The sequence below is a fragment of the Streptomyces sp. NPDC051286 genome (genome assembly GCF_044455345.1).
In the GTDB taxonomy this organism is placed as follows: Bacteria; Actinomycetota; Actinomycetes; order Streptomycetales; family Streptomycetaceae; genus Streptomyces.
In genome coordinates this window covers 1-99,431 of record NZ_JBITER010000028.1, presented here as the reverse complement: position 1 = coordinate 99,431, position 99,431 = coordinate 1, and the positions used below count along the sequence as shown (strand labels likewise).

General features: G+C 69.3%; 77 protein-coding genes. 56 read left to right on the top strand and 21 right to left on the bottom strand.

Features of this window, described 5'->3' with window-relative positions; all coding sequences use genetic code 11:
• Positions 1–419: 419 nt before the first annotated feature.
• From ACIBB8_RS25785 to ACIBB8_RS25775, 3 genes are all read left to right on the top strand, one after another.
• Positions 420–1,379 carry a FecCD family ABC transporter permease gene (locus tag ACIBB8_RS25785; protein WP_398955910.1) on the top strand — a complete coding sequence of 320 codons (960 nt, stop codon included), beginning with the start codon at positions 420–422 and terminating at the stop codon, positions 1,377–1,379.
• A 5-nt stretch (positions 1,380–1,384) separates the two neighbouring features.
• Positions 1,385–2,446, top strand: coding sequence for a FecCD family ABC transporter permease (locus ACIBB8_RS25780; RefSeq protein WP_398955908.1), 1,062 nt, complete (start codon positions 1,385–1,387; stop codon positions 2,444–2,446).
• A 77-nt stretch (positions 2,447–2,523) separates the two neighbouring features.
• The gene (locus tag ACIBB8_RS25775) at positions 2,524–3,342 is read left to right on the top strand and encodes an ABC transporter ATP-binding protein (protein ID WP_398955906.1); all 819 of its coding nucleotides are present in this window, start codon (positions 2,524–2,526) and stop codon (positions 3,340–3,342) included.
• Positions 3,343–3,480: 138 nt separating this feature from the next.
• Here the strand turns inward: ACIBB8_RS25775 and ACIBB8_RS25770 are convergent, their stop codons facing one another.
• Complete coding sequence (locus ACIBB8_RS25770; protein WP_366692728.1) at positions 3,481–3,828, bottom strand: SCP2 sterol-binding domain-containing protein; 348 nt, start codon at positions 3,826–3,828, stop codon at positions 3,481–3,483.
• A 54-nt stretch (positions 3,829–3,882) separates the two neighbouring features.
• Here ACIBB8_RS25770 and ACIBB8_RS25765 point away from each other — a divergent pair, with 54 nt between their 5' ends.
• The 5 genes from ACIBB8_RS25765 to ACIBB8_RS25745 all read left to right on the top strand — a co-directional run bounded on the left by ACIBB8_RS25765 (position 3,883) and on the right by ACIBB8_RS25745 (position 9,122).
• Positions 3,883–4,170, top strand: a complete 288-nt coding sequence (locus tag ACIBB8_RS25765; protein ID WP_366692737.1) for a hypothetical protein — start codon at positions 3,883–3,885, stop codon at positions 4,168–4,170.
• 7 nt (positions 4,171–4,177) lie between these two features.
• Positions 4,178–4,993: a TlyA family RNA methyltransferase gene (locus ACIBB8_RS25760; RefSeq protein ID WP_358858176.1), complete on the top strand. Its 816-nt coding sequence runs from the start codon at positions 4,178–4,180 to the stop codon at positions 4,991–4,993.
• On the top strand, positions 4,990–5,895 hold the full coding sequence (locus ACIBB8_RS25755) for an NAD kinase (RefSeq protein WP_327247138.1): 906 nt from the start codon (positions 4,990–4,992) through the stop codon (positions 5,893–5,895). Before ACIBB8_RS25760 ends, ACIBB8_RS25755 begins: the two co-directional genes overlap by 4 nt.
• Before the next feature lie 95 nt (positions 5,896–5,990).
• Positions 5,991–7,736: a DNA repair protein RecN gene (gene recN / locus ACIBB8_RS25750; protein WP_398955892.1), complete on the top strand. Its 1,746-nt coding sequence runs from the start codon at positions 5,991–5,993 to the stop codon at positions 7,734–7,736.
• A gap of 285 nt (positions 7,737–8,021) precedes the next feature.
• Positions 8,022–9,122 (top strand): glycosyltransferase family 4 protein, encoded by a 1,101-nt coding sequence (locus ACIBB8_RS25745; RefSeq protein ID WP_398955890.1) that lies wholly within the window; start codon positions 8,022–8,024, stop codon positions 9,120–9,122.
• A gap of 43 nt (positions 9,123–9,165) precedes the next feature.
• On the opposite strand, the gene ACIBB8_RS25740 is transcribed toward ACIBB8_RS25745, so the two are convergent.
• From ACIBB8_RS25740 to ACIBB8_RS25730, 3 genes are all read right to left on the bottom strand, one after another.
• Complete coding sequence (locus ACIBB8_RS25740; RefSeq protein WP_398955888.1) at positions 9,166–10,809, bottom strand: PucR family transcriptional regulator; 1,644 nt, start codon at positions 10,807–10,809, stop codon at positions 9,166–9,168.
• A gap of 95 nt (positions 10,810–10,904) precedes the next feature.
• Entirely contained in the window at positions 10,905–12,323 is a 1,419-nt protein-coding gene (locus ACIBB8_RS25735) for an FAD-binding oxidoreductase (protein WP_398955886.1), read from the bottom strand.
• Positions 12,324–12,427: 104 nt separating this feature from the next.
• A complete protein-coding gene (locus ACIBB8_RS25730; RefSeq protein ID WP_398955903.1) occupies positions 12,428–14,230 on the bottom strand; it encodes a glycoside hydrolase family 15 protein in 1,803 nt (600 codons plus the stop codon).
• Positions 14,231–14,636: 406 nt separating this feature from the next.
• Between ACIBB8_RS25730 and ACIBB8_RS25725 the strand changes: the two genes are divergently transcribed.
• From ACIBB8_RS25725 to ACIBB8_RS25665, 13 genes are all read left to right on the top strand, one after another.
• Complete coding sequence (locus ACIBB8_RS25725) at positions 14,637–16,322, top strand: CTP synthase (RefSeq protein ID WP_398955884.1); 1,686 nt, start codon at positions 14,637–14,639, stop codon at positions 16,320–16,322.
• Positions 16,323–16,411: 89 nt separating this feature from the next.
• The gene (locus ACIBB8_RS25720) at positions 16,412–17,038 is read left to right on the top strand and encodes an NUDIX domain-containing protein (RefSeq protein WP_398955882.1); all 627 of its coding nucleotides are present in this window, start codon (positions 16,412–16,414) and stop codon (positions 17,036–17,038) included.
• Positions 17,039–17,368: 330 nt separating this feature from the next.
• Positions 17,369–19,432 carry a tetratricopeptide repeat protein gene (locus tag ACIBB8_RS25715; RefSeq protein WP_398955880.1) on the top strand — a complete coding sequence of 688 codons (2,064 nt, stop codon included), beginning with the start codon at positions 17,369–17,371 and terminating at the stop codon, positions 19,430–19,432.
• Between the two features lie 143 nt (positions 19,433–19,575).
• Positions 19,576–20,691 carry an alanine dehydrogenase gene (ald, locus tag ACIBB8_RS25710; RefSeq protein ID WP_366692735.1) on the top strand — a complete coding sequence of 372 codons (1,116 nt, stop codon included), beginning with the start codon at positions 19,576–19,578 and terminating at the stop codon, positions 20,689–20,691.
• Positions 20,692–21,059: 368 nt separating this feature from the next.
• Positions 21,060–22,178 (top strand): ParA family protein, encoded by a 1,119-nt coding sequence (locus ACIBB8_RS25705; RefSeq protein ID WP_358858168.1) that lies wholly within the window; start codon positions 21,060–21,062, stop codon positions 22,176–22,178.
• Complete coding sequence (locus tag ACIBB8_RS25700) at positions 22,175–22,780, top strand: hypothetical protein (protein WP_398955901.1); 606 nt, start codon at positions 22,175–22,177, stop codon at positions 22,778–22,780. Before ACIBB8_RS25705 ends, ACIBB8_RS25700 begins: the two co-directional genes overlap by 4 nt.
• 143 nt (positions 22,781–22,923) lie before the next feature.
• On the top strand, positions 22,924–24,075 hold the full coding sequence (locus ACIBB8_RS25695; protein ID WP_398955878.1) for a segregation and condensation protein A: 1,152 nt from the start codon (positions 22,924–22,926) through the stop codon (positions 24,073–24,075).
• Positions 24,072–24,728 carry an SMC-Scp complex subunit ScpB gene (gene scpB / locus ACIBB8_RS25690; protein WP_398955876.1) on the top strand — a complete coding sequence of 219 codons (657 nt, stop codon included), beginning with the start codon at positions 24,072–24,074 and terminating at the stop codon, positions 24,726–24,728. Before ACIBB8_RS25695 ends, scpB begins: the two co-directional genes overlap by 4 nt.
• A complete protein-coding gene (locus ACIBB8_RS25685) occupies positions 24,722–25,840 on the top strand; it encodes a pseudouridine synthase (RefSeq protein WP_398955899.1) in 1,119 nt (372 codons plus the stop codon). The genes scpB and ACIBB8_RS25685 overlap by 7 nt, the downstream gene beginning before the upstream one ends.
• A 139-nt stretch (positions 25,841–25,979) precedes the next feature.
• Entirely contained in the window at positions 25,980–26,633 is a 654-nt protein-coding gene (pnuC, locus tag ACIBB8_RS25680; protein ID WP_398955874.1) for a nicotinamide riboside transporter PnuC, read from the top strand.
• Positions 26,630–27,709 carry an AAA family ATPase gene (locus ACIBB8_RS25675; RefSeq protein ID WP_398955872.1) on the top strand — a complete coding sequence of 360 codons (1,080 nt, stop codon included), beginning with the start codon at positions 26,630–26,632 and terminating at the stop codon, positions 27,707–27,709. The genes pnuC and ACIBB8_RS25675 overlap by 4 nt, the downstream gene beginning before the upstream one ends.
• Positions 27,706–28,437 carry an NUDIX domain-containing protein gene (locus ACIBB8_RS25670; protein ID WP_266987277.1) on the top strand — a complete coding sequence of 244 codons (732 nt, stop codon included), beginning with the start codon at positions 27,706–27,708 and terminating at the stop codon, positions 28,435–28,437. Before ACIBB8_RS25675 ends, ACIBB8_RS25670 begins: the two co-directional genes overlap by 4 nt.
• Positions 28,434–29,456, top strand: coding sequence for an ADP-ribosylglycohydrolase family protein (locus ACIBB8_RS25665; protein ID WP_398955870.1), 1,023 nt, complete (start codon positions 28,434–28,436; stop codon positions 29,454–29,456). The genes ACIBB8_RS25670 and ACIBB8_RS25665 overlap by 4 nt, the downstream gene beginning before the upstream one ends.
• Positions 29,457–29,721: 265 nt before the next feature.
• On the opposite strand, the gene ACIBB8_RS25660 is transcribed toward ACIBB8_RS25665, so the two are convergent.
• The gene (locus tag ACIBB8_RS25660; protein ID WP_398955867.1) at positions 29,722–30,426 is read right to left on the bottom strand and encodes a DNA polymerase beta superfamily protein; all 705 of its coding nucleotides are present in this window, start codon (positions 30,424–30,426) and stop codon (positions 29,722–29,724) included.
• Positions 30,427–30,538: 112 nt separating this feature from the next.
• Here ACIBB8_RS25660 and ACIBB8_RS25655 point away from each other — a divergent pair, with 112 nt between their 5' ends.
• On the top strand, positions 30,539–30,715 hold the full coding sequence (locus tag ACIBB8_RS25655) for a hypothetical protein (RefSeq protein ID WP_398955865.1): 177 nt from the start codon (positions 30,539–30,541) through the stop codon (positions 30,713–30,715).
• A gap of 47 nt (positions 30,716–30,762) precedes the next feature.
• On the opposite strand, the gene ACIBB8_RS25650 is transcribed toward ACIBB8_RS25655, so the two are convergent.
• Complete coding sequence (locus tag ACIBB8_RS25650; protein ID WP_398955863.1) at positions 30,763–31,269, bottom strand: Rieske 2Fe-2S domain-containing protein; 507 nt, start codon at positions 31,267–31,269, stop codon at positions 30,763–30,765.
• Between the two features lie 579 nt (positions 31,270–31,848).
• Between ACIBB8_RS25650 and aroH the strand changes: the two genes are divergently transcribed.
• The 5 genes from aroH (at position 31,849) to der (ending at position 36,358) form a co-directional block, all read left to right on the top strand.
• Positions 31,849–32,211, top strand: coding sequence for a chorismate mutase (gene aroH / locus ACIBB8_RS25645; protein WP_358858155.1), 363 nt, complete (start codon positions 31,849–31,851; stop codon positions 32,209–32,211).
• Positions 32,208–33,293 (top strand): prephenate dehydrogenase, encoded by a 1,086-nt coding sequence (locus ACIBB8_RS25640; protein WP_398955861.1) that lies wholly within the window; start codon positions 32,208–32,210, stop codon positions 33,291–33,293. Before aroH ends, ACIBB8_RS25640 begins: the two co-directional genes overlap by 4 nt.
• Positions 33,294–33,451: 158 nt before the next feature.
• Positions 33,452–34,168 carry a (d)CMP kinase gene (gene cmk / locus ACIBB8_RS25635; protein ID WP_398955859.1) on the top strand — a complete coding sequence of 239 codons (717 nt, stop codon included), beginning with the start codon at positions 33,452–33,454 and terminating at the stop codon, positions 34,166–34,168.
• Entirely contained in the window at positions 34,165–34,821 is a 657-nt protein-coding gene (locus ACIBB8_RS25630; protein WP_398955857.1) for a lysophospholipid acyltransferase family protein, read from the top strand. Before cmk ends, ACIBB8_RS25630 begins: the two co-directional genes overlap by 4 nt.
• A 67-nt stretch (positions 34,822–34,888) precedes the next feature.
• The gene (der, locus tag ACIBB8_RS25625; protein WP_398955855.1) at positions 34,889–36,358 is read left to right on the top strand and encodes a ribosome biogenesis GTPase Der; all 1,470 of its coding nucleotides are present in this window, start codon (positions 34,889–34,891) and stop codon (positions 36,356–36,358) included.
• Between the two features lie 109 nt (positions 36,359–36,467).
• Here the strand turns inward: der and ACIBB8_RS25620 are convergent, their stop codons facing one another.
• Entirely contained in the window at positions 36,468–36,794 is a 327-nt protein-coding gene (locus tag ACIBB8_RS25620) for a hypothetical protein (protein WP_398955853.1), read from the bottom strand.
• A gap of 137 nt (positions 36,795–36,931) precedes the next feature.
• Positions 36,932–37,723 (bottom strand): hypothetical protein, encoded by a 792-nt coding sequence (locus tag ACIBB8_RS25615; protein WP_398955851.1) that lies wholly within the window; start codon positions 37,721–37,723, stop codon positions 36,932–36,934.
• A 354-nt stretch (positions 37,724–38,077) separates the two neighbouring features.
• Between ACIBB8_RS25615 and ACIBB8_RS25610 the strand changes: the two genes are divergently transcribed.
• The 4 genes from ACIBB8_RS25610 to ACIBB8_RS25595 all read left to right on the top strand — a co-directional run bounded on the left by ACIBB8_RS25610 (position 38,078) and on the right by ACIBB8_RS25595 (position 41,896).
• Complete coding sequence (locus tag ACIBB8_RS25610; protein WP_398955849.1) at positions 38,078–39,349, top strand: glycosyltransferase; 1,272 nt, start codon at positions 38,078–38,080, stop codon at positions 39,347–39,349.
• Complete coding sequence (locus ACIBB8_RS25605; RefSeq protein WP_398955847.1) at positions 39,346–40,233, top strand: transferase; 888 nt, start codon at positions 39,346–39,348, stop codon at positions 40,231–40,233. The genes ACIBB8_RS25610 and ACIBB8_RS25605 overlap by 4 nt, the downstream gene beginning before the upstream one ends.
• 49 nt (positions 40,234–40,282) lie before the next feature.
• Entirely contained in the window at positions 40,283–41,242 is a 960-nt protein-coding gene (locus tag ACIBB8_RS25600) for a helix-turn-helix transcriptional regulator (RefSeq protein WP_398955845.1), read from the top strand.
• Between the two features lie 438 nt (positions 41,243–41,680).
• On the top strand, positions 41,681–41,896 hold the full coding sequence (locus ACIBB8_RS25595) for an I78 family peptidase inhibitor (RefSeq protein ID WP_398955843.1): 216 nt from the start codon (positions 41,681–41,683) through the stop codon (positions 41,894–41,896).
• 93 nt (positions 41,897–41,989) lie between these two features.
• Here ACIBB8_RS25595 and ACIBB8_RS25590 read toward each other — a convergent pair whose 3' ends face one another.
• Entirely contained in the window at positions 41,990–43,021 is a 1,032-nt protein-coding gene (locus ACIBB8_RS25590) for a phosphatase PAP2 family protein (RefSeq protein WP_398955841.1), read from the bottom strand.
• 465 nt (positions 43,022–43,486) lie between these two features.
• Between ACIBB8_RS25590 and ACIBB8_RS25585 the strand changes: the two genes are divergently transcribed.
• The gene (locus tag ACIBB8_RS25585; RefSeq protein WP_398955839.1) at positions 43,487–45,211 is read left to right on the top strand and encodes an MFS transporter; all 1,725 of its coding nucleotides are present in this window, start codon (positions 43,487–43,489) and stop codon (positions 45,209–45,211) included.
• Between the two features lie 73 nt (positions 45,212–45,284).
• Positions 45,285–46,508: an acyl-CoA dehydrogenase family protein gene (locus ACIBB8_RS25580; protein ID WP_398955837.1), complete on the top strand. Its 1,224-nt coding sequence runs from the start codon at positions 45,285–45,287 to the stop codon at positions 46,506–46,508.
• Between the two features lie 39 nt (positions 46,509–46,547).
• Here ACIBB8_RS25580 and ACIBB8_RS25575 read toward each other — a convergent pair whose 3' ends face one another.
• Positions 46,548–46,988, bottom strand: a complete 441-nt coding sequence (locus ACIBB8_RS25575; protein WP_384360683.1) for a cell division protein SepF — start codon at positions 46,986–46,988, stop codon at positions 46,548–46,550.
• Between the two features lie 307 nt (positions 46,989–47,295).
• Between ACIBB8_RS25575 and ACIBB8_RS25570 the strand changes: the two genes are divergently transcribed.
• From ACIBB8_RS25570 to ACIBB8_RS25560, 3 genes are all read left to right on the top strand, one after another.
• On the top strand, positions 47,296–48,522 hold the full coding sequence (locus tag ACIBB8_RS25570) for a DUF5685 family protein (RefSeq protein ID WP_398955835.1): 1,227 nt from the start codon (positions 47,296–47,298) through the stop codon (positions 48,520–48,522).
• A 441-nt stretch (positions 48,523–48,963) separates the two neighbouring features.
• The gene (locus tag ACIBB8_RS25565; RefSeq protein WP_398955833.1) at positions 48,964–49,863 is read left to right on the top strand and encodes a S1 family peptidase; all 900 of its coding nucleotides are present in this window, start codon (positions 48,964–48,966) and stop codon (positions 49,861–49,863) included.
• A 190-nt stretch (positions 49,864–50,053) separates the two neighbouring features.
• Positions 50,054–50,533 (top strand): hypothetical protein, encoded by a 480-nt coding sequence (locus ACIBB8_RS25560; protein WP_398955831.1) that lies wholly within the window; start codon positions 50,054–50,056, stop codon positions 50,531–50,533.
• 26 nt (positions 50,534–50,559) lie between these two features.
• Here the strand turns inward: ACIBB8_RS25560 and ACIBB8_RS25555 are convergent, their stop codons facing one another.
• Positions 50,560–51,489: a DUF4231 domain-containing protein gene (locus ACIBB8_RS25555; RefSeq protein WP_398955897.1), complete on the bottom strand. Its 930-nt coding sequence runs from the start codon at positions 51,487–51,489 to the stop codon at positions 50,560–50,562.
• A 321-nt stretch (positions 51,490–51,810) separates the two neighbouring features.
• Between ACIBB8_RS25555 and ACIBB8_RS25550 the strand changes: the two genes are divergently transcribed.
• The 5 genes from ACIBB8_RS25550 (at position 51,811) to fxsT (ending at position 60,865) form a co-directional block, all read left to right on the top strand.
• Positions 51,811–52,521, top strand: coding sequence for a hypothetical protein (locus ACIBB8_RS25550; protein ID WP_398955829.1), 711 nt, complete (start codon positions 51,811–51,813; stop codon positions 52,519–52,521).
• Between the two features lie 474 nt (positions 52,522–52,995).
• The gene (fxsA, locus tag ACIBB8_RS25545; protein ID WP_398955827.1) at positions 52,996–53,160 is read left to right on the top strand and encodes an FxSxx-COOH cyclophane-containing RiPP peptide; all 165 of its coding nucleotides are present in this window, start codon (positions 52,996–52,998) and stop codon (positions 53,158–53,160) included.
• Positions 53,161–53,190: 30 nt separating this feature from the next.
• Positions 53,191–55,455: a radical SAM/SPASM protein FxsBH, inactivated beta-hydroxylase extension form gene (gene fxsBH, locus ACIBB8_RS25540; RefSeq protein WP_398955825.1), complete on the top strand. Its 2,265-nt coding sequence runs from the start codon at positions 53,191–53,193 to the stop codon at positions 55,453–55,455.
• A 131-nt stretch (positions 55,456–55,586) separates the two neighbouring features.
• Entirely contained in the window at positions 55,587–56,933 is a 1,347-nt protein-coding gene (fsxC, locus tag ACIBB8_RS25535) for an FxsC protein (RefSeq protein WP_398955823.1), read from the top strand.
• A complete protein-coding gene (gene fxsT / locus ACIBB8_RS25530) occupies positions 56,930–60,865 on the top strand; it encodes an FxSxx-COOH system tetratricopeptide repeat protein (RefSeq protein WP_398955821.1) in 3,936 nt (1,311 codons plus the stop codon). Before fsxC ends, fxsT begins: the two co-directional genes overlap by 4 nt.
• Positions 60,866–60,901: 36 nt before the next feature.
• Here fxsT and ACIBB8_RS25525 read toward each other — a convergent pair whose 3' ends face one another.
• Positions 60,902–61,795, bottom strand: a complete 894-nt coding sequence (locus tag ACIBB8_RS25525; RefSeq protein ID WP_398955819.1) for an alpha/beta fold hydrolase — start codon at positions 61,793–61,795, stop codon at positions 60,902–60,904.
• 787 nt (positions 61,796–62,582) lie between these two features.
• On the bottom strand, positions 62,583–63,461 hold the full coding sequence (locus tag ACIBB8_RS25520; protein WP_398955817.1) for a septum formation family protein: 879 nt from the start codon (positions 63,459–63,461) through the stop codon (positions 62,583–62,585).
• A 121-nt stretch (positions 63,462–63,582) separates the two neighbouring features.
• On the opposite strand from ACIBB8_RS25520, the gene ACIBB8_RS25515 reads away from it, so the two are divergent.
• The 8 genes from ACIBB8_RS25515 (at position 63,583) to ACIBB8_RS25480 (ending at position 74,810) form a co-directional block, all read left to right on the top strand.
• Positions 63,583–63,990, top strand: coding sequence for a hypothetical protein (locus tag ACIBB8_RS25515; RefSeq protein WP_398955815.1), 408 nt, complete (start codon positions 63,583–63,585; stop codon positions 63,988–63,990).
• A gap of 172 nt (positions 63,991–64,162) precedes the next feature.
• The gene (locus ACIBB8_RS25510; RefSeq protein ID WP_398955813.1) at positions 64,163–66,346 is read left to right on the top strand and encodes a PHP domain-containing protein; all 2,184 of its coding nucleotides are present in this window, start codon (positions 64,163–64,165) and stop codon (positions 66,344–66,346) included.
• Positions 66,234–67,766: an integrase gene (locus ACIBB8_RS25505; protein ID WP_398955895.1), complete on the top strand. Its 1,533-nt coding sequence runs from the start codon at positions 66,234–66,236 to the stop codon at positions 67,764–67,766. The genes ACIBB8_RS25510 and ACIBB8_RS25505 overlap by 113 nt, the downstream gene beginning before the upstream one ends.
• Complete coding sequence (locus ACIBB8_RS25500) at positions 67,763–69,733, top strand: hypothetical protein (protein ID WP_398955812.1); 1,971 nt, start codon at positions 67,763–67,765, stop codon at positions 69,731–69,733. The genes ACIBB8_RS25505 and ACIBB8_RS25500 overlap by 4 nt, the downstream gene beginning before the upstream one ends.
• Positions 69,730–71,916 carry a hypothetical protein gene (locus ACIBB8_RS25495; protein WP_398955810.1) on the top strand — a complete coding sequence of 729 codons (2,187 nt, stop codon included), beginning with the start codon at positions 69,730–69,732 and terminating at the stop codon, positions 71,914–71,916. The genes ACIBB8_RS25500 and ACIBB8_RS25495 overlap by 4 nt, the downstream gene beginning before the upstream one ends.
• The gene (locus ACIBB8_RS25490) at positions 71,906–72,367 is read left to right on the top strand and encodes a hypothetical protein (RefSeq protein ID WP_398955808.1); all 462 of its coding nucleotides are present in this window, start codon (positions 71,906–71,908) and stop codon (positions 72,365–72,367) included. The genes ACIBB8_RS25495 and ACIBB8_RS25490 overlap by 11 nt, the downstream gene beginning before the upstream one ends.
• A 126-nt stretch (positions 72,368–72,493) precedes the next feature.
• A complete protein-coding gene (locus tag ACIBB8_RS25485) occupies positions 72,494–73,594 on the top strand; it encodes an ImmA/IrrE family metallo-endopeptidase (protein WP_398955805.1) in 1,101 nt (366 codons plus the stop codon).
• 10 nt (positions 73,595–73,604) lie between these two features.
• Positions 73,605–74,810, top strand: a complete 1,206-nt coding sequence (locus ACIBB8_RS25480) for a hypothetical protein (RefSeq protein ID WP_398955803.1) — start codon at positions 73,605–73,607, stop codon at positions 74,808–74,810.
• On the opposite strand, the gene ACIBB8_RS25475 is transcribed toward ACIBB8_RS25480, so the two are convergent.
• The 4 genes from ACIBB8_RS25475 to ACIBB8_RS25460 form a co-directional block, all read right to left on the bottom strand.
• A complete protein-coding gene (locus ACIBB8_RS25475) occupies positions 74,795–75,409 on the bottom strand; it encodes a hypothetical protein (protein WP_398955801.1) in 615 nt (204 codons plus the stop codon). The two genes, ACIBB8_RS25480 and ACIBB8_RS25475, sit on opposite strands and share 16 nt — an antisense overlap.
• Before the next feature lie 51 nt (positions 75,410–75,460).
• Entirely contained in the window at positions 75,461–75,778 is a 318-nt protein-coding gene (locus ACIBB8_RS25470) for a hypothetical protein (protein WP_398955799.1), read from the bottom strand.
• 94 nt (positions 75,779–75,872) lie between these two features.
• Positions 75,873–76,847 carry a DNA polymerase thumb domain-containing protein gene (locus tag ACIBB8_RS25465; RefSeq protein WP_398955797.1) on the bottom strand — a complete coding sequence of 325 codons (975 nt, stop codon included), beginning with the start codon at positions 76,845–76,847 and terminating at the stop codon, positions 75,873–75,875.
• A 6-nt stretch (positions 76,848–76,853) separates the two neighbouring features.
• On the bottom strand, positions 76,854–80,324 hold the full coding sequence (locus tag ACIBB8_RS25460) for a DNA polymerase III subunit alpha (RefSeq protein WP_398955795.1): 3,471 nt from the start codon (positions 80,322–80,324) through the stop codon (positions 76,854–76,856).
• Positions 80,325–80,807: 483 nt separating this feature from the next.
• Between ACIBB8_RS25460 and ACIBB8_RS25455 the strand changes: the two genes are divergently transcribed.
• From ACIBB8_RS25455 to ACIBB8_RS25435, 5 genes are read left to right on the top strand one after another with little or no spacing between them, the layout of a single operon-like run.
• A complete protein-coding gene (locus ACIBB8_RS25455) occupies positions 80,808–83,858 on the top strand; it encodes a DEAD/DEAH box helicase family protein (protein WP_398955793.1) in 3,051 nt (1,016 codons plus the stop codon).
• Positions 83,859–83,866: 8 nt separating this feature from the next.
• Positions 83,867–85,207, top strand: coding sequence for a hypothetical protein (locus ACIBB8_RS25450; protein WP_398955791.1), 1,341 nt, complete (start codon positions 83,867–83,869; stop codon positions 85,205–85,207).
• Positions 85,204–86,703, top strand: a complete 1,500-nt coding sequence (locus ACIBB8_RS25445; protein ID WP_398955789.1) for a class I SAM-dependent DNA methyltransferase — start codon at positions 85,204–85,206, stop codon at positions 86,701–86,703. Before ACIBB8_RS25450 ends, ACIBB8_RS25445 begins: the two co-directional genes overlap by 4 nt.
• A 34-nt stretch (positions 86,704–86,737) precedes the next feature.
• Complete coding sequence (locus ACIBB8_RS25440; RefSeq protein WP_398955787.1) at positions 86,738–88,378, top strand: AAA family ATPase; 1,641 nt, start codon at positions 86,738–86,740, stop codon at positions 88,376–88,378.
• A 20-nt stretch (positions 88,379–88,398) separates the two neighbouring features.
• Positions 88,399–89,502, top strand: coding sequence for an HNH endonuclease (locus ACIBB8_RS25435; protein WP_398955785.1), 1,104 nt, complete (start codon positions 88,399–88,401; stop codon positions 89,500–89,502).
• Positions 89,503–89,754: 252 nt separating this feature from the next.
• Here ACIBB8_RS25435 and ACIBB8_RS25430 read toward each other — a convergent pair whose 3' ends face one another.
• Positions 89,755–93,783 carry a helix-turn-helix domain-containing protein gene (locus ACIBB8_RS25430; protein WP_398955783.1) on the bottom strand — a complete coding sequence of 1,343 codons (4,029 nt, stop codon included), beginning with the start codon at positions 93,781–93,783 and terminating at the stop codon, positions 89,755–89,757.
• Positions 93,784–93,968: 185 nt separating this feature from the next.
• Between ACIBB8_RS25430 and ACIBB8_RS25425 the strand changes: the two genes are divergently transcribed.
• A complete protein-coding gene (locus ACIBB8_RS25425; RefSeq protein ID WP_398955781.1) occupies positions 93,969–94,346 on the top strand; it encodes a hypothetical protein in 378 nt (125 codons plus the stop codon).
• 59 nt (positions 94,347–94,405) lie between these two features.
• The gene (locus tag ACIBB8_RS25420; protein WP_398955779.1) at positions 94,406–97,153 is read left to right on the top strand and encodes an ATP-dependent RecD-like DNA helicase; all 2,748 of its coding nucleotides are present in this window, start codon (positions 94,406–94,408) and stop codon (positions 97,151–97,153) included.
• A 352-nt stretch (positions 97,154–97,505) separates the two neighbouring features.
• Here the strand turns inward: ACIBB8_RS25420 and ACIBB8_RS25415 are convergent, their stop codons facing one another.
• The 3 genes from ACIBB8_RS25415 to ACIBB8_RS25405 form a co-directional block, all read right to left on the bottom strand.
• Entirely contained in the window at positions 97,506–97,751 is a 246-nt protein-coding gene (locus ACIBB8_RS25415) for a hypothetical protein (RefSeq protein ID WP_385427153.1), read from the bottom strand.
• Between the two features lie 337 nt (positions 97,752–98,088).
• Positions 98,089–98,658: a hypothetical protein gene (locus ACIBB8_RS25410; RefSeq protein ID WP_398955777.1), complete on the bottom strand. Its 570-nt coding sequence runs from the start codon at positions 98,656–98,658 to the stop codon at positions 98,089–98,091.
• Positions 98,659–98,684: 26 nt separating this feature from the next.
• The coding region (locus tag ACIBB8_RS25405) for a transposase (RefSeq protein WP_398955775.1) at positions 98,685–99,431 on the bottom strand (747 nt) is incomplete at its 5' end.

The window sequence follows — 99,431 nt, the reverse complement described above, 5'->3', positions numbered from 1 at the left end:
GGGCGGGCCTGGCGGCGTCTGGTGCGTGCGATCGCAAGGCGGAGGGTCACCCCGATACTGGGCGTATCGGGGCGAGCCCGACAACGCAGCGAGCGCGCGTGCCAGGCGTCGCCAGGCAGGCGGGACTTTCGAAACACGCCCTAGTCCGGCGGCAGCCTGAGGGTGCTGCGGGCGGGGCCTGGGCAACTGGGCGGGGGAGTCCGGGAGTTCGTCCAGGCGGCGGATCCTTTCGTGATGAATCGGGTGTATGCGGCGTTCCGTCGGGTGCGGGGAGCCGGACGGTTCGACAACTCAATAGGTTAGGCTAACCTAACCTCGTGTTGGTTGAGAGTCCGCCAGAGCCGAGCGCAGGTCCCAGGGCCGCGCCGGTGACATCCGCGCCCCCCGGGCGCCATGCGATCCGCGCCGTGGGGCTGTTGATCGCCGTGGTCGCGCTGGTGCTGGTATGCCTCGCGAGTATCGCGATCGGTGCCAAGGCGCTGCCCCTCGCCGATGTCTGGCATGGTCTGTTCCATGCCTCGGGGACCCAGGGCGATGTCCTCGTACGGGAAGTGCGCATCCCGCGGACCGTGCTCGGGCTGCTCGTCGGCACCGCGCTCGGCCTCGCCGGTGCGGTGATGCAGGCCCTGACCCGTAACCCACTGGCAGAACCCGGACTGCTCGGGGTCAACGCAGGAGCCTCGGCAGCTGTTGTGTCCGCGATCAGCTTCTTCGGTGTCACCTCGCTGACCGGGTATGTGTGGTTCGCGTTCCTCGGCGCCGCGGTCGTGTCGGTCGCGGTCTATCTGCTCGGTGGCAGCCGGTCCGCAACGCCTGTACGCCTCGCCCTCGCCGGGACCGCGGCAGGCGCCGCGCTGTTCGGCTATGTCAACGCCGTACAGCTGCTGGACGCGGCGGCGCTCGACCGCCTGCGGTTCTGGACGGTCGGGTCGCTGGCTTCGGCGAACATGGAGACCGTCGGCAAGGTGTGGCCGTTCATTGCGGTCGGTGTCGTCCTCGCACTGCTCATCGCCCGGCCGCTGAACGCCCTGGAGATGGGCGACGACACCGCCAGGGCGCTCGGCGCCCATCTGACCCGCACCCGCGTCCTCGCGATGCTCACCGTCACTCTGCTGTGCGGGGCCGCGACCGCCGCCTGCGGGCCGATCGTCTTCATCGGGCTGATGATCCCGCACCTGGTGCGCGCGATCACCGGCCCCGACATGCGGTGGATCCTGCCGTACGCGGCTGTGCTCGCGCCGGTGCTGCTGCTCGGCGCGGACGTGGTGGGGCGGGTGATCGCCCGACCGTCCGAGCTCCAGGTCGGCATCGTCACCGCGCTGCTCGGCGGTCCCGTCTTCATCCATCTCGTACGCCGCAAGAGGATGGCCCAGCTGTGAAGGCCATGAAGACCCGCACGAAGGGCGGAGCCGGCGCGGTCCGGGCCGTACGGACCGGCGGCGGGCTCTCCTTCCGGGTGGACGTCCGGGCGTTCGTGGTGATCGTGCTCCTGGCCGCAGTGGCAGCCGCGGCCGGCATCGTGCTCATCGGCAGCGGGGACTACGCGATGACGCCCGGCGAGGTCGTCAGCACGCTGTTCGGGCACGGCACCTTCCAGGAGCAGTTCATCGTCACGGACCTGCGCCTGCCGCGGGTCCTCGTCGGGCTCCTGGTCGGCGCGGCACTCGGGGTCGGCGGCGCCGTGTTCCAGACCATCTCCCGCAACCCGCTCGGCAGCCCCGACGTGCTCGGCTTCGGCCAGGGCGCCACGGTCGGTGCGCTGACGGTGATCGTCCTCTTTCAGGGCGGGGCCACCGCGGTCGCGGGCGGCGCCGTGGTCGGCGGGCTGCTCACCGGCGCCGCGGTGTACCTGCTGGCGTGGAAACGAGGGGTCCACGGCTACCGGCTGGTGCTCGTCGGCATCGGCACGGCCGCGATGCTCACCGCCGCCTCGCAGTATCTGATCACCAAGGCCGACCTGGTCGACGCGACCCGTGCCGTCGTTTGGATGACCGGCTCGCTCGACGGGCGCGACTGGGCGCAGGTCTGGCCGCTGCTCGCGGTGTGCGGCCTGCTCATTCCGCTGGTGCTCGGGCACGGGCGGGCGCTGCGCATGATGGAGATGGGTGACGACGCCGCGTACGCCCTGGGTGTACGGGTGGAACGCACCCGGCTCGTCCTGATGGGCTGTGCCGTGCTGCTCGTCGCCGTCGCCACCGCCGCGGCCGGGCCCATTGCATTCGTCTCGCTGAGTGCCCCGCAGCTGGCACGCCGGCTCACCCGATCGCCCGGGCCCAATCTGGCGCCCGCCGCCTTCATGGGGGCCGCTCTGCTGCTCGTCGCCGACTGGATCGCGATGGACGCCTTCGGCGACCGGCAGCTGCCGGTGGGTGTCGTCACCGGCGTGCTGGGTGGCTGCTACCTGTTGTGGCTGCTCGTCTCCGAGCGCAGGGCGGGGCGGATATGAGAACCCGTCGCACGGTGAATCCGCCCCGAAGGACCAGCCCATCGATGACCCGTCCCACCGACTCCCGGAGTACGACCATGCAGCGCCTCACCGCGGACTCGGTGACCCTCGGCTACGACCAGCGGGTCATCGCGGAGAACCTCTCGGTCGAGATCCCCGACAACTCGTTCACCGTGATCGTCGGCCCCAATGCCTGTGGGAAGTCCACGTTGCTGCGGGCACTGTCCCGGATGCTCAAGCCGAGCCTGGGGCAGGTGCTGCTGGACGGGCAGACGATCCATGCGATGCCCGCGAAGAAGGTCGCGAAGACCCTGGGGCTGCTGCCGCAGTCCTCGATCGCGCCCGACGGCATCACCGTCGCGGACCTGGTCGCACGCGGCCGGTATCCGCATCAGGGGCTGCTGCGGCAGTGGTCGCCGGACGACGAACGCATTGTCGAGGAATCGATGGTGTCGACCGGTGTCCACGAGCTGGCCGATCGCTATGTCGACGAACTGTCCGGCGGTCAGCGGCAGCGTGTCTGGATCGCGATGGCGCTTGCGCAGGAGACGCCGTTGCTGCTGCTCGACGAGCCGACGACGTACCTCGACATCCAGCACCAGATCGATGTCCTCGATCTGTGCGCGGAGCTGCATGAGACGCGCGGGCGGACGCTGGTCGCCGTGCTCCACGACCTGAACCACGCCGCGCGTTACGCCACGCATCTGATTGCCATGCGCGAGGGCGAGGTCATTGCCGAGGGGGCGCCGGGAGACGTGGTCACGGCGGAGCTGGTGGAGCGGGTGTTCGGGCTGCGGTGTCAGGTGATTGCTGATCCGGAGACGGGGACGCCGTTGGTGGTGCCGGCCGCGCGGCCCGCGCGGGGCGCGCGGGTTGTGGATTCGGTGCGGGCCTGAGCGTGGTTGCGCTGCCTGTCGGCGTGCCTTTCCTCGATCGCCGGACGGGCTTGATTCCGGCGGGCGTGATCGGTCAGCGCGGCAGGCCCAATGGTGTGGGTGTGGTCGGTCGCCCAAGGGCCTGGTGGGGTGGGGGTGCTACAGCAGTGTTCTGAGGCGCATGAGGTCTCGGATGCTTGCTTCCAGCCGGACCCGGCCCGAGGCCCAGGCCTTTGCGAAGCTCAGGTTCCCCTTCACCATGGCCACCAGGTCGTCGCCGTTCATCGCGAGCCGGATCTCGGCCTTCTCGCTCGGTGGGCCCTCGATCGTGTCGAGTACCTGGATCCGGCCATCCTTGAGACGGCCGGTGAAGGTGATCCCGAGGTCCTTGATGTGACAGCTCAGCGAGCGGTCCAGGGCAGCCGCGCTGCGCACGTTGCCCTCGGCCGTCTCGAGGTTGTCGGAAAGTGTGTCGAGTGCGCTGCGGCACTCCGCCATGGTCGCCATCGTGACCGACGGTACCCCAGGCCTTCGCGGTAGCGTTTCCGCATGAGCGACTTGATGCCGGAGCCCGGGGCGGCGCCCGGGGAATCGGCGGAGACGGCCGGCCCCGTACCCGAGCCCGCAGCCGCCGCGCCCCTCGGCGTCACGCGCACCCCCACCGGACACGCCGAGGTGGACGCGGGGCTGGAGCGGCTGGCCGATGCGGACCACCTCCCGGCGGAGGGACACATCGAGGTGTACGAGGATGTACACCATGGGCTGCGCGATGCGCTGACCGCGCTGGATGCCCGGCCCGCACCCGCACCGGTACCCGCACCGATGCCCCCGTACAACAACAGGAGCTGAACCGAACGTGGCAGGAGTGGCACGTCGCCGCCTCGACGCCGAGCTGGTACGCCGAAAGCTCGCCCGCTCACGCGAGCATGCGAGCCAGCTGATCGCCGCAGGGCGGGTGACCGTCGGCGGCAACACCGCGACCAAACCCGCCACCCAGGTCGAGACCAGCGCCGCAGTCGTCGTCATCAAGGACGACAGCGACCCCGAGTACGTCTCGCGCGGCGGGCACAAGCTCGCGGGCGCCCTCGCCGCCTTCGTACCCCTCGGGCTGAAGGTCGAGGGGCGGCGGGCACTGGACGCAGGGGCTTCGACCGGTGGGTTCACCGACGTACTGCTGCGGGCCGGAGCCGGTCATGTCGTTGCCGTCGACGTGGGCTACGGGCAGCTCGCCTGGTCGCTGCAGTCCGATGAACGCGTCACCGTCAAGGACCGTACCAACGTCCGTGAATTGACGCTGGAGGCGATCGACGGAGAGGCGGTGGACCTGGTGGTCGGCGATCTGTCGTTCATCCCGCTCGGGCTCGTCCTGCCTGCCCTGGCGCGCTGTGCCGCCCCCGACGCGGACCTGGTCCTGATGGTCAAGCCGCAGTTCGAGGTCGGTAAGGAGCGGCTGGGCAGCGGTGGCGTGGTGCGCAGCCCCGAGCTGCGGGCCGAAGCGGTACGGGAGGTGGCGCGCCGGGCCTGGGCGCTGGGGCTCGGAGTGCGCGGAGTGACCGCGAGCCCGCTGCCCGGGCCTTCCGGCAATGTCGAGTATTTTCTCTGGCTGCGGGCCGGAGCGCCCGAGCTGGATCCCGCGGATGTCGACCGTGCAGTGGCGGAGGGGCCTCGTTGACGACGAATGCGGCACGAACTGTCTTTCTTTTGGCACATACCGGCCGGCCGGCCGCGATCCGCAGCGCCGAACTCGTGGTGCAGGGGCTGCTGCGCAGCGGACTCGGGGTACGGGTCCTTGCCGCGGAGGCCGCAGACCTGCCGTTGCCGACGGCCGTGGAGACGGTCGACGACGCCACGCCCGCGGCCGTGGACGGCTGTGAGTTGCTGATCGTCCTCGGCGGGGACGGGACGCTGCTGCGCGGCGCTGAGATTTCCCGGGCCTCGGGGGTGCCGATGCTCGGTGTCAACCTCGGCCGGGTCGGCTTCCTCGCCGAGGCCGAGCGGGACGACCTGGACAAGGTGGTCGACCGGGTCGTCACCCGGGCGTACCGGGTCGAGGAGCGCATGACGATCGACGTCCTCGTGCACAGCAACGGCGACATCGTCCACACCGACTGGGCGATGAACGAAGCGGCCGTGCAGAAGGTGTCGCCCGAGCGGATGCTCGAAGTCGTCCTGGAGATCGACGGGCGCCCGGTCACCGGCTTCGGCTGCGACGGGATCGTCTGTGCGACGCCGACCGGCTCCACCGCGTACGCCTTCTCGGCGGGCGGGCCCGTGGTGTGGCCGGAGGTCGAGGCGCTGCTGATGGTCCCGATCAGTGCCCACGCCCTGTTCGCCAAGCCGCTGGTGACGTCGCCGACCTCGGTGCTCGCCGTCGAGGTCCAGCCGCATACCCCGCACGGGGTGCTGTGGTGCGACGGCCGCAGGACCGTGGAGCTGCCGGCCGGAGCACGGGTCGAGGTGCGGCGCGGGGCCGTGCCCGTACGGCTGGCGCGGCTGCACCAGGCCTCGTTCACGGACCGGCTGGTGGCGAAGTTCGCGCTGCCCGTCTCGGGGTGGCGGGGCGCGCCCCACTGATCGCGTCGGTGCCGTAGATCACGCCCTCCGGCGCACGGGAGAGTGAATCCGCGGCCGGGGTCCGTCGCACACCGGGGTCCGGACCTCGTAAGGTCGTGTCCGTGTTGGAGGAGATGCGGATACGGTCGCTCGGAGTCATCGACGACGCGGTGGTGGAGCTGTCACCCGGGTTCACCGCGGTGACGGGCGAGACCGGCGCGGGCAAGACCATGGTCGTCACCAGCCTGGGGCTGCTGCTCGGCGGGCGCGCCGACCCCGCCCTGGTGCGGATCGGCGCCAAGGCCGCCGTCGTCGAGGGACGGATCACCGTGTCCGCCGGTGACGCGGCCGCGGTACGGGCCGAGGAGGCCGGGGCCGAAATCGACGAGGGTGCGCTGCTGATCAGCCGTACCGTTTCCGCGGAAGGGCGCTCGCGCGCCCATCTCGGCGGACGGTCCGTGCCGGTGGGCGTACTCACCGAACTCGCCGACGAACTCGTCGCCGTGCACGGTCAGACCGACCAGCAGGGGCTGCTCAAACCCGCGCGGCAGCGGCAGGCCCTGGACCGGTACGCGGGCGACGGCGTCGCCGTGCCGCACGCCAAGTACGCGGCCGCGTACCGGCGGCTGCGCGCCGTCGTCACGGAGCTCGACGAGCTGACCACGCGCGCCCGCGAACGTGCCCAGGAAGCGGATCTGCTGCGCTTCGGACTGGGCGAGATCGCCGGCGTCGAACCGCTGCCCGGCGAGGACACCGATCTCGCCGCCGAGGCCGAACGGCTCGGTCACGCCGAAGCGCTCGCCTCCGCGGCCGCCCTCTCGCACGCCGCGCTCGCGGGCAACCCGGAGGACCAGGAGGCCGTCGACGCGACGACCGTCGTCGCCGCGGCCGGGCGGTCGCTCGACGCCGTCCGCGCCCACGACCCGGCGCTCGCCGCGCTCGCCGACCGGATCGGCGAGATCTCCATCCTGCTCGCCGATGTGGCGGGCGAACTGGCCGGGTACGCCGACCAGCTGGACGCCGACCCGCTGCGGCTCGCCGCGGTGGAGGAGCGGCGCGCCGCGCTCACCGCACTCACCCGCAAGTACGGCGAGGACATCGCCGCCGTGCTCGCCTGGGCCGAGGAAGGGGCGCGCCGGCTCACCGAACTCGAGGGCGACGACGACCGGATCGGCGAGCTGACGGCCGAACGGGACGCGCTGCGGGCCGAACTCTCCGGGCTCGGACAAGCGCTGACCGATGCGCGGACGGCGGCGGCGGCACTCTTCGCCGAAGCGGTGACCGAGGAACTGGCCTCCCTCGCCATGCCGCACGCCCGGGTCTCCTTCGACATCCGGCAGACCGACGCGGCGGACGAGGCGTCCGGCATCGACATCGGCGGGCGGAGCGTGCTCTACGGTCCGTCCGGCGCCGACGAGGTGGAACTGCTGCTGGCCCCGCACCCCGGCGCCCAGCCCCGGTCGATCGCCAAGGGCGCGTCGGGCGGTGAGCTGTCCCGGGTGATGCTCGCCGTCGAGGTGGTGTTCGCGGGCTCCGACCCCGTACCCACGTACCTCTTCGACGAGGTCGACGCGGGCGTCGGCGGCAAGGCGGCCGTCGAGGTCGGACGGCGGCTGGCGAAGCTCGCCAAGTCCGCGCAGGTGGTCGTCGTCACGCACCTGCCGCAGGTGGCGGCGTTCGCCGACCGGCAGCTGCTGGTCGAGAAGACGGTCGACGGGGCGGTGACCCGGAGCGGTGTCACGGTCCTGGAGGGCGAGGACCGGGTACGGGAACTGTCCCGGATGCTTGCGGGGCAGGAGGACTCGGAGACGGCGCGGGCGCATGCGGAGGAGCTGCTGGCCGCGGCGCGGGCGGACGGGTAGGCGGCGGGGTTCCTGGTCGCGGCGGTGTACGGGGACCGGATCAGCGGGCTTGCCCGGCGCTGCCGGATCGGTGACGTGCTGTCGGGGCGCTGACGCGTCGCCGGGAACCGGGTCACCGGCGTGGCACTATCGCACCGTTGTCCTCACCCGTCCGGGTGGTAACGCACGCCCGGTTGTCGCTGCGCACACCGGAACCACGGCTCCGAGGTGCCGGAACGTGCGTACGGACTGGCATCCTTGGCGGTGCACATACCGCCGACTCGGTAGCTCCGGGAGCCATTCAACGTGTCACAGCTGCGTACGGTCCAAGTCCTGGGCGGCGGCAGTGCGGGCAGCAGCGCTCACGTCAGTTCGCTGGCCGGGGGGCTGGTGGCGAGAGGCGTGCACGTCACCGTCTGCGCCCCGGCCGAGCTGGACCGCGCCTACGACTTCTCCGGTACGGGGGCCCGCTTCGTCCCCGTACCGCGGTGCAGCGACCCCGCCGCCGTCGCTGCCCTGCGGGGCGCCTGCGCGGGGGCGGACGTGGTCCATGCGCACGGGCTGCACGCCGCCGTACGCACCGGTCTTGCGCTCGGCGGGCGGCGCACCCCCCTGGTTCTGACCTGGCACACCCGGGCGTACGCCGAAGGTGCCCGCAGCCGGCTGCTCCACCTCCTGGAGCGAAGGGCCGCCCGGACGGCGGCCGTTGTGCTCGGTGCGTCGTCGGATCTGGTCGACCGGGCGCGGCGGCGAGGCGCGCGTGACGCGAGACTCGCGCCGGTCGTCATTCCCCTGTCGCGCATTCCCGCCGCTGTCCGCGACGATGGCAAGGTGCGGGCCGAACTCGGAGTGGTGGGGCGGTCGTTACTTGTCTCCATCGGCAGTCTGGTGCCGCATCACGGGTACGACACGCTGCTCGATGCGGCACGGATATGGCGTCAACTCGACCCCGTACCCCTGCTGGTCATCGCGGGGGAGGGGCGGGAGCGTGGTGCGCTCCAGCGGCGGATCCAGGACGAGGAACTGCCCATCAGGCTGATCGGGAGCCGTGACGACGTCGCCGAGCTTCTTGCCGTCGCCGATCTGGCCCTGCTGCCCAGCCGGTGGGAGGCGCGGTCGCCGGTGGCGCAGGAGGCGCTGCGGATGGGGGTGCCGTTGGTTGCCACGGCGGTGGGCGGAATGCCCGAACTGGTCGGGGAAGCGGCGGAACTTGTGCCGTACGGCAACGCGGAAGCCATGGCGCGGGTCGTTGTGCGGCTGCTGGGGGACCCGGCGGCTCGGGAGCGGATGGTCGGCGCGGGGCTTGCGCAGGCGGCGAGTTGGCCCACGGAGGACGAGACGATCGCGCAAGTCCTCAGTATCTACGACGAGTTGACTCAGCAGCTGGCGACCGGGCGGGGATGGTGAGGTGACGGCGGGGATGCCGGAGCGTCCCACGGCCGTCTTGCTCTCAGTCCCCTGATGCGCCCGGTTTGGCGTGGCGGCGGGCTCTCAGGGCCAAGCTAAGAGCCAGGACCGTCTGGGGGTCGTCCAGGTCGGTGCCAAGCAGCTCGCCGATGCGGGCCAGACGGTTGTAGAGGGTCTGGCGGTTCAGGTGCAGTTCGCGGGCCGTCTCCGCCTTGCGGCCCGCGTGGGCGAGATACGACTCCAGGGTGGGCAGCAGCGGCGGGCGCGAGGTGCGGTCGTGATCGCGCAGCGGGCCGATCGCCCGTTCCACGAACGCCGCCAGGTCCGGATGGTCCCGCAGCCGCCACAGCAGCAGGTCGATGTCCAGGCGCCGGGCGTCGTACCAGGGCCGGTTGCTGAGCCCCCGCGCGGCCGTCGCCGTCTCCGCCGCGTGCCGCAGTCCCGCCCCGGCCGCTGCCCAGCCGCCGGCGACCCCGACCACCACGACCGGCGGCTGCGTGCCCGCCCGTTCCAGCCCGGCCCGCTCGACGCCGGCCCGCAGCGCCGCCGCGACCCGGTCGGCCACCGCCGTACGCTCCGACTCGGACCGCAGGCCGAGCAGCAGCGGAACCCTGCCCTCCACGGGGCGGACGCCGAGCAGCACCGGCATGCCCACCGATGACAGCTCCTCCAGGACCGCGCGCGCCATCAGCGCCCAATTGCCCGACAGGGACAGCTCGGGGGCCAGTCGCATCACCACGGGCAGCAGCGGCGCCGCGCCCGGCTTGAAGCCCAGTACGCGGGCCTGCGCGGGTGCGTCCTCCGGAGCGATCCGGCCCTCCGCGAGGTCCGTCAGGAAGTCGCCGCGGCCGCGCGCGGCGAGTTCCTCCTCCTGGCGGGCCTGCATCAGCACCACGGCGAGGATGCCCGCCGCCCGCTCCGCCGCCATCCGGTGCACCGTCACCAGCGGCCCGGACACCGCGAGGAGCACCAGCCTGGCCCGTACCGAACCGGACCCGGGGCCGCCGCCCGGCACATCCACCAGCACCGCACCCGTGGGCGGTGCCTCGCGGGCCGCCCGGCCGCCGCGCATCCCGTCCCACACCTGGAGCGGATCGGCGGAGACCGGACCGGACTCGGTGCCCGCCGCGTACAGCAGCTGGCCGTCCGCCGTCTCCAGGAAAACCGGGTTGGCGGTGAAGTCCGCCAGGATGCCGAGCACCTGCGGGATCCCGCCGCCGCCGAGCAGCGCCTCCGTGCACCGCCGGTGCACGTCCTCGGCCTGCCGCAGCAGCGCGTAATGGCCGTTGACGATCTCGGTGTGGATCTCCTCGGTCACCGTCACGAACGGCACCTCGCGGTGCAGCTGCACGAGCGGCAGACCGGCTGCCCGCGCGGCGTCCACGATCGAGGCGGGCAGTCTGCTGAAGCGCGGCCCGAGCTCCACCACCAGGGCGGCGATCCCTCGGTCGGCGAGCCTGCGCACGAAGGTGCGCTGCTCGGCGGGGCGGGTGCCCAGCCCCAGACCGGTGGTGAGCAGCAGCTCACCGCCCTTGAGGAGGGACGCGATGTTCGGGACCTCGCCCGCGTGCACCCAGCGCACCGTGCGGTTCAGCCGGTCCGCGCCGGCCACCACCTCGGGGAGTCCGCTGCGCAGCCCCGGCAGCTCCAGGGCGCGCTGCACGGTGATTCCGCCTTGGTTCTCCACTGGTTCTGGCCTCGTGCTTCTGTTCGGGTCGGGCGGGCTGTCGTCCTGGTCAGGAAGGTACCGGCCGGGTGCTGCGGAGCCGTCGTCGGGGGAGTTCACCGGGCGGCGGCAGGTTCGACATTGTGGTTGAGGTGGAACATGTTGTCGGGGTCGTACGCGGCCTTGACCGCGGCGAGCCGGGCATGGTTCTCGGCGCCGAGTCCGGCGACGACCCGGCCCGAGCCCTCGCGCCCGATGAAGTTGAGGTAGACGGCGCCGGTGGACCAGGGGCGCACATCGGCGCGCACCTGACGTACCCACTGGCGGCCGCGCTCGTCGTCGGACGGGCTCTCCCAGACGCCGAACGGGTGTACGGCCCAGCGGGCGGTGCGCCACGGCAGCGGGTACTCGGCCGGGCCGCGGGCCACCGCGCCGCCCATCGGGAAGAGGGCGTGCTGCGAAGCGGAGGGGACGGGCATGTCGGCGGCACGGGAGCAGAACAGGTCCACCCCTTCGTCCGGGAGGGTGTCCAGGTACTCGGCGGACCAGTAGTTCCGCATCCCGGGCGGGGCGTCGAGCATGCACTGCAGGTCCGCGTACGGGATGTCGGTGATCACCTCGGACTCGTGGTCGAGGGCGAGCAGCGGCCCGGCCAGTTCCCGGGCCCGGGCCGACGGCCCGGTACAGGTGAGCAGGACGCCGCAGACGAGTGTGCCGACCAGATGCTCCGGTACGAAGTCCTCGGGCGGCCCGGTGATGTAGAGAAGGGCTCCGCCGGCCTCGTCCGGCGCGGAGGCCATCAGGTCCCGGTACGTACGCAGCACTTCGGGACCGGCCTCGGGGCGGTACAGCAGCAGCGCGAAGGACATCTCCGGCAGTTCGTGCAGGTCGACGGTGAGTGAGGTGGCGACGCCGAAGTTGCCGCCGCCGCCATGCAGTGCCCAGAACAGTTCAGGATTCTCGTCGAGGCTCGCGTGGACGGTGCTGCCGTCCGCGGTCACCAGCTCGGCGGCCAGCAGGTTGTCGCAGGCCAGACCGAATCTCCGCTCCAGCCAGCCGGAGCCGCCGCCTAGTGTGAAGCCGCCCACACCGGTGGTGGAGGCCCGGCCACCGGTGGTCGCCAGACCGTACGGCTGGGTGGCCCGGTCCAGATCGCTCATGGTCGCGCCGCCGCCGATGCGTGCCGCCTGGTCGTTCGGGGCGACCGTCACGCTGTTCATGCGGCGGAGGTCGACCACCAGTCCGCCGTCGGTGAGCGACATGCCCGCGACGCTGTGGCCGCCGCCACGGACCCCGATCTCCAGGCCGTGCTCACGGGCAAACCGGACCGACAGCGACACGTCCGCCTCCGACGCGCACTGGGCGACCACTGCGGGCCGCCGGTCGATCATGCCGTTGAAGATCATGCGCGCCTCGTCGTATCCGGCGTCCCCGGGTGCGAAGGCCTCGCCGGTGAGATCGCGGCGGAGACTGTCCAAGGCGAGGTCCGTCGTACCGGTGGCGTCGCTGGTGCCGGCGGTGCTGCGGGGCGTCATGATGCCCCCTTCCGAGGGCGTGACAGGTCAGTTCCATCGTAGGGCGGTTCCCGGACCGCACCGGCCCGGGAAGACCGCACTGCCATGCATCCGGCGGCCGGCGGTCAGCCGACGTAGGCCCCGCTCGCCGTCAGCCGCAGCGCCGTGTCGATCAGCGGCACATGGCTGAACGCCTGCGGGAAGTTCCCCACCTGCCGCTGCAGCCGCGGATCCCACTCCTCCGCGAGCAGTCCCAGGTCATTGCGGAGCGAGAGCAGCCGCTCGAAGAGCTGGCGTGCCTCGTCGACCCGTCCGATCATCGCCAGGTCGTCGGCCAGCCAGAACGAGCACGCCAGGAACGCGCCCTCGTCGCCCTCGAGACCGTCGACGCCCGCGTTCTCGCCCTTGGTGGGGTAGCGCAGCACGAAGCCGTCCTCCGTGGACAGCTCGCGCTGGATCGCCTCGATCGTGCCGATGACCCGCTTGTCGTCCGGGGGCAGGAAGCCCATCTGCGGGATCAGCAGCAGCGACGCGTCGAGCTCCCTCGACCCGTAGGACTGGGTGAAGGTGTTGCGTTCCTTGTCGTAGCCGTTTTCGCAGACAGCGCGGTGGATGGTGTCGCGCAGTTCCCGCCACCGCTCCAGAGGTCCCTCGATGTCCCCGGACTCGATCAGCTTGATGGTGCGGTCGACGGCGACCCAGGCCATGACCTTGGAGTGGACGAAGTGACGGCGCGGCCCGCGCACCTCCCAGATGCCCTCGTCCGGTTCGTCCCAGTGGTTCTCCAGGTACGAGATCAGCTTGAGCTGGAGGCCCGTCGCGTAGTCGTTGCGGGTCAGGCCCGTCATGTGGGCGAGGTGCAGCGCCTCGGTGACCTCGCCGTACACATCGAGCTGCAGCTGGCCCGCCGCGCCGTTGCCGACCCGGACCGGGCGTGAATTCTCGTAACCGGGCAGCCAGTCCAGCTCGGCCTCGCCCAGCTCGCGCTCGCCCGCGATGCCGTACATGATCTGCAGGTTCTCCGGGTCACCCGCGACCGCCCGCAACAGCCACTCGCGCCAGGCGCGGGCCTCCTCGCGGTAGCCGGTGCGCAGCAGCGAGGAGAGGGTGATCGCCGCGTCGCGCAGCCAGGTGTAGCGGTAGTCCCAGTTCCGCGAGCCGCCGATGTCCTCCGGCAGGGAGGTGGTCGGGGCGGCGACGATGCCGCCGGTCGGCGCGTACGTCAGTGCCTTCAGGGTGATCAGGGAGCGGACCACCGCCTCACGGTAGGGGCCGTGGTACGTGCACTGCTCGACCCACTCGCGCCAGAAGTCCTCCGTCGCCTCCAGCGACCCCTCGGGGTCCGGCAGTCCGGGCGGCTCGTGGTGCGAGGGCTGCCAGCTGACGGTGAAGGCGATCCGGTCTCCCGGCGCGACGGTGAAGTCGGAGTACGTCGTCAGGTTCTCGCCGTACGTGTCGGCGGGCGTGTCCAGCCAGACGGAGTCCGGGCCGGCGACCGCGACCGTACGGCCGTCGACCTTGTGCACCCACGGGATGACCCGCCCGTAGCTGAACCGCATGCGCAGCTCGGAGCGCATCGGCACCCGGCCGCTGATCCCTTCCACGATCCGGATCAGTTGCGGCGCGCCGTCACGCGGGGGCATGAAGTCGGTCACGCGGACCGTGCCGCGCGGCGTATCCCACTCCGACTCCAGGATGAGGGAGTCCCCGCGGTAGCGCCGCCGGGTTGCTGCCGGTGGCTCCGTCCCGGTCGCGTGCGCGGGGCCCAGGCGCCAGAAGCCGTGCTCCTCGGTACCCAGCAGTCCCGCGAAGATGGCATGCGAGTCGAAGCGGGGCAGACACAGCCAGTCGGCCGTGCCGTCCCGGCAGACCAGGGCAGCGGTCTGCATGTCTCCGATGAGTGCGTAATCCTCGATGCGCCCGGCCACGTGCATCTCCAGTCGAACGGCCATGTCGCCCCGTGGGGCGCTTACTGCGGGTCAAGAGGTCGTTGCAAGGGGTTGTTGTGGTGAGCCGAGGGCTCCAATGCCTCGCCCGGGGCGAGTGTCCGAGCAGGATACGACGCACGTGCATGATCCGCGCGACGGTCCCGGCAACACGTCTGCGCCGAACGGGTGGGGCGTGAAGGTGGTGCGGTGATTCTGTGCAACGAGTGTGCCGGGTGTGGCCGGAAGCGGGCTCCCTCAGTCGCTGATACCCTGGTAGCCCGTGGACCGGTGGTCGTCAGCAACAGCGGACGAGGCCCCCGAACCGCAGCGACGGCGCCTCCGAATGTCCGGATGGGAACGCCGGTACGCACCTCAAGATCCGCGACCACGGGAGCCCCCTTTGGCTATGCAGCCCACATCCACGACGACCAAGCACATCTTCGTCACCGGGGGTGTCGCCTCATCTCTCGGCAAGGGTCTGACTGCCTCCAGCCTGGGTGCCCTGCTCAAGGCGCGGGGCCTTCGGGTCACCATGCAGAAGCTCGACCCCTATCTGAACGTCGACCCGGGCACGATGAACCCGTTCCAGCACGGCGAGGTGTTCGTCACCAACGACGGCGCCGAGACCGACCTGGACATCGGCCACTACGAGCGCTTCCTCGACGTCGACCTCGACGGCTCCGCCAACGTCACGACCGGCCAGGTGTACTCGCAGGTCATCGCCAAGGAGCGGCGCGGCGAGTACCTCGGTGACACCGTGCAGGTCATTCCGCACATCACCAACGAGATCAAGCACCGTATCCGCCGCATGGCCACCGACGACGTCGACGTCGTCATCACCGAGGTCGGCGGCACGGTCGGCGACATCGAGTCGCTGCCGTTCCTGGAGACCGTCCGCCAGGTCCGTCACGAGGTCGGCCGGGACAACGTCTTCGTCGTGCACATCTCGCTGCTGCCGTACATCGGCCCGTCCGGCGAGCTCAAGACCAAGCCCACCCAGCACTCCGTCGCGGCGCTGCGCAACATCGGTATCCAGCCGGACGCCATCGTGCTGCGCGCCGACCGTGACGTGCCGACCTCCATCAAGCGCAAGATCTCGCTGATGTGTGACGTCGACGAGGCCGCGGTGGTCGCCGCCATCGACGCCAAGTCGATCTACGACATTCCGAAGGTGCTGCACACCGAGGGTCTGGACGCGTACGTGGTGCGCAAGCTCGACCTGCCGTTCCGCGATGTGGACTGGACCACCTGGGACGACCTGCTGGACCGCGTCCACAACCCCGACCACGAGGTCACCGTCGCGCTCGTCGGCAAGTACATCGACCTGCCCGACGCGTACCTCTCCGTCACCGAGGCCATCCGGGCCGGGGGCTTCGCGAACAAGGCCCGGGTCAAGGTCAAGTGGGTCGCCTCCGACGACTGCAAGACCCCGGCCGGTGCCGCCAGGCAGCTCTCCGACGTCGACGCCATCTGCGTTCCCGGCGGCTTCGGCGACCGCGGTGTCAACGGCAAGATCGGTGCCATTCAGTACGCCCGTGAGAACAAGGTGCCGCTGCTCGGCCTCTGCCTCGGCCTGCAGTGCATCGTGATCGAGGCGGCGCGCAACCTCGCCGAGATCCCCGACGCCAACTCCACCGAGTTCGACGCCGCCACCTCCCACCCCGTCATCTCGACGATGGAGGAGCAGCTCGCCTACGTCGAGGGCGCGGGTGACCTGGGCGGCACCATGCGGCTCGGCCTGTACCCGGCGAAGCTCGCCGAGGGCTCGGTGGTCCGTGAGGCGTACGGCGACCAGCCGTACGTGGAGGAGCGTCACCGCCACCGCTACGAGGTCAACAACACCTACCGCGCCGAGCTGGAGAAGAAGGCCGGTCTGGTCTTCTCCGGCACCTCGCCGGACAACAAGCTCGTCGAGTATGTCGAGTACCCGCGCGAGATCCACCCCTACCTGGTCGCCACCCAGGCGCACCCGGAGCTCCGTTCCCGCCCGACCCGCCCGCACCCGCTCTTCGCGGGCCTGGTGAAGGCGGCCGTCGAGCGCAAGGCGGGCACCCGGGCAGACAGCAAGCAGGGCGCCACGTCGGGCAAGTAGTCCGGCGGCAGGCAGGCGTTACCGTTGACCGGGGTACGGATCGATCGAGGGTCCGTACCCCGGTTTCTGTTTTTTGTGGGAGGACGTAGATGGTTATCCAGGACACGCCAGAAGAGTGGCAGGTCACTGCGACCGGGACCCCCTTCACGGGCAACAAGACCAGCGTCCGCACCGATGACGTGGTGATGCCCGACGGATCGGTCGTCCGCCGCGACTACCAGGTCCACCCCGGATCGGTCGCCGTGCTCGCACTCGACGACGCGGGCCGGGTCCTCGTACTGCGGCAGTACCGGCACCCCGTGCGCCACAAGCTCTGGGAGATCCCCGCCGGACTGCTCGACGTCCCCGGTGAGAATCCGCTGCACGCGGCGCAGCGCGAGCTCTACGAGGAGGCGTACGCCAAGGCCGAGGACTGGCGGGTGCTGACCGACGTCTACACCACGCCCGGCGGCTGCGACGAAGCCGTACGGATCTTCCTCGCCCGGAATCTCTCCGAGGCGGACGGTGAGCGCTTCGCGGTCTCCGAGGAGGAGGCCGACATGGAGCTGGCACGGGTGGAGCTGCCGGAGCTCGTACGGGGGGTGCTCGCCGGGGAGCTGCACAACAACTGCCTCGTGGTGGGTGTCCTCTCGCTCGCGGCGGTGCTCGCCGGTGACGGGATCGATTCGTTGCGGCCGGCCGAGGCGCCGTGGCCGGCCCGGCCGTTCGAGGTCTGACGGTCCATCAGGACACAGGTAAGAGTGCCCGGCAGTAGGCAGCGCGGGTGAAGGAGCGGGGCTGGGGTGCGTGCATCGCAAGGCGGAGGATTGAGCCAACGCGGAGCGTTGGTGATTGACGACAACGCCGCGAGGTGCGTGCGCCGGCCCCACGACGCCGCGAAGCCTACTGCCGGGCACTTTAAGTCTTCCGATCGGACGAACTGCTGATCCGATCGGGGGGTGCTCCCGCCGCGCTCCACTCTGAGGGCGCATACGCCTGAACTACGCTCGGAATGCCCTGCCCGGAGTCCCGGCGGGCAACGCGTGCAGCGAAGTGGAGCATGGCCCGTGACGGATCAGGCGGTGGGCGCCAGCGGCCCGGCGACGGCAGCGGGTACCGAGGAGCCGTCCGGCGCCGCACCATCCCGATTCTTCGGCCGCGAACGCGAGTTGAAGGCGCTGCGGGACGATATCGAACGTGCCGGGCTGGACACCCTGGCCGGCCGCAAGACCGCCCGTGCCCGGGTCCTGCTGATCGCCGGACGTCCCGGCTCCGGACGTACCGCACTCGCCGAGGAACTCGCCCGCGGGCTCATGGACTCCGGCGACTACCCCGACGGGCTGCTCCGGGTCCGGCTCACCGAACCCGGCGGCGCGCCCGTCCCGACCGAACGCACCGCACGCGAGCTCCTCGACCAACTGGGCGTCACCGGCCCGCCCGGCGCGGACGGTGACGAACTGTCCGAGATGGTCCGCGAGGCCCTCGCCGCGCGGAGCGCCCTGCTGCTGCTCGACGACGCGGCCGACGCCGAGCAGGTCGACCCGCTGCTGCCGGACAACCCGGACTGCCTCGTCGTCGCCACCGCGCAGGGCCCGCTGACCGGCATTCCCGGCGTCCGGCCCTGCACCCTCGGCGGTCTCGACGCGGGCTCCGCCGTCCAGTTGCTGGCCCGCACCATCGGCCAGGTCAGGATCACCGTCGACCCGAGGACCGCTGAGACCCTCGCCGAGGTGTGCGGCGGGCAGCCGGCCGCCCTGGTCATGATCGGCGGCTGGCTCGCCGCCCATCCGATGGCATCGGTCGCCGACGTCACCAAGCAGCTGCACGAGCTGCCGGACGACGACGAGCAGTCCACCGTTGCCCGCCCGCTGGCCCGTGCCTTCCGGATGGTCCACGAATCCCTGCCGCCGACCGCCGCTCGGATACTGCGCCTGCTCGCGCTCGCCCCGGCCGGACTCGCCGACGTCCACACCGCCTCCGCGCTGGCCGGCTGCTCGGTCTCGGCCGCCCAGTCGACCCTCGACGACTTCGTCCTGCTGGGCCTGCTGCGGACCAATGGCGCGGAGCTGTCGCAGTACGAGGTGCCCGGCTGCCTCGTCCCGTTGCTGCGCGCCCTGCTGGCGGACCGGGACCGGCCGGCCGAGATCCAGCTGGCCCGGGCCCGGATGCTGGAGCGGACCGTACGGCAGCTGCAGTCCTGCCGGGCGGTCACCGAGCCGGAGGGCTCTCCGGCCGGCAAGAAGCTCGCCGGGCTGCCGCGCTCGCTGCGCTTCCCGCATCCCGAAGCGGCCGCCGCCTGGCTGCGGATCCGCCGGCCCGCTCTGCTCGCCTCCGCCCGGATCGCCGTCGAGGACGGTGAACTCGACACCCTGGCACGGCGGTTGGTGGCCGCGCTGGTGCGGGCGCTGGCCGTGCACCAGGGTACCGAGGCCGCCGCACCCGATCTGTACGGGCTGCACGGACTGGTCCTGGCCGTCGCCGAGCGGCGCGAGCTGCCCCGTGAGCAGGCTGCCGCGCTGCTCAATCTCGCCGATCTGGATGCCAGGACCGGGCGTACGAAGGAGGCGCTGAACCGATACCGGGCCGCGCTGGACGCCGGGCGGGCGGCGAAGGACCCGTACGCGACCGGCAGGGCGATGGAATCCGTAGGCGGCGCCTACGCCGAGCTGGGGGACTTCCACCGGGCCTCCGACTGGTTCGGCCGGGCGCTCGCGCAGCGGCTCACTCAGGGCGAGCGTGCCGACGAGGCGCGGTTGTACGGGCGGCTCGGCGCTGTCCACACCTATGCCGGGCGGTACGGTGAGGCGCTGCGGAACTGGCGGGCCGCGGCCGCCGGGTACCGCAGGCTCGGCGACCTGCCGGCCCAGGCGCGGGCGCTCAGTGAGGCCGCGCGGGTGCAGGAGTACGCGGGGCGGCCGCAGGAGTCGCTGCAGACCTGCCAGGAGGCCGTGGAGTGGGCGCGGCAGGCGAAGGACGTACGCCTGCAGGCGGCGCTGGAGCTCCGGCTGGCCGACACCCTCGAACGGCTCGGAGACCCCGCTGCGGCCCGGCTGCACCGCGGTATGGCGGGCAGGCTACTGGGCGAGAATGGCTCTACCTACGAAATCCGCAGTGTGTCGGCAGAAAATTAATGCTTTGTAAGGCTAGACAGCAGGAAGCCCTTCATTAGACTGGTCTTACCGCGAACCTCCGTGGTGTCTCCATTTACACTAAGTGTGTCCGGGTATGTACCGCTGTGCCCGAGTAACCCTCTGAGTCAAGGACCGTGATCGACGTGAAGGTCGGCATCCCCCGCGAAGTCAAGAACAACGAGTTCCGCGTGGCCATCACGCCCGCCGGTGTGCATGAGCTCGTCCGCAACGGCCACCAGGTCGTCGTCGAGCAGAACGCCGGCGTCGGGTCCTCGATCACGGACGAGGAGTACGCCGCCGCCGGTGCGCAGATCCTGCCCACCGCCGACGAGGTCTGGGCCACGGCCGACCTGCTGCTGAAGGTCAAGGAGCCGGTTGCCGAGGAGTACCACCGCCTCCGCAAGGACCAGACGCTCTTCACCTACCTGCACCTCGCCGCCTCCCGCGAGTGCACGGACGCGCTGCTGGAGTCCGGTACCACCGCCATCGCGTACGAGACCGTCGAGACCGCGAACCGTGCACTCCCGCTGCTCGCGCCGATGTCCGAGGTCGCGGGCCGCCTGGCCCCCCAGGTCGGCGCCTACCACCTGATGCGCTCGGTCGGCGGCCGTGGCGTGCTGCCGGGCGGTGTCCCGGGCACTGCCCCCGGTGAGGCGGTCGTCATCGGCGGCGGTGTCTCCGGCTGGAACGCCACGCAGATCGCCGTCGGGCTCGGCTTCCACGTCACGCTGCTCGACAAGGACATCAACAAGCTGCGCGAGGCCGACAAGGTCTTCGGCACCAAGGTCAAGACCGTCGTCTCCAACGCCTTCGAGCTGGAGAAGGCCGTCGTCGAGGCCGACCTCGTCATCGGTGCCGTGCTGATCCCCGGCGCGAAGGCCCCGAAGCTGGTCACCAACGAGCTCGTCGCCAAGATGAAGCCCGGAAGTGTACTTGTCGACATTGCAATCGATCAGGGTGGTTGCTTCGAGGACTCGCACCCGACGACGCACGCCGACCCGACCTTCACGGTCCACAACTCGGTCTTCTACTGCGTCGCCAACATGCCCGGCGCGGTGCCGAACACCTCCACGTACGCGCTCACCAACGCGACACTGCCGTACATCCTGGAGCTCGCGAACCGCGGCTGGGTCGAGGCGCTGCGCCGCGACGCCGCGCTCGCGAAGGGCCTCAACACCCATGAGGGCCAGGTTGTTTACCGCGAGGTGGCGGAGGCGCACGGCCTGGAGCACGTCGAGCTGAGCACCCTTCTCGGCTGACGAGTCAACGCATCCCGTCAACCCCGCACGTCCGGCCGGACCTTGCCGAGCAAGGTCCGGCCGGACGTGTGTCGGCCCCCGCGAGGCCTTCGCGCAACTTGCGCTGAATGTAACCCTTTGCCCGTTTCATGCAGTTGTGAAATGTGCGCCGGAATGACTGCGCACCCTTGACAGGGGGGTGTCCGATTGCCGACACATCGGGCCGGGTCCGGCGGATTGTGTTGCTGCGAACCGGTGACACGCCATAGAGTCGCCAATCGTCGGCATGGTGTCACGCTGACCTATCGATAAGTTTCCTGGTCACGTCCAAGGAGGTAAGACGACTTGTGAATGAGTCGACATTTACTCCCGGGGGTGTTCAACCAGGGATGCCTGCACGGGGCCAGAGCCCGAACGGGCTGGAGGCTGTCGGCTCCGTCGCTGTCCGCACCTTCGCCACCCACCAGCACATGACGACAGCCCCCCAGATGATGGACGGCCTAAACGTGAACGCCATGGCCGGCAACGAGAGTGGCCGAGAGACCGCCCACTTCGCCGACTTCGACGAGGTGCCCCAGGGGCACTTCTACGACCCCGACGCCGAGTACGAGCCCGATCCGGAGTACGCGGCCACCCTCGCGCCCGACGCTGCCCGCCAGCGCCGCGAGCGGATCGGCCCGACCGGCCGGCCCCTGCCCTACTTCCCGATCCCGGGTCCGCTGACCGACCACGGTCCCGCGAAGATCATCGCGATGTGCAACCAGAAGGGCGGTGTCGGCAAGACCACGTCGACCATCAACCTGGGTGCCGCACTCGCGGAGTACGGACGCCGTGTCCTGCTCGTCGACTTCGACCCGCAGGGCGCCCTGTCCGTCGGTCTCGGCGTCAACCCGATGGAGCTTGACCTCACGGTCTACAACCTGCTCATGGAGCGGGGCATGTCGGCCGACGAGGTCCTCCTGAAGACCGCCGTGCCCAACATGGACCTGCTCCCGAGCAACATCGACCTGTCGGCTGCCGAAGTGCAGCTGGTCAGCGAGGTGGCCCGGGAGTCCACGCTGCAGCGCGCCCTGAAGCCGCTGATGGCCGACTACGACTACATCGTGATCGACTGTCAGCCCTCGCTGGGCCTGCTCACGGTGAACGCCCTGACGGCCGCTCACAAGGTGATAGTGCCGCTCGAGTGCGAGTTCTTCGCTCTGCGCGGCGTGGCACTGCTCACCGAGACCATCGAGAAGGTCCAGGAGCGGCTCAACCCGGAGCTGGAGCTCGACGGCATCCTTGCGACCATGTACGACTCCCGTACGGTGCACAGCCGCGAGGTGCTCGCGCGGGTCGTCGAGGCCTTCGACGAGCACGTTTACCACACGGTGATCGGGCGCACGGTGCGTTTCCCGGAGACCACGGTCGCTGGTGAGCCCATCACTACGTACGCCTCCAACTCGGTCGGTGCCGCCGCCTATCGCCAGCTCGCCAGGGAGGTGCTCGCCCGGTGTCACGCCGAGTGAGTCTGCCCGGGGCCGACGAACTGTTCCGTACCACCGGGGGGATGGGGTTGCAGTCCTCGTCCCCCGCGGACCGGCGGCGCAAGGCGAACGGCGAGGCGCGGGTACCGGCTCCGGCCGGTGAGAACGAGACCGCGGCGGACAGCTCCGGAGCGACCGGGGGAGCGGCCGAGGCCGACGCCGTACACCCTCAGGAGGAGCACGCGCCGGCGGAGGCCGACGCGGGGGATTCCCACAGCCGCGGCAACGACAGTGACCGGGTGGCCGTGGCCGCGCAGGCGGCCCGCCGCCCCTCGGCCTCCTCCCCTTCCGCGGCCGCGCAGCAGGAGGCCGTTCCGGTCGTCCAGCAGCAGCGCAGGCGCGGAGGCGGGCGCGGAGCGAACCGGCGGCCCAGCGGCCGGGAACGCCACGACGAGAAGATCACCGTCTATGTCTCCGCCGAGGAACTGATGGACCTCGAGCACGCGCGGCTCGTGCTGCGCGGCGAGCACGGGCTCGCCGTCGACCGCGGGCGGATCGTCCGTGAGGCGGTCGCGGTGGTCCTCGCGGACCTGGAGGCGCGGGGCGACGCGAGCATCCTCGTACGGCGGCTGCGCGGCCGCTGACCGGCGGGGCGCCGGTAGCCTGCCCGGAGAGCCGCGCTGCTCAGCGGGCGGACCGTACCGCAGCGGCCGCCGCCGACCGGCGGTCCGGCCCGTCCTGAACGGGCTGCTGCCCGCCCCCGTATCCCGCCGCACCCTGGACCTCCATGCCGACGAACGACGAGCCCGCCCGCACGCCCCGGCGCCCCCTGGGGCGTGGTCCGGGGGGCCGGCCTGCGCCGGGTGCGGAGGAGCCGTCGGTGACCGGATGGCCGGGGGAGCCAGGCGCCCCGGCCATGCCGCCCGCCGCGCTCCTCCCCGTCACCGGGACCACGGAGTCCTCTGCGGTCACATATGGCGACGTGACGTCGGCGCACGGCGAGCGGGCGGCCGCGGCGGACGGGCACGGCACCGCGTCCGCGGACGCCGACGGCCCCGCTGCCGCCAGAGAGCCTGCGGCGCTCGCAGAGCCCGCGGAGCTGGAGCTGCGGGATCCCGCTGGGCCCGCGGAACCCGCGGGCGACGCGCGGTTCACCGTTCGGCTCGCCAACTTCGAGGGACCGTTCGATCTTCTTCTGCAGCTCATCTCCAAGCACAAGCTCGATGTGACCGAAGTCGCTCTCTCCAAGGTCACGGATGAGTTCATGGCCCACATCCGGGCCATGGGGCCGGACTGGGATCTCGACCAGACCACCGAGTTCCTTGTCGTCGCCGCGACCCTGCTCGATCTCAAGGCGGCCCGGCTGCTGCCCGCCGCCGAGGTCGAGGACGAGGCGGATCTGGCGCTGCTCGAAGCGCGTGACCTGCTCTTCGCGCGGCTCCTGCAGTACCGCGCGTACAAACGCATCGCGGAAATCTTCAGCGCCCGGCTCGAGTCGGAGGGACGGCGTTTTCCACGGACCGTCGGGCTGGAGGCGCACCATGCCGACCTGCTGCCCGAGGTGGTCATCAGCATCGGCGCCGAGGGGTTCGCCAGGCTCGCCGTGAAGGCGATGCAGCCCAAGCCCAAGCCGCAGGTGTACGTCGATCACATCCACGCCCCGCTGGTCAGCGTGCGGGAGCAGGCCGAGATCGTGGTGGCGAGGCTGCGAGAGGCGGGGGAGATCAGTTTCCGGCAGCTCACCGAGGACGCCGCGGACACCCTCACCGTCGTCGCCCGGTTCCTCGCGCTGCTGGAGCTGTACCGGGAGAAGGCCGTCACCCTCGACCAGGAGGAGGCGCTCGGCGAGCTCATGGTGCGCTGGTCCGGGGGAACGGATGCCTCACCGAGGGTGACGGACGAGTTCGACCAGGATGTCCAGGAGGACGCAGAGGCATGACTGAGCGCAGCGAGCAGGACAGCATCGGTGCCACCGTCGCGGATCTTGAACTCAAGCCTGCCCTGGAGGCGGTCCTGATGGTCGTCGACGAGCCCGCCACCGAGGAACACCTGGCCAAGGTGCTGGAGCGGCCCCGGCGGGCCGTTGCCGATGCGCTGCGGGAGCTGGCCGACGAGTACACCGTGCAGCGCCGCGGTTTCGATCTCCGGCTGGTCGCGGGCGGCTGGCGCTTCTACACGCGCCCGGAATACGCGGAGGCCGTCGAGGGCTTCGTGCTGGACGGCCAGCAGTCCCGGCTCACCCAGGCCGCTCTGGAGACCCTGGCAGTGGTCGCGTACCGCCAGCCGGTCAGCCGCTCACGCGTCTCCGCTGTGCGCGGTGTGAACTGTGACGGCGTGATGCGGACCCTCCTGCAGAGGGGCCTGGTAGAGGAAGCGGGCGCGGAACCCGAAACAGGTGCGATCCTGTACAGGACGACGAACTACTTTCTGGAGCGGATGGGCCTGCGCGGCCTGGATGAGCTCCCGGAGCTCGCGCCCTTCCTCCCCGAGGCGGACGCGATCGAGGCTGAGACGCTAGAGGGTGTGCCGTCGTTCGATCCGGACGCACCGGACACCCCGGATACTCACGCAGACGACAAGACGGAATTTTGATGCGAAGCAGTGGCAGGAACAGCGGCAGCGGCAAGAGCGGCGGCAACCGGAACCCCCGGGGTGGCGGCGCCGGGCGTGACGACAGGCAGGACCAGCGTCCCCGCCGGCCCCGGCCCGAGGAGCGCCGCTACGACGTGGGCGGCACGACCGGTGCCGGCGAGAAGAGCGGCGACGGCCCCCGCAAGGGCCGCGGCGCCGCGGCGCGCGGTGGCGCCAAGGGCGGGCCGAAGACCGCGCAGGGCGGCGGCAGGAGCGGCGGCCCGCGACGTGGACCGCAGGGCGCCCCGTCCCGTCCGCGCGAGCTCGACGCCAAGATCGAGCAGCGCAACCGGGACAGGTACGCGAACAAGCCCGACATCAGGACGCCCAAGACGTTCCCGGGCGCCGAGCAGGAGGGTGAGCGCCTGCAGAAGGTCCTCGCCCGCGCCGGCATGGGCTCGCGCCGCGCGTGCGAGGAGCTGATCGAGCAGTCCCGTGTCGAGGTCAACGGGCAGATCGTCGTCGAGCAGGGCATGCGCGTCGATGTGCACAAGGACGAGATCAAGGTCGACGGTCTGACCGTCGCCGCCCAGTCGTATCTCTTCTTCGCGCTGAACAAGCCCGCCGGTGTCGTCTCCTCGATGGAGGACCCGGACGGCCGCCAGTGCCTCGGCGACTACGTCACCAACCGTGAGACGCGTCTCTTCCACGTCGGCCGGCTGGACACCGAGACCGAGGGCATCATCCTGCTCACCAACCACGGCGAGCTGGCCCACCGTCTCACCCACCCCAAGTACGGCGTGAAGAAGACCTACCTGGCCGCCATCCAGGGACCGCTCCCGCGCGAGCTGGGCAAGCGCCTCAAGGACGGCATCCAGCTGGAGGACGGGTACGCCCGCGCCGACCACTTCCGGGTCGTCGAGAACACCGGCAAGAACTACCTGGTCGAGGTGACCCTCCACGAGGGCCGCAAGCACATCGTCCGCCGCATGCTGGCCGAGGCGGGCTTCCCGGTCGAGCGGCTCGTACGGACGTCCTTCGGGCCGATCCCGCTGGGCGACCAGAAGTCCGGCTGGCTCCGCCGCCTCACCAACACCGAGGTCGGCATGCTGATGCGGGAGGTCGGTCTCTAGGACCCCTTCGCCCGCGGCTCCGTCCGCTCTCCGGCCCGCGGCCGGTTCCTGGCTTCGTTTTTCGAACAGGAATCGGTCGCGGGCCTTTTGCTGCCGTCATTGCGCCTTTATAGTCAGAGTGACTATTAAGGAGGCGGGTGTGAGTCTCGCGGACATCCTCGATCCCCTGCAGCAACCCTTGGTGACGGTCCTGGACACCCCGGTCAGCTGGACCGAGGTCCTCGGCTTCGGCAGCGGAGCGCTGTGCGTCTGGCTCGTGGCCCGTCAGCACCTCGCCAACTGGCCGATCGGCATCGCCAACAACCTCTTCTTCATCCTGCTGTTCACCCAGTCCGGTCTGTACGCCGACGCCGGCCTGCAGATCGTCTTCATCACCCTTGCCGTGTACGGCTGGTGGACCTGGACCCACGGGGGTGGACCGGGTTCGTCCGCCCTGCCGGTGGGCAGCACCACGCGCACCGAATGGGCCTGGCTGTGCGCGGCGGGGGTGGCGGGGACCCTCGCCCTGACGGTCCTGCTCGACCGTGCCACCGACTCGACCGTGCCGTTCTGGGATGCGCTGACGACCGCGCTGTCGCTGGCGGCGACGTACGGGCAGTGCCGGAAGCTGGTCGAGTCGTGGTGGCTGTGGATCGCCGCCGACGTGGTGTACATCCCGCTCTACGCGTACAAGGAGCTCTATCTGACCTCCCTGCTCTACGTCGGGTTCCTGACGCTGTGCCTGGTCGGGCTGCGCAACTGGAAGCTTGATCTCACCGTCCGGCAGCGGGAGTTGGCGGAGGTGGCCCGATGAAGCGGTTCGCGCACGGGCTCGTGCTCGGCAAGTTCTATCCGCCGCACGCCGGCCATCACCACCTCGTCCGCACCGCCCAGGACCGCTGCGAGCGGCTGACCGTCCTGGTCTGCGCCGCCTCCGTCGAGTCCGTCCCGCTCGCCGATCGCGTCGCCTGGATGCGGGAGGTGCATCCGGACGTACGGGTCGTCGGCGCCGTCGACAACACCCGGATGGATCTCCATGATCCGGCCATCTGGGACGCCCACATGGCTGTCTTCACCGAGGCCGTCCCGGAACCGGTCGACGCCGTCTTCACCTCGGAGTCGTACGGGGACGAACTGGCCCGCCGCTTCGGTGCCGAATCCGTCTGCGTCGACCCCGGCCGCACGGTCTTTCCGGTCTCCGGCACCGCCGTCCGGAAGGACCCGGTGGGCTGCTGGGACTTCCTCGAACCGCCCGTGCGGGCCGCGCTCACCCGCCGGATCGTCGTCCTCGGCGCCGAGTCCACCGGAACCACCACGATGGCCCGCGCCCTCGCCGACCACTATCGGCGGCGCGGCGGCGTCTGGGCACAGACCCGGTACGTCGCCGAGTACGGGCGGGAGTTCAGCGAACAGAAGCTGGCCGCACTGCGCTCCCGGTGGCCCCAGGCGCAGTGGGAGGACGTCGCCTTCACCACCGACGACTTCCCGCTGATCGCCGAGGCGCAGAACGCCAAGGAGGAGGCCGCCGCCCGGACCGGGTCCCCCGTGCTCATCTGCGACACCGACTCCTTCGCCACCACGGTCTGGCACGAGCGGTACGTCGGCGGCCGCAACCCGCTCGTCGAGGAGACCGCCGACCGGGTCGGCCATCACCTGTGGCTGCTCACCGACCACGACGGCGTCGCCTTCGAGGACGACGGGCTGCGCGACGGCGAGGAGCTGCGGCCCTGGATGACCGACCGGTTCCGGGCCGAACTCACCCGCACCGGCAGGACGTTCGTCGAGCTGACCGGGACGCATGAGAAGCGCCTGGAGACCGCGCTCACCGCTGTCGACGCCCTGCTCGCCGCAGGATGGAACTTCGCCGCACCCCTCCCGGAGCGACGATGAGCACCGCCCCGGAGGGCTACGACCCGCACGCCTTCGAGCCGTTCGCCGTCACCGTCGACCTCGCGGTCTTCACGGTCCGCGGCGGACGGCTGCACGTCCTGCTCGTCGAACGCGGCGAGGACCCGTACAAGGGGCACTGGGCGCTGCCCGGCGGCTTCGTCCTGCCCCGTGAGTCCGCCGAGTCCGCCGCCCGCCGGGAGCTGGCGGAGGAGACCGGGCTGACCGAGTCCACCGTCTCCGCCCTCCACCTGGAACAGCTGCGCACCTACAGCGATCCGGACCGCGACCCCAGGATGCGGGTCGTCTCCGTCGCGTACGCCGCGCTCGTCCCCGATCTGCCGGAGCCGCGCGGCGGCGGGGACGCGGCCAACGCCCGCTGGTGGGACGCCGGAGCACTCGGCGCGCTCGCCTTCGACCACGACCGCATCCTCGCCGACGCACACGACAGGATCGGCGCCAAACTCGAGTACACGTGTCTTGCCACCGCCTTCTGCCCGGCCGAGTTCACCCTCGGCGAGCTCCAACAGGTGTACGAGACCGTCTGGGGCGTCGAGCTCGACCGACCCAACTTCCGGCGCAAGGTCCTCACCACGCCCGGCTTCGTCCAGGCCGTGGAGGGATCACCGCGCCGCACCGGCGGACGGGGGAAACCGGCCGCCCTGTACCGGGCGGGTGCCGCCACCGCCCTGCACCCTCCACTGCTGCGACCGGAAGGAAGAAGCACATGATCGTGACCAGGACCATCACCAAGGGCGCTGCCACCGGCGCGCTGACCGGGCTCGCGCTCGGTGACGCGCTGGGCTTCCCGACCGAATTCAACAACGTGCCCTCGATCCTCGCCAAGTGCGGGCCGTGGCGGCAGATGCGGCTGCCGCGTCCCGCGATCGTCTCCGACGACACCCAGATGACGCTGGCCCTCGCGCGGGGCATCCGCACCGCCATGGACCGGGGACTCCTCACCGCGCTGCGGCTGACCCGGCCGGTACGCGAAGAATTCGTCGAGTGGTACCACTCACCGGACAACAACCGCGCCCCCGGCCGCACCTGCATGACCGCCTGCCGGCTGCTCGACAGCGACCGGCTCTGGCAGGAGGCCAGCCAGACAGGCTCCAAGGGCTGCGGCGCCAATATGCGGGTGGCGCCCGTCGGACTCGTACCCGGGCTGAGCGAGGAACAGCGTTCCGGCGCGGCGCAGTTGCAGGCCGCCCTCACGCACGGACATCCCACGGCGCTCGCCGCCTCCGACCTGATGGCGCGCGCGGTGTACCTGTTGGCGCAGGGCGCGGAGCCGGCGGGGCTGATCGGGCAGCTGCGCTCGTACGCGTACGAGAACAGCAGCCGTTACCTCTCGCGCTGGCTCGGCGACCTGTGGCGGTACGCGGGCGACGACTCCGGCGAGAGCTACATCCGGCGCGGCTGGGACGAGTGCCTGACCGCACTGGCCAGGGTGCAGGACGCCCTGCGCGACCCGTCACCGGAGGACGACCCGTGCGAGACGACCGGTGACGGCTGGATCGCTGAGGACGCCCTCGCCACGGCCCTGCACTGCTTCCTGCTGTTCCCCGATGAACCGGTCACCGCCCTGCGCCGGGCCGCCTGCACGCGCGGCGACTCCGACTCGATCGGCTGCCTGACCGGGGCGCTGGCCGGGGCACATCTGGGGGCCGCGGCCTGGCCCAAGGAGTGGTCGGAGCGGATCGAGTACCGCAGCGATCTGCTGTCGCTGGGGGCGCTCTGGGACTCTTGATCCATGCGTACGAAAACGGTGCACCTGCACGCGGCCGGGCTGCCGGTCACGGACTTCGGCCCGGTGCTGGTCGCACGGGGGTGACCCCGCCGGGACGGTCCGTGGCGACCCGGTGCCCATCCGGGGAGTCTCCCCGGGCGGCGAACGTCCGGAGCGACGCGGGGGAGCCCGGATTCTTCTTCATCGCCCTGCGGGGACTCCTCTGCGCGACCCCGGACCGGCCGTCACGGGGCAGCAGACCGGTGGTGGTTGCGGGCCGGCCCGTTCAGCCGGCGCCGGGTGACAGCGCCGACGCTCGGCGAGTGCGGATCAGGAAGTCCTCCACCCGGGCCCGGTCCGGCTCCGGTGGGAGCGGGGAGCCCGCTGCCGCCTCGTCGTTCTCCTCGGCCAGGCGGGTCATCCGGCGTTCGACCTCCGGCCAGGGAACCTCGCCGCGCTTCACCGCGAGCAGTTCCTCCCTGGCCGCGCCGACGTCGACCGTCAGCTCTCCTGTACGCAGCAGATCCCGGCCACTCGCCAGCAGCCGCAGCAGATGCATGGCGTGCTTCCAGCGTGGTGCACCGTAACTGCGCACATCCGCCTGCAGCTTCCTGCGCTGGCCCAACGCGTAGCGGACGAAGGTCCGGTGGGCGAGACGGGACAGGAACGCGTCGCGCAGGGAGAGGAGTTCGCGGCCGACGGGGGTGACCCGTTCCACCAGAGGGGAGTGCAGGCACTCCAGGGCATTGGGGTTGGCGATCAGCGCCAGTTCGCAGAAGCGCTCCAGTTCCCAGGAGAACTGCTCCTCCGCCGGGCCCTCGACGTGTTTCGGCGGTTTCTCGAACTGCCAGAAGAGGGGGGTCGGCGCCAGAAAGACACCGCGCCGGTCGGTGTCACTGCCGTCCGTGGCGAGGCCGAACGCGCGTGAGCCCATCACGCAGGAGTAGATCGTGTGGTCGCGTACGAGGGCCTCGGCGTCCTGGGTGGTCATGCGGGTGAGCGTACGTGAGGGTAAAAGCGTTGCGGGCAGGGAGGCGTGGTGCCGGCATCGACCGCATGATGATGATCCGAAAGGCCCGGCGCGCACCCCTCCGGTGAGCGCGATGACCCCACCTTCGTACCGCAGGGACTTCGATCACCTGCCGTATCCGGCCCGTATGCGGGCTACTGCTGAATCCGTCCGCTCCCTGGACGCCGTTACTGAGGCGCTCCGGGCCGCGGGGCTGACGCACTCCGCCTCCGAGGCCGCGCTGCTCGCGGACGCCCGCGGACTGCCCTGACGCGACCGTCTCGGCGGGGGCGTCGGCCCCCGCCGGGACGGCCGGTGTCATACGAGCCGGATGGTGTCACCGGTGACGGTGATCCGTTCGGTGGGCAGTGGTCCCGGCGCGGGACCGGCCACGACCGCCGCGTCCGTGATGCGGTACTTGCTGCCGTGGCAGGGACAGTTGATGGTGCCGTCACTGACCGAGTCGACGGTGCACCCCGCGTGGACGCAGATGGCGGAGAAGCCCTTGAACTCGCCCTTCTTGGGCTGGGTCACCACGACCTTCTGCTCCGTGAAGATCGTGCCGCCGCCGACGGGGATGTCCGAGGTCTTGGCGAGAACCGTGCCGCTCGTGCTGGAGCCTTCCGACGCCGTGGCGCTTGCCGTGCCGCTCGCGGGGGAACCTTTCGGCGCCGTGGCGCTTGCCTTGGTGCTCGGGGTGACGCCCGGTGAGGTCTCCGGTGCGGATGCCGTGCTGCGTCCGTCCCCGGACGAGCCGCAAGCGGTCACCAGCCCGGCGGCGCCCGCCGCGGCTGCCGTGAGGACCGTCCTTCGTCGTGCGTCCATGGCTTGCTCCTTGTGTGGTGGCCACGACCGGGCGAGCTGTCTGCTCCCGGCATGGGCATCGTGACCCCGCGGACGCCGAGGGCCTAGCAACCTGGCGGCAGACTCGCCCGAGTGGCAGAAGCACCGGTTCTGGCCGGCATTGTCGATATTCCATCCCCCTTCCGAGGGGGAGAACCATGGCAGGAGACGACCTCGGCAGCCTGCTGGGCGGCGAGAGCCGGAGCGGGGGTGCCGACGGTACGCGAACTCCACCGCCGTCGCCCGCCCGGAACCGGCGAGGACCCGATCGCGAGCGTCGCCGGACTGTTCACCGGCGCCCTCGCCGACTGCGTGCACGGCCGGATCGATGCCTGCCCGGCGCAGCCGGCCGGCCGGGTCCGGCGGACGCTGCTCGCCGTGCACGCCACCGCCGCGTCCCATGACCGCTGTGTCTCACGGACAGAGCACCTCGGTCGTCGGCCGCCTCGCCCCTCTAGGCTGAAAACGCGCAGGTTGGCGCCGAGCAGGCGCGACAACCATGCAGCGGCACGAAGAACAACGGCACGAAGAACAACGGCACGAAGAAGTGAGGAGCCAGACGTGGCGGTACGAGCGGTCCGCGGAGCTGTCCAGCTGGACCGGGACGAGGCCGGACACATGGACGAGCGGGTCAGCGGCCTGCTCACCGCCATCCTGGAGCGCAACAGCCTCGTTGCGGACGACTTGATCAGCATCTGGTTCACGGCCACCCCCGATCTGCACAGCGACTTCCCGGCCGCCGCCGCACGCGGTATCGGCATCGTCGACGTACCGCTGATCTGCGCCCAGGAGCTGGACATCGAAGGGGCGATGCCCCGCGTGGTGCGCATACTCGCCCATGTCGAGACGTACCTCGCCAAATCCGAGATCACGCACGTCTACCTCGGGGCCACCGCCTCCCTCCGCAAGGACATCGCCCAGTGAGAACCGCCGTCGTCATCGGAACCGGCCTGGTCGGCACCTCCGCAGCCCTCGCCCTCGCCGGGCGCGGCGTCCACGTCCACCTCCTCGACCACGACCCGGCGTCCGCCCGCACCGCGGCCGCGCTCGGCGCCGGTACGGACGAGGCGCCCGAGGGCCGCGTCGACCTGGCGGTCATCGCCGTACCGCCCGCCCATGTGGCCTCGGTGCTCGCCACCGCGATGCGGGACGACATCGCCCGCGGCTACCTCGACGTCGCCAGCGTCAAGGGCGGCCCCCGCCGTGAGCTGGAAGCCCGCGGCGTCGACCTCACGCCGTACATCGGTACGCACCCGATGGCCGGCAAGGAGCGTTCGGGCCCCCTCGCCGCCACCGCCGACCTCTTCGAGGGGCGCCCCTGGGTCCTCACCCCGACCCGCGACACCGACACCGAGGTCCTCAACCTCGCCCTGGAGCTGGTCGCGCTCTGCCGCGCGGTTCCGGTCGTCATGGACGCGGACGCCCACGACCGGGCCGTCGCTCTCGTCTCCCACACCCCGCAGCTGATCTCGTCGATGGTCGCCGCCCGCCTGGAGGAGGCCGACGAGACGGCCGTACGCCTCTGCGGCCAGGGCATCAGGGATGTCACCCGGATCGCCGCCTCCGACCCCCGGATGTGGGTGGAGATCCTCTCCGCCAACCCCGGCCCGGTCGCCGATGTGCTCGCCGGGGTCGCCGCTGATCTCGACGAGACGGTACGGGCGCTGCGCAGCCTCCAGACCGGTGACGAAGACAAGCGCCGCGAGGGCACCGACTCCATCGAGGACGTGTTGCGGCGCGGCAACGCGGGCCGGGTCAGGGTGCCCGGGAAGCACGGGGCGGCCCCGGCGTCGTACGAGATCGTGGCCGTGCTCATCAGCGACCGGCCGGGCGAACTGGCCGGGATCTTCGCGGACGCGGGCCGGGCCGGGATCAACGTCGAGGACGTCCGCATCGAGCACGCCACCGGGCAGCAGGCGGGTCTGGTGCAGCTGATGGTCGAGCCGAGCGCGGCCCCCGCACTGGCCGCGGCGCTGCGCGAGCGGGGCTGGTCGCTCCGCCAGTAGGTGGTGTCCTGCGCATCACGGCCGGACGCCCCCGGGCCCGCGGTGGCCAGGTCCGGGGGCACTTGTCCACAGGGTGCAAAGGCCCGCCCAGACACTCGGTAACCTTGAGCGGGGCGGGTTCGCGCGTCCCCGTCCCGCCCACCCCGAGTACCAGGAAGGTGTCCACCACCGTGGAAACCGTAAGCGCCGCCGCCCGGACGGCCCCGGCCGCAGTGATCGTTGCCATAGACGGCCCGTCCGGCACGGGTAAGTCGAGCACGTCGAAGGCTGTCGCCGCCCAGCTCGGCCTGAGCTACCTGGACACCGGTGCCCAGTACCGGGCGATCACCTGGTGGATGCTGAACAACGGCATCGACGTGCACAACGTCGCGGAGGTCGCGACCGCCGCGGACAAGCCGGTCATCGTCTCGGGCACGGACCCGGCCGCCCCGACGATCACGGTCGACGGCGAGGACGCCGCGGGCCCGATCCGTACGCAGGAGGTCACCTCCAGGGTCAGCGCAGTCAGCGCGGTCCCCGAGGTGCGGGCCCGGATCACCGAGCTGCAGCGGTCCATCGCCGCGGATGCCGAGGTCGGCATCGTCGTCGAGGGCCGTGACATCGGCACGACCGTGCTGCCCGACGCCGACCTCAAGATCTTCCTGACCGCCTCCCCGGAGGCCCGCGCGGCCCGTCGCAGCGGAGAGCTCAAGGGCTCCGATCTCGCCACCACCAAGGAGGCGCTGATCAAGCGGGACACCGCGGACTCCAGTCGGAAGACCTCGCCGCTCGCCAAGGCGGGCGACGCGGTCGAGGTGGACACCACCGAGCTGACCCTGCAGCAGGTCATCGAGTGCGTCGTCACCCTCGTCGAGGAGAAGCGGGCCGCGAAGTGACCCCTGCCACGGGCACGCCCACGCTGCGTGGAGCGGCGGTCGGGCGCGGGATCGGCATCGGGCTGATGTACGGGCTGTGGAAGCCCCGCGTCCTCGGTGCGTGGCGGGTACCCGCCTCCGGACCCGTCATACTCGCGGTGAACCACTCCCACAACATCGACGGGCCGATGCTGATGGGCACCGCGCCCCGGCCCGTGCACTTCCTGATCAAGAAAGAGGCGTTCGTCGGCCCCCTCGACCCGTTCCTGCGCGGAATCGGTCAGCTGAAAGTGGACCGTACGAGCGCCGACCGCACCGCCGTCACCCACGCCCTCGGCGTGCTGCAGAACGGTGGGGTGCTGGGGATCTTTCCCGAGGGCACCAGGGGTCAAGGAGACTTCGCCTCGCTGCGGGCCGGACTCGCGTACTTCGCGGTTCGCAGCGGGGCGCCGATCGTCCCCGTGGCCGTCCTGGGAAGCACTGAGCGCCGCGGGCGGTTGATATCGGCACTGCCGCCGTTGCGCAGCCGGGTCGATGTCGTCTTCGGCGACGCCTTCGAAGCCCAAGAAGGCGCGTCCCGGCGCACCCGGAAGGCGCTGGACGAGGCGACGGTACGGATCCAGGAGCGGCTGACCTCGCACCTGGACAGGGCCAGGCGCTTCACCGGGCGCTAAGTAAGACTTGAGTAGTGGGCCGCGTGATCGTGGTCCATCGATGATGATGCAAAGAGGAACGGACTTCATGAACGACCAGATTCTCTCCGGCGGCTCGGACCACGAGCACGGAGCGCTTGGCGACGCCGAGTACGCGGAGTTCATGGAGCTCGCCGCGCAGGAGGGCTTCGACGTCGAGGACGTCGAGGGCGCGATCGACGAGGCCGGTCACGGACCGCTGCCCGTCCTCGCCGTCGTCGGCCGCCCCAATGTCGGCAAGTCGACCCTGGTGAACCGGATCATCGGCCGCCGCGAGGCGGTCGTCGAGGACAAGCCCGGAGTCACCCGGGACCGAGTCACCTACGAGGCCGAATGGGCCGGCCGCCGCTTCAAGGTCGTCGACACCGGCGGCTGGGAGCAGGACGTGCTGGGCATCGACGCCTCCGTCGCCGCCCAGGCCGAGTACGCGATCGAGGCGTCCGACGCGGTCGTCTTCGTCGTCGACTCGACGGTCGGCGCGACCGACACCGACGAGGCCGTCGTCAAGCTGCTGCGCCGGGCCAAGAAGCCTGTCGTCCTGTGCGCCAACAAGGTCGACGGCCAGAGCGGTGAGGCCGACGCCACCGCGCTCTGGTCGCTCGGTCTCGGTGAGCCGCACCCGGTCTCCTCGCTGCACGGCCGCGGCACCGGCGATCTGCTCGACGCCGTCCTCGAAGCACTGCCCGAGGCTCCGGCCCAGCGCTTCGGCACCGCCCTCGGCGGACCGCGCCGCATCGCCCTCATCGGCCGTCCGAACGTCGGCAAGTCCTCGCTGCTGAACAAGGTGGCGAACGAGGACCGGGTCGTCGTCAACGAAATGGCCGGCACCACTCGTGACCCGGTCGACGAGCTGATCGAGCTCGGCGGCATCACCTGGAAGTTCATCGACACGGCCGGCATCCGCCGCCGCGTCCACCTCCAGGAGGGCGCGGACTACTACGCCTCGCTGCGTACCGCGGCTGCCGTCGAGAAGGCCGAGGTCGCCGTCGTCCTGATCGACGCCAGCGAGTCCATCAGCGTGCAGGACCAGCGCATCATCACCATGGCCGTGGAGGCCGGGCGCGCGATGGTGATCGCCTACAACAAGTGGGACACCCTCGACGAGGAGCGCCGCTACTACCTGGAGCGGGAGATCGAGACGGAGCTCGCGCAGGTCGCGTGGGCGCCTCGGGTCAATGTCTCGGCTGTCACCGGCCGTCACATGGAGAAGCTGGTCCCGGCGATCGAGACTGCACTCGAAGGGTGGGAAACGCGCGTTCCCACCGGCCGGCTGAACGCCTTCCTCGGTGAGATCGTCGCCTCCCACCCGCACCCGGTCCGTGGCGGAAAGCAGCCCCGCATCCTCTTCGGCACCCAGGCCGGCACCAAGCCGCCGCGCTTCGTGCTCTTCGCCTCCGGGTTCCTGGAGCACGGTTACCGCCGCTTCGTCGAGCGCCGACTGCGCGAGGAGTTCGGCTTCGACGGCACCCCGATCCACATCTCGGTGCGGGTCCGCGAGAAGCGTGGCCGTAAGAAGTGACACCCGGTCGGCCCGCTGAGTGACCGGCCGGCCGACTGTCTGTCCGTCCCGGGCATGGCGAAGCCCCGCACCGTTCCTGTTGTGAGCGGTGCGGGGCTTCGTCATACGGTCAGGCTCCCCCGGAGCCAGGTGGCAGCGCCGCCGGGGTGGCGCGCCCGGCGTGCCGGCCGACCCGCTGCCAGGAGCCGGGGTTTCCGGTGCGCGGCCCTTGACCGGAGGGGCCGGAGGTGCCGCCGGAGTGGCTCGCATGGCCGGAGTGGACACTCAGCGGGGTGCGGGTGCCGAACAGTCCCGTACCGAAGGCCATGAAGGCCAGCTCCTCCTCGCCGCTCCGATCACCTGGCAGCGCCCGGAACGACCGCCGGTACTCGGAGTACAACGCGTCGTAGATCGGGGTGGGGGACTGGCCGCCCGATGGCTCCCGCGACGGGCGCATGGCAGGGATCGGGCTCGGGCGCTGGTGGGAGGGGTCGTATGAGTGCACGTACGTGCCAACGACCCCACCGGCCGTCGGATGCGGGCCCGGCGAAGAAATAGCTGCTCGTTGCGGGTCTGAGGAGCGTACGGACATGATCAGGTCCCGGCCAGCGGCATCGCCGCCGCGACCAGGAGGCCGCCGGCTGCGGCCTTCTCCAGTGCGTCGCGCAACAGGTCCTCGCGGGGCTGCTGGCCGATCGATCCGGCCGGGGCGGCGAAGACGAGAACGGTCTGCGATTTGTTGGCCGCGGTCCGCCAGCCCTCAGTGACCTGCAGTGGGGCGTGCGCCTGCCACCAGGCGACGGAGGCCCCGCCGCCTGTGCCCGGCTGCAGCACGGCATGCAGCTGGCCCATGGCGAGCAGGATCGACCAGCCGTGCAGCAGGGCGGGCAGCTGCCCCATCCGGTGGACCGGCTGGAAGCCCTGCTCCAGCAGGAGCTGCAGGAAATCGTCGCCTCCGCCGCCGTCCGTACCGGGGCGGGCGATCGCGCCGGTGGGTTCGACGACCAGCGCCGGGTGGAGCTCGTCGTCGATCAGGACGAGACCGCTGGTGACGCCGAGGACGGCCTGGCCGGGCACGAGCCCCTTCGGCCCCTCCGGACCCTCCGGCTCGCTGCCGGTGATGCTGCGCACGGCACCCTGCAGCTGCTCCTCGGAGACCTGGACGACCTGGGAGGGGATGCAGGTCGCGTGCGCGAAGGCGAGAACGGCGGTCTCTTCGCCGATGAACAGCACCGTGCTGGTGCGCTCCTGCTCGGAATCGCCAGGGGTGCGACAGGAAGTGCAGTCGTAGCTGCCTGGGGCGTTGTCGCCGACGAGCAACCGATCGGCTTCGGCATCGCCGATCTCGGCGCGTACGTCCTCGCTGACGTCGAGCATGCGCGGCACGGGTGGCTCCTCGAACTCGGTACGTGCGCCGGGCGGTTCCCGGCTCATGAAGAGACAACGGGCAATCCGTGGCCGGGGTCACGCGCGAAAGGGAACGGAATCGAACCGTCCGGCGCAGCGGGTGAATCGAAGCCCCGAAGGGGTTACTTTCGGTCAATCGTTGCCGATTGGGGGCACATTGGTCTACCTGGCCCGACTGGTAGTCGGTTCGGCGGGTGGTCTACAAATCGTGAAATCGGTGAACAGAGAAGTGGCTGGAACTCGTCGATACCTTGAGTAAACGGGCGAGCGTTCCTTACCGTCATGACAGTGGAGCCCGCAGCAGATCGGCCGAACCGGGAGAAACGGCGAGTCATGCACATTTCGTTTCTGCTCCACAACGCCTACGGGGTCGGGGGCACCATCCGCACGACGTTCAACCTCGCGGCTGCGCTGGCCGAGCACCATGACATCGAGATCGTGTCGGTCTTCCGCCACCGCGACGCCCCCGCGCTGGGTGCCCCTGCGGGCGTACGGATGAGTCACCTTGTCGACCTGCGGAAGAAGAGCCCGACGTACGACGGCGACGCGATCGAGCACGCCAGGCCCGCCGCCGTCTTCGCCCGCGGCGACAGTCGGTACCGGCAGTACAGCCGGCTCACCGACGCACGGGTGGGGGGCCATCTGCGCTCCCTGGAGGCGGATGTCGTCGTCGGCACCCGCCCCGGGCTCAATGTCCAGATCAGCCGGCAGGCCCGACACGGTCCGGTCCGGATCGGGCAGGAGCACCTCACTCTCGACAGTCACAGCTACCGGCTGCGCCTTGAGATCGGCCACCGCTACGCGCTGCTCGACGCGATCACGACGGTCACCGAGGCCGACGCACACGCCTACCGGACCGGGCTGCGGCTGCCCGGCGTACGTATCGAGTCCATCCCCAACGGGGTGCCCGAGCCCGCTGTCGCACCCGCCGACTGCGACAGCAAGTGGGTGATCGCGGCAGGGAGGCTGCACAAGGTCAAGCGGTACGACGTGCTGGTCCGCGCGTTCGCTGACGTGGTGGCCGTTCGCCCCGACTGGCGTCTTCGTATCTATGGCGGTGGCGACGAACGGCAGGCACTGCACACGCTCATCGGTCGACTGGGCCTGCACAACCACGTGTTCCTGATGGGCTCGGTCAACCCGCTGGAGGCCGAGTGGCCCAAGGGGGCGATCGCCGCGGTCACCTCGGACCGGGAGTCCTTCGGCATGACGATCGTCGAGGCGATGCGCTGCGGCCTTCCGGTCGTCGCCACGGACTGCCCGCACGGCCCACGCGAGATCATCGACGACGGCACCGACGGACGGCTGGTGCCGGTCGGGGACGCGGCCGCGGTGGCGGAAGCCGTGCTCGGCCTGATCGACGACGACGGAACACGGCACCGGATGGGACGGGCCGCCCGCGCCGCATCGCGACGGTTCGACCCTGGGCTGATCGCCGAACGCCACGAAGGGCTCTACACCGAACTCGTCAGGCGCGGCGGACGCCACCACTCGCACAGCGCCCTGCGCACGGGCGTGCACCGGGCCCGCGGCGCGGTGCTGGACGTCATGTACGCGCTAGGCCACAAGGCCGGCGATGCGCTCCGCAAGAGGAGGGCCGCGTGACTGCGCAGGTGCTGCGGCCGACACCGCCCGCCGAGTCCACTGCCGGCTGCGTCGCCGACTGCATCGCCGACGCCGACGGCCGGATCACCTTCGATTTCCTCCGGGACCCCCGAGAGGGCGGGGCATCGGGGGCCGTCCTGCTCCTGCGCCTGCGCGGTAGGAAGGGGAGGAGCGACCGGGCGGTCGAGGACGTTCGGCTGCCCCTGAGCCCGGACGGTGACGGGCGGCTGCGCGCCGTGCTGCCGGGCAGGGCGGAGCTTGCCGAGGGCCGCTGGGATGCCTGGGTGCAGCAGCCGGGCACGGACGGCGGGACGGCTGTCGAACCCGGCATCAGGGATTTGCGGGCTCTGGTCGACCGCACGTCCGACCCCGCCGGCACGGTCGGCGGGGTCGTGGTCCGCATCCCGTACCCGACCGCCGACGGGCGGCTCGCCGTGCGCTGCTGGGTTCGCGTGGCGCACGCGGAGGCCGGGCCGATCACCTTCGGCCCGGCCGCGATGACCGTCGACGGGACGCTGTACGGGGCGGAACTCGGCGACAACGCATGCGTGGAGGCGCGGCCGGCCGGCCGGCCCGAGCGGAGCTGCCGGACGCCCGTGACCGGCAGGGACGGACGTTTCTCCTTCAGACTTCCGTACGACCTGCCGACCGCCGGACCGGTGACCGCGCCGCAGCTGTGGGAACTGTGGCTCTTCCCCGGCGGGCCGCGCGGGAGCGGTACCGGCGGGATCCGGATCTCGCGCATCCTCGACGACATCTGGGACCGCAAGAAGATCTTCGTCTACCCGCCCCGGGCCGCCAAGGGGGACATTCTTGTCGTCCCGTGCTATTCGGCCGACAACGACCTCTGTCTACGGCTGGAACCGGCCCGGCGGCACGACTGACACGGGTTGAGGACAGCAAGCTGTCCTCAACTGCTGGCAGACTCGCCCCATGTTGGAGACCTCGGCACGACTGCTGCGCCTGCTCTCACTCCTGCAGGCCCACCGGGAGTGGTCCGGAGCCGATCTCGCCGATCGGCTCGGCGTCACCCCACGGACCGTCCGGCGGGACGTCGACAAACTGCGCGAGCTCGGCTATCCGGTCAACGCCAGCCCCGGCACCGGCGGCGGCTATCAGCTCGGCGCGGGGGCCGAGCTGCCGCCGTTGCTCCTCGACGACGAGGAAGCGGTCGCGGTGGCGGTCGGGCTGCGTACCGCGGCCGGTCACGGCGTCGAGGGCATCGGGGAGACCTCCGTGCGCGCACTCGCCAAACTCGAGCAGGTCCTGCCGAACCGGCTCCGCCGCCGGGTCGGCGCCCTGAGCGCCTTCACCGTGCCCATGATGCGCGGACCCGGCGCCTCCACCGTCGACCCCGGCGTCCTCACCGAGCTGGCCGGGGCCTGCCGGGACAGCGAGCGGCTGCGCTTCGCGTACCGGTCCCACGGCGGTTCCCTGTCGCGCCGGACCGTCGAACCGCACCGGCTGGTGTGCACCGAGCGCCGCTGGTACCTCGTCGCCTGGGACCTGGAGCGCGGGGACTGGCGTACCTTCCGGGCGGACCGGATCACCCCCACGCCGCCGCACGGTCCCCGCTTCGTTCCGCGCCGCCCGCCCGCCGAGGATTTGGCCGCCTATGTCTCGAAGGGCGTCTCCACCACTGCCTACGCGACGCATGCGGTGATCCGGCTCAAGGTGCCGGTCGAGCTGGCCGCCGAGCGCTTCTCGCCGTCCTCCGGAGTACTGGAGGCGATCGACGCGGACAGTTGCCTGCTGCGCACCGGCGCGGAGAGCCTCGACAGCCTGGTGATCCACGTGATGCTCATGGGCTTCGACTTCGAGGTCGTCGAACCGCAGGAGCTCACCGATGTGATCAGGGCGGCCCGGGACCGGCTCTCCCGGGCACTCGGTTGAAGGGGTCCGCGGACTTTCGACCGACCGCTCGCCCGGCGTGTCCGGCCGGTCAGGGCGGGCTTGTGTCCGGTATAGGGGCGGATGCGGGCGCCGGTCCCGGTCGGAGGGTGTGGATATCCCGACCGGAAGATAAGGCTGCCATAAGGAAGCGTGAATTCCCGATGGCTGGCCCGTTTTCGAATGCTTTGCGGGAAGGAAATTCCGACCATCGGGTTGGTCGTATTTCCCCTGATTTTCCGACCCGTTCGATGATCGTTTACAAGCGTGCATGATTACTGTGCGTCGGCCTGAGAACCGCACGTTCGAGTGAACCAGTGCGAGGGAAACGGCCGTCGTGATCCTGTGACACAAGCGTGACCGGTGGGGTACGTGAGGATGCAGTGCCGGGTGCCCGCGCCCGGCTTCCGTACCCGTCCGGGGCCGCCTACGGTGAGTGGCATGGCACCTATCCCGACCCGTCCCGTCCAGCCCGATGACACGCCCGACGCGTATGTCGGCCTCGCCGCAGAAGCCGCCGAGCGGAGGGCCCGTGCCCGCGGCTGGCGCACTGTCAGAGCTCTGCCGCCGGGGGCAATCATCACCATGGAGTACCTGGCCGGTCGGATCAACTTCGAGGTCGACCACGCCGTGGTGACCCGCTGCTGGGTCGGCTGAGGCCCCTGTCATGAGCAAGGCCCCGACCGAGGTCGGGGCCTTGAGTGTGCGGGGGCGGCTGTGCGTACCGTTCCCGCATGGGGATGCGGTCCGTCAGCCGCCGGCCACCGGGCGGGCGGGGCTTGTGCCGCCGCGCGGCGTTCGGTCCGCGTGTGGCGGGCGCCGGCTGCCGGCCGGGGTGACCGGCGTCCGCTCCGAGCGCACCATGTGCGGCGTATGGGCCCGCTGCCGGGTCCCCGCCGCCGGAGTGGCAGGAGCCGAGGCGGCCGGGCGACCGCCTGCGGCGACCGGTTCGAGCACCGGGCTCCCGCCCGCGCCGCCACCACTGTCCGGTTTCAGCAGCGGCACGGCCTGGGGCGCACCGGCCGCGACGGGCACCGGGGGAGCGGTCCGGCGACGCGCGCGCACCTGCTCGCGCACCGCGAAGATCCATTCCTCGGCACGGGTGATCAACGGCTCGACCCACGGCAGGCCCAGCAGGATCAGCAGCCCCGCGGCCCAGCCGAGCAGCACATCGCTCAGCCAGTGCGTACCGAGATAGACGGTCGTGAGCCCGACCCCGAGCGAGACCACCGCCGATACGGCCGACAGGTAGCGTCTGGCTCGCGGCGTAGTGGCCAGGTAGGCGAGGATTCCCCAGGTCACCACGGCGTTGGCGGTGTGGCCGGACGGAAATATATCGCCGCCGGCGAAGAGCTCCGCGGAGCCGATCTGGGTCGCGTAGTGCGGTCCGAGCCGGCCCAGGCCGAGCTTGACGGCGCCCACGGTCAGATTGAGCAGCAGCAGCGAGGCGCCCAGGGTCAGCAGGGGCCGCAGGGTGTGCTGCCGCCAGGAGCGCCAGCCGAGCCAGCAGGCGACCATCACGGCCGTCGGGCCTCGCTGACCGAGGACGACGTAGTAGTCGAGGAACGCATGGATTCCGGGCCACTGCTGGTAGGGCCGGAAGAGCATGACCTTCCAGTCCAGGGTCACCAGCCAGGAGCCCATCAGTACGGCAACGACGATGGCGAGATAGAACGCCAACGTCCCGCCGAAGAGAGCGATGCGGTGACGGCTCATCCGCGGTGGCTCTATCTTTGGCGGTTCCGGCTCCCGGTCCAGCCGGGCAAAGATGTCGGTACGCACCCAATCGACGTTACAGCGAGTGAGTGCGTGATCCGGCCGTCCTGGCCGCTTTGTGATGACGATGTGATGTGGACTATGTCTCAGTCGGGTCAATATTCCTGACCCGTCAGCGAATCCCGGCGATCTCGCGCTCTATTTATTCCGCGCTTATTTCGGAAGAGTGTTTGAGTATCTCCCAATAAATGAGGAGCGGTGCAGGTATCGATTTCTCCGGCCGCGACGGGCGGGTGGACGGATGGTGCCCGGCCGGTCACGGAACGGTCGCGCGCCGTCGGCGGGGCCGGTCCGGCGTGGCGTACGCCACACCTCGTGACCTGCCAGGGTATGAGATCGACCACGTGTGGCCACGCCGAACTCGCGTACGCTGACGGATCACTCGCCCGTCGATGCCGGGCCTGGAGGGGCAGTGCACACTGCATCCCCGGTTGGCCTGCCGAGCGCGAGGGACTTTTGGGAGGTACATGCATGTCCGGGACGACCGCAGCCCGATTCCGGCTGCGCGCAGCCGTCGGCGGTGCCAATCGATGGGTCGTCCTGGTCGTCCTCTGCTTCAGCCTGTTGCTCGTGGCGCTCGACGCGACGGTGCTCCACGTCGCCGTACCCGCCGTCACCGAGGATCTGCGGCCCAGCGCCGTCGGTCTGCTGTGGATCGTGGATGCCTATCCACTGGTCTGCGCCTCGCTGCTGATCCTCTTCGGCACCCTCGGTGACCGGGTCGGCCGCCGCCGCGTCCTGCTGATCGGCTACGCGCTCTTCGGTGCCGCCTCCGCGATCGCCGCGATGGCGGACAGTCCCGGCGTGCTGATAGCGGCCCGCGCCCTGCTGGGCGTCGGCGGCGCGATGATCATGCCCGCGACGCTGTCCATCCTCCGCCAGGTCTTCCACGACCGGCGAGAGCGGGCCGTCGCCATCGGGGTGTGGACCGCCGTCGCCGCCGTCGGTGCGGCCACCGGACCGGTCATCGGCGGCTTCCTCGTGGAGCACTTCTGGTGGGGCTCGGTCTTTCTGATCAACATCCCGCTGATGGCGCTGATCCTGCCGGTCGGCCGGCTGCTGCTCCCCGAATCGCGGGGCAGCGACGACGGCCCCTGGGATGTGCTCGGCGCGCTGATGGCCGCGGCCGGAGTGCTCGGTGTGGTCCTCGGCGTGAAGCACGCGGGCACCGGCGAGGGCTTCTTCGGCCCCGCCACCCTCGTGCCGCTGCTGCTCGGGGCGGCGCTGCTCGTCGCGTTCGTCCGTCGGCAGAAACGCCGTACGCATCCACTGATCGACATCGCTATGTTCGCGCGGCCCGCGTTCTCCACCGCGGTCGGCTGCATCGTCCTCGCCATGCTGGCCCTGGTCGGTCTGGAACTGATCGCCGTCCAGTATCTGCAGCTGGTCCTGGACCTCAGCCCGCTGGAGACCGGCCTGCGGCTGCTGCCGCTCACCTTCGCCGCGATGGCCGCGGGTGCGACCGGCTCGTACACCCTGCGCCGGGTCGGACCGCGCCGGATGGTCGGCTGGGGCTTCGTGCTCACCGCCGCCTCGGTGTTGATCCTGACCCTGATGGGGCAGCACGACCGGCCCGCCCTGCTGACGGTGGCGTTCGTCGTGCTCGGCTTCGGGCTCCAGTCCACGCTCTTCGGGGCGTACGAATCGATGCTCAGCGAGGCCCCGGCGGACCGGGCGGGCGGTGCGGCGGCCATCGGCGAGACCTCGTACCAGCTGGGTGCGGGCATGGGGATCGCCTTGCTGGGCAGTGTCATGAACGCCGCCTACGCGCCCGGACTGGCCAAGCTCTCCGGAGCGGGAGTTCCCGCTGAGGCCTCCGCCGCCGCCTCCCACTCCCTGGGCGAGGCGTATCAGGTCGCCGCACAGCTGGGCGGCCCGCTGGGCGGGGTGCTGCGGAGCACGGCCCGGCACGCCTTCATCGACGGGCTGCATGTCACGCTGCTGGTCAGTGCCGGTCTGCTGCTGCTGGGCGCGCTCGCCGCGCTGCGACTCCCGCGGGTGATGGAGTGCCCGCCGGTGGAGAGCTGCGAACCCCGCGAGGCCGCCGAGGCGGCCGCCGCCGTGGAGTCGCGAGGGCCCCGCGCGTTCCCTGCTCCCCAGGGCGCGCCGGTCCAGGGCCCGCCGCAAGGGCCCCCTTCGGTGCCTGCCCAACGGCAACCCGCCGAGGCCACCGGCTCTGGACGCGCGGCACACTGAGCCGTAACGTCAGCACGACGCCATAACTAACACTGCTAGTTTTAGCATCGTGCGAGCCGCCGGAGGCGCCCTCATGTCCACTCCATCTCCCGCGAAGCCGTCGAAGCTCCCGCCCTTCGACCCCGGCGACCCGATCGGCATCGACGATCTGCTCGGCCCCGAGGACCTCGCGATCCGGTCCACCGTCCGAGCCTGGGCCGCCGACCGGATCCTGCCGCACATTGCCGAGTGGTACGAGAACGGCGAGCTGCCCGGCATCCGCGAGCTCGCCCGCGAGCTCGGTTCGATCGGCGCCCTCGGCATGTCCCTGCAGGGATACGGCTGCGCCGGCGCCACCGCCGTCCAGTACGGACTGGCCTGCCTGGAGCTCGAAGCGGCCGACTCCGGGATCCGCTCCCTCGTCTCCGTGCAGGGCTCCCTCGCGATGTACGCCATCCACCGCTTCGGCTCCGAGGAGCAGAAGCAGCAGTGGCTGCCGGGCATGGCGGCCGGCGAGATCATCGGCTGCTTCGGGCTCACCGAGCCGGACCACGGCTCCGACCCGGCCGGGATGCGGACGCACGCCAAGCGCGACGGCGGGGGAGACTGGGTGCTCAGCGGCCGCAAGATGTGGATCACCAACGGCTCGGTGGCCGGGGTCGCCGTCGTCTGGGCGCAGACCGACGAGGGCAGCAACGGCAGGGGCATCCGCGGATTTGTCGTGCCGACGGACACCCCCGGCTTCTCCGCGCCCGAGATCAAGCACAAGTGGTCGCTGCGTGCCTCGGTCACCAGCGAGCTGGTCCTCGACGAGGTACGGCTGCCCGCCGACGCCGTCCTCCCCGGAGTCACCGGCCTGCGCGGACCGCTCAGCTGTCTCAGCCATGCCCGCTACGGCATCGTCTGGGGAGCCATGGGCGCGGCGCGGGCCAGCTTCGAGGCAGCGGTCGACTACGCGAAGACCCGGGAACAGTTCGGCAAGCCGATCGGTGGTTTCCAGCTCACTCAGGCCAAGCTCGCGGACATGACTGTCGAACTGCACAAGGGCATCCTGCTCGCCCACCATCTGGGCCGCCGGCTGGACGCGGGCAGGCTCCGCCCGGAACAGGTCAGTTTCGGAAAGCTCAACAATGTGCGGGAGGCCATCGAGATCTGCCGCACCTCGCGCACGATTCTTGGCGCCAACGGGATCTCGCTCGAATACCCGGTGATGCGGCATGCGACGAATCTGGAGTCGGTGCTCACGTACGAGGGCACCGTGGAGATGCACCAGTTGGTGCTGGGCAAGGCACTCACCGGCCTGGACGCATTCCGGTAGAACGGGACGCCGGCCGGACCGATCCGGCGAGCGCCCTGCTCAGCTCTGGTTGAAGAAGCCGTCGGCCGGCCGGCCGACGGCTTCGCCGTTGAGCACCCGGGTGTCGGCCGGGGTCAGCAGGAAGACCCGGGTGGCCACGCGGTCGATCGAACCGCGCAGCCCGAAGATCAGCCCCGCGGCGAAGTCCACGACACGCTTCGCGTCGGCAGGGTCCATGGCCGTGAGGTTGATGATCACCGGGACGCCGTCCCGGAAGAGCTCGCCGATGGCGCGCGCGTCCCGGAAGCTGTCCGGGGTGACGGTGGCGATCCGGCGCCCCGTCTCCTCGGCCGCCTCGGAGACCACCTGCACCCGTGGGTCGGTCACCCAGGCATTGCCGGTCCCGGTCCGTGCACCCTCGGCGTACTCGTCGTCGTAGTAACGCTCGTCGTTGTCCTCTACGAGGCCCAGCCAGGCACTCGCCTTGCGCACCGATCCCATGGACGCCTCCTCTCACCGCGGTTCCTTGGTGTTCCGCATCTCTTTCGTATCCCTATGGTCGACCATGATGCGGATCGCGCGCCAAGTGGATAGTCGGTATGCAGGCGATTCGTGACGCTACTGGTGCAAAAGATGTGGCGATTCGTCACGGTTCCTCCCGCATGGGACCCCTGGGAAAAGAAAATATGATGCGCCGGTCCGTACGGGTGACATGGGGGACGTACGGGTGAACGGGTCACTCGATACGATGCCTGTCGCGCACCCGCACGAGCGCTGCGCATGGCTGAACGGCTCTCGGGGGATTGTCGTGTTCGGAATAGTCAGGCCCTGCGCCCATCGGTTGTCCGAGGGGCTCAGGACTGCGTGGATGGCCCATCTCTGCGGGCTCTGTCTCGCACTTCGCTCGGACCACGGCCAGTTCGCCCGGGTCGTCACGAACTACGACGGCCTGATCGTCTCGGTCCTGACGGAAGCTCAGGCGGAGCCCACCGCGGCCCGGCGGCGCACTGCGGGTCCTTGCCCGCTGCGCGCCATGCGGACCGCGCCGGTCGCCCGCGGCGAAGGGGCCAGGCTCGCCGCCGCCGTCTCGCTGGTGCTGGCCTCGGCGAAGGTGCGGGACCACGTCGCCGACCGGGACGGGCTGTTGAAGCGCCGCCCGGTCGCCGCGGCCGCCCGCCGGGTCGCCGCGGGCTGGGACAGGGCCGGGGCGCGCACCGGTGCTCAGCTGGGCTTCGACACCGCGGTCCTCGTCGACGCCGTCGACCGGCAGACCGGCATCGAGCGACTTGCGGGGCTCGGCACCCCGTTGCTGACGGTCACTGAGCCCACCGAGACGGCCACCGCGGCGGCCTTCGCCCACACCGCCGTACTCGCGGGCAAGCCGCAGAATGCCGAGCCGCTCGCCGAGGCCGGCCGGCTCTTCGGGCGGCTGGCCCATCTGCTGGATGCCGTGGAGGACCAGGAAGCTGACGTGGCGTCGGACGCCTGGAACCCGCTCACCGCCACTGGTACCACGCGCGCGGAGGCCCGGCGGCTGTGCGACGACGCGCTGCGCGGCGTACGGTTGGCGCTGCGCGACGCCGAATTCACCGACGACAAGCTGGCGCATGTGCTGCTCGTGCATGAACTGCGCCGATCGGTGGACCGCGCGTTCGCCACGGAGACGTGCTCCCATCAGGCGGATGCACACCGGACCGGTGGACACGGCGTCACCGGGTCCTTCGGGGCGCCGCCCGGCAATCCGTACGCACCGAACACCCCCGGCAGCCCGTTCGGCCCGCCGTCGCCCCCGCCGGAACCGCCGCGTGACCGGCGCGGGCTGATCATGGGCTGTCTGGTGTGGGCGGGACTCGCCTGCACCTGCCAGATGTGCTGCGGGACCTTCGAGGACCCGTGGACCCGTCAGCGCCGCGAGGGGTTGTGCAGCCAGTGCGACTGCGGCGACTGCTGCGATGCCTGCGACTGCTGCAGCAACTGCGGTGACTGCTGCAGTAACTGCGACTGCTGCGACTGCGACTGCGGGTGCGACTGCTGAGCCGTGCTTCGGACGCGGCTCAGAGCCTGTCGGATGGCCGCCCGGTCAGAGGTCGCCCGACAGGCTCTCAGCAGCCCCGGGGTCACTTGATCTTGGGCGGCGAGATCGATCGTTGACACGCCGATGCCCCACTTCTTCGGGATGCGGTGTACGTCCCGTCCGCCTCGAGCCCGTTGACCGCTGCCGTCGAGGCGGACGGCACCGAGCACACTGCCGGGACCTTTGTGGGGCGAGCGGCCGTGCGGATGGCCGGCCTGGTCCGCCCGGGCTCAGGCCAAAGGGCCCTCTTGCGCGAGAAGTTGGCGCCTTGAATACTCCCGGGCAGCGCTTGTCAGGGGCACGTCGCATCCGGAACGGACATGCGGCCGTGCCCCCGACTGCGCCTCACGGGTCCGGCCACCCCACTGGCGGACCCCCGTTTCCCCTCGGGAGGAATGACAAGTGAGGAACAAGCGCACCAACCCCCTCAGCGCCACAGCGAGACGAAGCCGGATTGTCGCGGTTGCCGCGGGCCTGGTGGCCGTCGCCGCAATCGCCGTCCCCAGCGCCCACGCCAACTCCACCACGACATTCAGCGCCGACCAGCTCTCCGCCGCCAGTGATGCGGTGCTCGGCGCCGACATCGGCGGTACCGCCTGGAACATAGATCCGGCGACCAAGACCCTCGTGGTCACCGCCGACAGCACGGTCACCCAGGCCGAGATCAAGCAGATCAAGAAGTCCGCCGGCGCCAACGCGGGCGCCCTGCGCATCGAGCGCACGTCCGGCACCTTCAGCAAGCTACTCTCCGGCGGCGACGCCATCTACGCCCCCGGCTGGCGCTGCTCCCTCGGCTTCAACGTCCGCAGCGGCAGCACCTACTACTTCCTGACCGCCGGTCACTGCACCGACGGCAACCCGCCCTGGTACACCAACTCGTCGAACTCGACGTACATCGGCCCGACGGTCGGATCCAGCTTCCCGACCAATGACTACGGGCTGGTGCGGTACGACAACACCTCCGTCGCCCACGCGGGCACCGTCGGCAGCCAGGACATCACCAGCGCGGCCAACGCGACGGTAGGCATGTCCGTCACCCGCCGCGGCTCCACCACCGGCATCCACAGTGGATCCGTCACCGGTCTCAACGCCACGGTCAACTATGGCGGCGGAGACATCGTCTACGGCATGATCAAGACGAATGTCTGTGCGGAGCCCGGCGATTCCGGCGGTCCGCTCTACTCCGGCACCAAGGCGATCGGACTCACCTCGGGCGGCAGCGGCAACTGCAGCTCCGGCGGTACGACGTACTTCCAGCCGGTCACCGAGGCGCTCAGCGCATACGGCGTCAGCGTCTACTGACGCACCGGCGCCCGATCGCACACATGACGGAGCCCTCGCCCGAATTCCGGGCGGGGGCTCCCGCACACCCCGCGGCTTTTGAGAGGATGTGGGGGAGGTCGGTCGCGCAGGAACAACGGGGGCGAATGCTGAGCCTCCTGGAGGGATGTCCTCCGGGAACCCCCGGAGACACTCCAGGGGGTTCCAGTCCGTGAAACGCATCGGAGTGACCGGCCATCGCAGCATTCCCGAGGAGGCGCACGCCCATGTGCTGGCCGGGATCCGGGCGGCGCTCTGCGGGCTCGACGGCTCCCTGGAAGCCCTCTCCAGCCTGGCCGTGGGGGCGGATCAGCTCTTCGCCGACCTGGCTCTCGCCCACGGGGCCGAACTGACCGTCGTCATCCCGAGCGGGGACTACGAGACATCTTTCGCTGTCGGCGCCGAACTGGCCCGCTACCGGAGCCTCAAGGACCGGGCGGCCCGGGAAGTGCTGCTGGACTTCCCGCACTCCACCGACGAGGCGTACTACGCGGCGGGTGCCTATATCGCCGATCACTGCGACCGGCTGCTCGCGGTGTGGGACGGCCGGCCGGCCCGCGGCCTCGGCGGCACGGGGGACATCGTGACGTACGCGCGGACGCTCGGCCGCCCGGTCACGGTGATCTGGCGCGACGGGGTCGAGCGCGCCTGATCGGACGTCATCCCACTGGCCTTGCCTCACATGCGGTGCCGGGCCAGCCAGTCAGTGTGTTCGGGAGAGACGATCCGCTCGGTCTCGAAGACCGCGACCGGCCACTGCCGTTCGGTCAGGCTGGTCTCCATGGCGGCCTGCATCGACTCCAGGTCCTTCTCGACCAGCGAGTGCGCGGATACCAGCGGGTGATGGCGGCGCATCTCGTTCCAGGCGAGGCAGGCGGCCGCCGCTGCCGAGAGTGCGCCCGTCAGCGCGAAGGACCGGGCGGCCCCGAACGTCTGGAGCAGGCTGAGCGTCAGCGCCGGCGTGGTCAGTGCGGCGATGGCGCTCGACCAGACGAACGCGCCGCGCCGCGAAACCTGCTGGCGCCTGCGGTACCAGCGCCGCTGTTCGATCAACCGGTCTCGTACGTAGGTTTCCTTGCGCACTGTGAACGCCCTGCTCCGCAGCTCCCGCATGGACTCCGTGATGAGCCCGCTGCCGGCATCGTTCATCTCGTCCCGGGGGTCCACCCAGCCGACCTTTCTGAGCTCCTGCAGACCCTCTTCGAGCCGGCTCGCGAACACCGCTTCCGGGTGCGCGGTACCGGTGTCGAACGGGGAGCCGTGGACGGCGTAGCGCCAGCACATCGACTTGATGAACTCCGCGGCGGAGCGGTTCAGTTGCCAATGCGACTTTGCCTTGCGCCGGGAAGCGACATACGTCGTGACCAGAACCCCGAGGTAGGCCAACGCGCCGACAGCATCGAGGAGTTGAAATGAGCCACCGATTCCGCCGTGCCAGGGCAGGGCCGCCGGCACGGCACCCGCCACGAGCAGGATCAGCTGGCTGCGGGTCGTATTGACCGCCTCCCGCTGGCGTGCGATGGCGATGGCGTCCGTGTGGTGGAAGAGCGCCGGGAGGTCCTCGCTCCTGAAGACCATGGACTGAAGCGGTCCGGGAATCGCCGTCATGTTCACCCCGTCTGCAGTTTTGGGCATGCTCGTTCAGCCAGGCGGATGGCCTGTCCGGTCCGGCCGAAGGTCTGGAAGGCCCCCTGTGCGGTGCCCGGGGCGCACGCGTGCGTGGGCGGAGGCCGACCGGGTGCACGAGAGTAAGGTCGCCCGCCCGGACACTGCAATGGTGCCCCGGACGCCGGCTGCTTCACCGGGTCCGGATCCGGTCGCTCTCGTGCGATCCGAGAAGCTGTGGCATGGTTGGTCAACTTACTGTTGTTGCAGGCGAGTTACCACACAGGGTGCGTCCAGGTCTCGCCTCTCGCCGGGGGAGCGAACGTGCCGGAAACGAACGAGGACGACGTTCATTCGCCGACCGGTGCCCAACGAAGGATCCGGCGAAGCCCACTGCTGTTCACCACACCCCTTGTGCTGCTCGCGCTGCTCACGGCGATCCTTCTCTGGGAAGTGATCCGGTCCAACATCACAACCGAGGCGCAGACCGAATGGCCGTGGCGCCTGCACCTGCTCGACATGGACGCCCTGGGCAGTCTGCTGGCCGTCGCCGGCGGCGCGGTCCTGGCCAGGGCGCAGTACGCCCGCACGGTGCGTCCGTACCTGGGCTGGCGCGGATCCTGGCAGAAGGGGCATCTGAGGGAGGACGCGTCCGCGTGGCGCGTCGGCGTGCTCAACGGCGGGCAACACCTTGCCGTGATCGATGCCTGGGACTGCCGCCTGGTCCTGACCGGGCAGGCCGACTCCGCCGGCGCGCGGTGGGTCGATCTCGACGAGGCCGTGACCGAACTGACAGCTGCCGGGCTCGTCGTCGCGCAGGACTTCCAGATCGTCCGCTTCGGGACGGGCTTCCCCCTGGTGGGTACCGGGGGACACGAAACGGTGCTGATGGGTGCCTTCTCGAAGCGATTCGTCCGTGACGTCGAGGCGTTGTACGTGCGGCTCAGGGTCACCGATGTCGTAGGTGACACGCACGAGCGCGTCCTGGACTGCATGAAGGGGGCGAGGACTGATCTCAACGCCCCGCTCGACTGAGGTCCGGCAGGACCCGCCCGTTCTCTCGCCGGAGGCAGCCGACGGGAGGCGTTCGCGGACGGAACCGGCAGAACGTGACGCCGGGCGGGTGAACGGAGTGGAAGTGAACACGCGGCATCGCGCATCTGTCCTGAAGTCAAATCCGCGTACTTTTCGCCGAAATCGCGGTGGCGCATCACCCGTCCTTGGTGCAGGGGCCCTCCGTCGGCCCGCGCACAGGCCGGCGGAGGGGAGCGGCCGACCTTCCGGAACCGGCTCGTGTCATCCGCTCCTGCCTGCGCTTTCTCTCCTCACTCCGACGGAGGAATGTCGAGTCACGTTCCGTCTGGCGTAAAGCTGTGTGACAGCTGCGTTTCGTGCGACGTCGGCATTTGCCAAGCGCTGTCAGCGGAGTAAAGTCGTGCCGCCGGACACTGCATTTATGCAGTAGCCGGAAGCGTTTCAGTGTCCGGAACAATCCCATCAAGGACGGCCGTGAAGACCAACGAATCCACCTCATCCTTCGCCAATGCGAAGAGCCGTGTGCCGCTCGCCGAGATCGACACCCGTGGCGTCGAAGCCACCAGGAAGCTCGATCGGGTATTCAGCGCGTCAACCGGCCGTTCCACCAAGGCGTCAACCTTCAGCTCGGCTCTCTGAGTCGCGCCGTAAGGTGGCTAGACTGACGGAATGACAGGACCCCTGGTCCCCTTCCGTGAAATTGTGCTCAAAGTGCACAGCAGGTGCGATCTTGCCTGCGATCATTGTTACGTCTATGAACATGCTGATCAGAGCTGGCGTACCCGCCCTAAGGCAATCTCTGATGAGGCTATTTCCTGGACCGCTCAACGCTTGGCCGAGCATGCCCTGACGCATGCGCTGCCCTCCGTGTCAGTGATCCTGCACGGAGGGGAGCCTCTCCTGGCGGGCCCCGCGCGTCTGCGCCGCGTCTGCGAGGAACTCACCTCGGCGCTGAACGGCATCGCCGATCTCGATCTACGGATCCACACCAACGGCCTGCAGCTCAGCCCGCGCTACCTCGACCTCTTCGACGAGTTCGGCGTCAAGGTCGGCATCTCGCTCGACGGTGACCGGGCCGCCAACGACCGGCACCGCCGTTTTGCCGACGGACGCACCAGCCACCCCCTGGTCCTGCGAGCCGTCGAGCTTCTCCGCCAGGAGCGCTACCGGCACCTCAACCTCGGCCTGCTGTGCACCGTCGACCTCCGGAACGATCCACACGCGGTGTTCGACGCCCTGGCCGAACTCGATCCACCGCTCATCGACTTCCTCCTTCCGCACGCCACCTGGGACCAGCCACCGCCGCGTCCGGACGGATCACCCACGGCCTATGCCGACTGGCTCCTCGCGATCTTCGACCGCTGGAGGGAGCAGGGCCGGCCGGTGCCGGTGCGTTTCTTCTCCTCGGTCCTGTCCAGCCTGAGCGGCGGGCCCAGTCTCACCGAGTCCCTGGGCCTGGCCCCCACCGACCTCGTCGTCGTCGAGACCGACGGGCAGCTGGAACAGGTGGACTCGCTCAAGAGCGCCTATGAAGGCGCGGCCTCCACCGGGTTCGACGTCTTCACCCATGCCTTCGACGAGGTCGCGGCGCACCCCGGGGTCCGGGCGCGGCAGCTCGGACTGGCCGGGGTCAGCGAGACCTGTCGCCGTTGCCCCGTCGTACGTTCGTGCGGCGGGGGGCTCTACACGCACCGCTACCGGTCGGACCGCGGATTCGACAACCCCTCGGTGTACTGCGCGGATCTCGAAGCACTGGTGCGCGGCATCGAGGTGCGGACGGCCGCGGAAACCGAGTCGGCCGCGGTCGCGGAGCCGCAGGAGCTGATCGCCGCGCACCAGGACCTGACGCGGACCCTGCTCGCCCGGCTCCACGCGGACCTCGACGGCCGGGGCGGAGAGCGCTGGGACGAGGCCTGGGAGCTGGTGCAGGCCTTGGACCGGACGGAAGCGGGCGCCGACGGCCTGGACGGTGTACTGGCCCATCCCTACACCCGCACCTGGCTGCTCGACGTGCTGGACGCCGTGTACGACGACCGGCCGGGTGCCGACCGGCCGGCGGTGCTGCGGCTCTCGTCGTCCGTGGCTGCTGCCGCCGTACGCGCCGGACTCGAACGGGATGTCCCCGTCGTCTACCGGGACGGCAGCATCTTCCTCCCCACCCTCGGAGAGGTGCGGATCGGCGGGCCGGGGGAGCACGGCACTGCCCTCGTGCGCGCCACCGACGACGGATTCCTGATCCGGCGGGCCGGGCACGCCGCCGAACGGCGGATCGTGCGGGCGTCGACGGAAGACCCCGGCTGGCTTCCGGTGCGCCACGTGGGTGTCGGGGGGGCACCCGGCTTCGTACTCGACGACCTCGACCCGTACCGGGACTGCTTCGACACGCCCGTCGCTCCCCGGCTCGCGCAGTCCGAGGCCGATGCGTGGAGCGCGGGACTCGCCGGGGCCTGGGAACGGCTGACGGCGGTCGTGCCCGGGCAGACGGCCGAAGCGGCGGGCAGCCTGATCGTGCTGACGCCGCTCACCACCGGACACCCCGCTGTGGGGCGACACGGCTACGGGGCGTTGGGGATCGGCGTGTACACGGATGCCGAGGAACTGGCACTCGGTCTGCTCCGGGGATTCCGGCGGGCCAAGCTCAGGGCCCTCGTGGATGTCACGGATCTGTACGCATCGGACGGAGCCTGGGAGCATCGGACGCCCTGGCAGGAAAAGTCCGTTCCCTTCTCCCGGCTGCTGTCCATGACCTATGAGCGGGTGGGGCTGGGTCTCTTCGACCAACGGTTCCTGGACGGGGTGCCGCAGGCACTTGACACGCTCGAAGCGGCGGCCGAACTGACCATCGACGGAAAGCAGCTGTTGGCCGGAGTCAGAAAGGAGATCAGCGGTACACACGGGGACATCCGGGAAGAACAGTTGCAAGACTGCTTGTGATCAAGAACCTGATTGACCGGGCGTGAGGATGGATGACTGAAAAGCAGCGTTGAATGACCGAACGTCATGGGGGTGGAGCAGGGTTCGCTCCGGAATGATGAATTCGCTCGCATTCTTCCTACACTCCTCGGATGCGAGTGCTCACACAGGACGGGGGTCGTGTGCACGCATCAACGCAACCGCGAGCGGCGGACCATCGGCCGTACTTCTTCTTGAGCTATGCGCATACACCGGGGTACGGCGGTGGAACGGACCCGGATATGTGGGTCGAGCGGCTGTTTCAGGATCTCTGCGGCCATGTAATGGCCATGACCGACCTCCCGGCGGGTGCCTCCGCCGGGTTCATGGACCGGGAGATACGGTCCGGCGAGGGGTGGTCGGAACGGCTCGGCAGCGTGCTGGCCACCTGCCGGGTGTTCGTTCCGCTCTTCTCGCCGCGCTACTTCGCCAGCGAGATGTGCGGAAAGGAGTGGCACGCTTTCGAACAGCGCGCCATCGCCCACCGGGCCCGCAGCAATCAGCCCGCCGAAGCGATCGTGCCCGCGCTCTGGGTGCCGGTTCCACCGAACCAGCTGCCCGGGCCCGCAGAGCGACTGCAGTTCAATCACCGTGATTTCGGGGACCGTTACGTCAGTGACGGGCTCTACGGACTGATCAAACTCAGACTCTTCGCCCAGGAGTACGAACGGGCTGTCTACGAACTCGCCAAACGCATCGTCAGCGTCGCGGCCACCGCCCGAATCGAAGTGGGTCGCCCCGTCGACTACCGGCTGGCCCCCAGCGCCTTCGGCTCGCAGAGCAGTGGTGCCGGTGCGCCCCGCCCGATGAAGGTGACCATCGCGGCTCCCACCCGGCACGACCTGCCCGAGGGGCGCAACGCCGACTACTACGGCGACAACCCGCACGACTGGAACCCCTACCACCCGGCCTCCGCGCGGCCCCTGGCCTATGTCGCCGAGGACCTGGTGCGCTCCCTCAACTACCAGGCCACCATCACCTCCTTCGACGAGGAGTCCGGCCACGCGGAGAGCAAGGGGCCACCGAACAGACCGGAAATCCTGGTTGTCGACCGATGGGCGCTGATGGACGAGGACCGACGCCGCAGACTCGCGGCCTTCGACGCCGAGAACCGCCCGTGGGTGACCATGGTGGTGCCCTGGAACCGCGAGGACCCCCAGAGCAGAGCCGCCGAGGCGGAGCTGACCGAGAAACTCGAACAGACCATGCCGTCCAAGATTCGCCAGGGGCGTGCGTATTGCCGCGCCGCGGCAAGGGGAGTGCCCAGCATGGATGCCTTCGGACAGGTGCTGCCCCAGGTGGTGGAGGCGGCGGCCCAGCAGTATCTGCGCCACGCGGCGGTCTATCCGCCGGCGGCGGGCGGCGGTCACACTGAACGAACACGACTGATGGGGCCCATGGGGAACACGCAGTTCATACCGGACATGCACGACCCTGCGACGGATGCGGAGGACGTATGACGGCCGGGCGTGACGGACGCATCGTCACTTTCTACTCGTACAAAGGCGGTACCGGGCGCACGATGGCCCTGGCCAACACCGCCTGGATCCTGGCTGCCAACGGCAAACGGGTACTGGCCGTCGACTGGGACCTGGAGGCGCCCGGACTCCACCGGTTCTTCCATCCCTTCCTCGACCCGTCGACACTCGGCGCGACCACCGGCGTCATCGACCTGATCACCGAGTACGCCTGGGCCGCCACCAGCCCGGTCCAGCGTGCCGACGACTGGCACCGCGACTACGCCCGCATCCAGCCGCACGCCGTCTCCCTCGCCCCGGAGGCGCTCGGCTGGGAGTTCCCGCAGGGGGGCACCCTCGACTTCGTTTCCGCCGGGCGCCAGAACCGCGAATACTCCGCAACCGTCTCCACCTTCGACTGGGACAACTTCTATGACCGGCTCGGCGGCGGGCACTTCTTCGACGCCCTGCGCGACGACATGAAGGCCAACTACGACTACGTCCTCATCGACAGCCGGACCGGTCTCAGCGACATCGCCGACATCTGCACCGTCCACCTTCCGGACCTGCTCGTCGACTGCTTCACTCTCAGCGATCAGTCCATCGACGGCGCGGCATCCGTCGCCCGGCAGATCTCCGAGCGCTACACCGGCCGCCCCATCTCGATCTTCCCCGTCCCGATGCGCATCGACGAGGGCGAGAAGGAGAAGGCCGACGCGGGCCGCGCGCTGGCCCGGCTGAAGTTCGACCGGCTGCCCCGGGACCTGTCCGGTGACGAACTCACCGCCTACTGGGGAGCGGTGGAGATTCCGTACCGTCCCTACTACGCGTACGAGGAGACGCTGGCCACCTTCGGCGACGAGGCAGGTCTGACCAACTCGCTGCTCTCCGCCTTCGAGCGGCTCACCGCCGTCATCACCGACCGGCAGATCACCTCGATGCCCCCCGTGGGGGAAGAGGTACGGCTCCGCATCCGCGATGCCTTCACCCGGCGCAGGCCCGCGCTGCCCGCCGATCTCTTCCTCAACTATGTGGCGGAGAACCGGATGTGGGCCGACTGGATCGAGTCGGTCCTCACCCGGGCCGGATTCCGCGTCGTCCCGCGAGATGTCTCCGCCGAACCCGGCGAGGCCGACCCGGCGCAACTCGCGGCCGAGACCGCCACCCGTACCGTCGTCCTGCTCTCCAGCGCCTATCTCAAGTCCCAGCGAGCCGTGAGTCTGTGGGAGAGGGCGGTCGCCGAGGACCCGGGCGGCGGCAGGCGTCAGCTGCTGCCTCTCAGGGTCGGGGACGTACGCCTCTCCGCGCCCTACATCGACCGCAACCCCGTCGACCTCTTCCGGCTCGACGAGGTGCACGCCACCGCGGCGCTGATGCGTGCCCTGGACCGCCCGGTGCAGCTCGTCGACGGGGTCGCGCCCGGGCCCCGCTTCCCCGGCACCGTGCCGAAGATCTGGAACGCACCACCCCGCAACCCCGGCTTCACCGGGCGCTCCCTGGTCCTGGAACGGATGCGCGACCAGCTCGGCGGCGGCATGGCCGTCGTGCTTCCCCAGCCGCAGACGCTGTACGGGCTCGGCGGCGTCGGCAAGACCCAGGTCGCTCTCGAGTATGTGCACCGCTTCATGGCCGACTACGACCTGGTGTGGTGGATATCGTCCGAGCAGACCGACGACGTGGTGGCCAGCCTCGCCGAACTCGGGGTCCGGCTCGGCGCCCAGGGCGGCGACGACATGGCCGCGGCCTCCCAGGAGGCTGTCGACCTGCTGCGCCGCGGAGTTCCGTCGGACCGCTGGCTGCTGGTCTTCGACAATGCCGACGACCCCGAACGGCTCCGGCGCTACTTCCCGCAGGGCGGCTCCGGTCACATCCTGGTCACCTCCAGGAACCAGACCTGGTCCCAGCACGGCGACGCACTGCCTGTCGACGTCTTCCTGCGGGAGGAGTCCATCGAGCACCTCCAGCGCCGCGCCCCGGGGCTGAGCGTCGAGGACGCCGCGCAGGTGGCCACCGCTGTCGGTGACCTCCCGCTCGCAGTGGAACAGGCGGCGGCCTGGATCGCGGAGACCGCCACGCCCATCGACGCCTATCTCGAACAGCTCGCCCAGCAGGCCCCTCAGGTCCTGGCCCTCAACCAGCCCGCGGGCTACCCGGAACCCGTCGCCGCCACCTGGAACATCTCCATCCAGCGCCTCAAGGAGCGCTCGCCCGCCGCCGTGCGGCTGCTGCAGCTCTGCGCCTTCTTCGCCCCCGAGCCGATCAACGCCAACCTCCTGTACAGCAAGGAGATGATCGAGGCGCTGAAGCCGTACGATCCCTCGCTCCAGGAGAAGCTGGTGCTCGGCCGGGTCATCCGGGAGATCGGCCGGTTCGCCCTCGCCAAGGTCGACCAGGTCTCCAACTCCATCCAGGTGCACCGCCTCGTCCAGGCCGTCATCCGGGCGCAGCTCAGCGAGGAGGAGCAGCGTGACGCCCGGCATGTCGTCCACCGCATTCTGGCGGGCGCCCGGCCCGATGACGACGAGCCGATCGACAACCCGGCGACCTGGCCGCGGTTCGCGACCATATGGCCGCACCTCGGCCCGTCCGATGCGCGCAACTGCAGGGAACCCGAGACCCGCAGGCTCCTGATCGACCGGGTGCGCTACCTGTGGAAGCGTGGTGACTTCAGGACGGCGGGCACCCTCGGCGCCGAACTGCGCGAGGCATGGGAGGAGATGCTCGGCGAGCGGGATCTCCAGTACCTCTACCTCTGCTTCCACCTCTCCAACATCTACCGCTCGCGCGGCCGTTATGTGGAGGCGAAGGAACTCGACGAGATCACCCTCGCCCGGCAGCGGGAGGTACTGGGTTCGGAGCACCCGCACACGTACATGACCACCAGCAGCCTCGCGACGGACCTCGGCACCCTCGGCGACTACAGCCGGGCGATCGAGCTGGCGACCGAAGCGACCGAGGGATTCAGCCAGATCTTCCACGACTCACACCCCAGGACGCTTGCGGCGGCCAACAACCTGGCTCTGAACCTGCGCCTCGTCGGGCAGTACGCCAGGGCCAGGGAGATCGATCAGGACGTGTACGACCGGCGCACCGAGGTGCTCGGCCCGAACCACCCGTACAGCCTGTCGTCCGCCATGAACCTGGCCCGCGATCTGCGGGACGTGGGACGGTACGAGGACTCCGTCGGTCTGCTCAGCCGCACCTACGACAGCTACAAGTCACATCTCGGGCGTACCTTCCCCGGCACGCTGAGTGCGGCGAAGAGCCTCGCGGTCTCGCTGCGCAGGGCGGGCCGGCTGGAGGACGCCCGCAGACTGACGGTGGCCACCCGCGCCAGGTACCGGGCCAAGTACACCTCGGCCAACCCCGAATCGCTGGCCTGTGATCTCAACATGGCGGCCGACCTGTTCGCGGCCGGTGAGGCGATCGAGGCGAGGGACACCGCACAGGAGGTCGCCGACCAGTACATGAAGGTCCCGGGGGAGAAACACCCGTACACCCTGGCTGCCCAGAACAACCTCGGTGTCTATCTCTCGGGGGCCGGTGCGGCGGAGGTGGCGGAGAAGCTGCTGAAGCGGGTGGTCGCCTCGATGCGCGAGGTGTTCGGACGCGAGCATCCGCACACCCTGTTCTGCGTCATGAATCTGGCCAACGCAACCGTGGACCTCGGCGACCTCGACATCGTGCTGTCGACGGAGCGTCAGGTGTCCGCGCAGCTTCGGGAGGCCATCGGGGCGCACCATCCGGAGACGCTCGCCATGACGTCGAACATGGCGGTCACACTCGATGCGATGGGGCGCAAGGACGAGGCGTTGCAGGTGCGGGCGGAAGTGGTCGAAGAGCTGACCCGACAGCTCGGCGACGAGCATCCGCTGACCCGGATCGCCCGGGAGGACAGCCGGTTCCAGCGCGAACTGGAACCGATCACGATCTGAGCCGACCGGGCCCGCCGATGGCGGGCCCGGCCTGGGTCAGCCCTCCGAGGGGGCGGCGGTGGCCTGCTCCTCCAACAGCCAGTTGAGGACGACAGGGAGCACGGACAGCGCATCGAAGTGCGCCGCCGCCGGCTCCAGAACTGCGGTGGCGCCCGGGATCTGCCCGGCCAGCCAGCGGGAGTGCCCAACCGGTGAGAAGACGTCCTTCTCGCCGTGCCACAGCATCACGGGGCCGGTGATGTCCGCCGGATCGAAGCCCCATGGGTTGCAGAGCGCGATCGCGTCGTCGATCCATCCGTACGCCGAAGTGCGCAGCCCCTCACTGTAGTTGCGCAGCAGCATGGAACGGATTCCAGCGTCGTTGACGATGACCCGGTCGGAGTCGGTCAGCTCCCGGCGGAGATCGTCGAGGAGCTTGACCGGATCCTGTCTGATCACTTCCGACCTGGAGATGAAGGACTCCGCGAGCCCGTCCGGGTCGGCCACCGCCGTGGAGTACGCCAGCACATTGGAGGCGGCCATCCCGTCGAACCAGTCCAGTCCGTCCGCGCCCCGGGGGGCGAGCCCGACCAGAGCGGCGGTACGGGTGACCCGGTCCGGCATCAGTGCGGCGCAGGCCAGAGCATGCGGGGCGCCGCCGGAACGGCCCACCACGGCGAACCGTTCCAGCCCGAGCGAGTCCGCGATGGCCCGCACATCGTCCACGACGTCCGCCACGCAGCGGCCCGCCAGCCGGTCGGAGCCGCCGTAGCCCGGCCGGTCATAGGTGATGAGCTGTGTCTTGCGCTGGTACAGCACCATGCCGCGCGGCGCCGGACCGAGCCGGCTGCCGGGCATTCCGTGGAGCAGGAAGACCGGTCTCCCTCGCGGGTCGCCCAGACGCTCCACCGTCAGATGCCGCCCGTCCCTTGCGCGCACCCGATTGCGCACTCCGCACCTCCTCCACTCCGTGCGGGCATCGAGGGCCCGACTTTTCCACCAATTCGATGATGCCCATCAAAGTCATTGGACGGAACGGAAATTGAGGTAAATCAACAGCGAATACCGGACAGGTCAAGTCCTCGTCCATTGCCGACCGCCCGGTCGCACGGTGTGTTCGCAGACGGAACCGACGTGGTGCGGCTCCTAGGTGAACGGGGTGAGGGCGAAACAGTGTGATCGTATGTGCGTCCTGAAGTCGACCTTGTGTGCTATCTGGCCGGTGCGGTGAAGCCGGAGGCGTCCGGCGGTCACTCCGTCCTCAATCGCCGGACGGACGTGAGTGTGCCGGGCGGGCTTGGTACGTCGGCCCGCCCGGCGGGTCCGTCAGTTGTGCGCCCGTGCCGGCGCAGACGACCTGCCGCGGGCAGTTGCGAGACCGCCGGCAGCGAGCCGGTCGCCCACATCGGCCACGCGACGCGTTCACCAAAACGGTCTGGGCGGAAGTGCGTTGATGGGGTCCACCGGGGCCGCGCCGGGGATGGCCCCGACCTCGGCACACGACCCGTGCTCGCCGCCGAGGTTGCCGCCGCAGAAGCGTGAGCGCGTGGCGAACGCGGACGATCGTGCTCGGCGAAGAGCCGAGTCGGGAACGACGGCCGCAGCCCCCGGCTTGGCCCGCGTTCGCCGCTGACTCAGCCTCGGCCAGTGCTCCCGCAGTTGACTCCGGAAGCGCTCGGCCGCCTCAGTGCCCCCGTCGTCCGGCCGGGGCCCGGCCGGACGACGTGATCCGACAGGGTCAGCCGGCCCAGACCTCGGCTTCGTCGGCCGGGACGGTGGTGGCGAGCTTCAGTTCCTTGCGGGCGGCGAGCGTCTTGCCCGGGTCGATACCGGCGAAGGCCTTGTCGTAGGCGAGGTAGAAGGCGTCCGTGTCACCGGCCGAGGCGGCCTTTTCCCACGCACCGGCGGTCTCCTCCAACCGTGCACGGAGCTTGACGGTCTCCGGCTGCTGAATGCTCTTCAAGGCCGTGAGGTGGGTGCCGAGCGCGGCGGTAACGGCTTTGGCCTGCTTTTTGTAGCCGGCGAAGTCGTCCTCGACATGCTCTGCTTCGGGCTGGTTCGTCCACAGGGCCTCGTAGACGGCGTTCGAACCCTTCAGGTACGCGAGCTGGTCGGCGTTCAGGGGCTTGCTCTTCAACGAACCGGAGAACGTGCCGGCTTCCTTGGTGTACGTGCAGCTCACGGCCCGGTCGCCGGTCGCCCAGCTCTCCTTGGTGGGGGAGTAGTAGTAGACGTCGACGCCCTTGGGCAGGGCCCAGGCGTCGGGGGTGAACTTCTGCGCCTCGACCGGGCATCGTTCGTCGGCGATCTGTGCGGTTTTGTCCTCGCCGGGGTACGCCGACTGCCCGTCGATCTTGAAGTCACCGACAACCTGGCCCTTGTGCGGTTCCTTGCACGGCACGACCTCGACGCTGAACTCCTCGCTCTTGGGCGCCTCGTTGTTCGGGTTGTAGCAGTCGCCGATCGCGAGCGAGAAGACCGATCGCTGGCGAACCACTTTCTTGGCGCCGGTCTTTGCGCTGTCGAGGGCTTCGGAGCATCCCACCGCTCCGACCGAGATCAGGGCTACGGCAGCGGATATACCGCGCAGGGAACGGGATGTGACACCGAGAGACATGACGTGGGCATCCTCAAACGGAAGGGTGGTGAACAGATGTGCGCATCGTATGGCATGTCAGTGACAGTGCTGCGCGAAGGCACTTTGGTGCACCGGCGGTGGTGGTGCAGGCCATGACGCGGTGCGCTTCGAACTGATGGCGGCTCTCCTGCGAGCCGACCGGCAGCCGAGGTCCGACTCCTCGGTCGCCGACGTCGAGTGCGTGACCGAGGACGGTCACCTGCTGTACGAGGTGCTCGGTGCCGGTCTCGCCACGTACGCCGACCTCCGCGCGGGAGCGGTCCGCCTCATCGAGATCAACCACACGCTGCCCAAGCCTGCCGACCGCCTCTGCCTCGTTCTGGCCGGGCCCCCGGCCGAGGACTGGTCGGCGGCCACCGTCCACGACGTCTTCGGGATCCAGGTCCTGTGGCGCACCCAGCAGGGCTGGGAGGGCGAGGGCGTCGAAATCGCCCTGGCGCGGATTGCTGCGCGGCACGCTGCTGGCTTTCCTGCCGGCCCCTTGGGGGCGAAGAGTTCCTCGTGGTGACGGTGAGTCCTGGCGGAGTCGTGGTGGGCCGCTGTGTGGAATGCCACGGAATAGGTCACGCGTTCGAATCACATCATCGTCCGAGGTTGATGGGGGTTAGAGTAATCGAACGAGTGTACGATGAATTTATCGGGCGAAAGGCTCAAATGGGGTGAAGTGATGGAGGTGCGGCATGGCGGGTTACGCCCATCTGCACGTCGCGTCCGGATACTCCGCCCGCTACGGCGCCGCCCATCCCGAACACCTCGTCCGGCGGGCGGCTGAGCGCGGCACGACGGCGCTCGCGCTCACCGACCGGGACACCGTCACCGGTGCCGTACGGTTCGCGAAGGCCTGTACCGGAGCCGGCATCCGGCCGATCTTCGGCATCGATCTGGCCGTGGAGGCCATCGCACCTCCTCCTCCGGCGCAGCGCCGCCGCACCCCGGCGCGCGGTGGCGCCCACGTCGTCGAGCCGCCCCTGCGAGTGGTGCTGCTCGCGCGGAACCGGACGGGATGGGCACGGCTGTGCCGCATCACGTCGGCCGCGCACGTGGGCACGGCAGGCGGCGAGGCCCCGGTGATGGTGCCGTGGGAGGCGCTGCGTGAGTACGGCGGTCCCGGTCTGATCGTGCTGCTCGGACCGCTCTCGGAGCCGGTACGGGCACTGACGGCAGGCCGGGAGGACGTCGCGGCGAAGCTGCTGGCTCCGTGGCGGGAGATCTTCGGCAGCGGCGTACGGCTGGAGGCTGTCCTGCACAGGCGGGCCGGTACGGGCCCGGGATCGCTGCGGCTGGCCGCCCGCACCCTGGCGCTGGGGGACCGTACCGACACCACCGTCGTGCTCTCCAACGCCGTCCGCTATGCCGACCCGGAGCAGCACCGGCTCGCCGACGTCCTTGATGCCGCGCGGCTGCTGCGCCCTATCGACCGGCGCCGCCTGGACAGCGGGCAGCGCTGGCTCAAGGACGAAGCAGCGATGGCGCGCATCGCGCAGTTGATCGCCGAGTGTGCCGGAGCGGACGCCCGGCGGGCAGCCCGCTTGCTGGCGGACACCGCTGCCACGGCGGCCGAGTGCTCCGTCGATCCCAAGGCGGACCTGGGGCTGGGCACACCGCACTTCCCGGAACCGGCAGTGCTCGGAGTCGAGCCGGGAACGGGCGGCGCGGCACAGTTTCTGCGTCGCCAGTGCGAGGCCGGCATGGTCCGGCGCGGCCTGGACCGTGACCGGGCGGCGCTCGACCGGCTGGACGAAGAGCTCGGCGTGATCTCCGAGCTGAACTACGACTCGTACTTCCTTGCCGTCGGCCAGGTCGTGGCCGACATCCGGGAGCTGGGCATCCGGGTCGCGGCCCGCGGCTCGGGCGCCGGTTCGATGGTCTGCCACGCGCTGGGCATCGCCACGGCCAACCCGCTCGATCACCACCTGCTGTTCGAACGCTTCCTGAGCGTGCGACGGGCGTCGCTGCCCGACATCGACATCGACGTGGAGTCCGCCAGAAGGCTGGAATGCTACGACGCGATCTTCGCCCGGTTCGGCACCGAGCGGGTGGCGGTCACCGCGATGCCCGAGACCTACCGGGCCCGCCGGGCGCTGAGGGACACCGGCCTCGCGCTGGGGATCGCACCGGCGGACGTCGACCGGATCGCCAAGAGCTTCCCGCACTTGCGGGCGTCGGACATCACCAGCGCACTCGCCGAACTGCCTGAACTGCGTCAACTGGCGGCCGAAGCGAAGCGGTACGGGCCGTTGTGGGAGCTCGCCGAAGGCCTCGACTCCCTGGTTCACGGCATGGCCATGCACCCCTGCGGAGTGATCATCAGCGACGCGACGCTCCTGGACCGGCTGCCCGTGCAGCCCACCCCCCAGGGCAACTATCCGATGGCGATGGCGGCCAAGGAGGAGATCGAGGCACTGGGCAACATCAAACTGGACGTTCTGGGCGTGCGGATGCAGTCCGCGATGGCCCACGCCGTCGCCGATATCGAGCGGGTGACCGGCAACCGTATCGATCTGGACGATCCACGGCAGGTGCCGCTCGACGACGTCTTCGCGTTCAAACTCATTCAGGAGAGCCAGACCATAGGGCTGTTCCAGCTCGAATCGCCCGGCCTTCTCTACTGTCTGAGGCACTGTCGGTTTTTGACTCGGACATCGGCGCGGAGGAATCTGCATGGAGGAGCCCGAGGGCTCATGGGCTGTCGAGTTCTACGACCTCAGCCGGGACTTCCCTGTCCCTGCGAGCGACGTGGATCTGGGACAGCTGGGCGACGTACACGAAAGAGCACGCGAGAACGGTGCTCGGGACGGCACGCCGATCATCTGGTCGAAGCGGCACGGCGCGGATCCGTGGATCAATCTCTTCTTCCGTGCTGACGAGATCGTATCCAAGCAGCGGACCACGTGGCGCCGGTACGCGTACGCACTCGTCGTCTGGCTGAACTTCCTGGAGCAGCGGGGGCGGCTCTGGTACGAGGCGAGCAAGCGTGACTACACGGACTTCAAGCACTGGCGGATGGCTGATGCCCGCAATTACTGGCGGGTGGAGGGGACGTCGTTCGACACCGACAGGGCGGGGCTGAAGAGGTTCTACGGGTGGGCCTGTGGCGAGTACGAGGTCTTCAATCCGATTCCTTCCCAGTCCGTCCAGTCCGGTGGCGGCTTCGGGCAGGGGACGGGGCGGCGGGATCCTTCCCGTCCGGCCGGAGCGCCTCGACGGCAGGTGAAGTGGCTGCTGCGCAAGGCTTTCGAGCAGTGGAAGGACGTGGGGCTGAGGGGCTACGGGTTCGACGGCCTGCGCCCGGAGAACTGGCACGGCTTCAACGAGGACCGCAACACGGCGTTCGTCGAGGGGCTGTGGGGTACGGGGCTGCGGCTTGAGGAGTGGGCGAGCGTCCTGGACGTCGAGCTGCCGTCGGCTCCTGTGACGAACAGGTACCCGAAGGCGTGGCTGTCGCAGTCCTGCGCCAAGGGGCGCCGCCATGGACGTAACTACCGGATTCCGCGGGCGGTTGTGAAAGCCGTGGCAGGTTACATGGATCCGATGGAGGGCTCGCGGGCGGAGGCGATCGGGCGGGCGCAGCGGGCCGGCCGGTACGATCGGGTGCCGGGCCTGGTGATCGTGACCGGGCACAATTCCCGGTCGAGGACACTCAAAGTACGGACTCCGCACGGGGGTTCCGCGACCGTGTCTCTCGACGTCCAGGGGCCGGAGGAACGGCTGCGGCTGTTCCGGGAGACGCAGGACGGGCTGGAGCCGCTGGCCGTCTGGCTGAGTGTCGATGGCATGCCGCACAGGACTCACAGCTGGGAGAACACGTTCGCCACCGCCAACTCCCGGGTCGCCCAGGCGTGGGCGCGCTCACGATGGCCCGGGTTCGATGACCTGGAGGCGAAGGAGCGGGAGAGACGGGCCGCCCAGTGCCCCCTGTGGGCCCGGCCGCACATGCTACGGCACTCCTACGCGCTGGTCTGGTACTCGATCCTGAGCGCCGTGTGGGAGCAGCGCCTGCAGGGGTTCACCGAGGCCGAGAAGCATGCGTTCCGTGAGCAGTTCGGCGACATCTGGTACCAGTTGGCCACGATGCTCGGACATCGCAACCCGCAGACCACCAGGGACTGGTACCTGGCGCCCTTCACGGCGCTGGAAGTCGACTACTTGATGGTGTTGGTCGACAGTGACCAGCGGGAGGCCGTCGACATCCTGCTGGGGAGGATCGCCGCGGACAGTGAGCTGGTCCTGTCCCCGGTTCCTGAGGACGGGGAGCTGCTCGACGATCCGGAGGGCGACGCGTGAGCCGGAGGGGCCGTAAGGCGAGCGTTCCTCCAGGGAACTGGCAGTCACCGGAGCGGCTCGTTGTCACGGAGGACGAGTGCAGCGTCTTCTTCGTCGAAGAGAAGGGGCGGCGCAGCAAGGTCTACGACTTCACGAAACTACAGGTCAGTACCGGCATTCAGCGGTGGCTGGCCCGGTCGTTCGCGAGGGCCACCGGACCGGATTCCGGAGTCAATCGGGTCAGTGCTGCCGAGGGCCTTTGGAACGGTGTGCAGCTCCTGGCGAAGCATCTCGGGAAAGTTGACCCGCCGGTGCACCAGCCCACGCACATCACTGCGGTCCACATCAAGGAGAGCTTGCTTGCCGTCCCACTGGGCTCCAAGAAGGGCCACACAGAGCGACTGCGGGCCATCTTCCGCGCCGACAGGGAACTGCCGGCCGAAGCGCGGAACGCGATGCTGCATGGGAGGCTGCCCGCGTACGAGTCGAAGGTGCAGCCGTACAGTCACGACGAACACCAGGAGCTCATGACCGCTGTTCGTCACGACATCCGCGTCGCCCGTGACCGGATCCAGGAGGGTCGGGAACTCCTGGCCGCGTACCGCCGTGGCGACCTCGGCCCACCGGGACGTTTCAACCATGCTGAGAAGCTCGGCCGCGCGCTGGACACCCTCGACCGGACCGGGGACGTGCCGCGGCGGGTGACGCCGTCGTCGCCGCAGGGCGGGATCCCCTCCTGGGTGCAGGCGTTGGGCGGGGTCTTTGGACTCGTGTCCCGGCTGACGCTGACGCGTACGGAGACAGTGGCGTTCTGCTTGATGCTCATCGATCTGACCAGCGAGAACTTCGGCACGATCGGAGAATGGCCGGCGGCGCACTTCCGGCCGGACGGTGGCCTTGGAGGGCCCGCAGTGGCTCTGGTGGACGAGGTGAAGCCCCGTCGCGGTCCGTCGCTGGAGTTCATGGTGAAGCCGTTGGAGGACATGCCCGCATCACTTGCCGACGTGCTGCAGACGGACGACGGCGACAAACATCTGTACCGCTCCGCCTTCCGCGTCTACCAACTGCTGCTGGACCTGACGGAGTTTGCAAGAAGCCTCGGTGGAGAGACACACGCTTTCTGTTACCCGAAAGTCCGCGCTAAGGGAGGTCTCGCGTGGGGGCACGGCACCCATCGGAGCGGGATCGTGGCCTGGGCTGCAGGGCACGGCTTCAGCCCGGAGAAGAGAGCCGACCGCCCCGAGGGCGAGGGAGTGGGTGGGGCACCCGGCGAACTCCCCGACGATCATGCGGCGACCGGACAGGACGGAGGGAAGGAGGAGGCCGAAGAGCCAGAGGGCCAGGGGCTGTCGGTCAATGTGCACCGGCTTCGGCGGGCGGCGCTGGAACGCGGGGGACGACCCGTGGCACACACCAGGGAGACGTACCAGAACTATCTGCGGACGAGCCGACCGGCGGTCCAGCGCGGGCGCACGGTCATGCGCGAAGCGCTGGATGAGGAGGTCGCCAAGGCGCGGGTGGTGCAGGAGATTCCTGTGCTGACGGACGCTTTCCTTGTGCACGCGGCCGAGGCTCCGGAGCAGGCCGCAGTTGATATCGGCGTGGACACGAAGACTCTCGCCCAGCTGATCTCGGGTGAGCAGGACACGGTGCTGGTGGGCTGTACGGCCCCGGAGGACAGCCCGTTCACGGGGCCCGGAAAGCCGTGCGGCGCCTCGTTCCTCGATGACTGCCTGCGCTGCGAGAACGCACGTGCGCTGCCCCACCAACTGCCGGTCCAGGTCGAGGCGCACGGTCGCCTCAAGCATCTGAAGCGCGACCTCGATCCGCGCCTGTGGGCCCACCTTCACGCCGAGACATTCGCTCGTCTGTCCAACCTGCTGGGGCACTACACCCTGGCCGAGCGCTCCAATGCCCGGGACCGTGTCACGGCCGCCGAGCGGGCGCTCGTGGATGACCTCATCAGCGGAAGGATGGACCTGCGATGACCACCGTGTCGACGTCCGGCGCCTCGGCCGGGGCAGCCCTTCTGCCGGGACCGGACACCGTGGTCCTGGCTCACCGACCGCTCCGCGACTCTACGGACAAGGCCACGCTGTCCCGGTTCGGTGATCCGGTCTGGCGCCTGGGCCCGGGGCTGCTCGACGATCAGTTGTGCCCGGTCAGCGAGAACTGGCCGCGCCTGATGCCCGACTCCTTGCGGGAAGCCTTCATGACATGCGCATGGGTCGCGCTGAACAGCAACTGGCCCGCTCAGCTCCGGCCGGCACTGATCGACGAGCAGCCCGAGGTCCTGACGATCCACAAATGGATCATGTCCATGTCGGTGTTCGCCGCGTGGCTGGATGCCCGCGGGTTCACGCGCTTGTGCGATGTCAGCAGCCGCGATCTGGGCCTGTACAAGACCCACGTACTTGCCCTGGCCAACTCCGCCGAGGACAAGAGGCGCCTGCTGCACGCGGTCCGGGTCGTCTGGGGCTACCGGGAGGCGCTGCCCGAGGAACACCGCCTCCCGCGCCGCAGGCCCTGGGGTACCGCTTCGACGGATGACCTGGTCGGCGTCAAGCGGGTTCAGAGCCGGTACAACAAGACGCCGCGCATCGATCCCACCACCATGGATGCCTTGCTGGCGTGGGCGCTTCGGATGGTCGATGACTTCGGGCCCGACATTCGCGACGCGGCCCGGGAAGCACGGCTGCTCTTGGACGGGCGGCATCCGGCGACCCTGGCAGCACGCGACCGGTTCGGCTCCAGCCCCTTGAAGGAGCGCCTCAGGGGCTACGTAGCCGAGCTGCAACGCGCGGGCCGCGGACTGCCCGGCACGAAACGCCGCGAGCGCCACGGCGGTCAGCTCGGAGTGGATCACCAGCACATTGCCCGCATGGTGGCGACCGCCGGACCCTATGTGAAGCCGTATGACGGCCTGCTGCTGTCTATGGCCGATGAGTACGGCCTTGAACTGGAATCCGACGCCTACTTCCTCGGCCCGATCACCGGCACCTTCCAGGGCGCCCCGTGGCGCGACCGCCCGATCGGCGTGCGCGAGATCAACCAGCTGGTGCGCTACCTGACGGCCGCCTGCTTCATCGTGATCTCCTACCTCTCCGGCATGCGCAGTGGCGAAGTCCTCCAGTTGCGCCGTGGGTGCCTGCGCGAGGACGAGCACGGCGGACCCGTCCTGGTCGGACGGCGGAGCAAAGGCTCCGAGCACGATCCCGCCCCCGATCCGGAGGAGACGGAGGAACGGCCGTGGGCCGTGGTCGGCGCGGTCGCCCCCGCCGTGAAGATGCTGGAGTCACTCTCCGGCGCCGAGTTGCTTTTCCCACCGAGTCGGCAACGCACCACCACGGTCCGCTCACGACGGAAGCAGTCCAAGCCGTCGGGCACGATGAACGACGACATCCGGGAGTTCATGGCCTGGGTGAACACCCAGTTCTCCGGCCGGGACGATCCGGCCATTCCGCCCGACCCGACGAAGGACATCCACGCGGCACGCTTCCGCCGCACGCTCGCCTACTTCGTGGTGCGACGCCCGGGCGGCCTCGCAGCGGCGCAAGCGCAGTACGGGCATGTCCGGGCCAAGGTGACACTCGGTTACGCCGGAGACGCCGACACCAGCTGGATGGAGGACCTTGCCCTCGAGGAACTTGAGATGGTCAGCGAGCAGGTGGACGAGGACCTGCGGGCGCTCGACGAGGGTGAACATGTCAGCGGCCCGTCCGCACGGGAGTACCGGCACCGGGTCCGCAAGTCTGCGGCCGTGTTCGCGGGCCGCGTCGTCATTCAGGCCGACAACGCCCGACGTCTGCTGTCCAGCAAGCATCCCGACATCCATCACGGGCAGGGCATGACCTGCGTGTGGCGATACGAGACCGCGGGGTGCCGAGAGGAAAGGGAGGCGGCCGGAGTGGATGTGCAGGGACCGGATGAGCCGCTCTGCCGCACCGCATGCGTCAACCTGGCCTACACCGACCGCGACATCGGGGACAAGAAGAGAGAGCTCGCCCGGCACGAGGCCGCCGCAGCCGACCCGCTGTCGCCGAGGCCGCTGAGGGACCGGGAGGCGGCGAAGGCCGCCCAGGCGCGCGCGGTGATCACCGCACATGAACGGGGACGGCGCGGAAACCGCCGGCAGGAACCCGCAGGAAAGGAGCAGCTCGATGGGGCGTAGACCTCGGGACCGGGACAGAGACGCCGCCGCGATCAAAGCGGCGGCCGAACGGCTGCTGGCTGGCACACCCCTGCGCTCGGCCTCCGGCAAGCTGACCGCCACCGAACTCATCGTCGAGTCGGGACTGCGCCGGGACGTGGTCTACCCGCATCACCAGGATCTGGTCGACGAGTTCCGGCTCCGAGCCAAGGCGCAAGACCGTGTCCCCACTGCGGCTCAGGAACTCGCGGAACGGTACACGGCCGCAGTCGAGGAACTGAAGGAGACGAAGCGACAGCTCGCAGAGGAACGACAGTTGACCGCGTTCCTGCGCAGGACCGTCGTAGAGCTATCGGTCGAGGCGGAGAGCGTCCGCCGGGAGCAGGAGGACGCCCTCGACGCCACGGTGGTGCGCCTGCCCCGGCGACGCGGCCCAGGCCGCAGATTGCCATCGGCGACCCCGGAGAGCTGAACAGCCGCAGCCCCCTTCCGACCTGCGTGAACGGACTTTTCCTCGCGCAACCGTCGGCCGCACCAAGTGCGGAATATTTCGAGGTGCTATTCTGAGGTTCAGATTGAGGTCGGAGGAGGTGAAGTCATGGTCGGCAGGCAAGCTCATCCCGGGATGCTCGTCCTGCTGCGTGAGTCCCGCGGACTCACGCAGGTCGAGGTCTCCGCGGCCATGACCAAGGCCTCGCCTCTGGGCGCGACGGCGGTTTCGCAGGGATACGTGAGTCGGGCGGAGTCCGGGCGGCTCACCGTCGGCGACGACCGGCTGGAGTGGTACGCGACCGCGCTCGGCTACCCGGAAGATTTGCTCTGCCTGGATCCGCAGATGGGAGGAGTGGGCGTCGGGCTGATCCATCACCGCAAGAAGGCCGCCCTTTCCGCTCCTGCGCTGCGCCAGGTGCATGCTCAACTTGCCTTGACGCGTATCCAGTTGTCGGGAATCGCATCGGCTACGAAGACCTCTCGTGGTACGGCTTCTGCTTTTCTGCGCGTTCCCCTGGACACGCTCACGACTCCGAAGGACGCCGCCCGAGAAGTACGCAAAGCGTGGAAACTGGCCCCCGGACCGGTCCCGAACGTGATCGAGGCAGTCGAGAAGGCCGGAGCCCTTGTGACCGTCCGCGATCTTGGCAGCGACCTCCTGGACGCTGTCAGCCAGTGGGATGGCGTGGAACCCCCGCTACTCTTGGTCAACGGCCGGGCGCCCGGCGACCGTTGCCGGTTCAGTGTCGCCCATGAAATCGGCCATTTGATCATGCATGCGGAGCCCGGCAGCGGGCCTCAGCAGGAGAAGCAGGCCGATGGCTTCGCGGCGGAGCTCCTCATGCCAGCAGCGGACATCCGGAACGCCTTCAAGGCTGGCGTCGATCTGCAACGGCTCATGGAGCTCAAGCGGACCTGGCGGGTGTCCATGAGTGCTCTGTTGCGTCGCGCCCTGGACCTGAACGCGTTGACCGAGTGGCAGCACCGCACACTCGTCATCGAGATGTCCGCACTCGGCTATCGCACAGCCGAACCTGTCGAGATCCCCCGTGAACAGCCCCGGACCGTCCCGGCACTCGTACGGACTTTGCTCGACGAGCACGGGCTTACTCTCGAATCGGCAGCAACCTGCGCTCGGTTGCTGCCGGAGGACTTCCAGCACTTGTACGTCGAAGGTCACCGCACGTCACCGTTGCCGTCGCATTGAAGGACCGTCCATGACCGACGTTTCCGCTGTCCCTCTCCCTCCCCGCCCCTCCGGATCCGACGCCGCGTCGGACGGCATTGGTCTTCTGCGCGGCCGCATGCTGATCCAGACCCGCCCCACCTTCGTCAAAAAGGTGTCAGAGCAGATCGCTCCCAGCCTCAGCGGGTTGCTTCTGTGCGGCGACGGCGCCATGCGGACCGCACAGCGGATGCGCCGGGACGACGGGCACGACGGCGTCCTGCTCACCGATCCCGCCTGCTACGAACAGGCAGTCGCCACCGAGGAGTCCCCGTTCCCCGAGAGCGAGGCGGAGGGGTTCTTCCTCAACGACCCGCTGGAGGTGTCCCTCTCCCGGCAACGCGCGGCCGGCGTCACCGCGCCGATCACCCCGACCGGATACATCCAGGCCGAGGACTCCGACGCGCTGCGTGCCGCCGTCCTCCGTATCAAGGAACTCGACGACCCTTCGGTGATCTTCGCGGTGCCGATCGACGTGGCCTGGCTCCGGAACGAGGAGTCGACCAAACAGCTGATCGGCTACCTCCAACTGACCTCAGGCCCCAAGGCGATCATGCTGGGCGGGCAGATGGACCCGCTCGCCAGGTATGCGAAGGCGGTCTCCCACCTGCGCATGCTGGTCACCCAGGTCCCGGACGCAGCCCTGGTCCGCGCCGACCTCGCCGCCTTCGGCGCACTGGCGGCCGGCGCGCTCTTCACCGCCTTCGGTGCGAGCGGCAGCCTCCGGCACGTCGTCGCTCCTGGAGAGAAGGCACAGACCAGTAGGAAAGGGGGCGGCGGACCCACCGCACCGCACGTACTCCACCCCGAACTGATGGACTTCTACCTCGGGGACAACCTGGCGAAGAAATACGGCGGCACCCCTGCGCCGATCTGCGACTGCTACGCCTGCGAAGGCCGCTCCCTGGACGTCTTCACCAGCAACCACTCGCCACTGCCCGCCCAGGCCGCGGCCCACAACATTGCCGTGCTCATGAGCTGGCTCCGCGATCTCTGTGCGATCCCCGCGGGGATCGCACAGGAACAGTGGTGGCACGACCGATGCTGCCGTGCCGTCGATCAGTACCCACTGCTGAACGCCGCCCTGCGGCAGCCCGGCGCCTTCAAGGTGCCCGAGCAACTCAACCGGTGGGCCCTGGCCGCACCCGAATCCGTCCCTGTCCCGCTCGAAGCGCCGGAAGCTCAGCGCACCCGCTGATACAACTCCTCGACGAACCACCATGCCGCCGCGGTGTGACGCTGCGGCCGGTAGGTCTCGGGCTCCAGGGCCATCTCGATCTCGTCGCCTGTGTCGATGAGAACTCCGATGCCGTAGAAGTCGGCCTCCGCCAGGACTTCGTCCAGGCGTGCGGGGCGGCGGCTGAGCAACATGGCGCGACGGCAGAACGGGGCGAACCGTCCCGCTCTCTCCAGCCCCTGTCGCCAGCCGGGGGCTGGCACCACTGCGAGATCCACCTGCAAGGGGCGCACCGCGCGCCGCGTGACCGTCCTCCGGTCCCGGTCCGCTGCTCCGGCAGGAAGCGAGCGCAGCGCGCGCCTCTCATGCTGATCCAGTGAGCCAAGCGGGAGCGGCATGCCGACGGGAAGCGACAGCAGCGTCTCCAGCGGGTGCATTCGGTCCAAGCGCCCCGCGCCACTTTGCTGCCGACGCTCGTCCTCGGCGGGGTCTAGGCGGTAGAAGAACACCGCTTCCACGCCCATGACCTGGGTGAACGCAGTTTTCCCGCCCGGTTCCACAAGCTGGGCAGGCACCGTATTCACCGGGCCGCCGCGCACGGAACTCACCGAGGTCATCATGGCCTCCACCCTGCCTCACCCGGCCGCGACCGCAAACACCGGCCCCGTCGGCTATCCAACCTGTTCCATTCCTGCCACCGCTGCCAAACGACGCAAGAGGCCTGTCAGGTACTGCCAGAGCTCGTCATCGTCGCTGCGTCGGTAGCGCTTGCGCCGCTCGCCCGGATCCTGCGGAAGGCTCACGGCCAGCCCAGCCTGCACCAATGCGTGGATGGGCGCCTGATAGAGGCTGGCCGAGATCCCGTGGGAAGTTGCCAGATCTCCCATGGAGACGCCCCGGTCGTCCGCCTGTGCCAGCGCCAGCAGCACCTCGGCCCGGTAGCGATTGCCGAAGAGACTCACCGAGAGCTCACGCAGCCCCTCGGGCACGCTTTGAAACATGATTCATGATTCGTTAATCACGTTTCCTCTGTCAACCTGCAGGGCCGAGGCGTTCCGTGCCGGCCCTGCGGCAGTTCGGCACTCACCGCAGGCCCGCGGTGCTCGCGGGGCGTACCGCCTCCTGACCGAAGCGGGCCCGTGCCCGGTCGGCGGCGGCCTCGATGCGGCGGGTTTTGTCGTCGTCGGGGCCGAAGGTGAGCTGCCGGGAGGCGGAGGCGGCGTCGCCGAGGTCGCTTGCGCGCAGGGTGAGGGAGCGAACGCGGGCCCGCTGCAGCCCGAGCGTCAGATGCAAGGCGTGGGCTGCCGCGCGGAGTTGGGGGCTGTGCGCGGTGGACTCGGGCAGGGTGCGGCTGCGGGTGGTCGTCGAACGGTCGGCGTACTGGACGGTTAGCGTCAGTGCACGGCAGGCCTGCCGTGCACCGCGCAGGCGGGCGCCGAGCTGTTCGGCGAGATGGGTCAGGGCGGCGCGCTGTCGGGCGGCGTCGAGCTCGTCGCGTACGAAGCGGTGCTCGGCGCTGAAGGTGCGGGGCGGGGCACCGGCGGTGACGCGGCTGGGGTCGATGCCGGCCGCGCGTTCGTGGAGCCCTCGTCCGGTGGCCGTGCCCAGGATGCGCTGGAGCGTGAGCAGCGGCGTGGCGGCGATCTGGTCGGCGGTGTGCAGACCGTACGAGGCCAGGGTGCGGGCGGTGGCAGGACCCACGCCGGGCAGCGCGGCGGCGGGCAGGCTGGTGAGGAAGCGGGTGATGGTCTCGGGGTCGTCCGGGACGGCACGGATGGCGCCGGGCTCCCCGCGGTGCGCGACGAGCTGGGCGAGCAGCGGATTGGGACCGATGCCGACTGTCACGTCAAGGTCGAATACGGCGGCCGCACGCATCCGGATCAGGCCCGCGAGCCCGGCGGCGTCGCAGTCGAAGTATCGGGTGCTCCCGGACACGTCGGCGAGCGCCGCGTCCGGCGGCAGCGCCTGCACGACAGGCGTGAACTCGCGGAGTGTGTCGATGAGTCGGTGGTATGTGGCTTCGGGCTGCGGGTCGCCGAAGTGGACGTAGAGGATCATTGACGGTCACCCTGCGCTTCCGGGGCTCGCATGATGGAAGGACCTTCCGGTAAGGGTGTCGAGAGCGGTCAGGGCGGTGGCGGAGGGCGGGGTGCCGGGCGGCTGCAGGTCGGCCCAGGGGTGCAGGGCGTAGCCGGTGGACTGGGTGAGGGTGCGGCGTGGTCCCGCCTTGCGCGTGGTTGGCGGCGCGGGGCGGGTGAGGTGGTCGGCGACGGCGGCGGGGCCGCCCTCGCGGTACAGGCCGACCAACTCGGCGAGGTCCCAGGCCGCGATGCCAGTGATGCTGAAGGCGCGCGGCGGGCGGCGGGCCAGGGTGCCGCGTACGAGCAGCAGATTGCTGTGGAAGACCGTATGGGCGCAGCGTGCGTGGCTGTCCTCGAAGAACGCCAGGTCGGACAGGCCGGTGGGGTCGTCGAGGGTGGCGAAGATGACACGCTTGCCGGAGCGGATCGGCGGGGTTTGGGTGGCGACCTTGACGCCCGCGACGAGCACGGTGGCGCCATGCCTGAGCCCCGGCAGGTCGGTGGCGGGGGTCGCACCGATGTCGGCGAGCAGGGATCGGTGCTCGTCGAGGAGGTGACGCGAGATGTCCATGCCGAGCACGTCCAGTTCGGCGGCGAGCTGTTCGGAGGTGGACATGGCCTGCAGGCCCGTGACCGGGCCTGCAGTGCCGTCCGGCCCGGTCGTCATGTCATCGCTCTCCATGGGGAGTTGGCCTACGGCCGAGTCGCCCTTGCCGCGTCCGGAACGGTGCAACTCGGCAACCTTCAGCAGGAGTTCGCGCCGCACGCCGAAGGAATCCATCGCCCCGACCTGCGCCAGGCGTTCGGCCAGCGGACGGCTGGGCCGGGCGCGCTGCCAGAAGTCCTCGAGCGAGGTGTACGGCTGCCCGGCGGTGATGCGCTCGCTCTCGGCCTCGGTGATGCCGCGCAGCTGCGAAAGCCCGATCCGCACCCCCCACTTGCCGGACACCAGTTCGATTGTGTGTGCGGCCCGGGAGTGATTGATGTCGGGCAACAGCAGCGGGACCCCGTGCCGTCGGGCATCCGCCGCCAGGACGCGCTTGTGGTACATCCCCGGATCGTGCGTGAGTAGCCCGGCGAGCAGGGCCGCCATCCGGTGCGCCTTGAGCCAGCTCGACTGGTAGGCGGGCTGCGCGAAGGCCGCGGCGTGCGCCTTGGCGAACCCGAAGCTGCCGAAACCCTCCAAGATCTGCCACACATCCCGTACGGCCTGGACCGGATAACCGCGCTTACGCGCCTGGTCGGCGAACCACGCCCGCACCCGCCCCTGCCGCTCCGGGTCGGACAGAGCACGCCGTGCCTCGTCTGCCGTGCCCCGGTCACAGCCGGTCAGCGTCGCCATGATCGCGATGACCTGCTCGTGGAAGACCACCTGGCCCTCGGTCTCCTCAAGGATCGGCTTTAGGTCCGGGTGGGCGTAACGGATCCTGTTCTGGCCGTCGCGGGCTTTGATCAGCGGCTCCACCATGTTGGCCGCGACCGGTCCGGGCCGGAAAAGGCTGATGTCGAGCGCCAGGTCGTCGAACGACCGCGGCCGCAGATTCCGCACCAGCTCTCTCTGCCCCGGACTCTCCAATTGGAAGGTCCCCAGGGTGTCCCCGGAGGTGATCATGTCGTACGTGGCCGGGTCGTCCGGCGGTACCTGTGCGGGATCGTCCAGGTCGAGGCGTTCGCCGGTGACGCGTTCTATCTCTGCGGCCGCGTGCGCGAGCGCCGACTGCATCCGTACGCCGATGACGTCGATCTTCGGGTGCCCGGTGTCCTCGATGTCCTCCTTGTCGAACTGGGACATGGCGATGTTCTCGACGGTGGTCGGCGCCACCGGGGTGCGCCGCAGCAACCCGGCGTTGGAGACGAGGAGCCCGCACGGGTGCATCGCCGCCTCGTGCGGCAGCCCGTCCAGCGCCTCCACCAGCTCCCACAGCCGGCCGTGGTCCTCAGCGGCGACCTCGCGCAGCTCCGGCAGCTCGGCGAGCGCGGCCCGCACGTCCTTCGCCCGGATGTGCGGGAACGCCTTGCCGAGCCGGGCCGCCTCGTCCGGGTCCATGCCGCGGGCGCGGGCCACGTCCTCGATGGCGCCGCGCGCCCGGTAGGTCTTGTAGACCGCGAGCGTCGCTACCCGGTCGGCGCCGAATCGCTCCCGTACCGCCTGATAGACCTCCAGGCGGCGGGCCGACTCCACGTCCAGGTCGATGTCGGGCAGTGCGGACCGCCGTGCGGACAAGAACCGCTCCATGAGCAGGCCGTGCGCCACCGGGTCGACCGGGCTGATGCCCAGGAGATGCGTGACGAGGGATCCCACCCCCGAGCCGCGGGCCGCGACCCGGATGCCGAGGCTTTGGGCTTGTGCCGCGACCTCGGCGACGGTCAGGAAGTACCCGGCGAAACCGTGTCCGGCGATGATCCTCAGCTCGTCCTCGAGCCGGTCCCAGCGCTCCACCTCCCGGTGGTAGCCGCGGTTCATCATGCCCACCGCGCACTTCTCGGCGAGAACGCGGTCGGCGGTGTCCGCCCGCGCGCCCACCAGCTCGGCTTCGGGAAGATTCAGCCGACCTAGACCGAACGCTTCGCCCGGGTCGACCACGCAGGCCGCCGCCGTCTCCTCGGTCACCGCGAGCAGCCGCCGCGCCTCCAGGCCCCGGCCACCCACCGCCTCAGCGATCCGCCCGGCGATCCGCTCCATCTCCCCGGCGTCCTTCAGCCACCGCTGCCCGCTGTCGAGACGAGACGCGTCCCGGCCATCGATCGGCACCAGCGAACGGGCGGAGTCCAGGATGTCGGCGACCTCACCCTGATGCGGGTCGGCATAGCGCACGGCGTTGCTCAGCACGGCCTTCACCTGCTGTTCGGCGGCGAAGCCCGCCATTCGTGCGGCAAGACGCAACGACCCCGGCCCTGTCCCGGTCCGCCCGTGCCACGACACCTCAAGGCGCAACGACCGGCCGAACCGCTCACGCCACGGATCCAGCAGGGCAGTGGCCCGGTCGGGACGCCCCGACGCCAGTGCCTGCCCCACCTCGGAATCGGCTCCGAGCAGCACGAACACCTCGTCGTCCGGACAGGCCAGCTCCTCCCAGGTGACGCCCTGGTCGGACGCCGCCGACACGAGACGGCACAGCTCGGCCCAGCCGCGCGCGGTCCGTGCCAAGAACACCGCGCGCAGTGGCGCCTCCGTCGCGAACGCACCGCCCCTGGCGGGGGTCCGCTGCCGCGCCGACGCCGCCGCCCCGGACGGGGACGCACCAGGCACAGCCAGATCAACGCCGAAAAGGGGCCGGATCCCGGCTCCCGCGCACGCCTTGGCGAAGCGCACCGCGCCCGCGAGTGAGTCCCGGTCGGTCAGCGCCAGGGCATCGAGCCCCCGCTCTGCAGCCCGCTCTGCCAGTGCCTGCGGGTGGCTGGCCCCGTAACGCAGTGAATAGCCGCTCGCTGCACGGAGATGCGTAAACGACATACACACCTCCTGTTGCTCATAACCCCCCTTTGCGCCATCTGTTCCAGTCGACCGTGTGGGTCACCCTAACTCCATCTTCGCACATTCGTTCGAAAGGCGGAGTGGGTGATCGTGCCTGCGGTCGGCGTCGGCGATAAGGGGTCGGTTGAGGGTGATCTGGCTGCCAGGCGGCCATTCGTCCCGATAGCCATCGGCGAAACACGGTCAGTCGCTGAAGGTCGACGGACACCTTCGCGTGCTGCATCAGCAACACCGATAAGGGGCACCGTGAGCCGCGCCCGCCGGCCAGCGCTCCATCTTCGGTCGGGGGCGTTATGTGGTGTGGGCCGGATGCAAAACGAGCGGGCAGGTCCGTCGGAGCTGATGCGTAAATCACTCGTATCGGATCAAAGTGTCAGTGTTGTGCGCAGGGGGCGGACGGTAGGGTGAGAGCTGTTCTGTAGCGGATTCCGCGGCGCCGCAGTGCAGGTAGGGAGGGTCGGCGTGGCTCTGGAGCCGAGCGTGCTCGAAAGCCGGTTCACGGACCTGGCTGTCGCGTCAGCCAATTTCGGATTCCTGCTCCCCCACGAACCGCTTCTTGTTCTTCACGGTGCATCCTGTGAGGCCCGCGCGGCTACCGCGCCCGCCGAAGCGGTGGCGGCGGCGCGCCAGTTCGGTGAGGTTCTCGCCGCTGAGCTGGGCCGCCGGGGCGGGGTGCGCCTGCCCGCGGGCGATCAGCTGGCCCGTCTGGACCTCCTATCCCGCGCTGGGATGCTTCCCGGGCCGGTTCGGGACGCGTTCAACGACCTTCACCGCTTCGACGGCGGTGCGCATGATGAGTGGGAGGTGGCGGCGCATCTGGTCGGGCGCTGCTTCGCGCTGGCCGCCTGGCTCTTCCGCGCGGTGACCGGCGACTCGGAGCCGATGACCTTCGTCCACGCCTCAGCGTCCGATCTGCGGGTTCTGGCGCAGCGGGTCGCTGTGCTGGAAGAGGACCTGCCCCGGCTGCGCAGCGAATTCGACCAGCGCGCAGCTCCGGCGCCCCTGGCGGTCGCCGAGCGTGAACAGCTGATCGTCAGCGCGCGCGATGCGGCCTATGAGCCGCTGCGCGAAGCCGACATTGCCGCGGAAGTGCAGCGCAGGCTCGCCAAGGCGGGATGGGGCGTTCTGGGAGTCGGCGAGGAGTCTCAGCTAAACCGTTCCCTGGGCTGCGTCCTGGTGCAGCCCCGTCTGGGCGGAGGACTCCGCGCGGACATGCTGCTGACCGTCGGCGGACAGGTGGTCGGGATCGTCGAGTGCAAACGGGACGGCATCGATCTCAACGAGGCCATGGAGCAGGCGGGCACACTGGCGAAGGCCCCGGCGGGCTCCCTGCCGTGGCCCGTGTGGCGCTCGCCGCTGCCGTACCGGTACGTGAGCGACGGCCGACGTCTGCTGTTCTGCGACACCAATGACCCCGAATCCCACGCGCGCCTGATCAGCGGCTTCCATCAGCCCCGCACGCTGGCCCGCTGGCAGCGCGAGGCGGAGGCGGACGGTGGCGCGCCGACCTACCGGGCCCGCCAGGCCGCCTACCTGCAGCGGCAGAACGAGGGGTTCGACCAGCTGCGCCAGGCCCAGCGCAGGGCGGTGCGGGCCATCGAGCAGGCCCTCGCGGCCGGTCAGCGGCGCGCCCTGGTGCAGATGGCCACCGGCTCCGGGGCGAGCTTCACCGGGGTGTTCACCGCCTACCGACAGCTCCACTACGCGCGCGCGGGCCGGATCCTGTTCGTGACCGACCGCAAGGTCGCCGTGCATCAACTGATCCACCAGCTGCGCCAGTTCAGCATGCCGGACGGTGGGCGCCCTCTCGATGACGTGTACCCCGTCCATGAGCTGACCGCGCACGGCCTGGCCCCGTCGGCTTCCGTGGCCGTGGCCACGGTGCAGCGTCTGTCGGCCATGCTCTCCGACACGCAGACGCCCGAGGACGGATCCGAGAACGTGTCGGCGTACGAGACCGCCGAACGGCAGGCGCATCCCGATGCCACACCCCTGGAAGTGACCTACTGCGAGGCGCTGCCGCCCGACGCGTTCGATCTCGTCATCGTTGACGACTGCCACCGCGCGCTGTACGGACAGCGGCGTGCCCTTCTTGAATACTTCGACGCTCCCATCGTCGGATTCAGCGCGACGCCGACCGCCACCGTGCTGGGATTCTTCAAGGGCAACCTGGTCAACTCCTACAGCTATGTACAGGCCGTCGCCGACGGCGTCGCTGTGGACTGCTCCGTCTACGAGATCCGGGTCGCCAGCGAGCGGCAGCCAGCGTCCGCCACCCCAGTCGGCGCGGTTGGTGTTCAAGACCAGAGCTCGCGCCGCGCCCGCTACGAGGACCTGGACGAGGAGCTGACCTCCACCGCAGGGCAGGGCCCGGCCAGGGCTGTCCCGACCGAGCACTTGGCGGCGGTGGTGACGGCTTTCCGTGACGCGCTGCCGACCCTGTTCCCTGACCGGATGCTGCAGGGCGGCGGGCCCGGCGTGGTCCCCAAGACCGTGGTGCTGGCGCAGGACGGACAGCATGCGGACGAGGTCGTAGAGCGCATCCGCGACGTGTTCGGCGCCGGGGACGACTTCTGCCGGCGGATCATGCACCGCGACGCTCATGCGGAGCACCTGCTGAGGGATTTCCGCACGACACCGCAGATCCGGATCGCGGTCGTGACGGATCTGATCTCCGGGATCAGCGACATGCGGGCGATCGAATGCCTGCTGATCCTGCGCGAGGTGCGCTCCGCCACCTACTACGAGCAACTGCTTGCCATGGGAACGCAGACCATCTCGTCCGCGGCACTGCGCGCCGTCACCCCGGGGGCGGTTGCCAAGACGCAGCTCGTGGTCGTCGACGCGGTGGGCGCTTCGCGTCACCTGCGGCCGCTGGTGAATGTGACGGATGCATCCGGGCAGGAGGGGAGGGCCGCCTTGGAGCACCTGCTGGACCGCGTCGCCAGCGGGCTGGTGACGGCGCAAGAGACGGCCGAACTGGCCATCAGACTTGCCCGGCTCATCCCCACGCTCAGTGACGCCGACGGTGCCGAGATCCGCAAGCTGGCAGGCCAGCCGCTGCAGGAGCTAGTGACCCGTCTCCTTGACTCGGTCGACTCGGACCACCAGGCATCCCTGCGCCGGGCAGGCGGCAAGAGAGCCGTCGACAACGAGCGGCGCACGGCCCTCTACCCGCTCACCGAGGAGCCCGAACTCCAAGAGGCGCTGCTGAACCTTTACGGCCGGCCGGCCCCTATGTTGGTGACGGCATCCGAAAGGCGTAGCCGCCAAACGGAGACAGTGCGCCAGCGTCTGGTCGAGTTCGTTGAGCGGTCCGGACACTTCACCCCGGCCCAGCTGTGGTGGCTCGAGAAGATCGCGGACGTGGCGGCCGCCGATACCCACTTCGCCCCGGCGTATCTCGACAGCATCCCCTTCTCGGCGCGCGGCGGCACGGACGGCTTCCTCGACGCCTTCGGGCCCGACGCCGCGATTGACCTCCTGGACGAACTGCGCAGGGCTCTGGCGTGATGAATGAGGTGCCTGCTGGCTGGAGGATCGTCCGGCTGGCCGACGTGCTGAGCGAACCGCTGGTCAACGGCCGGTCCCTACGCCCCGGCGAGGGCGGATTGCCCGTGCTGCGCATGCCGGCGCTGCGGGCAGCCACGGTGGACTTCACCCAGTCCAAGAGCAGCGACCGCAGTGGCAACGGCCACGCGATACTCGTGGCCGAACACGGGGATGTGCTGGTCGGACGGGTCAACGGCTCACACTCCCTGGTCGGCGAAGGCGCTCTGGTAGACGGCCCCCCGACCCCGACGGCCATTCCCGACTCCATGATCCGCGTGCGCGTACGCCCCGGCGCCCTCGATCCGCGCTACCTCGCACACCTGTGGAAGTCGCCGGTCATGCGGCGCCAGATCGAGGCACGCGCTCGCCAGGGCGGCGCAGCGATCTGGCGGATCAACCAGCGTGATCTGGCCGATGTCCTGCTGCCGCTGCCCCCTGTGGGGGAACAGCGCCGGATCGTCGGTCTGTTGGAGGACCACCTCGCCCGCATCGACGCCACCACGATCCGTACCCACAGCGCCCTCGATCAGGCCGATGTCCTTAGCCGCGCCCTGACCGCGCGGGCAGGGCGCGGCGCTCTCGCCGGCACTGCTCGGGTTCCTGCGAACCTGCCCCTGGCGGCGGGCGTAGGGGACGGGACACTGCCCGGCCTTCCCGAACGCTGGCGGTGGACCCGCCTGCACGATGTCGCGGAGGTCTCCCGCGGCATCGCCCCGTCCGGCACGCAGGAGTGGAATCCCTCTGACACGGACGTCTCCTGCCTGCGGGTCGCCAACGTGCAGCGAGGCCGCCTGGATCTGGACGATGTCCGCACGATCCGGCTGCCCCCATTACAGGCCGAGGCGGCCCGGCTGCGGGCGGGCGATGTGCTGCTGACCGGCGGCGGATCGATCGACAGCCTGGGCCGCGGCTGGATCTGGGAGGAGCAGCTGCCCCACTGCGTTCCCCACAGCCACCTCTTCCGTGTCCGCATCTCCGCCCATCAGCTCCACCCCGTCCTGCTGGCCTGGCACGCCAACGGCTTCGGCCGTACGTGGTGCCACCGCAACGCCACCCACAGCGTGGGGCCGGCGTCCATCAGCCTGGCCAAGATCCGGCTCATGCCGGTGCCCGTCGCGCCCGTAGACGAGCAGGACCACCTGGTCGCGGTCGTCCAGGCACACACCGCAGCCCTGAACACGGCCCGTACGGCCGCCGAACGCGCTCTCGAGATGGCCGGACGGCTACGGCGTAACCTCCTGGATCGCGCCTTCACCGGTCACCTGTCCCCTCCGCTTCCCCCGTCCGGGCAACAGGAGTTTGTGCTGTGAACCCCACCGTCTCCTCCCGCCCCGGATACGACCAGGCCCTGGTGGCCCGGCTGTGGAACTACGCCAATGTGCTGCGCGACAATGGCATCTCGGGCCTGGAGCTCATCGATCAGCTCTCCAGCTTGATCGTCCTCAAGCGCGCCCACGAACAACGCCAACGCCCCCTCAACGGACAGGACATCCTCGGGTTCGACGCCTGGGCACAGCTCACCTCGACCGAGCGCGACCACCTGATCCCGGCGTACGAACGGATCCTGGGCCTGCTCGCCGTCCGGCCCGGAACGCTCGGGCTGCTCTTCCGCCGGGCACAAAACCGCATCCCGGATGCGGCCCTCCTGCACCGCTTGATCGTCGACGTGGTGGACGGCTACCAGTGGTCCTCAGCCGGCATCGGCGACGTTTTCGAGGCGTTGCTGGCCCGCATGAGCACGGACGCGAAGACCGGCGCTGGCCAGTACTTCACGCCCCGACCGCTGATCGAGGCGATCGTGCAGTGCGTGCAGCCCGGCATCAACGACACCGTCGCCGACCCGGCCTGCGGCACCGGCGGTTTCCTGATCAAAGCCTTCGACTACCTGGTCGACCACTTTCCTTCAGGTGTCACCGAGGCCCAGCGCAAGCGGCTCGACCAGGGCGCCTTCTTCGGCGTCGAACTCGTCGACGCCACCGCTCGGCTGGCCACGACGAACCTCGTCCTGCACGGCGTCACCCGGGCCGACGAGACCCCTCCGTGTATCACCGTCGGGGACGCGCTGGCCCGCCCACCGGGCAGGCGGGCGACGCTGGTGCTCACCACCCCTCCCTTCGGGCGCAGCTCCACCAGTGAGGAGACCTACCGGGAGGACTTCTGGACCCTCACCACCAACCGGCAGCTCAACTTCCTCCAGCACGTCCACAGCCTGCTGGAGACCGACGGCCGCGCCGCCGTCGTGGTGCCCGACAGTGTGCTGTTCGAAGGCGGGCCGGGTGAGCTGATCCGGCGGCGCCTGCTGGCCGCGTGCGACGTACACACCCTGCTGCGGCTTCCCACCGGCATCTTCTACGCCCGTGGCCTCAAGGCCAGCGTCCTGTTCTTCGACAAGCCCGAACCGCGCCCCGACGGCAGCCCGTCCACGACCCGGCTGTGGGTGTACGACCTGCGCTCTTCGCGCACGGCGACGGCCAAGCCCACGGCGCAGTCCGGCCCCGACTACGGCGACTTCGTGTCCGCCTACCGGCCCGGCCGGCCCCACAGCGAACGAGTCGAGACCCCCCGCTTCCGGTCCTTCACTGTCGATGACCTGCTCGCCCGGCACGCCGTCAACCTGGACCTGCAGGTCGCCGAACCCCCGCCCGGACCCTTCGCGCTGGAAGAGCCCGAGGCTGACCTGCACCGCATGGCGCAGGAGATCACCGCTGAACTGGGCGCCGCCTTGGCCGAGTTCGCCTCCCTGACCGAAGCGCTGCGCCCCTACGGCGTGCACGCGGACGGCCCGGATCGTGAGGCGGAGCGGTGACGGCAACCAGAGGCGCGATGACCGGAGGGATGCCGTGCGGCTGCTGCGCCTGAGCCTTTCCTCCTACCGGGGCCTGCGCCAATTCGAGCTGGACCTCACCGGCGCCCTCGACGGTGGCCATGCCATCGCCACCCTGATCGGCCCCAACGGCGGCGGTAAGTCCCGGGCCCTGCACGCGCTCGCCGAGATCTTCGGGGCCCTGTACCGGCCCGGGCGCCGTGCAGCCTTCGCCTTTGAACTCGACTACGAGGTCCACGGCAGGACGGTCCGGGTCGTTCAGACCTCCCCTGACGCCTCGCCCGAGCTGAGCGTGGACACCGTGACGGGCTGGCCGATACCCGTGGCCCGCGCAGTGTGGGCGCAGCATCTGCCCGATCACGTCTTCGGCTACCAGGCGCACGCCCAGGCCCCCTGGGCCAGCGAGTTCGACCAGCACCGCCGCTTCGCCGCACGCCGCGTAGGCCAGTGGCGCCGACAGTGGATGAAGGACTTCGGCGAGTGGCGCGCGCACCAGCCACCGGGCCAAGGGGAGCTGTGGACCGAGCAGTTCACGCTGCCCATCAGCTGCCCCCTGTACACGCCGGTGTTCCTGTGTACGCCTGCGCACCTGCCGTTGCTGCTCCTCGCGCAGACCACCCACTGGTCTGACTCGTTCGGCACCTATCTGCGCCGCCACTCCTACCTGCAGCGGGTGGCCTCCGCAGTCCTGCGGATCCGCGCGCCACGCGCTGCACGCGCCCCGCACCTGGCCGCCCTCCCGTACTGGGGCCTGGGCGGGCCCGCCCGCACCCTGTTCGCGGCCGCCTCCGAATCGGGGCGGTTCGGTCTCATCCCCGACGCTGATCCGGTGGACGGAGCCGGCAGCCCCGCCGACGGGTTCCAGATCGTCCTGGGCACCGCAGAAGATGTCCGCGCCTTCCGTAACCTCTTCGACAGCGATTTGTCGATGTTCGGCCTGCTCGCCACCTTGCTGGACGCCGGCTACCTCACCGTCGACGTCCGGCTGGACAAACCCGGCGCGCTCACCGTCGGCCTGAACGACCTGAGCTCGGGGGAGCAGCAACTCCTCACCATTTTGGGCCTGCTCAGACTCCAGCGGGCACATGAGTCGCTGTTCCTGCTGGACGAACCCGACTCCCACTTCCACCCCGAGTGGAGCCGGCGCTGGTACTCCTCCGTACGCAGCGTGCTGGGACCGCATCAGCACTCGCAGTTCCTCACCGCCACCCACGAACCGCTCCTGGTGTCCAACATGACCCGCGAGCAGATCCGCGTCGTCACCACCGACGTGGAGGGCCAGGCCACCGCGGTGATTCCGCGGGCAAACCCGCGCGGACAAGGCGCCGGCGGCCTGCTGACCACCGACCTTTTCGGCCTGCCCACCCAGCTCGACGAGCACACCCAGGATCTGATCGACCGCCAGTACGCGCTGCTCCCCGAGGCGGAAAGCGATCCGGTCAAACAGGCAGCACTGCGCGACGTCACCGCCCAGTTGGAGACGATGGACTTTCCCAACTCCGACCGTGATCCGCTCGTGGCGGCCTTCCTCGCCGAGCTCCACCGCAGACGCCTCGCGCTCCTCGATGCCTCCCACGGCCCCAATCCGCCCTCGCCCGAACGACTGCAGGCCCTGGTCGCCGAGCTGTTCCACGAGCGTTTCTCGTCGGTGATCTGACGCCGATGAGACACGTGGACATGCAAGGGCTTATCGCCCCGCCGGCCTGGGCAAACAGGGCCAAACGCACCCTCGATGCGGTCAGGGCCGCCGTCGCCGCCGGCACCGAGCGGGAATTCAATTCGCACTGGACCGAGGACGCCGTACGCGACCTGCTCCTCGGCCTCGTCGGCGTCAAGTGCTGGTACTGCGAGTCCCTCATCGTGCGCACGGACATCACCGTCGACCACTACCGGCCGAAATCCGAAGTACTCGACGTGCCCGGCCACCCGGGATACTGGTGGCTGGCCTACGAGGTGTCGAACTACCGCATCGCCTGCAAGCACTGCAACAGCGGCGGAGCCCGCTACAACGGTGTCCGGGAAGGCCGAGCCAAGGGCAGCCAGTTCCCGCTCATAGGCGGAACCCGCGCCCGCACCTCAGTCGACGACCTGAACCGCGAACAGCCGCTGCTCCTGGACCCGGCCCACCGCAGCGACCCCGACCTGCTCGGCTTCGACTCCGGCGGCTACGCCCGGCGCAGCAACACTCCCTACTCGTCGGCCGAAACGAACCGTGGCCTGTGCCGCGCCGACGAAACCATACGGATCCTGGCGCTCAACGACTCCCACCTCGTCCCGCTCCGCGCCCGCCTCATACGGGAGGTCACCGTACTCGCCCGCCACGGGGACCTGACCGACATCCAGCAGCTGGTCGACGACAAGGTGGGACCTGAGGCGCCGTACAGTGCGGCAGCCGCCATGGCTCTGGCCCTGAACCGTGCCGTCGCCCAGTCGGCCGCCGCGCCCACCCCGGTCGCAACGACGCCCATACCTGCCGTCGACCCGGCGCGCTCCCGAGTCGACCTGCACGACCTGCTGCAGCATCTGGACCCCGACGCCCTGAAGGCCGGCATCATCCTCACTGGCTGGCACGAGAAGAAGGTCTACGGGGCAGTTCTGAAACCCGAGGGCCACATCGAAGTCTGGGGCCGCCCCTGGGGTACCCCGACCACCGCCGCCCGAGCCGCCACCGGCAGCAACAAGATCGACGGCTGGGACTTCTGGCGTCTGACCATCGCCGGTGTGGAGCAGACCCTCGCCAAGTTCCGCGCCACGCACTTCCCGCCCATCACACCGATGTGAGACAAGAGTACGAGCGGCACCTTCGTCCCCGGCTACGTTAACGGCCAGAGGCCTTCGACCGCGACCCGCGGCGATGTGGTCTGCGAAGGCCTGCGGCGAAGTGAACGCGGGGCGCCGCTCGGCAGGTTCTTGGAGCATGAACCCGAACCCGTGGTCTGCAGCCTGGGACGAATCGGCATCGCATAGATCCCCCCAATCGCATCAGCACTTACCGGATCTCCAGCGAATCACTCACAGTCTCGTCAGCGGTCGTTAATTAAGGTCGTCGGTGCTCGCGCGGTCGATGTTGCGTTGCGCGCTGTCCGCGAGTGCCTTGTAGAAGAGATCGACGGCAGAGCCGCGCGGCAGGCCGGCGCGGATGCGCTGGGCACGTTCGCTGATGTCGAGGTCTTCCTGGTATGGCTGGCCAGGAGTTCCGAACCGGAAGCCGGAGAGGACTGCGGAGTGCAGGCTTCCCCCGGTACGACGGAACAAGTCTTCCGACAGTCGGGACGCTGTCTTCAACAACACGGTCACGAAATCCACCTGGTCCCACACGATGTCCTTGGGCATCTTGCTCAGGAGCGGGGCGGCGGCATGCGCGAGATCGCTGTCCCCTTCCTGGTAAGGCTCAAGGAGGAGGCTGAGGACCAATTCGTCTGCAGGGCCGGCGATGGTCCAGAAGAGTTCCGGCGCGTGGAGTTCACGGCGCCATGCGTTCTCGCGGGGCTGTGCCAGCCAGTTCCGCACCGATCGCATCAGGTCAAGCCGTGCAGGACTGTCAGACAAGGGGAGCGGAACACTCCACTGGTAAGGCAGGGGATCGAAGGACTTTCTGGCAGGGTCCTCCTCCCAGCGCTCGATCCGGGCGAGCAGGAGCCCGACTGCGGCTTGCGAGTCGGCCTTGGCGAGGTGAGCCACGAACTGCTGCACCGTGTGATCACTCAGTGTCGGAAGAGCGGTCAACTGGGCCAGGAAAAACGTGTGTTGGGTGTCCGTGAGTTGTTCCCAGGACAAGAGGCCGTCCATCGTGAATGCCCACCAGAGGCGATAGGGTACCGACCCCGACTCGCCGAACGGCACAGAGGTGAGCAGTTCCAGAGCCGTGTCCTTCGAGGTGTGCAGCATGGACACGGCCATGCCGATGACTCCAGCGCGCACCGCGGGGTCGGTGTGGTTGCTCAGAGCGCGGGCGAGTGCCAGTGCACCGGCCTCCTGCACCGAGGGGTCCGGGATGTACTTTTGGAGAGCCTGGGCCACGGCCCGGACTCCCACGGCCCCACCATCGGTAACGAGGCGCCGACATGTGTCCAGTGCGCGGGGCACGTTCTGTTCGAACGATGCGTGCAGCACTGAGGGCAGCATGACACGGGCAGCTTCATTCTCCGCGCGGGCCAGCCGGTCGAGAAGAGCGGGGATGAGGTCAGGGAATTCCTCCATAGTGTCTTCGAGTACTGCGGGAACTCCCTCTGAGTGACCGGCAAGGACCCTTTGGCCTGCTTCCACCAGCGATACGAGTAGCTCGGCCACTTGGTCGGCGGGCTGCTTCCTCAACTCGTCGGCAGTCTCGTGGCGTAGTGCCGCCCAGTGGTTTTGGACGTTCTCCAGCCATTCGGTGTCTTCGGAGCGAGGGACCAGGGATTCGTCGTAGAACCCTGTGTGGAGGAGGAGCGCCAGGTGGTGTTCCGTGTTGTCCGGCAATGCGTCGAGCACTGTCTGCGCCGCTTCACGCATCTGAGCGGTGCCGTGCTTTGCGGCCCAGCTCAGCGAGCGCCGGGTCGCGAGCGACACCAGAGGACGCGGCTGCTTCGCGGCAACCCGGGTGGCCAGTTCACGGAGGAACTCGATGGCTTGCGGCTCGAATTCTTCGCTTTGGTGGCGAAGGACTTCTTCGAGGGATGCGGCGGCCACGGCTGCCCGCTCTTCATGCCCGGACGTGTACTGGCCGAGCAGGATCTCGGCCGCGCGTTGCCTGATCGGCGCTACTATCTCCGCTGGGACCGGGTAACGGCTCAGGGTGAGGGTCCAGCCTTCCATCGTTCGACCCTCCGCCGTGTTGGAAAACAGTGGATAGAGCAGTGCGAGGGGCATGCGGTTCGCGGGGTTCGGCGTGGCTTCTTCCGCCCAATCCGACAACGCGTCGAGCAGGATCTCCTGATACGCCAGCGGCTTGCCCGGGACGTACGAGGCCAGGTCGAGGAGAACACGCAGTGGTGCGTCGGGGTTCTGGTTGAGCGGCCGTTCGTCGTCCCGGCCCATGGACCACAGAAGGTCGTACACGCTGCGCAGCTGGTCAAGATCGACGGCCACTGCCTCCAGGACACGCGGTGCTTCGCAGACGACATCGGCCTGGCTGTACTTACCGGGCATCCACTCGATGCCGCTCGGCCGGTCGTCCTCGGCCGTCGGGTTGTCCAGGGCCCACCGGGTCAAGGCGAGTACGCGCTGGGGCTGGAAGGGAGCGATCTTCAACAGGAGACGCAGAAGTGCCTTACGGGTGTAAGCGCCACCTCGTTTGAACTCGTCTTCGACGACCACCCACAGGGGGTCGAGCAGACCCGCATGACGGGAGCCCCGGCCGTTCCACTGCCAGTCGACGCGGCCGACGTTGAGGAGAGCGTTCGCCAGCGCGTCACCGTCGGCATGCTCGCGGACCTCCCTCAGGTATGGCGTGGGGGAGCCGTCGTGCGGATTGACAGCCGCTTCGGCGAGAAGGACGTCGCCGAGCAGGTCGGGGGAAATGCGTACGGAGGCACCGCGCCGTACCACGATGCCTGTGCCTTCCAGGCCCATGAGCCGAGGGCTGATCCGGGAGAACGGCATCTGCAGGATGCCGGACAGCGCGTTCTGAAATTGAGGGACGTCTGTGGCAACGGGTTGCAGGGCTGCTACGGCGTGCAGCAGTGCCCGATCGTCATCGGGCTGCTGAGACTGAGACAAGGCGGACTGGACGAAGACGTCGAGAAGCAGCCGGTGCACGTCGGTACTGCTCTGCAGGGCACTGATGTCCAGCATTCCTCGCCGTACGGCGGTCGCGGCATTCACGAGGAGCAACGGCGAGTCGGCGGCCACATGTGCCACCACACGGGCGGCATGTTCCTGCCCTTCTCCGAGGATCTCGGAGGCCAGCACGAGGGCCTCTTCGCTCCGCAGGACGGACAGTTCCCACCACGGAATCTCGCTCTCGTCCACCTTGGCGGCGCGAAGTGCCTGCTGGACCACATGCCGGCCGTACGGCCGGGTTGCGATCACCAGGCGGGCGTGGGGGCGTGCACGAAGCACTCCGGTCACCACCATGGCGAGATCGTCCGACCGCTCGTGCGCGTCCTCGATCAGTACGAGCAGCCGATCGCTCGTCGGCAGATACTCGAACTCGTCCGGAGTGAACGGGCCGGGCTGCAGTACGCGGATGGTCTTTCCGTGGCCGACACCGTGTTCACGGGCGAGCTGGCACAGCAGACGGCTCTTTCCCTGTCCCGCGACACCGGACAGGACGCCGATCTGTGACCCCTCGCTGCCGGCAGCGAACGCGGTCATGGCCTCCAGCATGGCGGTCCGGCCCACGAGCGGGAACTCGTGGGAGTAGACGGGACTGGGCAGATAGACCGGGAACGCCTCTTCCGCGGTCTGCCAGACGCTGGGGTTTCGTACCCCCAAAAACTCCTCCCGCATATCCGGGAAGAAGCGGTCAACCAGCGTGAGTGACTGATCACGAGGGAGCTTGCTGACCTCCCGGGACAGGACGCGCGAGTCCCAGATCGTCCACTCGGCGAGTTCGTCGCAGGCGCTCACCACCGCGGCGGTCGCCCGCGTGGACAGGAAGAGGACACAGCGGTCGACGCGGGCTCGGGCACGGTCGAGTTCCGCCACTGCCTTCGTGAATGAAGCAGGCTGGAACTTCTCGTACTTCTTGCACTGGATGCCGATGCGTTCCCCATCGGCAGTGACCACGCGGATGTCAATGCCGTGCTGCTTGTCTCCGTGGACCCCGTACCGCAGGACCTCCTGGGCGTCCGGGTACAGCCACGAGGCCAACGCGTCGCAAAAAGCCTCGAACTGGAAGGCGTCGAGGCGATTGAAGGGCAGTTCCTCCAGAAGGGGGCGGCGTGGAGGTGTGGTGGCAACGTCGATGCCCAGCGCCGCACGCAGACGCTGGAGTCGTTCACCTCTCGGTGAGGTCTGTCCGCGTTCCCAGCGGCTCACCGTCTGTTGCCCCATGCCGAGCCGGCGGGCCAGTTCTGCCTGGTCCCACCCTCGTGCCTCGCGTGCGGCTCGGATCTCGGCAGCCGGAATGTCACCCATGAAGGAATCATACGCACCCGTTGCGCGACCCTGCGTTTAATTCCTCTGCTACTGTGAGTGGAGCAACAAAACGGCCACTTGCGGGGTCGTCCACCCGAGTGCTTGCGCTCTCGGGGGTGGGTGTCCGTGCGCGCTAGCACAGCCCTCTCCGGCGTGGCATGGTCCGGCTGAAGCGAGGGGTGCCCATGGGAAGAACCGCTGTCCTTGTCGACGGCTTCAAGGGCGTGAAGACGCAGCGCGGGCGCCGTTACCTGTGGCTGGAAGACGTCAAACTGGCATCGCGTCTGCGGCAGCGGGACCAGATCGTCGACGTCTGCTACTTCACCGCTCCCGTCCTGGACGACGTCGCGGCAGCCGGTCGTCAGCAGACCTATCTGGAAGCACGTGCGCTGCCGTGCGTGCAGTGCCCCCTGGATCAGCTACGAGGGGGAGGAGGGAGACGTCAACATCGCCGTCGGCCTCATGTGGAGATCGCGGCGTTGCCGACGGTCGACACCATGCTCCTCGTCAGCGCGGACAGTGACTGGTGCCAAGCCGTTGGCATCCAAGCCCGAACAGCATGAGTGCCTCGAGATCGAAGACGACTCAGAACACGATCCTCCGGGGAAGTAGAGCGGGAGCGATGGCATCAGTAGAACAGCAAGTGAAGAGCGCTGACAGGGTGATCTGCGAAAACATCGCCAACCCGGTCGGTGACCGAGGATTCCTTTCGCAGAACGTGCTGGGACAGCTCCGGAATCTTGTCGAGGGGCTAATAGTCTGGGCACACCTCAACGACGGCTCGACCGAGTTCCACTACAACCAGGTCGGGCCGGCTCTGGATGCTGTTAAGGCGCTCGCCAAGTTCAGACTCCTGAGCAGATTCCATGGCTTGCTCCAGGCCAGCGTCTCGCACTACACGCTGGATCGCGATCCGTCCGAGCGATTGATGCTGAAGTACTACGAGTACCTACTCCGCGCCCGCGACCTGGCACAGCAACAGCTCGGGATCGCGATCCTGAACAACCTCGAACACTTTCCGATCGACCTCGACCTCTCGTTGCGTGAATACTACGAGAAGATTGCGGCGCGTATCGAGCAGGTAAGAACGACTCCGCCCTCAGGCCCACGTCGCGAGCGCTATTACATTCACAGCTCGCGACCGTTCTTCATCGGCGGCCGCATCTACTACGAGGTGACGTTCTATCGCGCCCACAACCGGACGAGCAAGTTCGATCGCATCATTGGCTTTACCGACATCGACGTGACCGACAAATATGCGGCCAACCTGGAGTTGGTGAGCGACACGATCGAAGTGCTTGGCCAGAGGATGCCGATCATGCTGATCCGCTCGTGGGAGGTGTCGATCCGTCCGTGTGAGTTCGATAACTTCGCACGCTTCTTTGATATCTCGCACGACCGAGTCAGTACGTCACTCTCCGAGTACCGCAACCTGATGCATTACCTCACGACAGAGCGATCAAGTCTGCTTGATCTCATAGACATGCCCGATGTGGCTTACGGCCAGGTCCGCTCCTGGGTACTCGACGGTGCGCAACGTAGTCCGCTGATCTTCCCTGTGCTTGACCGCGCGCGTGCACTCATCCGCGAGGACCGGTCAGGTGCTCGTCTGATGCGGTACCTAATGCTGCGAATGAACAATCGTGTCATCAAGGAGCAGTTTGATGCCGACGAGTGTGCTGGACTATCCGGCCTGCGCGTTTCCTGGAGCTCTAAGCCCTTCGATACGATGCCGTTCTGCACGTCGCCACGCGGACACACCCCGCGCTTTGCGGATCTTGCCGAGAGCCTGGACGCTAGGAACCGACCTCACGAGCTACTGGCAAGGCGAGTCAGGAACAATGTCGAGCAGCACGGTGTGATCTATACGTCGGCATCCGACCTGGAGGACCTCGGTGATGTCGACAGACTGATCGCGCGCCACAACCAGTTGCTGCCAACCAACCCACGACACGCGCCGCGGAAGCTGGCGCATGAAAACGGGCATGTGTTCATCGTCGGGTATGAGGACGACACGGTCGCGATAATAGATAAGCTCCAGAAGATTGCTGTCAGCGGCGTCCCCAACCACAGCAGTGACGTGCGGGCATGGATAAATGCGAACCCTGGGGCCATCGATGACCCGCTGAAAGCTGAGTCTCTGACGGAGCTGTTCGAGCACTCGAAGGTCGCCCTCGTATACGGTGCGGCAGGTACGGGAAAGTCGACGATGGTGAATCACATCGCGAACTACTTCTCGGGCAAACGGAAGCTGTTCCTGGCGCACACCAACCCGGCCGTCGATAACCTGAAGCGACGAGTGCAGGCTCCGAACACCGAGTTCAGTACGATCAGCAAGCACGTGTACGGCAGCACGTCGTTTGGCGTAACGTACGACGTACTTGTGATTGACGAGTGCAGCACTGTGGGCAACGCAAGCCTACTCAAAGTGCTTGAGAAGACATCCTTCGACCTACTCGTACTCGTTGGTGACGTTTACCAGATTGAGTCCATCGACTTCGGCAACTGGTTCAGCATCATCCGTTCGTACATCCCGGGCGAGTCTGTCTTCGAACTCACAGAGCCCTTCAGGACGACCGATCAGGCGCTTCTCGCACTGTGGGACAGGGTGCGGAACCTGGACGACCGAATCGAAGAGTCGCTCTCCAAGAATGGTTACTCGAGAGTGCTGGGGAACTCGCTTTTCCGGCATGAGAGTGACGACGAGATCGTGCTCTGCCTAAATTATGATGGCCTTTATGGCATCAACAACGTTAACCGGTTCCTGCAGGCGAGCAATCCGAATCCAGCTGTAACCTGGAGCGAATCTACGTACAAGGTCGGCGATCCTGTGCTCTTCAACGAATCTGATCGGTTCCGTCCGGTCATCTTCAACAACCTGAAGGGAAAAATTGTCAAGATCGATCGCGTGCGCGGCCGCATCACATTCGACGTGAATCTCGAACGGGATGTTACTGAAGCCGACGTTTTCGGCACAGATCTGCGCTGGGTAGAAGGATCGACCGTCCAGTTTGACGTCTTCGAGCGCGGCAACAGCGATGATGATGACGATACGGTCACCACTATGGTGCCATTCCAGATCGCGTACGCCGTATCGATCCACAAGGCACAGGGTCTTGAGTACAAGTCGGTGAAGGTCGTCATCACGGATGCTAACGAGGAAAGCATCTCCCACAGCATCTTCTACACCGCGATCACGCGCGCTCGGGAGCGTCTCGAAGTGTTCTGGACTCCGGAGACGCAGCAACGAATCCTGTGCCGTCTGGCAGTACGCGAGAACACGAAGGACGAGATTCTGATGAAGGTCCGCCGGGGCGTGATCCCTGTTGCGAAGCGACCGAAGCGCCAGAAGGCGCGTCAGCTGCCGTAGACGTCGGATCTGAGAGTTGCAGTTCGTGAGTTGGTGCCGTTTCTGGCTGAGGCTGGGGCCAGCGCTGTTGTCAGGCAGCTCTGGCGGTGGGCTAGCTCCGTACTTCGCGGGTCACTCTTTTGCACAGCCTCCGAGCTTGATCACGGTCCTCAGGTGATCGTGCTTCGGCAGGTTCTGCAACTCGGACCGCTGCGCTGATCGGTGGCTGACCCGCTGCGATCAGTTGCTCTTCCCGAATGGATGACCTGCGGAGAACGGATCTAGCGCCGGGCTGGCACCCGCTCGACCTTCCCACGGCATCGAGCGCCGGGGCACCCGTCCACCAGTGGCACTACCTGCAGTACGCCCTCACTCAGCAGTCGTAGCTCTTGAGCGTCTTCGAGGCACCTGTGGCCGACTTCAGGTAGTCGTTCTCCGACTTCAAGCTCTCGTTCTCCGCCGTCGACTCCGCCAACTGCACGACCAGTCCGGCAGCCATTGACAGGAGCCCCTCGTGCTTCGTTTGGAGCTCCTCGTGCTCTTCCTGAAGCCCCTTGTACTTCCAGGCGAGGACCCCGATGGTGGTGGCGGCCAGAACGCTGGCGCCGGCCTTAACCACGACCCTGGCTTTGCCGAACTTACCTCCGGCTGGCCCGGCACCGTCCTTGCCGATGCAAACGTGGCCCGTCTGGTGCGAGTGCTGTTGAGCCTCGCCGAGATGGTCGCTCTGATACGAGCACGATCCGCATTGGTAATGGGTCATCAGTCGTTCCTCTCCCCCAGGAAGATGAGCTTGGCACAGGTCACGTGCCTCCGGCGATCACTTGGTCATCCTCCGTACGCCCACCGACGCTGAGGGAAGGACGCGCACCTACACGGCGTGCGCGCGCCCGCTGGTTGTGGGCTATGCCGTCAACGCCCCCAGGAGGGCCCATGGCGCGCCATGGGTAGCTCGTTCAGGTCTCTGGCCAGCGGGGATGCGTCGGTTCCAGGCCGAGGAGGTCGAGGAGATGGAGCTGGACGCCGCAGCTGATGACGATGATCGGCAGGTCGGTGGCGCCGACGACGCGTAGCCGCAGGCCGGAGAGGTGGTAGAGGATCATCCGGCCAGTGGGCCGGACCTGCTGGTTGTCGGGACAGAGCCCGGGCATCTTCTGGTCGCTCCCGAGGGCCCGGCGGACCTGGCGCTCGATCAGGCAGGACACGAGCAGGGCCAGGCAGATCACCGTCACCCGTGCGGCGACCCTCTTGTTGTCCTGCACGAAGACGGGGGTGACGGCCAGGGGGCCCTTGAAGTCGCCGTAGCGGCGCTCGACGGTGCCCTGGCCCTTGTGGCGCCGCAGTGCCTCGGCGGCGTCGGCCTGTTCGGGGGTGAGGGTGGTCAGCAGCGCGTACCAGCCGTCGACGGCGGCTTCGGCCTGGAGGACGTCCTGATCGAAGTGCCAGTCGAGGGTGGGCAGTCCGGTGGCGTCGGTGGCGATGGAGGTACGCAGGCAGCCAGTGACGCGGCGGGTTTTGGCGATCACGCCGACTCTGCTGCGTAATTCCTGGGTCAGGCCGTGAGTCGGTAGGCGAGGCGTTCGAGGCGGCTGCTGCGGGTGTGGTGCTGGTCGTGTCCGGTCCAGTAGGCGTCGAGTCTGATCACGTTGAGTGCGGTGGCGGAGAAGGCGTGTTGGAGGCGGACTTTCGGTAGCCCGCGGTAGCGGGCCCGACGTATGCCGGTGATGTCGAGGGCTTGGTTGATGGTGCCTTCCACGCCCGCTCGCAGGGCGTACTTGGTCTTCCAGGTCTCGGTCTTCTGCTCGGCGCGGGCCCGGACGAGGGCTTCTTCTGGCTCTTGGGGGCGCAGGGTGAGCATGCGGCGGCCTTTCGCGGAGCTGGTGCACTGTTCCCGGAAGGGGCAGGGGCGGCAGGTGCGGACGCCGAAGGTGATGACGATCGCGTCCGTTCCGTGCTGTTTCACGGGGTTCCAGTGCGCGCTGGTCTTGCCGGCGGGGCAGCGGACCTGGCGGGCCTTCCAGTCGATGGTGAAGGCGCTCTTGTCGAAGCCGGTGGCGGCCTTGGCCTGGGCGGAGTGATCGAGCAGGGCCGGGGTGACCATACGGGTGCCCTGCTGCCGTGCGGCGGCGATGAGGTCGGCGGATGGATAACCGGAGTCGAGGTAGTGCTCGGCGGGCCTGATGCCGTGCTCGGCCAGCCGCTGTTGGACCGGAGCGGTCGCTTTCACATCGGGCACGGTGGCATCGGTGGTGCACACGTCCGTGATCAGATTCGGTGCTGCCCGGACACCGGCTTCGGC

What these genes read in the sequence shown, in the direction of transcription:
- ACIBB8_RS25585 (WP_398955839.1), top strand. Translation starts at nt 43,487, where the DNA reads ATGTCCGGGACGACCGCAGCCCGATTCCGGCTGCGCGCAGCCGTCGGC.
- ACIBB8_RS25780 (WP_398955908.1), top strand. Translation starts at nt 1,385, where the DNA reads ATGAAGACCCGCACGAAGGGCGGAGCCGGCGCGGTCCGGGCCGTACGG.
- ACIBB8_RS25510 (WP_398955813.1), top strand. Translation starts at nt 64,163, where the DNA reads ATGGCGGGTTACGCCCATCTGCACGTCGCGTCCGGATACTCCGCCCGC.
- der (WP_398955855.1), top strand. Translation starts at nt 34,889, where the DNA reads ATGAACGACCAGATTCTCTCCGGCGGCTCGGACCACGAGCACGGAGCG.
- ACIBB8_RS25600 (WP_398955845.1), top strand. Translation starts at nt 40,283, where the DNA reads ATGTTGGAGACCTCGGCACGACTGCTGCGCCTGCTCTCACTCCTGCAG.
- ACIBB8_RS25580 (WP_398955837.1), top strand. Translation starts at nt 45,285, where the DNA reads ATGTCCACTCCATCTCCCGCGAAGCCGTCGAAGCTCCCGCCCTTCGAC.
- ACIBB8_RS25485 (WP_398955805.1), top strand. Translation starts at nt 72,494, where the DNA reads ATGGTCGGCAGGCAAGCTCATCCCGGGATGCTCGTCCTGCTGCGTGAG.
- ACIBB8_RS25650 (WP_398955863.1), bottom strand. Translation starts at nt 31,269, where the DNA reads ATGGACGCACGACGAAGGACGGTCCTCACGGCAGCCGCGGCGGGCGCC.
- fxsBH (WP_398955825.1), top strand. Translation starts at nt 53,191, where the DNA reads ATGACAGGACCCCTGGTCCCCTTCCGTGAAATTGTGCTCAAAGTGCAC.
- ACIBB8_RS25480 (WP_398955803.1), top strand. Translation starts at nt 73,605, where the DNA reads ATGACCGACGTTTCCGCTGTCCCTCTCCCTCCCCGCCCCTCCGGATCC.
- ACIBB8_RS25490 (WP_398955808.1), top strand. Translation starts at nt 71,906, where the DNA reads ATGGGGCGTAGACCTCGGGACCGGGACAGAGACGCCGCCGCGATCAAA.
- ACIBB8_RS25705 (WP_358858168.1), top strand. Translation starts at nt 21,060, where the DNA reads ATGCCTGCACGGGGCCAGAGCCCGAACGGGCTGGAGGCTGTCGGCTCC.
- ACIBB8_RS25770 (WP_366692728.1), bottom strand. Translation starts at nt 3,828, where the DNA reads ATGGCGACCATGGCGGAGTGCCGCAGCGCACTCGACACACTTTCCGAC.
- ACIBB8_RS25495 (WP_398955810.1), top strand. Translation starts at nt 69,730, where the DNA reads ATGACCACCGTGTCGACGTCCGGCGCCTCGGCCGGGGCAGCCCTTCTG.
- ACIBB8_RS25420 (WP_398955779.1), top strand. Translation starts at nt 94,406, where the DNA reads ATGGCATCAGTAGAACAGCAAGTGAAGAGCGCTGACAGGGTGATCTGC.
- ACIBB8_RS25735 (WP_398955886.1), bottom strand. Translation starts at nt 12,323, where the DNA reads ATGACGCCCCGCAGCACCGCCGGCACCAGCGACGCCACCGGTACGACG.
- ACIBB8_RS25610 (WP_398955849.1), top strand. Translation starts at nt 38,078, where the DNA reads ATGCACATTTCGTTTCTGCTCCACAACGCCTACGGGGTCGGGGGCACC.
- ACIBB8_RS25665 (WP_398955870.1), top strand. Translation starts at nt 28,434, where the DNA reads ATGATCGTGACCAGGACCATCACCAAGGGCGCTGCCACCGGCGCGCTG.
- ACIBB8_RS25620 (WP_398955853.1), bottom strand. Translation starts at nt 36,794, where the DNA reads ATGCGCCCGTCGCGGGAGCCATCGGGCGGCCAGTCCCCCACCCCGATC.
- ACIBB8_RS25475 (WP_398955801.1), bottom strand. Translation starts at nt 75,409, where the DNA reads ATGATGACCTCGGTGAGTTCCGTGCGCGGCGGCCCGGTGAATACGGTG.
- ACIBB8_RS25655 (WP_398955865.1), top strand. Translation starts at nt 30,539, where the DNA reads ATGACCCCACCTTCGTACCGCAGGGACTTCGATCACCTGCCGTATCCG.
- ACIBB8_RS25435 (WP_398955785.1), top strand. Translation starts at nt 88,399, where the DNA reads ATGCAAGGGCTTATCGCCCCGCCGGCCTGGGCAAACAGGGCCAAACGC.
- ACIBB8_RS25765 (WP_366692737.1), top strand. Translation starts at nt 3,883, where the DNA reads ATGCCGGAGCCCGGGGCGGCGCCCGGGGAATCGGCGGAGACGGCCGGC.
- scpB (WP_398955876.1), top strand. Translation starts at nt 24,072, where the DNA reads ATGACTGAGCGCAGCGAGCAGGACAGCATCGGTGCCACCGTCGCGGAT.
- ACIBB8_RS25675 (WP_398955872.1), top strand. Translation starts at nt 26,630, where the DNA reads ATGAAGCGGTTCGCGCACGGGCTCGTGCTCGGCAAGTTCTATCCGCCG.
- ACIBB8_RS25695 (WP_398955878.1), top strand. Translation starts at nt 22,924, where the DNA reads ATGCCGACGAACGACGAGCCCGCCCGCACGCCCCGGCGCCCCCTGGGG.
- ACIBB8_RS25555 (WP_398955897.1), bottom strand. Translation starts at nt 51,489, where the DNA reads ATGACGGCGATTCCCGGACCGCTTCAGTCCATGGTCTTCAGGAGCGAG.
- ACIBB8_RS25725 (WP_398955884.1), top strand. Translation starts at nt 14,637, where the DNA reads ATGCAGCCCACATCCACGACGACCAAGCACATCTTCGTCACCGGGGGT.
- ACIBB8_RS25430 (WP_398955783.1), bottom strand. Translation starts at nt 93,783, where the DNA reads ATGGGTGACATTCCGGCTGCCGAGATCCGAGCCGCACGCGAGGCACGA.
- ACIBB8_RS25660 (WP_398955867.1), bottom strand. Translation starts at nt 30,426, where the DNA reads ATGACCACCCAGGACGCCGAGGCCCTCGTACGCGACCACACGATCTAC.
- ACIBB8_RS25670 (WP_266987277.1), top strand. Translation starts at nt 27,706, where the DNA reads ATGAGCACCGCCCCGGAGGGCTACGACCCGCACGCCTTCGAGCCGTTC.
- ACIBB8_RS25520 (WP_398955817.1), bottom strand. Translation starts at nt 63,461, where the DNA reads ATGTCTCTCGGTGTCACATCCCGTTCCCTGCGCGGTATATCCGCTGCC.
- ACIBB8_RS25465 (WP_398955797.1), bottom strand. Translation starts at nt 76,847, where the DNA reads ATGATCCTCTACGTCCACTTCGGCGACCCGCAGCCCGAAGCCACATAC.
- ACIBB8_RS25720 (WP_398955882.1), top strand. Translation starts at nt 16,412, where the DNA reads ATGGTTATCCAGGACACGCCAGAAGAGTGGCAGGTCACTGCGACCGGG.
- ACIBB8_RS25425 (WP_398955781.1), top strand. Translation starts at nt 93,969, where the DNA reads ATGGGAAGAACCGCTGTCCTTGTCGACGGCTTCAAGGGCGTGAAGACG.
- fxsT (WP_398955821.1), top strand. Translation starts at nt 56,930, where the DNA reads ATGACGGCCGGGCGTGACGGACGCATCGTCACTTTCTACTCGTACAAA.
- ACIBB8_RS25775 (WP_398955906.1), top strand. Translation starts at nt 2,524, where the DNA reads ATGCAGCGCCTCACCGCGGACTCGGTGACCCTCGGCTACGACCAGCGG.
- ACIBB8_RS25575 (WP_384360683.1), bottom strand. Translation starts at nt 46,988, where the DNA reads ATGGGATCGGTGCGCAAGGCGAGTGCCTGGCTGGGCCTCGTAGAGGAC.
- fsxC (WP_398955823.1), top strand. Translation starts at nt 55,587, where the DNA reads ATGCGAGTGCTCACACAGGACGGGGGTCGTGTGCACGCATCAACGCAA.
- ACIBB8_RS25595 (WP_398955843.1), top strand. Translation starts at nt 41,681, where the DNA reads ATGGCACCTATCCCGACCCGTCCCGTCCAGCCCGATGACACGCCCGAC.
- ACIBB8_RS25460 (WP_398955795.1), bottom strand. Translation starts at nt 80,324, where the DNA reads ATGTCGTTTACGCATCTCCGTGCAGCGAGCGGCTATTCACTGCGTTAC.